Here is a 115,343-nt window from a genome sequence, read left to right as displayed (position 1 = left end):
GTTCTCCACCAAGATTATGTACATTTTTTCCAGCCTTGCCACTCGCAAGTTGTTCTATTACATTATCAAAAGTTTTAACTGCATTTTTACCCCAAGTTTTTTCAATAGTCTTTTCTAAAGATCCAGGGTGTAATACTGTTTTCCATTCGCAACTATTATGTACTAAAACTTTACTTTCTGAAATGTAATAGTTATGATTATCCTCTACTTCAAAGTTATAAACTTTTACATTTTGATCTACCTCTCTCAAAGCACTTATCTTAATAGTGCCTCCGTTATAAAGAGTAAGATTAGTGCCTACCCTAAGGTTTTTGGCTTCAACCCACTCTCCATTAATATAAAAAGGATGATTTAATGTGCATTGTATTTTTATATCCCCTAATAATATCTCTAAAATTTGAGATGCATTTTTTTCTATAATGGAAGAAACTCTTTTAAGTTCATTTTAGTACTAATATTATATGACCAAACATTATCTCCAATCTTAATTTTTTGAATAGGCAGATTTCCTTTTTCTGTAGATACCAAGGTACCCTCTACGAAACAAAATTTTAGAACTACTTGACCAGATTCTCTAAGAACAGTACGAGAAAGTAATTGTCCTCCAAATTTTAAAATATATAGTCCTGTTACTTCTCCTGCTGCAGTATTGACGGTTTCGTGAATCATATGATCTTCAACAGGGTCATAATTTTTATGTTCTACAAAAAAATCATCATCTCCACCAAGTATTGAATTAATTTTATTGCCAATCCATGCAAAACCATCATGTGTGTACTTATGATATTTTTTTCCATTAATAGTAATAATATGACTAAGAGCTTCCTTTTCTGTCATACCTGGAGGTATAGACATTCCTTTCCTAGGGTTAGTTACATTTGACTGTTTACCATTCGGGTCTATATAAATAATAGGACTTTGATAACAATAAATATATGGATTATTATTTCCAGAATTATACACTCCACCATTATGCTCTCCATCAATATAATGCTCACTATTATAGAAAGGATTATAGTCAGCCAACGGGTCCACATTCAACCAAAGAGAAACTCTAGGATTATAATATCTCGCACCATAATAGTAATACCCTGTCTCGGCATCCTGCTCTTTGCCATTAAACTTGTACTGGCTGTTTAAGCCATCCTTATTATGGTTTTGCCTCCACAGGGTCGGCGAACCACTTCGTTAGGTTTCTACAAAGATTTCTCCACTTGGGAAGTACTCCATATTCTGGGTTACTTCACCATCTAATCCAGTAATAAAAGAACTGCTGCCTAGATGATCCGGATGGAACCAATATGTATCTTTCTCCTGATTACCACAGAAAAATACACAATTTTACTAAAAACGCTAACCTTTTTACTGTTAGCGTTTTTCTTTATTTACTCGGCACGGGCGGGGGGGGGCATCAGGAATTAAATTTTGCAACATCCCAAACATTTGGGATTTACATAATAAAATGATTATAAAATACCCTATAATTAATCCGACTTCCACATATATTAATAATCGATTTTTTTTTATTGATAATATTAATCCTAAATCAATAATAAAAAAAAGAAAAGCTAATAATAAAAATACTACAATGAAAAATGCTTGAATGAAAAATGCATTACCATATGTAAAAAAATACAGAAAAATAATATGAACTGGTATAAGAAAAATTTTAAACGGTGTAAGTTTTAATAGTTTCATAAATAATCATTTTTTTAATGGTACTGTCCATATATATATTTGATAAGTATTTGTTAGTTTATTATCGCCTCCTGCTGTCCTCGGTTTAGAAATGCCACCAAAAATATTATCTAATCCTGAACCAAGCGATAGTCTATTATAAACTCCTACAGTCACCGTTTTATAATCAGAGTTTACTCTAACTGACATACCATATGAACCAACTGCACTCATAGGATTATTCATTAAATCGGAATCAAAAGCAGGTCCAACGCCACCTCTAATACCTCTATATATAGCACCTAGTAACTGACCAAATTCTTTTCCGTGTCCAAAGATACTTCCGTTGTCGTGCCATAATTCTTCGGTTTCACCAATATGATAACCTCCATTATCATTTAACTTTCCTAATAGAGTTTTAAGATTTGCTTTGACAGATTCCAAATTTTTAATTTGTTCTAAAGCTCCACCAGAATTTATTATCGCATTTTCTGGTCCAGTACCTGCAAGATAATCAACAATTATATCACGTGTATTCTTGTAATTTTTTACAACGCCTTCAGAATTATTTTTATTCCAAATTTTAAGAGTAAAATTTGTTTCGTTGGCTATTGAAGGCGCAGGAATATATAGAAACTGTGTATCTGTTGTCTGACGCATTCCTCTAGTTCCATTATCATACATTTTACCATCTCTCTTATTGATATATTCACCTCCTATCGATCTAACAAAATCACCTGTGCTGTCAATCCAACTATTTCCTCTATATCCTAATGGTGGATAAGCAGCTCTTCCATCTGGGTCAGTAAAAACTATTGGGTTATTGTTCCCATAAGTATAAGGTTGCATTGTCTTCTCCGCTAGTGGATCTACATTCAGCCAAAGAGAAACTCTCGGGTTATAATATCTCGCACCATAGTAATAATACCCTGTCTCGGCATCCTGCTCTTTGCCATTAAACTTGTATTGGCTGTTTAAGCCATCCTTATTATGGTTTTGCCTCCACAGAGTCGGCGAACCACTTCGTTAGGTTTCTACAAAGATTTCTCCACTCGGGAAATACTCCATATTCTGGGTTACTTCACCATCTAATCCGGTAATAAAAGAACTGCTGCCCAGATGATCCGGATGGAACCAATAGATTTCCTCTTCCTTCACATTACTTGTATACGCAAGATATATAATTACTACTTTCCAACAACAAAACTTTGCAGATTGCAAAGTTTTGTTGTTGTTACAGGCACGGATTATAAACCTGCGCTATCTGATGTATTATTTGTATAAAAATTATTGAAAAGAGCTATTTGATTTTTAAGTTCCTTCTCCAATTTTTGATCATTTTTTATGAAATCGAATAAATGCATATAAATATATATATCTTTTATTTCACGTTCCCATATATTAGGATAATTTGACCATCCATCTAAAGGAAAAATATCTGCTACAAAATCTGATAAAAAATTAATAAAATTTGATTTATGTATTTCATTATAATATTTATCATTATAAATATTATATTGTTCATCAATCTTATGAATCATTAATTCTTGTATATCGGGAATATCTTTATTATTTAAAATTAAATTAATCCCTACTATCATATTAGGAAAGTATCTGAAGTTCTGTTTTTTAGAATTTTCAAATACAAATTCAAAATACAAGTCAATTTTTTGCAATATTATATTCTTCATAATTATTTGACATCTTGATATTTTTGCCAATAAAGTGCTGTTTTATGTATATTTTCTCTGAAAGTTCCAAGAGACATAGGTGAAGAAGGGATTACTATTCCATGAGTCGGAGTATCTTGAAAAAATGACAAATTAAAAAATGGTAAAACAAGAATATTAAGTCTCCATAGCGGTTTCCCCTGTTTAGCACCATAATTCCCAGTAGGCGCAAACCACGGCGTAACGGACATACCTTTTAAATAGCCTGGCTGTATCCATTTGTTAAAATAACCAGGAACAGCATTATCTACATTTTTACCTAGTATATCCGAATTTCTAACACCAAGTTGCGCTAAACCTATATCTCCAATTTCTGGCATCCCATTAACTTCTCTCATTGCTCTATAAATATAGAAAGAATTAGTTTTCTCATCTGGTACAGGATCATATTTTGGGTTTGGAACTTCATCAATTGGATTGGGTCCTGAAACAGTATTTTCCCAAACAAAACTTATAATTGCTGCTAGTCCAACCGTTTGACGTCCACTTAGCCCCTTTAGATTACTATTAGGCGAAGTAGAAGTTGTAGTATTTATAGTCCTCATAGGTTTAATATTCCCCAAAGGATTTCTTCCTGTAAAATTCAATGTTGTTGCGCCTGAACCAAACCCTATATTTATTCCAAAACCAAATTGTGATCCTTTAGTCTGTTTTCCGTTAGGATCAACAAGATCAACAGGTTTTTGATAACAATAAATATATGGATTATTATTTCCAGAATTATACACTCCACCATTATGCTCACCATCAATATAATGCTCACTATTATAGAAAGGATTATAGTCAGCCAACGGATCAACATTCAGCCAAAGAGAAACTCTAGGATTGTAATATCTCGCCCCGTAGTAATAATACCCTGTTTCGGCATCCTGCTCTTTGCCATTAAACTTATATTGGCTGTTTAAGCCGTCCTTGTGGTGGTTTTCTACAAAGATTTCTCCACTTGGGAAATACTCCATATTCTGGGTTACTTCGCCATCTAATCCGGTAATAAAAGAACTGCTGCCCAGATGATCCGGATGAAACCAATAGATTTCCTCTTCCTTCACATTACTTGCATACGAAGATACACAATTTCCGGTATAGCCTCCATTCTGCCCGTAATTGACCGGAGGAGTAAGGTTATTGGTCTGCATAATTACCAGATTGCTCTGGGTAGCCGTCTGCAGGATCTGGTTAGAGACATTCACAGGATTAATCGGCGGTATTGTTCCTCCAAAAGGGATAATGAGCCAGGCACAATCAAATGCCCCTATACTTCCGCTGTTTCCGATCTTAGACTGTATTCTCTGGCTTCCCGCATAATAATGCTTGGTATAGCGCGGCTCCTGCAGCATCCCACTCTGAAGATCGTAGGTAAGATTAAGCGTAATCAGTCCGCTTGGATAGATCGATGCTTCATGAATGGTTTCGCCGCTTACTTCTATATAATCACTATCATATTTTCCTATTTTTCCTTTAAACAGAACGTCCTTAATAATACGTTCTCCTCCTGCATCATAGGTATAAATGGCTGCCCCATCTGCTTCCGGTGTTGTAGGGTTGGTATCTACAAATCGTAACCGGTTTTCTTCATCCCACAGATACACCGCTTTTTCCTCCTCGTTGGTACACGTCTGCTGAAAAATGTGGGTAGGATTTCCTTTAGGATCATATTTATAGTGCTGGAACTTCACTCCCGGATCGTCCGGATTACAGCATGTAGCATTCGGCACAAGATTCGGTTCATCTATGATTCTGGATGGTGCATGCGGATGCGAAGGGTCCTCATATTTATAATTGAGTCGGTAAGAAGTTGGCTCAAGAGCAGTCCAGTTATTGGAAGCAGATCCCGTTACCCACTCATGCTTCTGGGTTTTGCTCATGATATTATGCATATTATCATACGTCATTCCTACCGTGAAGCGATGTCTTTCTTCTTGTCCTGCGCTGTTTATTCCTCTCCAGCTTCCTGATGAAGAAGTAAGGCGGTAGAGGTCATCATATCCGTAAGCATAGTTGGTTCCTCCTCCCAATAATCCCTGTACCACAGGCGCATTGTTGTGTACCTGCATGATATTTGATACCACATCATACTGGTAAGTATTCTGCATAAAGTATCTGTTGCTGTTTTTAGCATACATTTTAAGCAGTCTTCTGCGGTTGGTTTCGTATTCATAAGTTGTTTCCGTACCATTGCCATACTGAAGATAAACTCTCTGCTCAAATTTATCATAGCCCAGATTCTTTATAATGTCTTTACTGAAGCCATCTTTTACAGAGTTCATCTTGAAAAGATTACCCGCCTTATTATAGGTATATTTCACTTCTTCTCCATCCGGATACGTGATTTTTTTCACGCGGTTCCATGTGTCATATTCCCATGAAGTTCCAAACCAATACACTCCGGCATCCGGAACGGCAACAGAACGGCGTTGATAGGTAAGCTCGCCCAGTCTTCCGTATTTGAGATATTGCGTTCCTGTAGCATCTGTCTGGTACCAAAGTCTTCCCACCGCATTATTATCCATTGCAGATGCATCCATTGCAGCTCCATAATAATATTTTACATTATTTTCAGGATAAACAGGGTAGTTTACTTCTTTCAGTCTGGTATAATCATATTTGTAATTAACAATTTCATTGGCAGCATTGGTTTTTGAATTCATATTTCCTGCCGGATCATACTTATAAGTCGTGATACCGCTATCAGGATGCTTGTATGAAATTCTTCTTCCTAAATCGTCATATTGTGATGTTGTGATGTTTCCTGCCACATCTTCCACCTGAAGGATCTGCCCGATCGCATCATGGGTGAATTTTGTTTTAATATCTCCGGTGTTCGAAACTTCCCAGACAGAAGTTGTTCTTCCTTTAATATCCGTATAAGATTTTTTGATGCTTCCCAATTCATCTTTAAAAGTGGTGGCAAACATTGGTCTTCCCTGTACGTCATTAGCAAAGCCATATTCTATGGTTGAAAATAAGTTTTCTCCCGGAAGCTTTGTATATACTACCCTATCTAATACATCATATTGATTAATGGTAGGTTCAATAGTATCTACAGAAGCATTGTATAAGGTATTTCCTGTTCCTACATTTTCTGTTGTAGGGTAATATGTTTTCAAAGCTCTTCCGAAAGCATCCGTTTCTACTTTTCCGGCAACAATATATTTAACCCCGTCATTATGGATATCACCTGTTTTCTTAACCTGAATGGCTTCCCCAAAACCGTCCGCAATGGTAATGGTATTGATGGTACTGTCGGTATATTCCGGATCATAATGCTTTGTTATTGCGTAAGATTGCGCATTGGTAGCATTAAGCGGCGCATCCGTAACAGGATTGTATTCAAACTTTATTGTCCATGGTATATTGTTGAACATTTCATACGGTCCTGTAATTTCAGTAGTTCTCGCCTTTGCATCATAAACAAACTTCATTGGCTGCAAATTCATATCTACTGTAAGCACTGGTAATCCGAAACGGAAATCATACTGAGTTTTGCTGGTGTATCCGAATGCATCCTGAACTTTTACAGGATAGGTCTTCACATTATCGTCATACGTATACTGATGGAAAAACCTTTGGTTTGCACTGTTTGCAGGACCTGTAGATTTCGTAATATTTCCATATACATCATATTCAAAATCATACACTGAATAATCTACACCCTGATTTTTGATCACAATTTTCGTAAGATCTCCTGTTGAAGGATTATATTCAGCTCTCTTTTCTCTGACAATACCAGTTGCTGTATTTTTTACTGTTTTAGGAGCAATAACGTATCTACCAGGGGCTACTTCTTCATAAGTTACTTCAGAAGATACTATTTCTGTACTTCCAATCTGCGTATCACCAAAGTCTGTTACTTTAACGGCATTTCCCCATTCATCATATTCTGTAATACTGCTTGAGGTAGATTTAGCAGCTGTTGCTAATCCTTCATAAAACTTAGAAACTGTATTTTTAAGTGCAATAAAGCAGGCATAATCCTGATGATTTTTTTCTGATTCTTTTTCCTGGTTTAAGAGTGTATTTAATGTATTTGGACTATGAATTTTCCTCAGTTCGTACGTATTACTTTTTTCAGTCCAGATTTTTCCGGAAGCGTCCAGTAATTTTTCATTAAGCAATGCTCCTTTTAGGTAATAGTTTTTATTATTAAACGTCTGCTCTGTTTTTCTGTATATTACATTTGAGAAAACACCTCCCTGTTTTGTATCAATCTGATTAACCGTAACTTTTTCAAAACCATAGAATATACGTTCCCTTCTGCTGTGATAAGGGTTTTCGTATTTAACTGTAATTTTTGATACATCTGGGCTGAATGTGCTATCCCCGGTAAATCCATCATTGGTAATCACCGTTTTTAGTACATATTTGCTCTGTGGCATATCGTATGTATTCCCCACTCTCTCATATTCTACTTCCCAGCTTCCTCCGGATGGAGTGGTTACTTTACGTAGGAGATTGGTAGTGCCAATTTGATTAAGCCTTACCGTAATTGAATTGGTATCATCGGAAGTTATGTAATCCAGATAACCATCTCCATTCATATCTTTAAATGTAGATTTGGTTTTTGATACACTATTGCCTGAATTGATATTAATTCCCGGAACAATTTTTATCCCCGCCAAAACATTTGTTGAGTAATCAACAATAATTGGAATTGATATCGGTATTGACAATCCAAAGTTAGCTCCTAAACTTCCGGTTGTACTTCTTGCTTTTCCAACAGAAAGATTTTGGTAATCCTCAAATTTATTCCCTAAATTCAGGAAATATTTTGATGCTTTCAGATTAATATAATCCTGAAGTCCGTCCCCATTCAGGTCAAACATTTCTTCTTCTATATCGTTGGTACTCCCGCTAAGGCTTGTTCCTCCCTGAACAGATCCATTGAAGAGCGATACTCCTAAACCTGCTCCCCAGTTTTCATTCCGGGAATAGCTGGTATTAAAACTTAATGATGAATTGGCAGGATAAAAACCATAGCCTAATCCTAATTCAACATTTCCATTTTCGATTCTATCGGGAATACCATCACCATTAATATCGAAATAGGTCTTTTTGATCTTTTCCTTTTCAAATCCAAAGTTTCCATTTAAAGATGCAGAAAAATCATTTTTTTGACTTAATGCAAATGAGGTTGGAAAATTCGAATTTCTAGACAAAGTAAATGCAGCGGTACCATGAGTAAACGAGGTTCCCGCACCAGCTCCAATTGCTTCTTCGGTTCTGCTTATAGAATAACTTCCAATATTTGAGTTTTTAGAAGATAAAAATCCATTAGCGTTCGTATACTGAAGATTTGAATCTACAATATGATCCGGAAAACCGTCGGCATTCATGTCTGCCATTGCGGTAACCGATTTATTTTCGGCAAATATTGTACTCGAAAAATTACCATCTCCACCTACTCCTGCCGAGCTGCTATATGATATTCCCGCTTTACCACTTACACTATATAATTTACTTTTCTGAATAAGTGAAGGCAGCTGATATGAGTTAAAACTAAAAACAGGAGACTGGTTAGAAAATGTCTCGTCTATATTATCATCTCCTAATCTGGAAGTACTTACGGTTTGTTTTGTGATGTAGTTATTTTCATCTAACCCCATCCAGTATTTTACTCCTTGTTTATTAATTATTGGAGTTGTCATCACAAAATACTGATTGCTCATTGCCGAGCTATTGGGATTATAAGGCGTTGGCAATCCTGTTGCAGGGTCTATGGTTGGATTTAAAGGAGCATTATTTGACGGATTTGTGGATGATTGAGGAATGAATAATTTTGTTTCATCAATTTTCATCTCTGTAACAGATCCGTTATTGGCAAAATCTGAATTGATATTAGACAGATGATTTTGTACAATAGTACTATTTGACGGGTTGTTTCCATTTATTATAAAACTTCCCCAACCACGGTATAATTGTCCGAAACGAGTATCATAATCTTCCGCAGAAAGGATCTGGGTAATATTGCGAGCAGTTAAAGGACTGTATACAAATGTTTTATTTTTAGCTTTAGAAACCGATACATAAGAATTACTTCCATAATAAGATGCCTGTCCATTAAAGTTAATGCTTGCTTCGTATTCATAAATACCCGGACTCAGGTTCAGAGTCTGAGATAGCATATTTTGAGATGCGGAAGATTGTAAAACCACAGGTCCCGTCCAAACAGGGTTTCCTACGACTCTATACCTAAAACTTCCTGAAGGATACCCTGAAGATGATGGAGGTCCGCTTTTAATGAAGTTTAATATCATTGCCTGACCTGAAGTTAAAGTAACCGTACCTCCAACTATTGAATTGGTCTGGCCACTTGCTGCTACTTCATTAACTATTAACTCTAAATTTATATTTTTCAAATAATCCAGAAAAGCCTGATTGATCGTCCTGTTTTGCTGAGTAGTAATTTCTATGTAAAGATTTTCATTAATATCCTGTGAAGTAAACTTATTCAGAGCAAATCCATAAGAACTTCCGTTGGCAGATAAAACTCCATTATTTAGGGTATAAGAAAATTTACCTACAGCTCTGTTTTTTATTTTTGCGCTGACCGTAAAGCTTCCATTCAATGAATTAATACTATTTACGGGCTTTATCGTAAATGTTTTTCCTGCATCATTTGGTGAAACAAGATACGTGAAAGCATTATTTACAGCAGATTCCTGATAATTAAACATTCCGTACTCTGTAAACAGATAATTAATCTTTCCTGAAACTGTAGTGAAAACCGGATTGATCTCTACGTCAGGCCAGTGTATATTTGTATTACTTAACAGTTTTACAATAATATCATCATTAGCAGCAAAAGATATAGGAACAGAAACATTTGAAGCCACATTATCTGTAGGTGCATATGTCGTACTCCAAACTTCAGTATTATTTTTTAAAACCGAAATTTTAACATAGTCAGATGTACCGGGCTTATTCACTGATAAATTAAGAGTTCCTGCTTCCGGAGCTGAAAAGTTCGCACTTCCGGAAACAATAAAATCATCACTAAAATTGTACGTATTCAGATCTCTGTTGTTCCCATCAATAGCAGGAGATGTATTGGACGTATATTGTATAACAGGATTCCAATTGACTTGATCATAACGTCCATCATATTTAGAGCTGACCCTGAAATAAATTTTATCCCCTTTGTTGATATTATTGTAAGACAGTACTGTATTTTTAACTGAAGTATCATCTTTGGGAATACTTAATGTATAATCAGGTGGATTATTTCCCTTCTGTATTGAAATTGCAACTCCATCCACAGAAGTATTATCTTCATTAGGATCATAAGATGCCGGAAGCAAATTACAATTACTAGTAACTGTAATATTCCCGCTTTTAGGCGCAACCCAAACTTTTATCATATCATGTAAAGGGTTTTGCTCAAACATCATTTTCTTTTCATTATTATTGAATGAAGGAGTTGCAGTAGAAATACTTGAAGACAAAACTTGTATCGGAGCCGGAGAAGGCTGGCTGGAATAATCAAATTTGGGAATAAAAGTATTGGAGTTGGTAAGATTGGCATTTGGATTATAACCAAATTTTACTTTTCCATTATCCGAGACATCTACTAAGCCGTCTGCATTAAAATCTTCAAAGTAAACTTTATTATCTGTAGTAGAATTAGAATAATCAAATCCTACACCTGTACTTAAATCTGTATCTACAGCATAATTTCCATCAATTCCGGTATTCCAGTTTTTGGACTTTGTATGCCCAAGTCCAGGAATATTTATTTTATTAACAGTATCTAAGTCGAAAGAACCATTTTTATTTTTTGCATAATAGTAATCTCCCCCTATTTTATAAGTAATATCAGGAAGATTATCTCCGTCCATATCCAATAGATTTACCTGAGTACGGCTGTTACTATTACCAAAACCTCCCTGAGCACCAATACTATACCTGCCGGTTTCCGTAATTACTAATGGTATAAATAAGGCTAATGGAGATGGTAATTGAATTAATGTTGTACCTTGAGTATAAGTCCAAAAACCTAATCTGAATCCCAAATTTTTACTATCCGAGATATTACTATTAATTGCATTATATTTACCTCCGAAAGTTTCGCCGGCAGCAGCCGGAGAAAATGAATCAGTAAAGTATCCACTTTCTACTCCATTTACATTATTTACATTCCATATTTGCGGAGCACCAAATAATTCGCCAGGAGCTGACTGGTACTCCACTCTATTAGTGTAAAAAATCTGATCATTTGCGTCTTTCTCAGTAATTGTTTCTAATAAAGATTTCTTAAAAGCTCCTTCCTTATAACCAAACTCATAACTTCTTACTTTATCAGTACCATAAAGAATTGCAATACTTTTCAGTTTTTTAGAAGTAACCTGCACAAAACCTAAACGGGCATCAACCTGTACATCAGGTCTTTGATCATAATAATCAAAATTTACAGTATAAGTTTTTAATGCATTTGGAACATTATATTTTGTGTACTCAATTTTTCCTATATACATTTCCTGACCTCCTTTCCCCATCACATTATCAGAAGAATTATAATTGGGTGGTCTGTTATACGTATACTCTACAAAATTTCCATTGGTATCAATGGTTTTATATAAAGCCCAATGCCCTATATTATTAGTTCCAGGCTGTCTTAATACAGCATTTTCAAGAACATTTCCATTTTCATCTCCTCCGAAGCAAGAACGTGTACCGTCTTTAGACGTAACAATCCATACATAATTATTGGGATTATTTCCCTTTCTTATAATTTTACTATATCCTCCTTCTGTCCTTGGATAAAATTGGCGATCTGTTTCTCTTCCTTTTTCAAAACCTTCAGCTCTGTTTGGCAGTACATAACTATCTCCAACTTTAAAAGTTAATTGCTCCCCTCCTAAAGTGTAGATTTCGGATTCCCTATTTTGATCATAAGTAGGAACTCCCAATCTTGTATCAATGGAAATTGATGGAATAGAAAGGTCCCAGCCTAATCCTAACCAGCCATTACCGCCTTCGCTGCTGTAGTTTACAGAAAGTGAAGGCTGCATTCCACCTCTTCCTGCCGGTAATTTAATGGGAAAACCTGTATTTACTGTTCCCATATTGTTTGCGGACGGCGGTGCAATAGAAACTATTCCTTCTGTAGGATCTGCGGCTTTAATGTCTTTTATGGAATTAGGAGCATAGCTTCCTGTTTCCGGAGATTCGGGAACTTTGATGATCCCGTTTACCATATCCGTAAAATGGGTTGTTTTAGATACAATAATATTGCTTCCTTTTTGCAGGGAATCTTTTTCAGCTTTCTCTAAAGCAATCCATTTTTTCTGAGTAAGATCAAAATAAAAGGTTTTGATATCCTGTTCGGTATATCCTGCCGGTATTTTAGATTTATCATAACCCAGAGACACTTTGGCAGGTGCCGAAAAATTCTCTCCGTGAGGTAAGAATCTATATCCGAAATGATCTGCTGTTACGTTTACCATTTCCTGAGTAAGAGCAGGCATATCAATATCTCTAAGCGCAGTAATAGAATAAACTGCAGTATTTTTTACAGAATTTCCTTCTATTTTTAAGGTTGCTGAATGTAAACTTAATTCTTCTGCCTGATTTTGAGAATTTATATATTTATAATTGGTTTGACCAACATATGAATTTGCAAATTCTGCAGGAGCACTCTTTTTATCCGAAGTAACTATATGAAGATTTCTGATTTTGTAGCTGTAATCTGAAGAATTAGGAATTGTAAAAATGATAATATTCTTGCCTTCCTTAACAGCAGTTGCTTTTACAGGCTCTGTTTGGTGGATCCAAACTGTTGTTTTTTCTACATTTTGTCCTCCTACAGCCAGTTCATCATTGATAACTTTGCTTACCTGCTTATAATCTTTTAATCCATAAAGATCATATTCCAAGCTATATTGTTTATCAGGTCTGATTTTTTCATTAACCGTAATATTAAATATGTTATCGTATATCTGGTCTATAGGATGTTCGGAGTCTTTACCTATGATTCCTTCTTTTATATCAGAAAGATAAAATCCTGATATAGACTTATCAACAATATTTTTTTGATCATCGACCAATGCTTCATGTCCGTATATTGATTGGCCGGAAATATTTTCAGAATCAATATTTTTCTCATTTGGATACGAAATATTATTCCGTAAAGCATTATCGATTGCCAAAGATTTCTCATCATTTTTCAGGAAGCTGTTATCATTTCGAATAACAGATGAATAATGAAAATCTGCACCCGGTAAAGTTTCTTTAGGCTTATTTAAATACGCCGTATTTGCGTAAGCATGAAGCTGTGTCCATGAAGTGAGAAAAACCAGAACTTTAACAATTTTAGGATTTTCTCTTAATCTACTTAATATCGAATTTCTCATTTGTGTATATGCTTTTCTACAACAAAATGATTACCTGCAAACTATTTGAAAGAATTTCAGGCAATTAGTTTTTGTTTAATTCCTTTTATCTATAATAGATGTTAATTTGGCGGCTAGTTGGTGACGATGAGTTTAAACACTTTTAATTCAGAAGTCGTTTTTACAACAATTACATAAGCCCCTTCTACTAAAAGTGAATCTTGAATCTCATAATAATCTTTTCCTTTATCCTGAATAGTCTTTACTAGTCTTCCTGATGCATCATATATCTTGATATCTACATTTTCTTTTATATCCGATATAATTCTTATGGTAAATAGCTGGCCTTTAGGTACCGGATTAGGATATAAGACAATTCCGTTTTCTCTTTTGCGGGTTACTTTTACTGTATCTTTTTTCGTACAGCCATCCGGTGTGTTAACTGTTACTGTATAAGTTCCCGGTTCATAAACGGTAATATTAGCCGATGAGCTGCTGAATCCATTATCCGAAGTCCATTGATAGGTAGCATTCGGATCTGAAATCTGTGTCCCTGCATCAAAATGAGCAGATCCTCCGGAATTTATTACCACATCAGGTCCCAAATCCAGATTTATAGAGTTAAAATCATTAACTGTAAAATTCTGGTCTATTATGTTTCCGTCTGCATCGGTTATGATAAGATGATAGGTTCCGATTTCCAAATCCGGAAAAGATAACTGTGCTGTAGAAACATTCAGGTTTTGATTAACCCCATTACCTGTTAACTGAATGTGATAAGGAGCTTTACCCCCTTTAACATTTATATTTAAAGTCCCTTTTTTCTGTGTACAGGTAGGTTGCTGAAGTTCATTGATAGATAATATCTTATTGCCTAAAGCAAAAGTAAAAACATCTGTTCCTGATAAATCCTGATCGAAAATAATATTGTTAAAATGAACATTTTGATCTGCATCTACATAATCCATAGGAAATACCTCTACGTTTGAGGAATTGAAATTTCCTTGCCCTGTTTTATCAATAAACAACCATACTTTTTTATCCGCAGGTATAGTAAGTATATTTTTAACGGAAAAAACAACTTCAGTAGGTATCGTCTGTGAAGTCTCTGTTGAAAATCTTGCTTTCCATTTTCTTTTAAATAGCTGATATCCGAAAGTAGGAGTATCTAATAATAACTGCTCTTTATTGTCCCCCCATACAAGAAAACTCTGATCAGGAAAATCTGCATCATTACTATTATTATCTATAGCTAATTTCTTTGCCGCAATAATTAACCTCTTATTTTCTGAAGAACTTGTAGCTTGTTTCTGGTATAAGTTTGAGTATTTGTCTCTGGCAATTCCCGCAATGTTTGCAGGATAATCAGTAAAATCATCCTGCTTCCATATTTTTTTACTTTTAGAGTTATAATATTCTGTAAACGGCATTGTAACTGCATATTTTACAGCCAGATAGGAATTCACCCGGTTTCTTTCATTCTGAGTAAGAATTTTACGGTATATGAAAAATTCGGGAAGTTTTCCTTTAAAATTTTGCCAGGCTGTATTTCTTATATCTTTTCCCACATACATAGAAGATACTCCTGTCCTTCCTATAACTGAATTGATCTTTTCTGATGGAACTCCGAATCTCGTATACATACTGAAAGAAGGAAGATCATCTATCGTATTGATATTGATGTAATTAAGCTGCTCATTATTATATCTGAAAATATTTTTTGTGCCGAAATACATTTCCTTTTCGTACGACTTTTCTGAAGTAAACATAGCCGTTTCCGTAGACGTATTCTGATTTTGATATGCCGTAAAAAAGGTAGTTTTATCCATCGTTTCCATCAGATAGGGGAATTTCAGATAATCATCTACCCCGTCAAAATCCAGACTTTCATTATAATTAAATAATGTATAATTAGGTTGATTCTGCGTAGATATCGCTTTAATTTCATGTTGATTGCCACTATAATCCTGATAGCTTAAAGCAGGAGTTTGAGCAGAATTAGCTTTAAACCAAACACTCACTCCCGAAACACCACCGGGAGACTGGGCAAAACACATATCCAATAAAAGGATATGAAAAAAGAAAAATATTTTTTTCGTCATAAGTGTTTATTTTGGAATCGATGAGAATCTTCTGGATATTTTTTTTGCACACATTAGCGGCACATTTGATTCTCAGAGATTTATTTTTTAATCAGTTTTTTAGTTTCTTTAAAGTCATTACACTCTAAGCTAACCAGATAAATTCCGGAAGCATACTGGCTCACATCAATTGTTTTTAAATATTCACCTTTTGGAAAGGCTTCATTACTCTGATTCACGAAAATAATTTTCCCGGAAGCATCATATACTGAAATTTTTACAGCTGATGCATTTTCTAATCTGAACTTGATATGCGCCTCTTGCTTTGAAGGATTCGGAAAAATTGTAAAATTGCTTCCGGTTTTTATTGCTTCCGGAAGTATACCCTCATCTGAAACTCGTTTTTGTGCAATATATCTAAATGCTGAAATGATATCAAAACACGGAGTAATAATTGCATGAAAACCTGAAGAATTTTCTGCTTGAAAGCCTGGTTTTAATATGATATCTTTTGAAGCAATGTATTCTACATTTTGTACAGGAGCAATAATTTTATTACTTGCTACAATTTGTTTTGCCCAAATAGTTTGCGGAGTACTGATGTCATCAACCGGACTGGTTAATATTTTAAGATCTTCTTTATAACAGAAATCTACATTAGAAACTACAATAGAAAAGTTCTGAACACCACTTGGAAGTAGTGGAGTTGTACTTGTTTTAGGAGATATAATAATTTTGTAAGTATCTTTTGTAGGATTTTTAATATCTACCCTTTCAATAGTATCTACATTATTAGGGGAGTTTTTTGTTGCAGCAGCCGTGAGATTATTCATTCCTCCTAATTTCCACGGATAATAAACAGTTTCGGTACCGTTCGAATTGACTTTAACAATTTTCAGGTCAAGATCATTAACTAAATTAGGAGTAGAAAGATCTACGGTATTATTTACAAGATTTCCCTGAGGATCGGTCCAGGATATAGTGGCTGAAAGAGGTTGTGTAATATCTAAAGGAACCACATATAATGTGTATTTATTTCCCTGATTAAGCGAAATTTCCTTTATTAATGTGGATTTCTTATAGTCACCAATAATTCCTTCTATATTGTCGTGTATGGCTGCAACAGCTCTTTTCGAGTCTGCCATTCCCCATCCGTAAATATAATCCGGCCCCTCCGTTCCTTTATCGTTTGCGGTATGAGCCAGCAAAGCCCGAACTGTGGAAGATTGCATATAGCTTTGAGAAGGACTTACAGATTTATAATATTGTTGTAATAAAGTAATAATTCCCGAAACAACTGCTGTAGCAGATGAGGTTCCTTTATAGGTCCCATACGCTGAATCATATGTCTCAATGGATGAATATATCGTTTCTCCAGGTGCACATAAATCTGGCTTTATCCTGCCGTCGTCAGTTGGACCATAACTGCTGAATGAAGAAATATCAAAATCTTCGTCAGAGTTCATATTAAGGTTCTTTTTTGCCGAAGCAACAACAAGCACATTCTTTGCAATCCCGGCACCTTCAAGTAAATCATATCCACCTTTCGCAGTTACCTGAGGAACAATATTGGGATCTATTTCACGAGAATTACCAGCAGCTTTAACAATCTGTAGGTAGGGACGTAGATACATAAGATTATCCCAAGACTGTGCAGTCGCATTATATTTACCAAACTGATAAGTCTGAAGGTATAATGGATCTAAACCGTAGCTGTTGTTAGCAACCAAAATACCAGCGGTGTTATTAGGAGTATAGGCTTCATTAAGCATTTCCGATACATCATTTACCCAATCATATGCGTGAAGTGTAGCATTAAAAGCAATTCCTTTTGCTTCAGCTTCTCCATTATTTCCAACCATTGTTCCGGCAATATTTGTACTATGCCTTGTTATAGTCTGGTTTTGTGAAGAATTATAGGTAATTTTACCGGACAGCAGCTCATGAGTAGTTCTTGGTTTCGAATAATCCCATTGTCCTATGACCATATTTTGTCCTGAAATATTTAACCCCGCACTTCCTCCGGCATACAATATATTGGCTTTTGTCATCTGTGCCGCCCCTGCATTTAATGTAGTATAATACATTGGTTTTCCATTTTCATCGGAGCCGATTAATTGTTTATCATTTCCATCTTTACTTATAAATTCAGGAAAGCCTAATGATTTTAACCGTTCTACATCTTGCCTTTGGTTACTTTCTCTTTTTGCTATTTCTGATTGAAATTTTTTCTGATCCTCTATTAATCTATTATTAATATCATTATTATCTTGAGAAAAAACAGATATGAAAAACAATACGGAAACTCCAAAAACTGATTTTTGGTAAATTCTATGCATCGGAAATATTTTAGGGTTACTTTTGTTTTACTTTTTCTATTTTCTCTAATCTTTCGTGTAAAGATTTAAGAATATCTGCCTGACTTTTAATTAAGACTTCTTGCTCTTTATTTTTTTTGTTAAGATCAATAGAATATAATGTAAGTTCTTCAATTTTTTGAAGCAACTTAATTTGAAATTCTCCGATATTTACCCCTTCTTTCTCCATTTCTTTTGCAGAAGCGATTTCTGGTAAATGTTTGTTTTCTTTTATAAATTTCTCAACTTCTTCAAGTTTTGGCAAACCATAATCCTTTTCAAAAACAAAATCTGCTGTAGGAGTAAGAGTAACTTTTATTTCTTTTGCTTCTAATTTATTAGTAATGGCAACATTACCTGTATTTTCATTAGATGTAATGCTTTTACTAAAAGAAGGTAATGTACTACAAACGATCCACCATTGAGTACCTGTAGATTTATATAAATCAAAATCACTTTGGCTTGTGACAAATGAGCTATAAATACTAAAATCACTACCATCAAAAGGCTGATTAAAATAATTTCCTTTAATAACAACCTGAGGATGCCATGAAGGATCAATTTGGTTATTAGCATTATATTCCAACGTATTCACACCATCCCATGGGATTACGAAAACAGGAAAATTAATTCCTGGGTTTTTAGCTGCTATAATAGCATAACCTGTAGCTCTTGCATTAACTATTTGCTTTTCAGAAAGAGGCATATTTCCATTAGCTGCTGAACCTTTCTTCACAAATCCCTGCGCATCAATCACTAATGGCTGGTCTGTAGAAGATGTGGAAGCAGGAATATTTGCTATTCTGACGTCTCCATTTACATCCAATTTAGCTACTGGCGATGTATTATTTATCCCTACATTACCTGTATCTGCCAAGAAAAATGGAACATCACAAATCCCTGTTCCACAAGGACTAACCGCATCATAGCGCATAAATCCTAATCCTTTGGCCCAAGTATTTCCTTTCCAAATGGACCATCTTGCAACTTGGCCTGCCTGATTGTATGATGTATCTGTAAATGTTATCCCTGATGGAATATACCCACCATTACCCGATATTCTGAGATTAGAACCATTAACACTTTCATCATAAATATCCAGCCCATGAAGAATTCTTGCTTCTCCATTTACATCCAATTTAGCTTGTGGATTTGTTGTTCCTATTCCTACGTTGCCATTAGATGTAATCCTCATTCTTTCTGTATTAGCCGTACCAAATGAAATAGGATTATCCACAAACGTTTTCATTTTCAAGATTCCGAGACCGTCTCTTGCGTAGGACATTTCAAAAATATCATTACCTAATTCATTTATGCGAAATCCAACTTTATTTGTTGGGGTTACAGCAACATTGGAATTTTTTGCAGTAACAAATCCATCATTTATTTCCAATTTTTCTTGGGGATTTGTCGTTCCTATTCCTACGTTGCCATTAGATGTAATCCTCATTCTTTCTGTATTAGTCGTACCAAATGAAATAGGATTATCCACAAACGTTTTCATTTTCAAGATTCCGAGACCGTCTCTTGCGTAGGACATTTCAAAAATATCATTACCTAATTCATTTATGCGAAATCCAACTTTATTTGTTGGGGTTACAGCAACATTGGAATTTTTCGCAGTAACAAATCCATCATTTATTTCCAATTTTTCTTGGGGATTTGTCGTTCCTATTCCTACGTTGCCATTAAGGGTAATTCTTGCCTTTTCAGAATTATTTGTTTTAAATATTAAAGGTTGAGCATCTATAGTCCCTAAGAAATTAGTAGACGGATTTGTTCCGTTGTTTCCTGATATATTCCATGCTTGTGCTGATGAGAATGTAACAACAAGAGAACTTATCGTAAATAATATTTTTTTCACTAAATGTATTTTTTTTGCAAATATATTTTTTTTAATGGTAAAAAAAAATAATATCTTGAATTACAACATATTACAGTTAAGCTAAACAAACTCTTATATTTAGTTATGTTTAAAAATAATTAAAGTATAAAATAATTTTACGGTCATATTAATATTTATAAATACTTATAATTTTACAATAATTAATTTATATTTTTTGATTTACTTTTCCTAACAATAGAAGAAGAAAGAATTTTAATTGTACCTAAAGAGAAAATATTAATCAACCAGATAATTCAGAAGTAGTTTTAATTTCATTAAAGATTTGAAAACTAGTTTGAAGATTCTATTTTCCAAGTTTGCAAGTCGCATTCTTTATCTATTATAAATGCTGAAGAGCCTGTTATTAGGTACTTAGATAGAAGATATAAAAAATTAAGAAAAATATGGAAAAATAACTCTATAAAAGAATCATAAAAAAATATCCTGCTTACTATAAGCAGGATACTGTGTTTTGGGTGAATGATGGGTCTCGAACCCACGACCTTCGGAACCACAATCCGACGCTCTAACCAACTGAGCTACAATCACCGTTTTGTGAGTGCAAATATAGGAAAGATTTTTTAATTACCAAACAATTCCGTCAAAATTTTTCATCGCAATCAGCTTCTCAGACGTAAATCCCTCAGCATAAGTCACTCCCGAAAGTCTTCCCAAATCCTGAGCGCGGTACGTTAAGCTCTCATAAAAATCTTTTGAGGTGATTGGTGTTTCCGGTTCTTTAGAAGTGGGATCATAAAACTGGGTTTTAAAGGCCATACACGCTTCGATCTTTTTATCCAGATGTTCAGAAATATCAATCACAAATTCAGGCTCAATATTTTTCCATTGTATATAGTGGAATATATGTTTCGGTCTCCAGGCTTCCTGATTTTCACCTTCAAGAACCGTCTCTATCTTTCTCAACCCTGCTAAAAAGCATGCATCCGATACTAATTTCGCTCCTTTTGCATGATCCGGGTGCCTGTCATCAATTGCATTGGCTAAAACGATTTCCGGCCTGTATTTACGAATCATTTTTACGATTCTCATCTGGTATTCTTCAGAATTTTCCAGAAAACCGTCTTTCATACCCAGATTTTCTCTTGCAACAACACCTAGTATTTTTGCAGCATGGTGTGCTTCCGCTTTTCTTGTCTCTTCAGTTCCTCTTGTACCAAGTTCTCCTCTGGTAAGATCAACAATAGCACATATCTTACCTTCAGAAACCATTTTAACGATTGTTCCGCCGCACCCTAATTCTACATCGTCCGGATGCGCACCAAAAGCTAATATATCTATTTTCATACACTCAAAGATATGATTTAAATAAAAACTTCCCAAACATTACGATTGGGAAGTCTTATAATTATTTAAGAATAAATTATTTATTAATTTCTGCATTCAGTTTAACAGCGTCCTGATACGTAGGATCTAACTGAACGGATTTTGCAACATAATCTTTAGCTTTTGCAAGATCAGAATCTTTACTCATATATGCGACAGCAAAATATGCGTAAGAAAGTGTCTGCTTATTAGCTTCCTGATCTGCCGGTTTTACTGTACTAATGAATTTTTCATAAGCAATTTTTGCCGCATCATTGTTACCAGCCTGCTGATAAGAATACCCTAAGCTGTAATAACCGGGTGCCCAGTCAGGAAGAAGCGCAGTCATTTTCTGCCACGTTTGGATAGCTCCATTCCAGTTTTTTGCATCTTGGTAAGCAGTTGCTAACTTAAACAAAGAATCCGAATCCTGAGCATTAGCAGCAACTTTTTGTTTTAGTCCTTCAATAACAGGATTTGTTGGTCCTGCATCAATATCAGACTGGGAAGCTCCTCCACCCGCGATTTTGGCAAGCTCCATATCCCATTTCATTGTTTCGTCCTTTGCGGCTTTTGCGATCGCAATTTTTTGCTGTGCTTCTGTTGTTAATGCTGTTTTTTTAGCAGCATCCGTTTCAGTTTTAGCCAATCCGGCAGCAATTAATCCCATCAATCCCTGATCTGCAGGCTGTACTCTTGATTTATCAGCCTGAGAAACGAAATTATCAATATTTTGCTTTGCTTCATTATATTTCCCATCTGCATACAATTGATAAGCTCTTAACTTAAACTTAATTGGATCATTAATTTTATCGAAAATCTTATCTAAAACCTGCTTAGAATTTGCATAATCTTCATTTGTAAAATAAAGTTTTGCAATTTCCAGCTGTGTATATGGATCTTCATCCGCATATTTAGTATAATTGATAAGATCCTGTGTTGCTTTCGCATTTTGCTGATATCTGATATCATATGCTGCTAGAGCTTTATAAGCCGGAGCATAGGTAGGATCTGTTGCAATAGCTTTATCAATGCTTGTTTTAGCTTGCTGCCATTGTTGTGCAGCCATCCATAATGTCCCCATTCTCGTATAAACGGAAGCTTTATTTTTAGCTAAAGGAAGCGCCTTGTCATAGGCTGTCATCGCATCACCCGGCATTCTTTTTAATCTGTAGGCATCACCTAAAGTATAATAATAATGTGCAGGAACTTCTTTTTTAGACGCTCTTTCAATTGCTTTATTTAGATACTGAATTGCTAAATCAGGAGAATTGTTCTTTTCAAATAAAGTTAGTGCTTCTGCAGCTCTGAATAATACTTCTGCATCTTTTTCTCTAGAGTCAGAAACAATACTCTGAATTTCTGCAATTGCATTTTTATCTCCTTTTCCGAGTTTAACGGCTGCTAAACCGATTCTGTTTAAATAACTTTTTTTATCAGCTGCAAGACCTTTATTGAAATTGTCTGTAGCTGCCGCAAAGTCTGGCTCTCCCTGCTTTAGATATGTATTTCCAAGGTAAAAATAGTTTTCGGCAGTAGGTGCCGATGTAATCATGTTGGTGAAATTGGCTTTTGCCTGAGCATATTTATCACTATCCATACTATTGATACCATCCTGTACGGTTTGCGCGAAAGCAAAATTGGTGAAAAATACCACTGCCGCTCCAAAAGCAATCTTCTTTACATTCATATTCATTATATCTCTCATTTTATATTTCTAATCTAATTCAATTTATATTGTACACAATTTCCAGACCAAAATAAGGATTTATTTTGGGGTAAGAAGTTAATTTAATATATTTTAACGCATCTGTACTTCCCTTCTATACAGATTGTAAGGCTGCAAACCTTCCTTCTGAACAATCATCTGGCCAAGCTGCGTACAGGAATACCTTATAAAACCATTTGCAATATTAAAATTACCTTCATTTGTTAAAAAATACAAAATTCTGGTGAAAGGATAATTCATTTTACGAAGATTTTCAAAGTCTGTGCTGTATTGTTTTCCTTTATATTCTACAGGAAGTATTTTGACCATGTCTCTCAGCTGCTCTGATTCTTTATCATAAGGTCGGCTAAAAGTATTGAGACCGATAACACCGATTTTATCAGGATATTTATTGAGTTCTTCAATAATATTCTTATTACCGGGGATAACAGAGAATTTTAAATTCTTAGGCTCTTTTTTGATCTTTTGGGCAACAAAATTTAAATTACTGGAATTTGTTCCGTCGAAAATAAACTTTTTATCATCTGATTGCATTCCCTGCTCAATTTCTTCCATAGAAATGCTTTCTTTAGGAGAATCTTTAGGAACAACAAAAACAACGGCGTCTGCTGCAAATCTTGAAGGTAAAAATTTAAGCTCAACCTGTTCTTCGTAGGTTTTAATTTCTTCGGGTGACAAATCTCTTGACATAACCACAATTCTTGCTTTATCATGTAAGAGATCAAGGAAACCAAGATCTTCCTTTTTGGTGACAACCTTTATTTTTGTTTCAGGATAATTAATCATATATCCTTCTGCCAAAGCTTCCGTAACACTTTTAAACGATTCATCGGTAAGAATCGTCATTTCCCCTTTATTATAAGATGGGGAACTTTCTTCTTTTTTACAACCTATTGCTATTATGCTAATGAAAAGCAGCATTATAAGTTTAATACTATTCTTCATTTCCTGAACTTTTAATTTTTGTAATCGCTCTGTAAATTCTGAAAATACCGTACAGGATAAGCAATATTCCTAATGCATATGCCACACCGGGGTCCAGAACGGTGAAAAAGAATTTGTAAAGAATAACTACAATTCCCAAAACGATATAAAACAATCCCGTAATGAGGGATAACCAATTGAACATCATATAACAAAAATACCAAAAAAAATAAAAAGAGAAGCATATGCTTCTCTTTTTAATTATTATTTAAAGATAGAATTATTCAAAATTCATCTTAACAGGGAATCTGAAACGAGAACGAACCGGCTGTCCGTTAACTTTACCTGGATTCCACTTGATTTTTATACTTTTAACCGTTCTTTCAGCTTCTCTGTTGAAATCTGAATTAGGTCCCGTTGCCTTAATCTGGCTTAATGAACCGTCTCTCTCAACAACGAAAGTAATTTCCGTACTTAAAGTACCTTCACCTTCTAATGAAGAACTGTCAAAATTATTCGTGAATTTAGATCTAAAACCATTAAGTCCCCCTCCACTAAAGTCTGCCGGTTGATCAACGGATTCATAAACGTCATTAGATACCTGAGGTTTAACCTCAGCTGTTGAAGCTTTTGTACCTGTTGATGGCGGTGGTGGCGGTGGAGTATAAGCCGGAGCCTTTACCCCTTCCTGATTTACCAGACCAGTTGTTGTTTCTAACTGTTTAGAAATTGGAGGCGGTGGAGTTTCAATTTTCGGAGCTTTTACAGGCTCCGGAACCACGTTCTGAATAATTTCAATTTTTTCCTCCTCTTTTGGTGGTGGAGGTGGTGGAGGTGGTTCTTCTTCTTTTGGCTGCTCAATAATTTTATCTTCCTGAAGGATTTCCACTAAATCCGCCTTTACTTCTTGTTTAGGCGGTTCAGTTAATCTTTTAATGGTAAGATAAATAAAAGGAGACAATGCCGCAACAAGGAATATTGCTGTTCCAACGATAAAAGATTTTGTCAGCAGCCTAGGATACTGATGTCTTAGATCGTATGCACCATATTCTTTGTTTCTATTTTCAAATACAATCTCATCTAAAGTAAGATTTGGATCGTACACATTTTCATTTGCCATAGATTTACAATTTTATGGTTTAAGTTACTTAGTAGCCGGTGCTGCAGCAGCACCAGAATTCCCAACTTTTCTATCATAAATAGCTTTTTCCCAAGGCTTAAGATCGGTAACCCCGTACTGTTCACTTTTGGTAATTGCCATTTCGTCAAGAATATCTACAAAGTTTTTATATACAGCATCGTCAGTAGGCTTGATAATCACGGTAAATTTGGATTTATCAGCTGCATTTGCTTTTGCCTGCTCAATAACTTTTCTGATTCCCTCTCTATCAAAAGTCGTTTCATTAAGATTCTGATCTGTTAAGGATGTATTATCCTGTTGATGCCAAAAGATCTTATTGTCTTTACCTAATAATAAAGAAATAGAATTAGAAAGTTTAATTTCTGTTGGAGGTGGTTTTTTGTCTTTTTCTTTCGGTTTTGCCGGAAGACCCAAATCCATTACATTCGGTTTAGAGAATGTGGTTGTGAACATAAAGAAGGTAATCAATAGAAAACCCAAGTCCACCATCGGAGTCATATCGACTCTGGTACTCTGTTTCTTGGAACGTACCTTGCCGCCTTTGGCGCCTTTTTCCTGTACTTGTACTTCTGCCATTTCTAATCGATATTATTCGTTAGGTTTACCTTCTTGTGATGTAATCAACCAAAATTTAAGAAAATCAATATCTCTTAAACCCTCAAATAAGCTTTTAACTTTAGGATATTCTGTAGTAACGTCTCCTTTAATCGCCAATTTATAATCAGGATTAACGGCAAGACTTTCTTTTACCCAGTCTACCAATTGCTTATTTGTACTATCCATAGGAATCCCTGTAGGACTCTTGAAATTTTTCTGCGCGTCATCTGGCAAATCAAGATAGCTTTTCAGCTGGTTCATAGGAACCCCGATAGCCTGTACTTTCTGGAATGCAGCTTTTTCTTTATTGTCAAAAGTAACTCCGTACTTTTTACCCATATTGTCTAAAAGCTGTAATCTCTCTGTTGCATTTTCTACTGGCTGGAAATAGAATTTCCCGTCCGGTGTAGCGTTGATGGTCATCAAACTTGCATCAGGAAGTAACTTCTCTGATATTGAAGATGGCGGTTTAATCTGCTCCACATCAGGTTTTTTAAACTGAGTGGTCAAGATAAAGAATGTAAGCAGTAGGAATGCAACGTCACACATTGCCGTCATATCCGTAACTACCCCATGTCTTTTTGGTTTGACTCTCGCCATTATTATTAATAATTTTTAATTAGACTTCTTTTTACTTAGTGCAATTCTTTGCTGGAAATTCTTAGTTGAATTCAGCGAAAGACTGTTGGATACTCATTGCGATTTCGTCAATCTTATAAGTTAATCCGTCTATTTTAGAAGTAAAGAAGTTATAAAGGATGATAGCGATTGCTGAAGTACCGATACCTAAAGCTGTATTAATCAAGGCTTCAGAGATACCAGTAGAAAGTGCAGCAGCATCCGGAGTACCTCCTCCAGAACCTAATGCGAAGAATGCCTTGATCATCCCGATTACCGTACCTAAAAGCGCTACTAACGTTGCAACAGTACCTAAAGTAGAAAGGATCATCATGTTTTTCTCAAGCATTGGCATCTCAAGAGTAGTAGCTTCTTCAATTGCTTTGTTAAGCGCTACCATTTTTTGCTCTTTGTTAAGCGTAGTATCGTGAGATAAAGCTTTGTAAGTAGTAAGACCTTCTTTCACTACGTTTCCAACAGAACCTTGCTGTCTGTCGCACTCTTCTAAAGCTTCATCAATTTTGTTTTGGTTCAATAAGCTTCTTACCTGAATTACGAAGTTATCCAAGTTCCCTTTTCCAGCTGCTCTACCTAAAACTAAAGCTCTTTCAATTGAGAACACGATTACGGTTAGCATGAAAGTAATCAAGATTGGAACGATAACTCCTCCTTTGTAGATAATACCTAAGAAAGAATCTGGGTGAATGTCTTTTCCATCAACATCTGAAAACGCTACAGATCCTGAGCCTAATTTTTCAGCATCTTTAAAATTTCCAGGGCTACCCAAAACGAATAAATAAATACAAATTCCTATAGCTAAGATAATAGGAATAATAACAGCTGGGTTTAAACCTCCCGCTTTTCTAGCAACTACTTGCTCATCATTTTTTGAAACATTCATTTCCATATTTAACTAAATTATATTGTTTTAAAATTTTACAAGGTGTAAATTAAAGGCAAAATTAATTAAAATGCAAGAGTCTCAAATAAACATTTCTGTTTTTTTTGATAATAAAAATTTAATACGATTTCGATATTATAATTATTTTCTCTTTTTTTGGCAATAATTATTAAATTCATCAATTACGTTAAAAATTTAAAAAGATTGCACCTTTATTTTTTTTAATTTGCCAATGTTAATTTTTATTTAAATTACAATGTTCACAATCCTTCCCGGCACCACAATAATTTTCTTCGGTGTTTTTCCTTCCAGAAACTGTAGAATTTTTTCATCTTTCATTACTAAATCTTCAACATCTTTAGCTGAAAGCTGAGCAGATAATGCCAGTTTATGTTTTGTTTTTCCGTTAATACTGATCGGATATTCAATCTCATCTTCTACCAGGTAATCCTCGTTCAATACAGGGAATTTTTCAAACTCAATTGAAGCTGTATGACCGAGCAGACTCCAAAGTTCCTCACAGATGTGTGGCGCATACGGAGAAATGATAACGGCCAAAGGTTCCAAAATATTGCGTTTGTTGCATTTTATTTTTTGCAATTCGTTCACTGCAATCATAAATGATGACACAGACGTATTGAAAGAGAAGTTCTCAATATCATAAACAACCTTCTTTATCAAGGTATGCAAAACTTTGTATTCCGCTTTTGTAGGCTCTTCATCTGACACTTCAAAAACTTCGCCATTAAAATACAAATTCCAGAATTTTTTAAGGAAACCGTAAACGCCGCTCAATCCCTGTGTGTTCCAGGGTTTGGATTGCTCCAATGGTCCCAGGAACATTTCATACAATCTTAATCCGTCTGCTCCGTATTCATTACAGATATCATCCGGATTTACAACATTGTATTTTGATTTGGACATTTTTTCAACTTCACGTTCTGTGATAAATCTTCCGTCTTTCTCAAAAATAAATTCTGCATCAGCATAATCCGGTCTCCAGGCTTTAAATGCTTCCGTATCCAATTCATCGGATGTTCCTTTTAATAAGGATACATCGACGTGGATTTTATTTGTCTCAAAAATTACAAGCTCTACAGATTCTTCATTAGAAATATAGTCATTTTGATTTTTTAACCAATCAAAAAATATTTCTGTGGCTTTTTTATATTCTTGACAAGAAGAATCTAACTTATTATTCTTTATTAGATTCTTAGAAGCAAAAATTTGTAATGGGAAGTTTTCAATCCTTTTTTTAAAAGAATCATCTATATTCACATTAATCGAAATTAAAGCAGGGTTTATCCTGTACACAAACGCGCTCATTCCCAAAATCATCCCCTGATTGATCAGCTTCTGAAAAGGTTCATTATGATTAATATATCCTCTGTCCTTTAAAAACATGTTCCAGAATCTTGAATACAACAAATGTCCGGTCGCATGCTCGCTTCCTCCGATGTACAGATCAACCTGGCCCCAGTAATCAGCCAGGTCTTTTTTAACAAAAACATTTTCGTCATGCGGGTCCATGTATCGTAAAAAATACCATGAGCTTCCTGCCCAACCCGGCATCGTCGATAGCTCTAAAGGAAAAATTGTTTTTTCATCAATAAGATCCGTATCAACCACTTTTTGATTGACTTCATCCCACGCAAAAGTTTTTGCATTTCCCAATGGCGGATCTCCGTCTTCCGTCGGTAAATATTTTTCAACTTCAGGAAGTTCCAAAGGTAATGCAGAGGTTGGCAAAGTGTACGGCATTCCATCCTTATAATATATAGGAACCGGTTCGCCCCAATATCTTTGTCTGGAGAAGATCGCGTCACGCTGCCTGTAATTGGTAGTACCATGCCCGATTCCTCTTTTTTCGATGGCAGAAATAATCAGTGCTTTTGCTTCGTCATATTTCAGTCCGTTTAAAAAATCCGAGTTTACACATACGGAATCTTTAGAATCGAAAGATTTCTCCTGAATATCTTCATCGGTTTCTACAACCTTTTTAATTTCTAAATTAAATTTCTTTGCAAATCTGTGATCGCGTTCATCGTGAGCCGGAACTGCCATTACAGCTCCTGTTCCGTAACCCATCAAAACATAATCTGAAATATAAACCGGCATCCTTTCATTGCTGAACGGATTTAGAACATAACTTCCCGTGAAAGCTCCTGAAACATTTTTCACATCTGCCATACGGTCTCTTTCCGTTTTTTTGGACGTTTCTTCTATATACCCGTCAACTTCAGCTTTTTGTTCCGGAGTGGTGATGGTTTCTACCAAAGGATTTTCCGGAGCCAACACCATAAAAGTTGCCCCGAAAATAGTGTCCGGTCTTGTGGTAAATACTTCAATAACTTCATCAGGATGACTTTCAATTTCAAATTTCACCTGAGCTCCCTGGGATTTTCCGATCCAGTATTCCTGAGAATCTTTTAATGGCTGTGGCCAGTCAAGGCCTTTCAGACCCTGCAATAATCTCTCAGAGTACGCGGAAATTCTCATGCTCCACTGCATCATTTTCTTTTGAAACACCGGAAAACCTCCTCTTTCGGACTTGCCATCTTTTACCTCATCGTTTGCCAATACCGTTCCAAGTGCAGGACACCAATTTACGGTAGTTTCCGCTCTGTATGCCAGACGATAATTTAGAAGAATATCTTCTTTATCTATTTCGGAAGCCGTATTCCATTCTTCTGCCGTAAAATGAAGGTCTTCGGTTTGATTGGCATTTAAATCTTGGGTGCCTTTATGTTCAAAATGTTTGATCAAAGTGGAAATCGGTTCTGCCTTGTCTGTATTTTTATTGTACCATGAATGAAACAGTTCAATAAAAATCCACTGCGTCCATTTATAATAAGAAGGATCTGATGTTCTTACCTCCCTGCTCCAATCGAAAGAAAAACCTATTTTTCTAAGCTGCTCTTCGTATCTGTTGATATTCTTTTTAGTCGTTACGGCAGGATGCTGTCCGGTCTGTATGGCATACTGCTCAGCAGGAAGCCCGAAGCTGTCATAGCCTACCGGATGTAGCACATTGAATCCCTGATGTCTTTTATATCTCGCATAAATATCCGATGCAATATATCCAAGAGGATGTCCCACGTGAAGTCCTGCGCCCGATGGATAGGGAAACATATCGAGAACATAAAATTTAGGTTTATCAGTACTGTCGGAAGTTTTGTAGGTTTGATTCTCTTCCCAGTATTTCTGCCACTTTTTTTCTATCTGCTGATGATCGTAAAACACTTTTATAATTAGATGTTAGATGTTAGACTTAGATATATTAGATTAAATTCTTTTAACTCTAAAAATCAAGAATCACAAAAATAATGATTTTAGGAGAAATAGAATTAATTTTGAATTAAATATAAAAAAAACAAAATCTCATCCGGGGATGAGATTTTAAGCTTTTAATGAAAGAAAAACTTTTATTATTGAGGAATTCTCTTTAAAGTATAGGTCAGTGACTTGTATTCAGTAGGATCTGAAGTATCTTCAAATTTAACATTCATGGTCGTTTCATTAAGGGTAACCACGCTTCCTTTATCCGGCTCCACAATCCCCTGGTATTTTACCTGAATAGCTTTACTGTCTTTATCATAGGTGTAGGTAAAGGTTCTGTCAAAAGTAGGCTGACAGGTCCCAGGTGTAGCTCCGTCTCCGTTTTCGGTTCTTTTTCCCGAGCTTGCCGCAAACACCCATCTTGATGTCTTCTGACAGTCCGTATCAAAAGTAATGGCATCTGAAACAGGATCATCTCCTATAGGGACACTGGTTACAACCACTTTCATAGGCTGCCACGTTCCCACGATTGGATATTCCATGGTGTTATCGTCGTCGTTATTACATCCCGTCGCTACGAATAAAGATAGACCTGCAAATAGTAATGCTAATTTCTTCATGTATCAAATTTTTCAAGTGCTAAAATTATAATTTTTTTGATTTATTTAATAATATTTTGCAAAAAATAATTACAAACTTAGTTATTTTTAAAAATATTGAGGCTTAGAGGTATCTATATTGTAGGAAAAAGTTATTTTTGTATAAAACAACACAAATGATAACGAAAAATAATTTCGATTTTATCCGCGTTCTCCTTGCCTTCATTGTCTTCGTGGGGCACCTTGGAACGTTAAGTGCTTCCAAAGAACTGGAGATCCTTCATTACAGTCCCATTGAAATAGCGGTTTTCGGTTTTTTTGTAGTAAGCGGTTTTCTTATTGCGAGAAGCTACGAGCGTTCTTCAGGGTTAAAAAGTTATCTGAATAAAAGAATCAGAAGAATTGTTCCTGCCTATCTGTTGGTCGTTTTTCTGTGCGCCGTTTTATTAAGCCTTGTAAGTACTTATTCTTATACTGAATATTTCAGCAATCTCCAGGTTTATAAATATCTTTTCTGGAATTCTTTATTTCTGAACTTCAAAGCACCATGGTTGCCAGGCGTCTTCGGGAATCAGGCGGTAAACGGAGCACTATGGACCCTGAAGGTGGAAATGTCCTATTACTTCTGCGTTCCTTTACTTTTTCTATTGTTCGGAAAGAATAACAAGTACAGAAACACCAGCTTGGTGATTATGTATTTTCTCTCTCTTATTTATCTTAATTATTTCGAATCATTAGATAAAATGTCTGCTGCCAAACAGCTTCCGGGATCACTCTCCTATTTCATTCCGGGAATGCTGATCTATTTTAATTTCAATTATTTTATAAAGCACAAAAATACCCTTTTTATAATTGCCATCATCACAGTGTGGATTGATCTTATTTTTAACATTAAATTATTTTCTCCCATGATGATCGGCGTTATTGTATTATATATTGCTTACTCTTTTCCGTTTTTAAATAATTTCGGCAAGTACGGAGACTTCACATACGGGATTTACATTTTCCATTTTCCTATTATCCGTGTTTTTACCACACTTGGATTTTTCCAGGATTACAATCCTTATATAATGGCAGTTGTCTGCATGCTGCTTGTTGTTGCAGTAGGGATATGTTCATGGCATTTTTTTGAAAAAAAATTTTTATAATTATCTACACAGATGAAAGAACTTGTTTCCATTATTACACCCTCATACAATTCGGAAGAATTTATCGAGGAAACCATACAGTGTGTGCTTGGCCAGACTTACGAAAACTGGGAATGGCTGATTACAGATGATCTATCCCGGGATAATACTGTTACAATTATACAAAAATATGATGATCCCCGAATAAAACTTCAGGTTCTGGAGCAAAATGGAGGAGCAGGCAATGCAAGAAATAAAAGCCTTGCGCGAGCCAACGGAAGATATATCGCATTTCTTGATTCCGATGATCTTTGGCATCCGGAATATCTTGAAACCATGATTAATTACATGCAGAAATATAAAGCAGAACTCGTCTACTGCAATTATTCAAGGTGTGACGAGTATACCATGCAGCCTGTATTGAAAGATTTTCATGCTGATAAAATTGTAACCTTTTCAAATCTACTTAAAACCTGCCGACTGGCTCCTGTATCAACGATGTACGACACAAAACGAGTAGGAAAATTCTTTTTCCCGATAAAAAGCAAACGTGAAGATCATGTGATGTGGCTGAATCTCCTGAAGGAAATTCCGAAAGGCTATCCTTTACAGAAAACACTTGCCAAATACAGAATGCGCCAGAACAGTATTTCCCGAAAGAAAAAAAACATCATTAAAGATCAATACCTGGTTTACAAAGATTTTATGGGGTTTTCTACGATCAAATCTTTATACTATACTGCAAACTGGGCATTGAACGGAGTTTTAAAATATTCGAAAATTTTTAATTAAATTTAAAAATGGAATATTCAAAAGAATTCAAGGCTGCTCTCAGTAATTTTTCTCCATCAGAAAAAGACAAGCTTATTTTCAGATTATTAAAAAAAGATAAACTTCTGTCTAAAAAATTATATTTCGAATTGATTGATCCTGAAACCACTGACAATAAAAGGGATGCCATGGAAGAAATTGTTGAAGAAAAGGTAACACTTTCTTCAAAATATATCAGCAATCAAAAATATTTTCTGAGCATCATCCGAAAAATAAGTGCCGAAATTACGGAACATGTTAAAATAACTACTGATAAATTCGGGGAAGTAAGTCTTAATCTTTTGCTGATTAATAAGATTCTTGATTACAATGAAGATCTTGGCCGGCAGAGATTTGATAATGTTTATAAACTTTACCTTTATATCATTAATAAAACCGTAAAAGCATTGACTCTTACCAGAAAACTGGATGTGGATTACTGGATGGAAATTGATGAATACCTGGATGAACTGAAAGGCAAAATTCTTCAGAATCGTTATCTTTCAAAGCTTTTCATTAACAACGGAATAGATTTGAACTGGCTTACCAGCGATAAGATCCCTGAAAACTTCGACCAGATTATCAAAGAAATTAAAAGCCAAGGCTTTTTACGATAAGATCTTTTGCATAATCAACGCTGTTGATTCCGGTTTTTCATCAACAAATTTTTTGGACTTTTCAGACATTGCGTGAAGCATTTCTTCATTATTGATGAGGAACATTACAAAGTCTGCGGCCAAACCGGCATTTTCAAAAGATTTCCCACCATCTGCAGAGATCAGCTCATCTGCTTCGGGATTTTTACGGTAATGATTCCCGAAAATTACAGGAACTCCGAAAGTTGCAGCTTCCAAAATATTGTGCAGTCCGGCACTATGGAAACCGCCTCCAACTACCGCAATATCTGCATAAGAATATAATTTTGAAAGGAGACCAATATTGTCGATGATTAAAACCCGGGATTTAAAATCCATCTGACTTTCTTTAATTCTACTGTACAAAATAGCATCCGGGAACATCTGTTTCAGATGTTGAACTCTTTTAAGATCATGTGGCGCAATAATCAGTTTTGCATAAGGACTTCCAAGCAACACTTCTTCGGCCACTTTTTCTTCGGCCTGCCAGGAACTGCCAAAAACAACCGCTTTATCCTGCCCGATGAAGTCTTTAATAAATGGCACATGATTATCCTGGCTTTGAAGCTGCTTTACACGGTCAAAACGAGTATCACCTGTTACGGAAGATTGTGTAAGACCAATATTTTTAGCCAAAGCATAAGACATTTCCGTTTGATGAAAGAACCAGTCAATATTTTTCTGCAGCTGTTTTACAAACCATTTTCCGTGAGAAGTAAAAAATGATTGTGTATCATAGAAAAGCGCAGAGATTACATAAATTTTTGTTCCTTTTTTCTTAAGCTCTTCCAGAAGATTGTACCAGTATTCATATTTTACGGTGAAAAATAAAGTGATATTGAGATGAGATATAAATTCTTTTACCTTATTTTTTTCATCAAAAGGAAGATAGCAGATTACATCCGCAATATTCTTCTTTTTCACAACATTTTCATATCCTGAAGGCGAAAAGAAGGTGATAAGAATTTTATGATCTGAAAATTTTTCTTTCAGCTTTTCCAAAACCGGAAGTCCCTGCTCATATTCTCCCAGACTGGCTGCATGCATCCAGATTATTTTATCGCCGGCGGAAAATCCTGATTGTATTTTTTGCAACGATTCTTTTCTTCCGAGAACACCTTTTTTTGCTTTATCATTAAATAAAGAAAAGATCTTCATCCCGAAAATCAATAAGCTGATAAATATGTTGTAGAAAAAAGCCATCAATTGAATTTTATTTAAAAAGACCAACAAAGATGAACAGTATGACCAAGCTGCCGATAATGGAAAACAGCAGTGTAGAAAATGCTACCCGAGGTTTTGCATGATCATTGACTGAATACCTCAGCATATAATCCTGACTGTTTAAGAAAATCAGTGAAACCAAAAGAAACAGCCATCGCATAAAAATTACCATAATCAGAAACTGGGCATTTTCATTTTCCTCAGTAATCAGTACAGGATAATTGGCTGATTCGGGAATTCTTAAAAGAAATGCAAACAAAAAATAGATAACGGTGAGCACAGCAGGCATCAGGTAAAAAATTTTTTTATTTCCGAAATTATCTGCCTTCCCGTCGAAATCGAAATGAATGGGAATCGTCTCCGGTAATGCTTTATAATTTTTAATGCTGAACCACCATAGAAAAACAAGCAGTCCAAAATTCAAAATATCAAAAATCAGCAACAGAATATTCTCCATTTCAATTCATTTAAGAATTACAATATGCTTTTGATCACTCTCAATTTATGAGTATGTTTATTCATTTCTTTATTAAAAATCCCGGTAGAATCCAGTGTATCAATTCTTACTTTTCCCGAAGCATGAATAATTTTCTGGTTATCCAGCATGATACCCACATGAATAATTTTCCCTTCAGGATTTTCAAAAAAAGCAAGATCTCCCGGCTGGCTTTCTTCAACGAAAGTTAAAGATTCGCCCACATCCACCTGTTGCGAGGTATCTCTTGGTAATTTTATATTGTGAACTTTATACACGAGCTGCGTAAATCCCGAACAGTCTACTGCGAAAAAACTTTTGCCGCCCCACAAATACGGAACATTAAGAAATTCTTTTGCCGTTAAAGCGATACTTTCCCGCACATTATGACTTCTTCTGGATGCTACGACAGGAAATTCTACTTCAGAACCCATGGAAAGAAGTGTTTTTCCGTCGTTCATCATCACGGAGGCAAAATCTTCGGTCACCACTGTTACTTTTCTGGCAGCGAGTTCTTCATCGGTTACGGGTTTCAGCTGTTTGGTATCCATCCATCCTTCATATCCGTCGTAATGCATCTTTATCCTGGTCCAGTTTTTATTCACTTCGAGGATTTCGGCACTTTCGCCAAACAGGATTTCGGTCACAATTTCAGCTTTGTCTGAACTTTCCGCACGGACAGGAGCTACCGTCACAATACAAATTCCTTTATTCATAATTTATTAAAGGTTTAGATTGAGGATAAGGTAATAAATTTTAACCTTTCACTCTGCCTTATTCTATTTTCTGCGTAAAAAATTTACACCGTCCCGCAAAGGTAAAATAAGATTTTCAAAATCATCATCTTTTGCGATAAGATCATTGAGCTCTTTAATAGCCTGTGTAGCCTTCTGCTTCGGATTTTCTTCCAGTACTTTACCGTACCATAGCACGTTGTCGAACATTATTACTGACCCCGATTTCGTGCGCGGTTTAATCAGTCTGAAATATTCCGCATAATTTTCTTTATCAGCATCAATAAAAATGAGATCGAAGAATTGGGCGGTCTCATTTAAAAATTCTTTCGCATCCTGAAGCCTGAAATCAATACGGGTAGAATGTTCGCTTTCTGCAAAATATTTTTTAGGCAGATACGCCAAGTCTTCATTTACATCAAGAGTAGTAATCCGGCCGTTTTCGGTAAGTCCGGCCGCAAGGCAAAGAGTGGCATATCCTGTGAAAGTTCCTATTTCAAGGATATTTTCCGGCCGCATCATTTGGGAAATGATCGTCAGCAGCCTGCCCTGCTGGTACCCCGAGATCATGTGGGGCTGAGTCGTTTTCTGGTAAGTTTCTCTTCTCAGCTTTTTCAGGATTTCAGGTTCAGACGAAGCATGGGCTTCCAGGTATCGATCCATTTCCGGATTCTTTTCTTCAAAAAAGCTCATTCTACAAATTTTGTTGATTCAAATTTACTTAAATATACGCAAAAGGACAAAAAATCCCCGAATATTCGGTACCGCAGGTAAATGCACATAAAAATTACCGTGAAAATACGGATATCCTGCTGTTTGTAATAGCTGTACCTTTGGATCAGGGTAAAAACACTAACTAAAATGGATGCGGGAATCAAACAAATTAACCAAGAGAAAAAGAGCAATCAACTGCCAAAAGACAGGATTGATTCTCTGAAGAAAACTAAGCCGGAAATATCCACTTCATTTTTACAGCGAATTATTTCATTATTGAAAAAAGAAGAATTAATTTGATTAAAAACAATAAATCCCGAATTACTTCGGGATTTATTTGTTATTGATTGATGTTCGTTCTTATTATTTCTTCGGCGCGATGTCCATTAGTTTCATGAATTCATCAAGCTTAGGCATGATAATAATTTCCGTTCTTCTGTTTTCAGCTCTTCCGGAAACGCTCATGTTGGTTGCTTTAGGATTGTATTCTGATCTACCGCCTGCAGTGATCCTTGCAGGGTCTACTCCAAACTGAGTCTGTAATACTTTAGCAACGGCAGTACCTCTCAAAGCGGAAAGATCCCAGTTGTCTCTCGGCAAGTTCGGAGAGTTTAACGGAGCATTATCCGTGTTTCCTTCGATTAATACAGAATATTTGTCATAATCATTAATTACTTTTGCTACTTTTCCTAACACTTCCTGTGCAGCAGGTAATACATTGTAATCTCCTGTTTTGTATAGCATTTTATCAGAAAGAGAGATCATTACCACTCCTTTTAATACTTTCACCTGAACATCGCTGTCGGCTACATTATCCAAAGATCTTTTCAGTTTGTTTGATAACGCTAAATTTAAGCTGTCATTTTTAGCATTGCTTGAAATCAGCTGTTTGATGTAAGAATTTGAAGAATTGATTTCTCCCACCAGCTTGTCAATATTGGCAGAGCTTTTTCCTGTATTGGAAAGACATGCATCCAATGATGATTTTAAAGCATCATGCTGACTTTTCAACAGGTTATTTTCGCTTGTCAAAGCAGAGTTCTGAGACTTTAGATCCTGAATTTCTCTCTGTCTTTCTCCCACGTTCTCAATACATTGTTTGTAATTTGAGCTCAGTGCATCATACTGTTTTTTGCTGATACAAGATGTCATTCCCAACACCATTGCAGATACTGCTAAGATTTTAAAAATTTTCATAAATAATCATTTTTAGACGATCAAAGGTAACAAAATTCATTTTAATAATATGGATTATCTTTGCACAAAGAAATTCTCAGCATACATCTTGGAAACTTCAGACCTTAAAAATCAACTGCAAAATCTTGTAGCGGCTCCCGAAACAAGCACCTATCTCCTGGCGGTAAGCGGCGGTGCCGACTCTATGGTTTTGGCCCACATTTTTAATGATTTGGGATTACAGTTTCAGATAGCTCATATTAACTACAAACTGCGTGGTGAAGATTCTGATCTGGATCAAAAAGTGGTACAGGATTTTTGTAAAAACAACAGTATTAAATTTCATTTATATGAAGTTTCTGACAAGGATAACAAACCTGAAAATTCCATTCAGCTTTGGGCACGGGAACTGAGGTATGCTTTTTTTAGAAAAATCTGCGAAAAAGAAAACCTTGATTTTCTGGTGACCGCCCATCATTTGAATGACCAGCTTGAAACGTTCATTATTAATCTTTCTAAAGCAGCAGGAATAAACGGATTGGCAGGAATCCCAGCCAATGATAATACTATTTTACGGCCGCTTTTGTCTTTTAGCAAAGAAGAAATCTATGCTTTTGCAAAAGAACATCATATTGAATACCGCGAAGATCTTTCCAATCAGAAAAATGATTATCTTAGAAATAAAATACGTCATGACGTTGTTCCGAAATTACTCGAAACCCATTCGCATTTCCTGGAAAATTTTAAAAAAAGTTTGTTATACCTTCACCAGACAAAAAAATTTGTACAGCAGCAGATTCAGGAAATTGAAAACCAGATTACCGTATTTAACAAGTACCACAAAATTTTATCAAAGGAACAGCTTAGCAGACAAAGTGATTTCGTGAAATTCGAGATTTTAAGAAAATACGGATTTAATCAGGAAGAAGAAATTGCAAAAATCTTTACAGCGGAAAACGGAAGCGTATTTTTTTCAAAAGAATATCAATTGCTTGTTAATTATGGAGAACTGGCTATAAAAAAGCTGGATGAAAAGTATGATTTCAATAGTTCTGACAAAGAAATTGTTTTACTTGAAAAATTTGACTTTTCCGAAAACCAAACAGCAATTAATCTCGAAAATATAATGGAAAGCATTGAAGAAATCAATATTGAGTTCGACTGGGATTTCGATGCCGAAAAAATCAGGTTTCCATTGCAATTGAGAAGGCAAAAAGCCGGAGATAAATTTTATCCTTCGGGATTTTCGGGGAAAAAGAAAGTTTCCAAGTTTTTTAGGGACGAAAAAATATCTAATTTAGCGAGGCAAAAAATCTGGCTCCTTACAGACAGCGAAAATGCTGTACTCGGGGTAATCCCTTACCGACAGGACCGGAGATATGCAGGGAATGAGAAGTCCGGATACATTCTCAAAATTTTTAATAAGAAGTAAAATGAAATTTAAAAACTGGTTTTTATTAATTCTGATGTTTTTAGCAACAGGAATTAATGCGCAAATCAAAAATCCTGTAAAATTTAAATTTACAATCAACGAATTAGGAGACAACCAATATGAAGCTGTGCTGAATGCTACAATGGAAAGCGGATGGCATATTTACTCCAAAGACATTCCGGAAGACACGGGAATTCCTACTGAATATAAAGTTTCGGGAAAAAATATTGAGCTTATCGGAAAGTTTACCGAGGTCGGAAAGAAGCATGAAGAGTTTTCAGAAGCTTTCGGAGGGACGATTGTCTACTACTCCAATTCTGCCGGTTTTAAACAAAAATTCAAGCTTAAAGACGGCACAAAACCGGGCGATGTTGTCGCTGAAATCACGTATCAAACCTGTGACGACCGAGTTTGCCTTGCTCCGAACACATTGGAATTCAACAAACAGGTAACGCCAAAAGGTACAATTGAAGAAACCACAACTGAAACACCCGAACCTTCAAAAGACTCTGCAAAAACAGAAACTGCAGTAGTAACTCCTGTTAAAAGCAATGTGCCCGTTAAAGAAACATCAAAGCTGGATCCTAAACAGTTGAAAATAACATCGATCAATTTTGAGAAACCTCTTACTGATTGCGGTGTTGCCACTGAAAAAGTAGCTGAAAATTACTGGACGTATCTTCTTCTAGGATTTATCGGTGGACTTATTGCATTGCTTACACCATGTGTTTTTCCAATGATTCCACTCACGGTTTCATTCTTTACCAAAGGAAGCCTGAATAAAGCCAAAGGAAAAAGAGATGCTTTCATTTACGGATTTTTCATTTTCCTGATCTTTGTTTTACTGAGTGTTCCTTTTCATATTATCGATGGGATTGCAGGAAACATTTTCAATGAAATTTCCACCAGCGTATGGCTGAATATCGCATTTTTTATCATATTCATTTTCTTTGCAGGAAGTTTCTTCGGATATTATGATATTACTTTACCAAGCTCCATTGCCAACAAATCGTCAAAGGCGGAAGAAGCAGGCGGAATTGTCGGAATCTTCTTTATGGCGTTAACTTTAGTGATCGTTTCATTCTCTTGTACCGGTCCTATTTTAGGAAGCTTATTAGGAAGTGCAGTAACAGGTTCGGCTAATGTTCCTATGCTGTTAACATTTGCTCTGGCTGGTTTCGGATTGGCCTGGGCGATTATTTTCGGATTGCTGGCCTTATTCCCGCAGGCATTGCAAAGCCTTCCGAAATCAGGAGGATGGATGAATACGGTAAAAGTAGTTTTAGGATTCGTAGAATTGGCTTTAGCACTGAAATTTTTATCAAAAGCAGATTTGGTTTCCAAAACATTCCTATTGAAAAGAGAACTTTTCATTGTGATCTGGATTCTGGTGGCTTTAGGATTGGCATTGTACTTATTCGGGGTGATCAGATTTCCTCATGATGATAAAAAACCGAAAATCTCCATTACCCGAAAAATCCTCGGAGTTCTGGGATTGGGATTTGTAATTTACCTTGTTCAGGGATTAATTCCTTCAGAACGTCCGAAACTTCAGTTATTGAGCGGAATTTTGCCTCCTCTGAATGTCAGCTATTTTCATGATGAAAAAGACGGAATTCTAGGAATGCATCCTGAGCACGACTTCTTTAAAGCCGTGGAACTTGCCAAAAAAGAAGACAAACCGATTTTGATTGACTTCACCGGTTACGGTTGTGAAAACTGCCGTAAAATGGAAGAATTCGTATGGAGTGAAGGTGATATTTTACCAATCCTTCAGAACGATGTTGTTCTGGCTTCACTCTATGTTGATGATAAAGAAGAGCTGCCGGAAGATCAGAAAACAAAAATTGATCTGGGTGACGGACAGGTAAAAAAAGTAAAGACAATTGGTGACCGATGGAGTTTGTTCCAACAGGTGAATTTTAATAATAATTCTCAGCCGCATTATGTTTTAATAACACCAGACGGAAAAGTAATCAACACACCGGTTTCGGGATATATGCCTAAAGGGGATTTTAAAAAGTTCCTGGAATGTGGGGTTAATTATTACAAAAACAATAAATAATCGTTACGATGTAAAAGAACGAAAGCCTTTCCTCCATGCGGAAAGGCTTTTTTATTGTGTTGATTTTTAGAGAAATAAACAATATCTTATTTAAAGAATACAAAATTGCCATTGAAATAAGAAATCAGGTATATAATTTGTATTGAATCTACATAATAAGTATAAAATCGATACACTTATTTTAAAACCGTTTAACATTAAAAAAAACTAACAACTATGGCTGAAGTAATCGCACAAGAAAAGCAGGGAGGCAGCAAGCAAAGAAAAAAAATGATTCGCGTGGACATGACTCCAATGGTAGATTTGGGATTTCTCTTAATTACCTTCTTTATGTTTACCACGAATTTTACAAAACCTAATGTCATGGATCTGGGACTGCCCGCGAAAGATCCGAATCCAAACCATATAATTAAACCTGTAATAGATCCTCTGAATCAGGTTACATTTATTTTAGGAAAAGACAATCGAGTTTTTTATCATCAGAAAACGAAAGAAGATTTAGACAAAAGCAATTTAAAGGAAACCGATTTCAGCGGAATCAATATCACTAAAATCATTTCAAAAGCTTATAACAAGGCTCCTAAAAAAGAAATTTTTACCATTATCATCGAACCTACCGATGATGCCAACTACAAAAATTTCGTAGATATTCTGGATAATATCGCAATTTCCAAAAAGGAACGCTACGGAATAACCGACATCAAACCGTGGGAAAAGAAAGTTTACGACGAATTAACCAAATAAAAACTAAAGGGCATTTTCAGGATGCTCTTTTTTGTTTATTTTTGGATCTAATTTTATTCAATGAAAAACTTTTTAGCCGCTTTTGCTTTATCAGCTTTTATTGTTTCATGTTCCAAAAAGGAAGCAACTTCAACTACCGGCAAAACCGACAGTATAAAAATTATAGATTCAATTAACGCCGCAAGAACAAAGATCAACGACAGCATCAGATCTACCAACCATTTTAAAGATTTCAGCGGACCTCATAAACTCACTCATAATTCCATAAAAGGCTCAGGAATCATTTTATTTGAAAAAATTGATGGCGAAAGAGACCATTATAATATCTCCGGCGAGCTGAAATCCGGGAAAAACTTTCTTGAAATTAAAGGTTTTATGGCCGTTGTTTCAGATAAACATATGAATTTTACAGGAACAATTTCACAAAGCATTTCCGGAAACGAAAATGGAAAGACCGATCTTAGAAAAGGTACTAAAACTTTTATGTCCAAAGATGGCGGAAAAACATATCGTCTTCAGAATATGGTAAATGGTTCGGGATTTGTTGATTATATTGATATCCATTTTTAATTCCTGAAATTATGCTGAACTTCGAAAGAAAAGGAAACGGAAAAGAAACACTGGTTTTACTTCACGGCTTTATGGAGAATATTTCGATCTGGAGCGATATGGAACCGCACCTTTCCGAAAATTTTTCATTATTAAAAATCGATCTTCCGGGCCACGGACAATCCGAAATCACTGCTGAAGTTCAGACCATGGAGCTGATGGCGGAAGAAGTAAAAAAAGTACTGGACGATCAGAAACTGCAAAAGATTCATCTTCTAGGACATTCGATGGGCGGCTACATTTCTTTGGGTTTTGCCGAAAAATATCCGGAATACCTGAAAAGTTTAACCTTATTCTTCTCCTCCTATCTTCCAGATGATGCCGAAAAAAAAGAACAGCGCATCAAAAGTTACCGGATTATTGAAGATGCTTTTGCGCACTACGCCCGAGCCGGAGTACCCAATCTTTTCAATCCCAATGAACGGGATGTTCTGGAAGGCAAAATAGAAACCGCTCTTGAAGTTGCACTTTCTACCAATAATCTGGGCGCTCTTGCATCTGTAAAAGGAATGGTAGAAAGAACCGATAAAAGACATGTTCTCGAAAATCTTGACTGCAAAATTTTAGTTTTGGCCGGAAAACATGACAATGCGGTAAAAACGGAACCTATGATCAAAAATCTTCCCGACAGAACCAACATTAAATCTTATGTTCTGGACTGCGGACACAACGGACATTGGGAAAAGCCCGCCATCTGTGCAGAAATCATCAACACAGAGCTTCTTCACAATTTACCGAAACATTTAGTTTTATAATATGCTGGATTTCCTGTTCAAGAAAAAGAAACCGGTTATCGGACTTACACTTTCGGGCGGAGGAATGCGCGGAATTGCACATATTGCCGTTTTGAAAGCTCTGGAAGAATACCATCTTAAGCCGGATATTATTTCGGGAACCAGTGCCGGATCTATTGTAGGAGCCTTTTATGCTCTCGGAAAATCACCGGAAGAAATGATGGAGATTGTAAAACAGACCACTTTTTTTTCCAGGTCTTATTTAAAACTTTCCAAAAATGGAATCTTCAGCTCAAAATTTATTTTAAAATTATTTATGGATCATTTTCCTGAAGATGACTTCAAGGTTTTAAAAATTCCCGTATATGTAGCTGCAACCGAAATGACGCACGGAATTGTAGATTTTTTTTCAGAAGGAGAACTTTTCGGACCTCTGCTCGCCTCATCCAGTGTACCTTTTATTTTGCCGCCAGTAAAAATCGGTGAAAAAATCTATGTGGACGGCGGTGTTTTAGACAATCTCCCTATTGAACCTATTATTGATAAATGTGATTTCCTCATTGCTTCCCACGTAAACTCTATAAGTTATGACAGCCTTGAGAAAATGAGTCTGATGAAGGAATTCGACAGAATTTTACACTTAGCCATCGCCAAATCCGTTTACTCAAAAGCAAAATCGTGTGATATTTTTCTGGATCCGCCTAAGATGACCAAATTCAGCCTTTTCAATAAAAAGTTCCTTGATGTCATGTTTCAGGAAGTATATGAATATACCTGTAAAGAGCTTGAGGAAAAAGGATATTCGAGGAGTTAAAATTGAGGTTTAGAGTCTTAGAGTTATAGCGTTGAGAGTTTAGAGTATGTCATTGCGAGGGGCGGAGCGACGAAGCAATCTCTTCAAAAGAAAATTTAAATTCTTTGTCGATTATTTCTCAGGAATTTGATGATAAAATCAATAAGCTCACATTCAAATTCTTCACGCCACTTCGTTTTGTTCTGAATGATAGACACCCAACCTCCTGATTATGAACTTAAAACCCACTCAAAATCACAAACTTTCCTCAGCCTCAATTTTACCTTTGAATGTTTCAATGGTATCATGAAGAGATTCGTAAGATTTTCCTCCGGCAGCATTGATATGCCCTCCGCCGTTGAAATATTTTCTTGAAAATTGGTTAACATCCATATCATCCTTACTTCTGAAAGAAATTTTGATGAAATTTTCATAGAGATCTTCCATAAAGAAAGCCGCCATTTTTACCCCCATAATACTCAGTCCGTAATTCACAAAACCTTCCGTATCTCCTTTCTGGAAACCATATTCCTTCAGTTCTTCTCTGGTTAGATAAAGAACGGCTACTTTTCCGTCTTTTACCACTTCAATTCTTCCTAAAATTAAAGCCAATAAATGAAGGCGTGAAACCGTATTGGTATCCCAGGTATTTGAGGTAATCAAAGCAGGATCTGCTCCATGCTCGATAAGATTCGCGATAATGCGGTGGGTCGTTGCACTGGTAGAACGGAAACGGAATCCTCCTGTATCGGTCATGATTCCTGTATAAAGACATTCTGCTATATCTTTATCAACAAGATTTTCATCGTCTAAAGCTTCTATAAAATGATACACCATCTGGCATGTTGCAGGAATTACCGTATCCGAATACACAAAATCAAAATGCTCCGGTTGCTGATGATGGTCGATAAGAATCTTCTTTGCTTTTGCATTGGCAAGCCAGTCTCCTAAAATACCAATCCTGGAAGGCGCATTGAAATCAAGACAAAAAATAACATCCGCCTCACTGATCAAATCAGAAGCTGCTTTTCTTTTGTATTCCCCGATCAGAACTTTTTTGGCTTCCGGCATCCACTTCAGGAACTTAGGAAAATCGTTTGGAACAATTACTTCCGCGAAAATTCCTCTGGCTTTAAGATAATGCTTCAAACCCAGGCTGGAACCAATAGCATCTCCATCAGGATTATAATGGGTAAGAATTACGATTTTATTTTCCGGAGTAAGTAACGTATTGATTTCTAAAAGTTCCGCGGGTGTAAACATGAGATGTTTTTATTTTTTTCTGTAAATTTAAGTTTCCAAAGATAGAGCTTTTAAATAAATCATTAAGGATTATTTTTTTTCTCCTACGAATTCCCATCTGGTAAGGCTTCAAAATAATTCAATAAAAAATGAATGCAAAAATTTAAAAAAAAGACAGGTAAAATTTGTAACTTTTAAAAAATTACATATCTTTGCAACCTGAAAATTAATAGATAATTACGATTTAAACATATAGTAATGAGTAAAAGAACATTCCAGCCATCAGAAAGAAAAAGAAGAAACAAACACGGTTTCAGAGAAAGAATGTCTACGCCAAATGGAAGAAGAGTTTTGGCTGCGAGAAGAGCTAAAGGCAGAAAGAGTTTAACTGTAAGTGCATCACGCGCTAAGAGATAATCTTTTTATTATCATATACAAATCATGCTTGAAAAGAAGTTTTTCAGGCATTTTTTGTTGTTAAAATTTCCTAAAATTTAGGTTTCTAATCCTTCTTTTTCCTATTTTTAAAATCTCAAAAAATTTTAGAAAAAGTACTTAAAACTGAATTATGCCACATACACACATTGCCGGAGACAACATTATCAGCCTGCAGCACGCCAAGATTGCACAGAAAAATTTCACCGTGCTTTCTGATGTGAATCTGAACATTAAGAAAGGACGATTCTGCTATCTTATCGGAAAGACAGGCTCCGGAAAAAGTTCACTTTTGAAAACATTGTACGGGCATATTCCTTTAGCTTCAGGACACGGAGCTGTTGTCGGTTTTGATCTTGCTAAGCTGAGAGCTTCCGATGTTCCTAACCTGAGAAGAAAGTTGGGAATTGTTTTTCAGGATTTCCAGTTACTTTCTGACAGGACAGTAGAAAAGAACCTGAGATTCGTATTGGAAGCAACAGGATGGAGCGACAAAATAAAGATGGAAGACCGCATCAATGAAGTATTGGGAAGTGTAAATATGAAGAGTAAGAAGCATAAAATGCCTCATGAGCTTTCCGGTGGAGAGCAGCAGCGTGTTGCTATCGCGAGAGCTCTTCTTAACCATCCTGACTTAATCTTAGCAGATGAGCCTACAGGAAACCTTGATCCGGAGACGTCTAATGAAATTATGACTCTGTTAAAGCAGGTCGCCCTTGAAAACGGAGCCGCAGTAGTAATGGCTACTCATGATTACCACATGATCCAAAATTTCCCCGGAGAAGCGATAAGATGTGAGGATGGAAAAGTTTCCGTTCTCGATACAGCGGAATTGTTTGAATAAAATTCAAACCATTAAGAACAATTTAAGAAGTTAAGTGGTGGCTTTAAGAAAAATCAAATAGATTTTAAAAAGCGGAATAACACTTAAAACCCTTAACTCCTTAATAATTAGCTTAATAGTTAAAAATAGGTTTCATTTTCTAAAAACGTGAAACTCTTTGGTGAGTTCAAGATATTGGTCCGAGTATTGTCTCGGACTTTTTTCTATAATAAATTCAGATTCCAGCACATCAGTTTCAGATAAGGAAAACTCAAGAATCAGCCTTTTTACCTTTGAATTTTCGATTCCTTTTATATTAATCTTTCGGATCAGAAACATCTGGTTTTCTTCAGCTATCGCCAAGAAATCACTTCCTGCTTCAGTCGGAATTATTACCGACAGCACTCCTTTCTTTGAAAGCATTTGCGAAGATTTTGCAACAAGCTGGCGAAAATTCAGTTCCACCGTTTGCCTTGCAATTTTATCCTTTTCAGAATTGGAGGCTTCAAAATACGGGGGATTCGAGACAATGAGATCGAACATCTGTTCCGTTTCAAAATGTTTAAAATCCTGATGAATATTCTTTAACCTGGAAAAGAAAGGAGAGTTTTCAAAATTGCTTTTCGTGAGTTCAGCTGCATCTTTATTGATATCAATTCCTAAAAATTCCGCTTCTGAATTTCTCTGGGCCAGCATTAAGGAAATTAATCCCGTTCCTGTCCCTATTTCAAGAACATTGAAAGCGTTTCCAATATCCGCCAAAGCACCCAGCAGAACACCGTCTGTTCCCACCCGGAAGACTTCTTTCGACTGTTGGATTATAAATTGTTTAAACGTAAAAGGCTTCACTATAAATTCGTAGGTAAAGTAATGGTGAATGTAGATCCTTTTCCGACTTCGGATTTTACGGCGATTTCGCCTTTATAATCTTCGACCATTTTCCTTACCATAGCCAAACCAAGACCCATTCCGCTGTTTTTGGAGGTGAAATTAGGCTCAAAAATTCTTTCGTAAATATTTTCGGGAATTCCGATTCCGTTATCCTGAACAGAAATCATTACTCTTCTCTGATGCTGCTCTACATCAACATTGATAATAAGTTTTCGCTCGTCACTTTCCGCCTGCTTTGCATTGGTAACAAGATTGGTAATAATCCTGGACAAGTAAATCCTGTCCATATTAATCATGATATTGCTTTTATTGGAATGCATGAAAATACTGTCGTCATTGAAAACGCGAAGAATATCTTCTACTTCATTATTAAGATTAATGATTTCATTATTTTTCTCTGGCAGCTTGGCAAATTCTGAAAAGGCTGACGCTACAGTGGCAATAAGATCAATCTGATCAACCATGGTTTTGCTCATCTGTTTTACCTTTTCCCTGATATTCGGGTCTTCGGGATCAAACTTTCGTTCAAAATTCTGAATAGTCAATTTCATCGGCGTAAGTGGATTTTTCACTTCATGAGCTACCTGTTTTGCCATTTCCCTCCAGGCTTCTTCAGACGCTTTAAAACGAAGTCTTTCTTTCTGATCCTGAATTTGAAGAATCATCCTGTTATAAGCCCTCGCCAAAGCATTTAATTCATCGTTTTTATAATATCGAATCGGCCGCATTTCATTTTCAAACAGAGTGATTCTTGTAATCATATCCGAAAATTTGGTAATATTTTTTGCCAGGCTGTTAGACATAACCCAGCTGAACCATACACTAAAAAGGATCAAAAAGACATCAACAAGAATAATGTATTTTACATAGGTATTAAGAACATCAAGATAAGCTGATTCATTGTGATACAGAGGAATATACACAATTGCAATCGGTTCAAGATCATTATTTTTCAACAGGAGATAAGATGAGGTAAGCACAGCATCTTTAGAGGCATCATATCCTTTGATATCTACCCTGGTTTTGGTTGAAAGAATCCTGTTAACTATATTGATCGGAATCTTTTTCTGTTCTACCAGACTTTCTTCTTTATTTGAAAGTAAATAATTTCCTTTTAAGTCGTATAAAATAATGTCGTGCTGATTAATATCTGCAATCTCGAAGATTTTGTTTTCAAGAAGACTTGGAAGATCTTGTGTTTCGGTGTGTTTCATGCTTACCGCATAATCCAGATACCGGATCACCGCTCCCGTCTTTTCCTGCATATCAATTCTGCTTTTTGTAATTGAGTTTTCCCTTAAAACGAAATAAGGAACCAGCGAAGAAGCGACTACACTTAAAAGACATACCAATAAGAATCCGAAAAAGACACGGTTTCTTAGGCTATATCCTTTGTACATACTCATTGACATTCTGTTTATTAATTAACCTAGCAATATACTTACCAATTATGTCAAATTCTAAATTAACTTTGTCACCTTTTTTTAAATACTGCATATTGGTAAATTCCCAGGTATAAGGAATAATAGCCACGGAAAATTGATGGTCTTCACTTTTTGCAACCGTAAGACTGATTCCGTTTACCGTAATGGACCCCTGAGGAACAGTAACAAAACCGCCGCTACTATCATACGAAATAGTAATAAAGTAACTTCCGTCTTTGTTTTCAACATTTACTACTTCTCCGGTTTTATCAACATGTCCCTGTACAATGTGTCCATCAAGCCGTCCATCCATTTTCATGCAGCGCTCCAGGTTGACCACGGTACCCACTTCCCATTTTCCAAGGTTGGTTTTCTCTAAAGTTTCGTTGATTGCAGTTACCACATATTGGCCGCCGTTGATGTTTACAACCGTAAGACAACAGCCGTTATGCGCTAAGCTCTGATCGATTTTCAGTTCACTCGTAAAAGGACAGGTTAATGTAAAATCAATATTACTTCCGTTTTCTTCTATCTTCTCAATTACCCCTACCGCTTCAATTATTCCTGTAAACATATTATTTTTTGCTAAATTTGTAGTTTATTAATCTTCAAAGATAATCAAAATGAGCCCAAAAAACCATAAAGTACGAGTAGGAATTTCAATAGGAGATTTCAATGGCATCGGTCCGGAAATCATCATGAAATCCCTTGCAGACAAAACCATTACGGATTTTTTCACCCCTGTGATTTTTGGTTCGGGAAAATTATTCACTTTTCAGAAAAACATTTTCAAACTGAATCTGAATTTCAACTACATCACCGAAGCATCTCAGGCTCAGGCAGGAAAACTGAATATGGTGAATCTCGTAAAAGAAAACTCTTTGGTAGAGCTCGGAACACCAACAGAAGAATCTACTAAAATGGCTATTGATTCTCTTGAGGCAGCAACAGAAGCCTTACTAAAAGGAGAGATTGACGTTCTGGTAACTGCACCGATCAACAAGGATGAAATGGTAAAAATGGGCTTTAAACATGCCGGACATACAGGATATTTTGAAGAGAAATTCAACAAAAAAGGATTAATGTTTCTGGTAACGGAAGATTTGAAAGTAGCTGTATTAACGCATCACATTCCAATTGCACAGGTGGCTGAAAATATTTCCAAGGAAAAAATTAAAAAACAGATCCGTGTTTTAAACCAGACATTAATTGAAGATTTTAATATTTCAAAACCGAAAATTGCTGTTTTAGGTTTAAATCCACATGCAGGTGACGGCGGTGTGATTGGAAAAGAAGAAATTGAAATTATTGCTCCGGCTATCAAAGAACTTTCAGATAATGGAATTCTGGCTTTCGGACCTTTTCCTGCCGACAGCTTTTTTCAACCGGAAAAATATAAAAGTTTTGATGCGGTTTTAGCGATGTATCACGATCAGGGTTTAGCTCCATTTAAAACGCTGGCTTATGAAGAAGGCGTAAATTATACAGCAGGACTTCCTTTCATAAGAACCTCCCCGGATCATGGAACAGCCTACGATATTGCAGGAAAAAACATTGCTGATGAACGTAGTTTTACCGAAGCCATCTTCACGGCAATCACAATTTTCAGGAACAGAAGCGAATATAATGATCTGATGAGCAACCGACTGCAGCCGAGAAAAATGGTTGTAGATAACGGAATAGACGAAGATTTACCAGATGAAGCCGAAGCGTAAATCTTCAATATGGATTTTAAGTTAATTTGTTTTAGAATTTATTTGTTATTATAAAAAAATTGCATATTTTTGCACACTCATTTTATGGACAAGTTAAGAAACTATGACGTAAGCTTTTCCGGATTAAAAACCGGCAGGCACGAGTTCAGGTTTGAGATAGATAAGGAGTTCTTTCAATTATTTGATACTGAACAGGAATTTACAAATCCCAGAATTTCAGTAGATGTTTTACTTGACAAACATTCTACCTTTCTGGAATTTGAGATCAAAGTAAAGGGTACGGTAGCGCTTGTTTGTGACATTACGAATGAGAATTTTGACCATGCTATTGAAAATGAGATCAAGGTATTGGTAAAATTCGGGGAAGAATATGATGACAGCGAGGAAGATGTTATTACAATTCCTTCCAGCGATCACGCTTTCAATATTGCACAATTAATATATGAAAACGTTGCACTTTCCATCCCGATGAAAAAGGTTTCACCGAATGTAAGCGATGAAGATCTGGCCATCCTTGAAAAGTTCAGTCCGAAAGAAAATGACGAAGAAGAACATGAAAGCGACCCAAGATGGGACGCATTAAAAAATTTGAAGAATAAAAATTAAATAGTTTAATGATGAGATGATGAATCTCATCGCTCATCAATTAAAAAAGTTATTAGAAAATGGCACATCCAAAGAGAAGACAATCGTCTACAAGAAGAGATAAGAGAAGAACTCACTATAAAGCTGTAGTTCCTCAATTAGCTAAAGATGCAACAACAGGAGAGCTTCACCTATATCACAGAGCTCACTGGCATGAAGGAAAATTATACTACAGAGGTAAAGTAGTATTGGAAAAAGAAGTAGCTACTACTGAAGAAAACTAAGAGTTTTTTTTCACAGAAAACACTCAATTTAATACAAAAACCGCCCGATTTTTATAAAATTTGGCGGTTTTTTGTTGTTTTTTACTATTTTTTGGTATCTTTGGCCCAAAATCAAATATCAATTTTATGGACATTAAAGACATACAAAATCTTATCAAGTTTGTATCTAAAGCAGAAGTTTCTGAAGTAAAATACAAAACTAAAGATTTCGAAATCACTATTAAAACTCCATTGGCAGGTAGCGAAGTTGCTTATGCTCAACCTGCAGTGTATCACACTGCTCCTCAACAGGTAGCTGCTGCTCCTGCACCGGTTGCCACTCCTGCAGTTGCACCATCTGAAAAAGCTGAAGCATCATCTGATGAAAGTAAATATGTGACTATTAAGTCTCCAATGATTGGAACTTTCTACAGAAAACCATCTCCGGACAAAGATGTATTTGTAAACGTTGGCGATGAAGTTTCTGTTGGCAAAACGGTTTGCGTAATCGAAGCAATGAAATTATTCAACCAGATTGAGTCTGAAGTAAGCGGAAAAATCGTTAAGATTTTAGTGGATGATTCTTCACCTGTAGAATACGATCAACCTTTATTCTTAGTAGATCCATCATAATTTAGTTAGAAGTTAGAAGTTAGAAGATAGAAGTTAGATAACTAACTTTTAAGTTTCGTACTCATGTCTAATTTTCAAATTATCTAATTTTCAAATTAAAGAAGATGTTCAAAAAAATATTAATAGCCAATCGTGGCGAAATTGCAATGCGTATTTTACGTACTTGTAAAGAAATGGGGATCAAAACCGTAGCAGTTTATTCAACTGCCGACAAAGATAGTCTTCACGTAAGATTTGCTGATGAAGCGGTTTGTATCGGTCCTGCAATGAGCAAAGACTCATATCTTAAAATCCCTAACATTATTGCTGCTGCTGAAATTACCAATGCAGACGCAATTCACCCTGGTTACGGTTTCTTATCAGAGAACGCCAACTTCTCCAGAATCTGCCAGAAAAACGGCATTAAATTTATCGGTGCTACTCCTGAGCAGATTGAGAAAATGGGAGACAAAGCGAATGCCAAAGCAACGATGAAAGCTGCTGGTGTACCTTGTGTACCGGGTTCTGATGGCTTGATCGAATCTTATGAAATTGCCGCCAAAACAGCTGAAGAGATCGGTTATCCGGTAATGATCAAAGCAACAGCCGGTGGTGGAGGAAAAGGAATGAGAGCAGTATGGAAAGCTGAAGATCTGAAAGACCACTGGGAATCTGCAATTCAGGAAGCCGTTGCGGCTTTCGGAAACGGCGGAATGTACATGGAAAAACTGATCGAAGAGCCAAGACATATTGAAATTCAGGTTGCGGGTGACCAGTTTGGTAAGGCCTGTCATCTTTCTGAGAGAGACTGCTCTGTTCAGAGAAGAAACCAGAAACTTACTGAAGAAACCCCTTCGCCATTTATGACTGACGAGCTTCGTGAGAAAATGGGTGAGGCTGCTGTAAAAGCTGCTGAATTCATCGGTTATGAAGGTGTGGGAACTATTGAATTCCTTGTGGACAAACACAGAAATTTCTATTTCATGGAAATGAATACAAGAATCCAAGTAGAGCACCCGATTACTGAGCAAGTAATTGATTATGACCTCATCAGGGAACAGATTCTTCTGGCTGCGGGAACTCCTATTTCAGGAATTAATTATTATCCGAAATTACATTCTATTGAATGCAGAATTAATGCGGAAGATCCTTACGCTGATTTCAGACCTTCTCCAGGAAAGATCACCGGATTAAATATTCCAGGCGGGCACGGGGTAAGAGTAGACACACACGTTTATTCCGGATATACCATTCCTTCCAATTATGATTCCATGATCGCAAAACTGATCACCACGGCTCAGACCCGTGAGGAAGCGATTGCCAAAATGAGAAGAGCTCTGGAAGAATTCTATATTGAAGGAGTAAAAACCACTATTCCTTTCCACAGACAGCTGATGGATAATGAGGATTATCTTTCAGGAAATTATACTACAAAATTCATGGAGGATTTTGTGATGGATAAAAAATACGACAATCATTAATTGATTTGTATATAATTTGTAACCGCCTTTCTGAGGCGGTTTTTTTATGCTGCATAAAAAAACTTTGTCAAAGTTTGTAACTTTGACAAAGTTAACACCGTAACCTTTCAAATTAACAAATATTAAAATCCCTCATTTTTAAAGATAGAATACCTATAACAGATTCTTTACAGGACAAATATTTCTAATTCACTTTTACAATATAATTAAAAGCTCTTAAATTAAGCACTTTATCAGCATGACAATTCTGTTTAGCAATATCATTTATATTGTTTACATTTGCGCAAAATCAAATATATGTCAACAGCAGAAATTGTAAAAGATTCACAGTATTTTATTGACCTTGAAGATAAGCACGGTGCTCACAACTACCACCCTCTTCCCGTTGTATTGGACAAAGGAGAAGGTGTTTTTGTATGGGATGTGGAAGGCAAAAAATATTATGATTTCCTCTCCGCTTATTCTGCTGTTAATCAAGGACATTCGCACCCTAAAATTGTAGAAGCTTTAGTAGAACAGGCCAGAAAACTGGCTTTAACGTCCAGAGCCTTCTATAATTCCAGATTGGGAGAATATGAACAGAAGATTACTGATCTTTTTGGTTTTGACAAAGTACTACCCATGAATTCCGGGGCTGAAGCTGTGGAAACGGCGGTAAAATTAGCCAGAAAATGGAGCTATGAAATCAAAGGAATTTCTGAAAATGCAGCAAAAATCATTGTATGTGAAAACAATTTTCACGGAAGAACCACAACTATAGTTTCTTTTTCAAATGATCCGGATGCCAATCAGAATTATGGTCCTTTTACACCGGGATTTATTAAAATTCCGTATAATGATCTTTCTGTATTAGAAGAAATTCTTAGCAAAGAATCAGACACTATTGCCGCTTTCCTGGTAGAACCGATTCAGGGAGAAGCGGGGGTGTATGTTCCGGACAGCGGTTTTCTAAAAGGAGCTTCCGAATTATGTAAAAAATACAATGTTCTCTTTATTGCAGATGAAGTTCAGACGGGAATTGCAAGAACCGGGAAGTTAATAGCATGCCATCATGAAGATGTTCAGCCAGACATTCTTATTTTAGGTAAAGCTCTTTCAGGCGGAATGTATCCTGTTTCAGCGGTATTGGCTAATAATGAAATCATGAATGTCATCAGGCCCGGCCAGCATGGTTCCACCTTTGGAGGAAACCCTATTGCCTGTGCAGTGGCAGTGGCAGCATTGGATGTTGTACAGGAAGAAAAACTTTCTGAGAGAGCTGAAGAGTTGGGGAAATTATTCCGTTCCGAGATTGAAAAAGTAATAGAAAAAACAGGTCTTATTACTAAAGTAAGAGGAAAAGGATTACTGAATGCTATTTTAATCAACGATACACCGGAAAGCTCTACAGCATGGAATATCTGTTTACAATTAAAAGAAAACGGACTTCTCGCCAAACCAACCCACGGAAATATCATCAGGCTTGCACCACCTTTGGTTATTACTGAAGAACAGCTTTTAGATTGCGTGAGCATTATCGAAAAAACCATCCTTTCATTTCAGTAGAAATAGATGGATAATCGATATAAATAATAAGATACACCGATACATTTCAAATTAAAACTTATCTTTGAATTAATTTTAGATAAAATAATTTGGATGGCAGAAGAGCTTATGACGAATGTAAGCGGTTTGATCATAACGTATAACGAAGAAAAAAACATTAAGGATGTGCTGGAGTGCTTTGATTTCTGTGATGAAATTATTGTAGTAGATTCTTTCAGTACGGACAAAACGGTAGAAATCGCACAGCAATTTTCTAAAGTAAAGATAATTCAAAATGCGTTTGAGGATTTTACCAAGCAAAGAAATTTTGCTTTGGATGCCGCAAAAAATGACTGGGTATTGTTTCTGGACGGAGATGAGAGAATCACCGCGCCTTTAAAAAAGGAAATTTTGAATGAGTTAAAAAAACCGGTGCAGAAGGATGCTTACTATTTTTACAGAAAATTCTATTTTGCAGGCAAGCCCATCCATTATTCAGGAACACAGACAGACAAGAATTTCAGGCTTTTCAGAAAATCTAAAGCCCGATATATCAGTGGGAAAAAAGTTCACGAAACGCTTCATGTAAATGGAACAATTGGAGTACTGAAAAATAAGCTTCTCCATTTTTCCGTTAATGATTATGAGTCCTATAAATCAAAAATGATTCATTACGGACTTCTAAAAGGACAGGAGTTGGCAGCCAAAGGAAAAAAATACAGTCTTGCAGCGCAGTATTCAAAAACAGCTTTTAAATTTTTTAAGGCATACATTTTGCGTTTAGGTATTCTTGACGGAAAAGAAGGCTATCAGCTTTCCTATCTACAGTCCTTAAGTGTTTTTGAAACTTATGAATCATTAAAAAAGGAGCAAACTGACTGAATGAAAATCTGTGTAATTAGTTTCGATTTCTGGGGATATGACCACTATATAGTTGATGCTTTACGTTCTAAAAATATAGATGCCCATCACATTAAAATTGCAGATGTAACCCATTCTAATTTTAGTGAAAGGGCAAAAAATGCCGTAAGTAAAATTTTCCTCAATAAAAATCTTAAAACAGAAAAAAGACAGCGGTTTGTTACCGATTCTCTCCAGCAGCTGGGACACCAGGACCAGATCCTTGTAATGAATCCGGATACTTTTGATCTGTCTACTCTTCAGGAAATCAGAAAATATACCAGCCGCCTTATTACCTATCTTTATGACAGCCTGGACCGCGTAGTTGTTGATAAAGAAAAACTTGATCTTTTCGATAAAATTTTTTCATTTGATATTGCTGATGTAGAAAAATACGGTTTTGAAAAACTCACCAATTATATTTACCTTCCGTTTTGTTCCGAAGAAAAACAAAATCCTGAAATGGATCTTTTTTACATCACTTCTTATGATAATAAAAGAGTAGAGTTTATTAAATTACTTACCAGAAGATTGTTGCAGCTGAAATCAAAATTTAAGATAATTGTCATTGGAAAGAAAGGCTGGAAACATCAGCTGAAGAATGCATTTATTAAAATTCCGGAAAATTTGCACATTATTTTCAGCATAAAAAAAATAAGTCATAAAAAACTTCCCAGATATTATAAAAATTCGCGAGCTTTGCTTGATCTCACCCGTGAAAATCAATATGGACTGAGTTTCAGGGTATTTGAAGCGATGGCTTTAGAAAAGAAAATTATTACGGATAATGAACTGATCAAAAGGTATGATTTTTATAACCCTCAGAATATTCTGGTTTTAAACGAAACATGCAGTAATCTGGAAAAATCCTTTTTTGAGACACCTTATGAAAAAGTTCCGGAAGAGATTTATTACAGCTATACTTTAAATTATTGGATAAAAAAGGTATTTGAGATATAATTAACTATGAAAAAAAAACTCTTGTTTATTGCTCCGGGATACTATGGATTTAATGAAGTTGTTTTTAATGGCCTGAAAAAATATAGCAATTGCGAAGTAACACATATTAACTCTACACTTCCTTATCAATATAGAAATAATTTAGAAAGGTTATATAATTTTTTTTTAAAAGTTTTTTTTAAGAAAAATCTTAAAAACATAAAACGAGGAGAGCATATTCAAAGAATAATTAATAGCCAGGAATACGATATTGTATTAGTGAACAGACCTGATGTTTTATCTGAAAGGGATTTAAGCTCGGCATTTCAGAAAAGTAAAAAATCAATAGTACTTTTTTGGGACAGCATTCAAAAAATACCTGCACAAAAAGAGTATATTGGCAAATTTGATAAATGCTACAGCTTTGATTCTGAAGACTGTACGAATTACAATCTGAATTATATTACCAACTTCTATTTTGCTAAATGTGAGAAAAAAGAAATAAAATATGACATTGGCTATCTTGCAACATATGATAAAAGAATTAGAGAAACAGTCATCCTATTTAATTACTTCGACAAAAAGAACATTTCAGCAAAAGCTCGAATTTTCACTTATAAATCTATTCCTATTAAAGAAGAAATGCCTGCTTCAATTGAGGTAATCCATAAAATTATTCCATTTTCAGAATCTTATAAATATTATCTTGACTGCAAAATTATTCTTGACCTTGCACATCCACATCAGAGAGGGCTTTCATTTAGACCTTATGAAGCAATCGGCCTAAATAAAAAGATCATTACAACAAACAAGGATATTGTGAATTATGATTTTTATGATCCTAACAATATATTAGTTATAAATGATATTAGAAATTTTTCAATTCCTGAAAGTTTTATAAATAGCGAATATCAGCAACCAGAAGAGTGGATAAAAGAAAAATACTATATTAAGAACTGGATAAAAAACATTATTGATAGATGAAAACTAAGATCTATTTCATTTGCCCCAGCAACAATTTCGCCAGTGGTGGAGTAAAGCAAATATACCGGCAAGTAGAAACTTTGAATAAAAATGGATTTGAAGCATATTTGCTTCTTAAGAAAAAGAGAAAAAAAGAAAATTGGTTTAATTCTGATGTTCCGGCAAGCTACAGCCCACTGATATTTAAACAATTAAAATATCTCTACAAGCAAAAAAAGATAAACTTTTTCAGAAATATTATTTTAAAATTCTTAAAAGCTCAAAGTAAAAAGATTGAAGCAGATTCTATATTAGTTTTTCCTGAGATTTACGGGCCGGATATTCATAAAATTGAACCTGAAATTTTTAAAGTTATTTTTAATCAAAATTGCTATTATACTTTTCAATATTTTTCCATTCGTGAAAGCTATAAAACGACTCCATATAATCATCCTAAAACCCTTGCTACCATTGTCGCTTCCAAGGATGCAGAAAGATATATTAAATATGCATTTAAAGACACCAAAGTCTTAACGATGAGATTAGGAATTGATGATAAGATATTCAGGTATTCTAAAAATAAAGAAAAGCAAATTTCTTTTATGCCTAGGAAGCTTGGAGACGATGTAATGCAGGTAATTAATATCTTAAAACAAAGAAATAATCTAAAGGATTGGGCGCTTGTGCCAATTGAAAATAAGTCCGAAGCAGAGGTAGCCGATATTATGAAAAACAGTATGATTTTTCTTAGCTTTAATCATAAAGAAGGTTTTGGTCTTCCCCCGGTGGAAGCCATGTCCTGTGGATGTTATGTTATTGGCTATACAGGTCAGGGTGGAAAAGAATATTTTAAACCGGAATTTTCTTCACAGGTAGAGGATGGAAATATCATACAATTTGTTGAAAGAATTGAAGAGTGTATAGAAAAGTATGAAAGGAATTCTGAAGAAATTTTAGCAAAAGGCAAATTAGCTTCTGAATTTGTCATACAAAACTATAATTTAAATATAGAAATTAATGATACCATTAAAAATTGGAGCAATATTACCCGTATTAAGAATTAATTTCTATCATATTCATCCTCAATCCTCACAATATCATCTTCCCCGAAATAAGTCCCGGTCTGCACTTCAATAAATACAACAGGCTTATCAGACAGATTCATCATTCTGTGTTTTGCACCAAGAGGGATGAAAATACTTTCTCCGTATTTTAAACTGATCTCTTTATCATCCAGAACTACCGTAGCATCACCATCGATAATGGTCCACTGCTCCTGTCTTTTATGATGGTACTGATACGATAATTTTTGTCCCGGGTTTACTTCAATTCGCTTTAGTTTATAATTCGGTTCATCTGCCAAAACATAATACTTCCCCCAAGGTCTCTCCCCTATTTCTAACATAATTTTTTGTTACAAATTTAAATATTTTACGCTCTTAAAGCCAAAATTACATAATCTTTTTCATCTGTAATAAATAGGGAGACTGTTTATATTACAGTCCCCCTATTTTATTACGATTTTTTTATTGATTATACAATTTAATAATTTTTCATGGTTGTAATCTAGTATGCATAAAAAGGTATACCTTCCGCTACATATCCATTAGGTGTCCCACTCCAAGTGCTGTAGTAATGATCTCTGGTTCCTCCATTATAGAATTGATATATAGGCTTTTTAGAGCTATCCATTGTTGCGTAAAATGCAATTTTCTCATATGTATAATTCCACGGTGTACCAGATGAAGTTGAATAATAATGATCTCTATCACTTGCACTATAGAACTGATAAATAGGGACAGTATTTGGTGCCTTATAGCTATATACTTTAAATTGTTCACCTTCTGCCTGATAATTATAAGGCGTTCCTGCAGAAGTAGAAAGATAGTGGTCTCCATCTGCTGCACTATAAAAACCATAAACAGGTACCGGTATATAATCTAAAAACACTTTATTATCAATCAAATATTGATCTACATAAGCTTTTAACGCAGCCTTCTTAGCAGGATCTTTTACCAAATCATAGATGAATATTAGGCCATTTTGCCCAAAATCAACCAAAACAGAATTGTTTACAGTTGAGCTGCTCTGCCAGTTAGAAATATTAATTTTTGTAGTCGGCTGTTCTAGATTAATTTCGCCAATTAAACCTTTTGAAGGGTCTCCTCCTCTCGTTCTATACCATAATTTGCTAGAGTAATTCTTATAAGATTCTGATGTATTTACATCATTGGTAACATTTACATCAAAAACTTTATCCATACCAACTTTAACTCCGATTCTCGCAGCACGTTCACGATTTTCGTTAGTCGTTTCAGATTGGAACATAATATCCATTTTAGCTCCGGTATAAATATCGGTCATGACATGAGTACCATAATCCTGTACAATCTGCTGAGGCGTTTTTGTTTGTAAATCTTCAGTGAATTGAGATGTGAGATAATTACTAAGCTTATCGGTAGTTGCATTGAAATTTACTCTTTTGCGTATAATAGTTAGATTATAGCTCCCATAAATATATTTTGCATCGAATTTATTGTTTGTAGTTACTGCGGAATTAAAACCTACGGAAATACTTTTTTTAAACAACGAAAATCCTGCAGTAATATCTACTTTTGTTGAAATCATTTTAGAATAACTTTCTGCATTCTCACCATACTCTTCCTTATATTCTTGAGAAGAGATCATATTTTCATCTACTCTATTTTCTTCCGCTTCAAGCTTTTCAACATCAATAACTTTAGACCCTGCCGATGTAGCATTAGCATATTCCCCGGCAGCATTATAGCCATGTCCTAAAACATCATAAATGCCATCACCAGAGTATTTCGCTGCTGAAATGTTTTCTCTTGAGGCCTTAGAGCTTTCTATATTGGAATTATTATCCAGTTCTTCAACTGAACATGAGGTCATAAAGACCAGAGGTAAAGCACTTAAAAAAAGCGCAAATTGTCTTTTCATAGTATAATTTTAATGTACCACAAATATAAAAATCATTAATTGGTGATAAAAAGCAAAGTTTATGATTCTTATCATAGATAGTGAAAAAATTGCATAATATTTTCAATTCCAAATCATTATAATCTGAAAATTTTATACATAATGAAAAAAGCCTTAAAGATGAATAAAACTTAAAACAAAAGAAATTTAGAAATTTTTACCTTTATAATTTTAACTAAATTTGCACCAAAAATTTTATTTACAATGGAGAAAGTAAGAGTCCGTTTTGCTCCTAGTCCTACGGGACCTTTGCACTTAGGGGGCGTAAGAACCGCATTATATGATTATCTTTTTGCTAAAAACCAGGGTGGTGAATTTGTGTTGAGAATTGAAGATACCGATACCGCCAGATACGTTGAAGGTGCAGAAGAATATATCGAAGAAGCCTTGGAATGGTGCGGGATCATTGCCGATGAAAGCCCTAAAAAAGGAGGAAAATTTGCTCCATACAGACAATCTGAAAGAAGACCTATTTATGATAAATATACCGAGCAGATCCTGAAAACAGATTATGCTTATATCGCTTTTGATACTGCGGAAGAACTGGATGCCATCCGTGCAGAATATGAAGCGAGAGGTGAGGTTTTCTCTTATGACAACAGAACAAGAAACCAATTAAGAAACAGCCTGGTTCTTTCTGATGAACAAGTACAGAAGCTGCTTGACGAAAAAACTCCGTATGTGGTACGATTCAAAATGCCGGTGGACAGAACGCTTAACCTTGAAGACATTATCCGTGGAAAGTTCTCCGTAAATACCAATACGTTGGATGATAAAGTTCTGGTAAAAAATGACGGAATGCCAACCTACCATTTTGCCAATATTATCGATGACCATGAAATGGAAATCTCCCATGTTATCCGTGGTGAGGAATGGCTGCCCTCTTTAGGCCTGCATACTTTATTATATGAGGCAATGGGTTGGGAAGCGCCTCAGTTTGCGCATCTTTCATTGATTTTAAAGCCTGAAGGAAAAGGCAAGCTCAGCAAAAGAGACGGCGATAAATTCGGGTTCCCGGTATTCCCTTTGAATTTTACGGATCCTGCAACAGGAAACGTTTCCAAAGGATACAGAGAAAGCGGATATCTTCCGGAAGCATTCATCAATATGGTTGCCTTATTGGGTTGGTCTCCTGCAAATGATAAGGAAATTTTATCTCTGGACGAAATGGCAAAAGAATTTGATTTAAATAAAGTTCATAAAGCCGGGGCCAGATTCAGTAAAGAAAAAGCAGAATGGTTCAACCATCAGTATATTCAGCAAAAATCTGATCAGGAATTACTCGAAATTTTAAAAAATTCAGACTTTGACACAACGCTTTCGGATGAAAAATTACTGAAAGTAATTTCATTAATGAAGGAAAGGTTAACCTTTATAAAAGACCTTACTCTTGACAATGAAAAAGGAAAATTCTTCTTCGAGGCACCTGTTTCTTATGATGAAAAAGCATCCAAAAAAGCGTGGAATGATCAAACTTCGGCTATTTTGGGAGAATTGGCTTCCCATCTGGAGAACACGGAATTCAATGCCGAAAGCCTGAAGAATGCCGTGCATGATTTCGCGGAAAATAAAGGCCTGGGAATGGGTAAAGTAATGATGCCTTTACGTTTGTCTTTAGTGGGAGAACTGAAAGGACCGGACGTTCCGGATATCATGGAACTTCTTGGAAAAGAGGAAACTACCTCCAGAATAAACAATGCAATTAATAATTTTAAATAGATTCATATAATTTTTCATAAATTTGAAAGATTTAATTTACTTCAAGAAATGGAATATTTAAGTTTCGAACTTCCTATAAAAGAACTCATGGATCAACTTCAGACTTGTTCTTTAGTAGGAGAAGAAAGTGGTGTTGATGTAAAATTAGCATGTAGCCAAATCGAGGATAAGATTTTAGAAAAGAAAAAAGAAATCTACAGCAATCTTACGCCTTGGCAGAGAGTACAACTGTCCCGTCACCCGGATCGTCCTTACGCATTGGATTATATCAATGGAATGGCGGATAAAGGCAGCTTCCTTGAGCTTCACGGAGACAGAAATTTCGCTGATGACCCGGCAATGGTAGGTGGCTTGCTTACCCTGGACGGACAGAAAGTGATGGTGATCGGTACTCAGAAAGGAAGAACTACAAAAGAAAGACAACACAGAAGGTTCGGAATGCCGAATCCTGAAGGATACAGAAAAGCGCTTCGATTGATGAAGCTTGCTGAAAAGTTTCAGATTCCGGTAGTAACTTTGGTAGATACGCCGGGAGCTTATCCCGGACTGGAAGCTGAAGAAAGAGGCCAGGGTGAAGCCATTGCCAGAAATATTTTTGAAATGGTTCAGCTTAAAACACCCATCTTTACGTACATTATCGGTGAAGGAGCAAGCGGTGGAGCATTAGGTATTGGTGTAGGAAATAAAGTATACATGCTGGAAAATACATGGTACACCGTAATCGCTCCGGAAAGCTGCTCATCCATTCTTTGGAGAAACTGGGACCACAAGGAAGATGCAGCGAATGCTTTGAACCTTACCCCGAAAGATGCTTTAAGAGAGAAATTCATCGACGGTATCATTGAAGAACCTCTTGGAGGAGCACATTATGATCCGGCGGGCGCATTTCAGAATCTGAAGACTTCTATTTTACAGAATATCAAAGCCTTCTCAAAATTCACAGGACAGGAACTTGAAACCCAGAGACAGGATAAATTTATTGCCATGGGGCAATTTAAAGGATAACATTAAAAAATTGGCTAAGAAATTAATTCTTAGCCAATTTATTTTTCAGTCTTAGTTCTGTCATTCCCTCAGATTTAATTCAATCTCAATATCTTTATTGATCTTTTTTAAAGATGAATATTTGGCATCACAAACCATTGTTGTAAGAATGTATTCTCCTTTTTCAACCAGCAGAAAATTTTGTCCGTTTGCCGGAACATCAAGATTGTAATATTTTTTTCCATTGATTTTTACGATAAGATTGCACTTCGATCTATTCTTGATGTTAATGTATGCTTCTTTATCCATGGGATCATTATTAAACATATGGGTAAGCATTGCTGCCGTTTTTTTGTGCTGCTCACTTGCTCCTGATTTTTTGCTGGCAGCGCCCGTAACACTGGCATAGCTAACCGTTCTTTCAGGAGTTGCTATACCCGTATTAGCAGCTATAACTTTCCCTTTGTTGAGATTATTGTTATCAATCACCATCTGCTTGATCTTATCTTCACTCAACGTTTTTATCGTTGGTTTAGCCTCCGGAGAATTGTTTGCCATCACGATCTGCATAAGTTTTCTTTTGAAATAATCCGTTTTGGCATGTCCCGGATTCTGTTTCAGGAACCCTGCAACAACTCTGGCTTCTGCAGTACTTTCCGCATCGCTTTCAGTATAGATGATAACTGTTTCCTTTTCTACAATAGCTTTCGATTTTGACTTTTTCTTTTTCTGTGAAAAACCAAGGGTAAATATGCATAAAAATATGAGGAGAAATATTTTTTTCATTAAAGAGACATTTAAAATTTTATTAAATAATATAAATAACGCAAAAAGTCATTTTTTAGTTTATCATTAAAATCATTATCTTTGCGCAGCTTTAAAAGTAAGCTAAAAATTAATACGAATCTTAAATAAAAAAATAATAGATATTATGTCTTATACACCAGCTGCTGCAGACGTAGCAAAATTGAGAAACCAAACAGGTGCAGGTATGATGGACTGCAAAAAAGCTTTAGTAGAAGCTGAAGGAGATTTCGAAAAAGCGGTAGATATCCTTAGAAAAAAAGGACAAAAAGTGGCTGCAAACAGAGCAGACAGAGAATCTACTGAAGGAGCAGTAATCGCAAGAGTAAATGAAGACAACACTCTGGGAGCTGTTATTTCATTAAACTGCGAAACCGACTTTGTTGGTAAAAACGAAGCTTTCATTGAACTGGCTTACGAACTAGCTGAAATGGCGATCTTTGCTGCTACAAAAGAAGAACTTTTAGCTACAGATTTCCACGGAATCACTGTTGCTGAAAAATTAGTTGAACAGACCGGTGTAATCGGTGAAAAAATTGAGATCGGTGCATTCGAAAGAATTGAAGGACCTTTCTTAGGAGCTTATATCCACGCTGGAAACAAAATCGCTGCGATCACTTCACTTTCTGCTAATGTAGAGGGAGCTGCTGAAGCTGCTAAAGCAGTTTCTATGCAGGTTGCTGCTATGAACCCTATCGCTCTTGACGAAACTACTGTTTCTCAGGCAACTATCGATAAAGAACTGGAAATCGAAAGAGAACTTCTTATTAAAGAAGGAAAACCGGAAAACATTATCGAAAACATCCTTAAAGGTAAAATGCAGAGATTCTACAAAGACAACACGTTGGTGCACCAATCTTTCATTAAAGACGGAAGCATCACTGTTGCTGATTACGTAAAATCTGTAAATTCAGATCTTAAAGTAACAGGATTTGTAAGAGTAAGCTTATAATTCCTTTCCTGATTTAAAATATAATCCCGGTGCTGGTCACCGGGATTTTTTATTTATCAATTATAAGATCTATTGATACATTAAAAATATATTAAATATTCAGTAATCTTATATTCAATACATTATATCTGTTAAATTTATATAAATAATTGATTTTTAATACTTACATTTGCATCCCTTATTGACAAACATGAAAAAACTTCTACTAACCATTTGTACTTTTTTTTGTTTATTATGTAATGCACAGCTTGATACAGACCACTGGTTTGCACCTATGGCGTCAAAAGTCGGAAACAGTAGCTTACAAGGTTACCTATATCTCTCAACCAATGAGACAACTCCCTTTAATGTTCAGATTTTCAATAACAATGCATTATATACAACTGTACAGGTAAGCAAAGGTAATCCTGCGGAAGTAACAATTCCGGATTCTTTCCTCATCACTACTAATCAGCAGGATCTTTTCGTTCCTAATTCTATGGGAATGTATGTGAAAGGACCTAAAAAGTTTTTTGCGAATTACAGGTTTTCTCTTCAGAATCACGCAGAAATTATCACATCCAAAGGACTGGCCGGGCTGGGAACCACTTTTTATGCAGGAATGGCTCCGAACAACAGCAATTCTCCTAATATAAGTGTTCCAATCATTAATTCAATGATAGGCGTAACAGCTACTGAAGATAACACATCAGTAGTGATTTCCGGATACAATCCAAACGTTATTTTTTCAGATGGTTCTTCCACACCCACAAAGACTTTCACCCTAAATAAGGGACAATCCTATATTATGGACGTACTCGCCGCTGACAGCCCGTTTAATCTTGACGGACTGATCGGTGCAAAAATAGTAGCCACAAAACCAATTTCCGTGACAAATGGAAATTTTAACGGAATGCATTATCCGGCGAACGGCCTCACAAACAATGATATCCTGATGGATCAGGCAGTACCGGTAGACAGGCTTGGAAAAGATTTCGTAGTGGTAAAAGGTAATGGCTCCGGAAACTCACCAATGGAGTCGGCACTGGTAATTGCCACAGAAAACAACACCCAAATTACGGTAAATGGAGTTAATTCAGGGGTAACCCTGAATGAAGGACAATATTATATGATCCCGAGCAGCAATTACATCAATCAGGGAAACGGAATATATAATATGGGAATTTCCACCAGTAAAAATGCTTATGTATATCAGTTTTTGGCAGGCGTTTCCGGCGGAAACGAGTTTCCTACCGGAGGAATGAATTTTATCCCACCGCTAAGCTGTTTCCTTCCCAATAAAATTGATGAGATCGGTTTTATTAATAAAATCGGAAACCAGACATACAGCACAAGGCTTAATATCATTACCCAAACCGGTGCAACTGTCACTTTAAACGGAAACGCCATCAATGCAATTTATGGCCCGGTTTCTGTGAATGGCAACCCGAACTGGGTAACTTATTCTATTCCAAGTGTTTCAGGAACCATTACTGTAAATTCCACTAAGTCTGTTACAGCAGGAATTGCTGCCGGAAGTGGTGCTGTAGGATACGGCGGTTATTTTGCCGGATTTTCATCAGTTCCCGTCATTTCAAAAACCGGCGACTGCTACCTGGGAATTCTTTTACAGGTGGACAATACCTATGATGCCTATCAATGGTATCTCAACGGAAATCCGATTTCGGGTGCAACTTCATATTCTATTAACCCTGAATTATATGGAGCAGGAACATACACCTGCCTCGTTACTAAAAATAATTGTGAGTCAAAATTAACTACCGGCTACAATTACACGCTGTGTCCACCCATTACGACAACAACCTATAATATCGGTTCGTGCAATACCAAAGCTATTTCTCCTGCTTTTACAACATCGACTCAGACGATAGTACCTGTCAATACAAGTATTATTCTGGCACCAGCTTCAGGAACAGCAGCCGTAAATCCTGTAACAGGACAAATTACCTATACACCTAATCCAGGTCTTACGGCAGACACCACAGATAGCTTTATTTACTATGCTGAAGGCAACGGAAATCCTGCTGATTTTGAGTATTTTAAAATTATTATCAATATAGATGTTTTACAAACGTCAAACGGCTCATTAACTTCATGTACCGATTCAAATGGAAACGGAACATTTGATCTTACTTCAGTAAATGTCACTCCGGATTCCGGAACTACGGTTCAGTATTTCACCAATGCTGCATTAACAGGCACCCCGATAGCTAATCCTACAAATTATAATGCCCCGGCAGGAATCGTTTATGCCAGCGTCACCTCCCAATACGGATGCACAAAGGCTGCACAAATCACATTAACTACCAATCCTTCACCTTCCGTAAATACGGGAAATTTTAATGCAACGTTATGTGATGATAATTTCGACGGAATTGTGAATGTAAATTTTACAACAGTTACCCCCGCAATTGTCACCAATCCTGCTGTCGTGAACGTAAGATATTATCTTCAGCAGACAGATGCTAATGCTGGAAATACCAATAATTTACCTGCCAACTGGAGTTATACGGCCAATACAACAGTATATGTTCGTGTAGATGCCCTTACAGGAAACTGCCCGCCTGCTTTTGGCCAGATAAATTTCAAAATAGGCAACAGAATTACATTAATTGCCGGTTCAGCAAACACCGATATCTGTGACAATGACATCAATGGCTCCGAAAGTATAAATTTAAATGACTATAAAAATCTGTTTACCAATAATGCAGGTGTAACTTTAACATTCCACACAACATTGGCCAACGCACAGGCCGGAACTAACTCTATATCTCCGGCCCAGGTTATTACTGCAGCTTCAACTGTCTTTTACATAAGATTTACGAGCGCAACAGAGTGCCCAATCACAGGGGTTTTAACAATACTTTTAAAGGCTCCGAAAAAATCTGATGTTCTGAAAGATCAAATTGTTTGTGATGGCGAAAAAGTTATTTTAGATGCAGGTCCCGGCTTTACCTCTTACAAATGGAATACGGGCGCAACAACACAAACCGTAACCGTAGGCATGGGAAGCTATTATGTAGATCTCGAATTCAATGGATGCATATACCGTCAGACGGTAAATGTGACCACTTCGCCCTCCCCAACGATTACTAAAATTGAAGTATCAGGTTATAATGCAACAGTTTCCGTTTCAGGCGGAACCCCTCCTTATCAATATTCTTTAAATGGAATTGATTATCAGACTTCTAATGTATTTACAGGCTTATCAAGAGGTTTACATACCGCATATGTTCTGGGTGCAGACCAATGTTCTCCAGTGATAAAAGAATTTTTAGTATTAAATCTGATCAATGCAATTACCCCAAATGGAGACGGAATTAATGATGTCCTGAATTACTCAGATCTTAAAATTAAACAAAACGTTTCCATAGAAGTTGTAGACCGCTATGGAGCTCCTGTCTACAAGTCTTCTGATAAAAGCTATATCTGGGACGGAAAGGTAAATGGCAGGCCATTGTCTACGGGAACTTATTGGTATGTACTGAAATGGACGGAACCTGACACCAAATTACCGGTTTCGTATTCCGGATGGATTTTGATTAAAAATCGTGAATAAAAACAACTTTTTAATGTTTTTTTAACAATATATTGAATAATAGTTTATTTTTGTAAAAATCATAATCCATACCATATGAAAAGATTTCTATTATCTTTCGTATTAATGCTTTTTGCAGTTAATACTCTTTTTGCACAGAGAGATACGGAACATTGGTTTGCACCGATGAAGAACAAAACAGGTTTAACCGGAGGCGCAACCAGCCAGTCCATCTATTTCTCAACTGATTCCACGGTTCCGTTTGATGTGGATATTTACAATAACAACACCGTAATTGCTACTGTGAATATTGTTAAAGGAAGCCCAGTTATATACAATCTTCCTATAAATGCCGGAAACTCAAATATTGTTACGTCATTACAGGCCGATGTTTTCACGCCGATTACAAAGGGTATTTATACAAAAGGTTCCAAACCTTATTATGCTAATTTTAGAATTTCGGTTCCGAGTCACGGTGAAGTTATCACCTCTAAAGGGAAAGCCGGAATCGGTAAAAAGTTTTATGCAGCTGCTGCACCGATAACCGATGTTTCCGGAGGAGGAATTTACAACTTCACGACAGGAATCCTTGCAACGGAAAATAATACTGTGGTTACGGTTTCAGGATATTCTCCAAGTGTTGTGTTTTCAAACGGCACTACGGGAGCTACTACTCCATCCATGTCTTTTACCCTTAATAAAGGACAATCTTATATTATCGAAGGAGTTGGAAACCAGTCCGGAAATGCCACCGGATTCATTGGAGCAAAAATTGAGGCCGACAAGCCCGTATCCGTAACCAATGGTAACTTTAACGGCCAGTTTGCATGGGGTGCCGTAGGAGGAAGTTCGGATATCATTATGGACCAATCTGTTCCGGTAGAACGATTAGGAAATGAATTTGTCTTGGTAAAAGGAAATGGTAATGTTTCCGCCCAGATGGAGGATGCCCTGGTCATTGCTACGGAGAACAATACAGAAGTACGCATCAACGGCGGCCCGGTAGTTGCAACTCTTAACGAGGGGCAATTTTACAGAGTAAACGGTCCCAATGCCAATACTCCCGCCAATAACGTTAATTATATAAATCAGGGCAATGAACATTATAACATGTACATTAAAACTTCTAAAAATGTATATGTTTACCAGCTTCTTGCAGGCCTTGCAACCAGTATTGCCACATTAGGATACAATTATATTCCGCCTTTGAACTGCTTCTTACCACGAAAAATTGATGAGATTGCTTTAATCAATGACCTGAATGGCGTTACAAACGATATCAAATTAAACATTTTGACAGAGGCAGGAGCTGCTGTTACCTATACCGTAGGAGCAGGAGCACCAGTTACGCCAACTGCAGCACAGGGACCATATCCAGTTCAGGGAACTACAGCATGGGTTTCCTACTCCATTGCAGGATTGTCCGGTAACATTACGGTAAATTCCACAAAAGCAGTAACAGCAGGTATTGCAGGAGGAAGTGGCGTTGTTGGATATGGAGGATATTTTGCAGGGTTTTCTTCTGTTCCTGTAATTGCCAAGCAAACCGGAGACTGTGTTCCGGGAATCGTTCTTGAAGTTGATGACAGTTTTGAGACCTATCAGTGGTTTTTAAATGATGTTGCAATTCCGGGCGCTACACAAAATGTATATACTCCGACTCAGGCAGGAAACTACACGGTAAAAGTAACAATGGGAACCTGCCCTCCGGTAACAACTCCTATCTACAAGGTATTTTCATGTATAAAAAATACGACAACCAGCCTTAATGCATGTGCTACGAAAGTAATTACCCCTGCATTTTCATTCAACACAACACAGACTCCTGTGGCAAGCACAGTAACTATTCTCACCTATCCCGCACACGGAACGGCAACACTGAACCCTTCAACAGGACAGATTACCTATATTCCGAATCCCGGATATTTAGGCGCGGATACTATTGTTTATCAGTTCTGCGGTAATGCAACGGAGTTTATTGATTGCGAACAAGTAACTTTAAATTTAAATGTTGTTCCTTTCATTTTAAATGACACCACCATTAAAGCATGTCAATATAACGGAAAAGGGTTCTTTGATCTGACAACAGCTGTTGTAACATTATACAATCCTGTCACTAAGAAATTCTACCCTACATTGGCAGATCTTAATGCAGGAACAAACCTGATCACTAACCCAACCAACTATTTTTCAGCGGAAGGATTTGTATATGTACAGGTAACCACCAATGAGGGTTGTGTTGGAAATGCCAAAATAACATTAGCATTTTTCCCTTCGCCTGTAGTAACAGAAGCAACTTTAAGTGAATGTTTCCTTGAAACTGATGAGGGGAAGGCTAAATTTGATCTTACGATTGCCAGCGTAACAACAGAAAATCCGGTTACGAAAAAGTATTATCCTACATTTGTAGATGCAAGTAACGGAACAAACGAAATCCTGAACGCAGACACTTATATCTCCGGAAACGGAACTGCCTATGTGAGAGTTTATAATAGCAACCAGTGTTATTCTATTGCGAAGGTTAATCTGAAAGTTATTCCTCCGAAGAGATCTGCAGTTCTTACTGATAAAATTATTTGTATCGACGGAAGGACCAATCTTGATGCCGGACCGGGATACGCTTCTTATGAATGGAATACCGGAGCAACAACTCAGGTACTGGAAGGCGTTTCCGTAGGTGAATACTGGGTAATTCTTGAAGACAGCGGATGCTTTGTAAAACAGATGGTATACGTGAAAAAAGCAGACACTCCGGTTATTAATGAAATTGAAATATCAAATAATACAGTAACCGTTCATGTAACAGGAGGTAAAGGACCATATCAGTACGCTGTGGATTCGCCTACCAACTGGCAGGATTCTAATGTATTTACCGGACTTACAAGAGGACAGCATGTTTTCTACGTAAAAGACGCATACAACTGTACACCTATTTCTGTTGAGATCACAGTACCTAATCTTATTAATGCGATTACACCTAACGGTGATAATAAAAATGATTTTATCGATTATAGTGAACTTTCTTACAAAGACAATCTTTCGTTTGTAGTTTACAACAGATACGGAAATAAGATTTTTACGGGCGATAAATTCAATAATTACAAATGGGACGGAAAGCATTATGATAAAAAATTAATAACCGGAACATACTGGTATCATATTAATTGGAATGAACCTAATAAAGAAAAAACTGCAATTAAATATACAGGTTGGATATTAGTAAAAAATATAGACTGATAAATACTAAATATGCATATTAAAGGCTGTCCGTGAGACAGCCTTTTTATTTAGAACTATGGCTAATTCACGGGGAACAATTCCATTTGTTTTCAAAAAATTTCGCAATATACAAAAATATTAATGACTTTAATGTAGTACTATTTATTATCAAACAATCACGATAACAAATTTAACAATTATATAACTATTGTGGTATCAATTATATATCTTTTTTGTGTTTAAAATGTATATTATATTAAAATAATGTTTTATTTTTGCATTAATCTTAATTTAACAGTTATGAAAAAAAGTTTATTTGTCTTTTTATTATTGCTCTTTGGAATTAATAATATGTTCGCACAAAAAGATACGGAGCATTGGTTTGCACCATATTTTGATACGACAAATTCTAATTATAACCACGCGTTATATTTTTCAACAGATTGTGTGATTCCTTTTGAAGTAAAGATTTATAACAATAATGCAATTATTGGTACTGTGATGATTAGCAAGGGTAACCCAAAGATATTCAACCTGAATACTAACTTTATAAGAACATCTAACCCTTCCGTTGCCGGGATTCCTAACAATATGGGAATCTATACAAAAGGAGAACACTCCTATTTTGTATCTTTAAGAATAGCATTGACTACCCATGGCGAAATAATAACTTCCAAAGGCAAGGCAGGGATTGGAACTCATTTTTTTTCAGCCGCAGCCCCTATTAAAGCTTCGGGCTCCATGTATAATTTTACTACAGGTATTATGGCAACTGAAGACGATACAACTGTGACTGTATCTGGATACGATTCTGGTGTAAAGTTTAAAAATATTCCTACCCCTACCCCTCTTGTTCTTAGTGTGACACTAAACAAAGGACAGTCATATATTCTTACTGGAAACGCAAGCATTGTGGCAAATAAAGAAGGTTTTATCGGAGCAAAAATACAAGCTACAAAACCCATTTCCGTAACTAACGGAAATTCTAATGGCTTTTATGCTACAGGACCAGTAGATGGTTCGGATCTTATTATGGATCAATCAGTCCCTATCGAACGCCTTGGGAATGAATTTGCCATGGTAAAAAGTATCTCAACAAGCCCCTATAACATGGAAGGAGGTATTATCATTGCAACACAAAATGGTACCGATATTTATTTGAATGATTCCACAACCCCAGTTGCTACTATTAATGAAGGGGAATATTATAGGATTCTTGCCAATCAATATAAAAATCAGGGAGGAGGACATTTTAACATGTATGTAAAAACCTCTAAAAGTGTTTACTTATATCAACTTGTAGGATCAGGTTCAGGCAGCTATACCGGAGGATACAATTATATTCCACCTTTAAATTGCTTTCTTCCAAGAAAAATTGACGAGATTGGCAACATTAACCTTATGCCCAATATTACATCACCAATAACTTTAAAGCTTAATATTTTGACGGAAGCAGGCGCAACTGTTACCGTAAACGGTGTTACGCCTACTGCCGCGCAGGGACCTTATCCCCTTACCGGAAATTCCCAATGGGTAACGTATGCTATCACAGGAGTTACAGGAAACATTACCGTTACCTCAACAAAAGCAGTTACAGCCGGAGTCAACGGAGGATATGGCACAGCAGGATACGGGGGATATTTTGCAGGATTTTCTTCCATACCTGTAATTACAAAAAAGTCAGGAGAATGTGTGCCCGGCCTCGTCCTTGAAGTTGCAGATAGCTACGATACTTATCAATGGTTCCTGAACGGAAATCCGATTGCAGGCGCAAATTCTAACTGCTATACGCCTACAGTCGCAGGAAAATATACGGTTAAGGTTTCAGTGGGAACATGCAATCCGGTTATCACCCCTGTATATAAAGTGTACAAGTGCGTTAAGCAAACTACTAAAAGTTTAATTATGTGTGAAGCGGATCATATTATTATGCCTGAGCTAACCAATTCTACACAAGCATATGCAGCCAACACACTTATGATAGTAACGCCTCCCGCAAACGGAACGGCAATTATCAATCAGAATGGCATGATTGTTTATACACCAAATCCCGGTTTTTTAGGAAATGACACCATTGTTTACAAGTTCTGTGGCAATGATCCTGAATTTCCAGATTGTGAAGAAGTTATTTTAAATCTAACAGTTTCTTCTAGTCCAACGGTAAACGATGTTATTTTAAGATCATGTTCAATAATCTCCAATCCTTCAACGGCTTCATTCAACCTTACGACAGCTCCTGTAACTTCAAGCCAAGGAGTTACAAAAAAATATTACCCGTCTGATACGGATGCACAGAACGGAACCAATGAAATCATGAATCCTTCTGCATATATTGCTCCAAACGGTGTTGTCTTCGTAAAAGTTAGTATTACAAGTTTATGTTTCAAAATAGCGAAAATAACGCTTGTTGTACTTCCGCCTGCACATTCAGATATACTTAAAGATAAAATTATCTGCATAGAAAAAACTACAACACTGGATGCTGGGCCAGGATTTGACGGATATCAATGGAGCACCGGAGCAACCACCCAATCGATCAACAATGTGACAGTGGGTAGCTATTGGGTAGATCTGAAGACCGGAGAATGTGTGACAAGACAAAATGTAAAAGTATACGCGTCCGAACAGCCGGTTATTTCAAATATCGAAGTATCAACTAATACGGTTACCATTAACGTTATCGGAGGAACTGCTCCTTACAGGTATTCAAACGATAATATCAATTGGCAGGATTCTAATGTATTCACAAATATACCGAGAGGTGGTATGGTTTTTTATGTAAAAGACGATTACGGATGTACACCTATTTCCACAGAAGTTACCATTCCGAATTTAGTAAATGTCATTACACCTAACGGAGATGGGATAAATGATATTCTTGATTATTCGGCACTGGCTTACAAACCGGATTTTAAATTCAGTATTTTTGATCGTTACGGAAGTAAAATTCATGAAGGAAATAAGGCAAACAGCTATAAATGGGACGGAACAATGGTAGGCAGAAAAGTACCTACAGGTAGTTATTGGTTTGATATCAGCTGGAACGAACCCAATAATAAAAAGACACCAATTAAATATACCGGCTGGATACTGGTAAAAAATATCGATTGATATAAATAATTATAATCAAAAAAAAGGACTGTCTTAAGACGGTCCTTTTTTTTGATTATAATTATCTGAAAATTTCCAAACTTATAAATATTCATTTTAAAAGTGTTTTTTAAGATAAAATAATCAGTTTTTAAAATATTCTGTTATTTTTGCAATAATCCTAATTCCTATCTATGAAAAAATTTCTATTATCTTTCGTATTAATGTTTCTTGGCATTAATACAATTTTTGCGCAAAGAGATACAGACCATTGGTTTGCGCCTTATTTTGATGTATCAAGTTCCAGCTATAACCACGGGTTATATTTTTCAACAGATTCTGTAACTCCATTTGAGGTCAAGATCTATAATAACAATGCGGTTATAGGAACGGTTACCATCAGCAAAGGAGCTCCGCAGGTTTTCAACCTTAATACCAATGTAATAAGAACCGCAACTACTTCAGCAGCAGGAGTTCCTAACAATATGGGAGTATATACAAAAGGGGACCGCCCTTATTTCGTATCACTGAGAGCTGCCGTGACTTCACATGGCGAAATTATAACTTCCAAAGGAAAAGCCGGAATCGGAACAAAGTTTTATGCAGCTGCCACTCCTATTACAACTACTGGTTCGCAATATAATTTTACAACAGGGATTATGGCTACGGAAGATAATACAACTGTTACCATTTCCGGATATGATCCAAATGTACAATTCACAAATATTCCTACCCCAACGCCGCTTACTCTCACTGTAACATTAAATAAAGGACAGTCTTACATTCTTACCGGGAACGGTGGCACCGTAGCCAACAGAGAAGGATTCATCGGAGCAAAAATAGAAGCTACAAAGCCCATTTCCGTGACAAATGGAAACTCCAACGGCTTTTATGCTACAGGAAGTAATGATGGTTCCGACCTTATTATGGACCAGTCTGTCCCTACAGATCGTCTCGGAAACGAATTTGCCATCGTAAAAAGTATTTCTACCAGCAATACAAACATGGAAGGCGGGATTATAATCGGTACCGAAAACGGCACAGATATATACCTTAATGACGCAACAACTCCTGTTGCAACAATAGATGAAGGAGAATATTACAGAATACTTGCCAATCAATATAAAGATCAGGGTGGAGGACATTTTAATCTCTATGTAAGAACTACAAAAAACGCCTATCTGTATCAGCTGGTGGGGGCAAGTTCTACCAATAATACAGGAGGTTATAATTATATACCCCCTTTAAATTGTTTTCTTCCCAGAAAAATTGACGAGATTGGTAATATTAATCTAATGCCGAATATTACATCCGCTATCAATCTAAAGCTCAATATTTTAACAGAAGCAGGCGCAGCCGTTACCGTAAACGGAGTTACTCCTACTGCCGCGCAAGGACCTTATTCCCTTACAGGAAACTCACAATGGGTAACCTACGCCATTACCGGAATTACAGGAAATGTAACCGTTACCTCAACAAAAGCTGTTACTGCAGGAGTGAACGGAGGATACAGTACCGCAGGATATGGAGGATATTTTGCAGGCTTCTCTTCCATTCCGTTAATTGCAAAACAAACGGGAGATTGTATTCCCGGCCTTGTACTTGAAGTAGATGACAGCTATGAAACATACCAGTGGTTTTTAAACGGAAATCCTATTCCAGGTGCTGATACTAACAGCTATACACCTACTGTTGCAGGAAACTACACTGTAAGAATTACGGTGGGATCCTGTGCTCCGGCTACAACGCCAATCTACAAAGTGTATACCTGTCTTCAAAATTCTACTAAAAACCTTACTGTCTGCGAAGGATTTCAGGCGATTATTCCGGAATTTACCAATTCCACACAGACCTATGTCGCCAGCACGGTAACCATTGTAACACCTCCGGCAAACGGAACAGCTGTTATTGATCCGAACGGAGTGATTATCTATACCCCTAATTTCGGATTTGCAGGTACAGATACCATTGTTTATAAATTCTGCGGTAATGATCCCGAATTTACAGACTGCGAACAGGTTACTTTAACGTTAACGGTTTCTGAAAGCCCGACGGTAAATGATGCCACGTTAAGATCATGCTTTATAGAATCAAATCCTGCAACAGCTTTATTCAATTTGACAACTGCTCCTGTAACAGGAACTACCGGAGTTATAAAACAGTACTACCCATCCCCTACCGATGCACAGAATGGAACCAATGAAATCCTGAATCCTGACAACTACATTGCGCCAAACGGTGTTGTTTTCATAAAAGTCAGCAATGTTAACGGATGTTTCAGAATCGCGAAAGTCACCTTAGTTGTACTTCCGCCTGTGTATTCAACGGTGCTTGAAGATAAAATCATCTGCATGGAAGATACGACAACATTAGACGCTGGAGCAGGCTTTGACGGATACCAATGGAGCAACGGAGCAACAACACAGTCGATCAATAATATGACGGTGGGTACCTATTGGGTAGATCTGAAGACCGGAGACTGCGTAACAAGACAGCAGGTAAAAATATATCCTTCTGAACAGCCGGTCATTTCGAGTATTGAAATTTCAAACAATACTGTTACGGTAAACACAATCGGTGGAACGGCACCTTACAGCTATTCATCAGATAATATCAACTGGCAGGATTCTAATGTATTCACAAATGTTCCGCGAGGCAACACCGTATTTTATGTAAAGGATGATTATGGCTGTAATCCTATTACAGTGGAAGTTACCGTTCCGAATTTAATTAACGTCATCACGCCTAACGGAGACGGGATAAATGATGTTCTTGATTATTCGGCGCTGTCTTACAAACCGAATTTTAAGTTCAATATTTTTGACCGGTACGGAAGTAAAATCCATGAAGGAAATAAGGCAAACAGCTATAAATGGGATGGAGCAATCGGAGGCAAAAAGGTATCAACAGGCAATTATTGGTTTGATATAAGCTGGAATGAACCTAATAGCAAGAATACGCCAATTAAATATTCCGGATGGATTATGGTAAAAAACAGAGAATAGATATTTATCAATTATAATTCAATAAGAGACTGTCTTTCGAGATGGTCTCTTTTTGTTAAATTATATTCTTAACTGAAAACATGATCCTGAGCAGTTTATTTTGTTTATTTTAAATAATACAATTGTATTTTATTATTAAATTTGTAATAAAAGCAATAACTTAATGAAAAAAGTTTTATCTATTTTATTTATATTTTATTTCTTGAGCTCTTTGTTTGGTCAATTGGACAGAGAGCACTGGTTTGCACCTATGATAGATAGAACTGCAAATCCCAATCCTTTCCAAAGACTTTATCTTTCCACAAACCGTACGACACCCTTTCCCGTAAATATTTACAATAACAATACAATAATTGCCACTGTAACCATCAGCAAAGGGAATCCTCAGAAAATTGACATTCCGAGGGATATGATTATTACAACACAGCAGACCGACCTTTTTACGACAACTACAAAAGGTTTGTATGTAAAGGCAGAATTTCCTTTTTATGCCAATTTCAGATTTTCAGTTTTCAATCATGCCGAAATTATAACTTCCAAGGGAATACCTTCTACCGGAAAGCTTTTTTATACAGCGAATGCCCCGATTACGGTAAGTAATAATATCCTGAACTTCATGGCAAGCGTTCTGGCAACGGAAGACAATACAACTGTTACGGTTTCGGGGTACAAACCCGGGGTACAGTTTTCTAATGGTACAACCGGTACTACCAATCCTACAATAACTTTTACCTTAAATAAAGGGCAATCCTATATCATCGACGGAATAGGAAATATTCCCGGGAATTCTGACGGCTTTATAGGGGCTAAAATTGTTTCAGACAAACCGGTAAATGTTACAAACGGTAATTTTAACGGACAATATGCCGGAAATTTTAACACCAGCTCTGATATCCTTATGGATCAGGCTGTTCCCGTAGAAAGGCTCGGAAACGAATTTGCTTTGGTAAAAGGTAACGGAAGCCTTACTTCGAATATGGAGGGAGCTCTTGTAATTGCGACTGAAAATAATACTGAAGTACGCGTTAATGATGAAACAGCGCCAATTGCTACATTAAATATCGGACAGTATTTCATGATTCCCGGCTCAAAATATCAGCTACAGGGAAACGGGCACTATAATCTGTACATCAGAACTTCAAAGAATGCATATATCTACCAGGTTCTTGCCGGAGCAAGCAATACAGGAAACGAAGTTGCAACAGGAGGATTCAACTTTATTCCCGCGCTCAACTGCTACTTGCCTAAACAAATTAACGAGCTTGGTCTAATTGATGAAAACTTTGTGTTTTCAAACGGAAATCCTGCCGGAATTCTAAATGTTCCCACAAAGCTGAATCTTATCACGGAACGCGGCGCCGTAGTTACTGTAAACGGTGCTGCACCACCTGCTACAACAGGCCCTTTTAATATGACGGGTACCAATAACTGGGTTACGTATGGAATTCCCAACACCACGGGAACCGTAACAATTGTATCTTCCAAAGCGATTACCGCAGGAATTACCGCAGGGAGTGATGCCGTAGGATACGGTGGTTTCTTTGCAGGATTCCCTACACAGCCGGTTATCCTGAAAACAGGAGGAGACTGTGCCCCCGGTATTATTCTTACCGTAGACCCTGTTATTTATGACACGTACCAGTGGTATAACAACGGAAACTTAATTCCCGGCGCTACCGGCCCGTCAATATCTCCTACCCAATCGGGGTATTACACCTGCTCCGTTACAATGGGAAGCTGTGCCCCGCTGATAACAGAACAATTCAAGGTATTAAACTGTACAAAACTTTCATCGGTAACCTATGATCTTTGTACTTCCAAAACAATTACTCCCGCATTTACAAGTTCATCTCAATCCCCTGTTCCTTCTACCGTATCTATTGTTACAGCACCAAATTTGGGCACAGCAACCGTAAACCCAACTACCGGAATTATAACCTATACGGCAACAAATCCCGGAACCGCAGCTAATGATACGTTCACTTATACTTTTTGCGGAAATGACCCGGTATTTACCGATTGTGAAACCGTAACCGTTACGATAAACATCCAGGCTGTGATTGTAAATAACGCTACGATTACTGCCTGCAACAATGGCTCCGGACAGGGAATCTTTAATTTGACATCTGCCAACGTCACCAGCAATTCTCCGGTAACAATTACGTACTATCCCTCACTCACGGATGCCCAAAATGAAACACCGGCAGCGCAGATAACTGCACCAAACGGTTATACTGCGGCAAACGGAACTATTGTATATGCTGTTGTGAAAAATAATTTAGGCTGTAAAAACATTGCCCAGATTACCCTTAATCTGTATACTTATGCCACCATCATCAACAATTATACAGGAACATTCTGTGATGACAATCTGGACGGTATAGTTGAGGTTATTCTATCCAATATCACACCTATTGTTTTATCAAACCCTACTTATTTTCCATTAGTAAGGTATTATGCGAATATAACAGACGCGAATATTGGAAATAATAATACTCTTCCAAATAACTGGACTTACACAGGTCCAACAACCATTTACATAAGAGTAGATTCTCCGGACGGATGTGCGCCGGTAGTGAAACCGCTTAATTTTATTATCGGACCTAAAATCCCGTTGACAAATGCAACCCTTTTTGAAACCGTGTGTGATGATAACCTGGATGGTTCAAAAATAATTGATTTATTGCCTTACATTAACCAATTTACTCCAGATCCATCAGTAACGCCTATTTTCTTTGCGACACAATCGAATGCACAGAATAATATTGCACCACTTGCAAATCCTGTTAATATTACCGGTCTACAAACCATCTACATCCGTTTTGAAAAAAACGGAGTATGTCCTAATATAGCCTCAATTACAATCAACCTAAAAACACCGAAACATTCCGATGTTTTGGTAAGTAAAGAGATTTGTCCGCAAACAAAAACCATTTTGGATGCCGGGCCGGGCTTTACCAGTTATGTATGGAATACCGGCGCGACAACATCCTCCATTAGCAATGTAGGACCTGGTAATTATTGGGTGGATCTTACTTTTGACGGCTGCACATACAGGCAGAATGTAACCGTAACAGAATCTGTCCTTCCGGTGATCGGCACCATCGACATCAATGGCAGTACCGTAACCATAGGTGTGAGCGGAGGAACTCCGCCTTACGAATATTCTTTGGACGGAATAAACTGGCAGAACTCTAATGTTTTTACCAATGTACCACGCGGAAATCAGATTGCCTATGTACGTGATTCCAACCGATGCGATGAGGTGATAAAACCCTTTGTCATGATTAATCTTATAAATACCATTACGCCTAATCTGGATGGATATAATGATTCTATCGATTATTCAGCATTAATGGACAAAGAAAATATTGTATTCAGAATATTCGACCGATATGGCGCCGAAATTTTTAGAGGAGATAAGTCCAACAGATTCATTTGGGATGGCAAAATCCGGGGAGGAAGACCTATAAACACAGCAACTTACTGGTATATATTAAGCTGGACCGAATCTAAAGCTACAACCACGGTAAAATACACGAGCTGGCTATTGGTGAAAAATTATTAATCTCAGAATGACTAAATAATACTTTTATTTGATTTTAGCTAGATAAGAATTATTATAACATTTATTAACAGTTTCAGATTAAAGTTTAATATAACTTTAACCAGTTTCACTACTAAAATAGGTATAAATTGATGCAATTCTGCGTAATTTTGTCCAAGTTATATGAAGAATCTATTTACCTTATTGCTGTTGGTTTTTCTGGTAAAAATTAACGCCCAGTCGTTTTCCGGCGAAGTTTTTCTTAGAGATAATTCCGTTTTATATCTCAACCAGGTATATGTTACCAATCTTACTACTCAGAAAACCGTTCTCAGTAATTATAACGGGGATTTCACCATTTCAGCAAATGCAGGAGATGTTATTCGTTTTACCTCTATTGTTACGGAAAGAAAAGATATCAGATTAACACCGCAAATGATTGCCCAGAAAAACCTGATCGAATTACGAATTGCTTATTATGATATTCAGGAAGTGGTAATCAACAGGTTCAAACCAACCGGCAATCTCAGGTACGATGTAAATGCCTTAAGAAAAGAGGACAAAGCACTTGCTATAAAGAAAGTAATCGGGCTTCCGGAACCTAAAGGAGACGGCACTCCGCCTCAGCTTCCGGTTGCAGGGCTGAGAGATGGCGGACTTACCTTCAGCCTGGAAAGCATATACGATATCCTTTCCGGCGAGCGAAAGAAAAAACAACGCTATCTGGCATATGAAAGAATGAATAATTCAGTAACACAGATTAAGAATTACCTGGGAAAAGATTATTTTGTAAAGTTTAAGATTCCTGAAAATCTTATTGATAATTTCCTTCAGTTCGTTTATACCTCAGAAAATATCGAACCGTATATTATGGCCGGAAATTTTGAGGCGATAAAAATCCCGATTGAGAAATACCTGCCAATCTACCAGCGAAGACTCAGAAATTCGCATCTCCAGGAAATTGTAAAATAATTATATAGTTTTAATGCATATTGTGTTTCAGTATGCATTTTTTTGTATTCGCCAGATTATTTTCTAATTTTATCACCTGTAAGTGCTATATATAAAATACAATATTTTACGTTATATGAACTGACAGTTTATCAAATAATAATTTTAATATTGAATGAAAAAGATTTTTTTGATTTTCGCCGCTATTTTTTTTGTGAATTTTTCTGCTCAGAAGAAGGGAAAGGATTACAGTGAAATTTTAAAGAGTAAAAATATTTATGAAATCAATGCTTTTCTGAGAGATGCCCATCCTGATGATCCCAGAAGATCGGTACTCAAGCCTCGGGTCATGGATATGATGAAAGATTACATTAAGAATGCAAAACCGGGAGATACCAAAGTAAAACAAATGCAAGACTGGCTCGCAATGCTGAAAAGACGGCCTTCTACCAAAATATCTTTTGAAGAGATGAATGCCAACATTAAGAAAAAACAGATTGCAAAATACCAGAAAGAACTTCAGGTAGGCCAGGCTGCAGTGGTATACACTCCCAGTAATCCTCAAAATGTATATATTGCGCCTTCTGTTCCGGCTGCAGCATCTGTTGCTGCCATCCCCGATACGGAAGCTTCGGAATTCAATATGCTGATGGGAGAAAACCCCGTAGAACATAAAAATAAGACTGTAAAAATCTTAAATTCACTTTTTGATAATGACCCTAATGCTAAAGAATGCATTGTTATGATTGAAAATAAATCCGACTGTAATATTATTGTAAGAATGGAAGGAATTGGCGTCACTAAATACAGACTTCCGGTTCCGGCACATGGAGACAATTCTATTGTTGTACAAAAAGGAGACTATCTTTTTACAAGCATTGTCTGCGGGGCGCAGTATGCATCACAAAAAACCATACAGAAGCCTTTTATGGTGGCTCTTGGAAGTTCTGCCAAGAAATAATTTCATAAGATTTAAAGAAAGCTCTTATAAATTTTGCTATTTTTGCAGGATTTTATAACTGTTTCATGGGTAAGAATAAATTAGCAAGATTCGCAGAAAACAAAATATTACCGAATGTTGTTCAGCCAACAAGAGAAGAAGCGCTGAACGGGTTTAACCTTAAAGGAAAATGGAGAACAGAATTTTTCAAGAATGAAAATCCCATTGTTCTTGAATTGGGCTGCGGCAAAGGAGAATATACTGTAGGACTGGCAAAAGCATTTCCTGAAAAAAACTTCATCGGTATTGATGTAAAAGGAGCAAGATTCTGGTTTGGAGCTAAAGAAGCACACGAAAACGGCATGCAGAATGTTGCTTTTCTGAGAACTCAGATCGAACTTGTAGATTATTTTTTTGCTGAAAATGAAGTAGATGAAATATGGATTACGTTCCCGGATCCACAGATTAAATACAAACGTACCAAACACAGGCTTACTCACCCGGATTTTTTAAACAGATATAAAAAGTTTCTGAAACCCGGCGGAATTATTCATTTAAAAACAGACTCTGAATTTCTTCACGGCTACACACTTGGCTTTTTGCAGGGTGCAGGATATGAAATCATTACGGCTCATCATGATATTTACGGAGCTCCGGAGTATGACCCTGGTACTCTACATCTTAGGGACATCAGAACCTATTATGAAGAGCTTTTCTCTGCTAAAGGAAAAACAATCACCTACATTAAATTTAAAATTAATTAAAAACACAAGGATGATGAAAAGAATACTATACAGAACAATCGAAGTTTAAGACAACAGCTGAAATATTTTACGGTTTGCTTTAAGGATATATATTTTATATTCTTAAATTTACTTGTAGTAAAAACACAAAAAAACGGTTATGAAAAAAAATATTATTTACATTGTGCTATGTATCCTGTTATCCTGTAAGAGTACCGGTATCGCAAACCCTTCACAAAATATTTTAGAAAGTACCGACATCAAGGAAATTGAAAATTATCTGGCGGCCACACATCCTGACGACCCGAAAAGAAGTGTTCTGAAACCCAAACTTATTGCACTAAAAAACGCTGAATGGACTAAAGGAAAAAAGGATGCCAAACCCATGGAAGCAAGACCTGTTATCAGCGAAATACCAAGTGCTGCCTTTAAGAATCCTAACTCTCAAGAGGCGGAAGAGTTTAAACGCCTTATTTCTTCCACTTCAAAAGAACATAAAGAAAAAACGGTGAAGCTGCTTGATGCAATGTTCAATGAAGACGTTAACAGCAAAGAAGTAATTCTGTTATTTAAAAATCTATCAGATTGTAACCTGGTTCTGAAAATTCAGGGAAAAGATTTTTACAATCTTGCCGTACCCGCAAAAGGTGAAAATTTTATTGTCATCAATAAAGGGTTCTATACATTAAAAGGAAATGTGTGTGATGTGGTCTATTCCTCTCAAAAAGACCTGAACAAGAGTATACTTTTAACCATTAGTACCCCTGAACCTGCTAAAGGAAATAATATAAAAATGTAAAAAGACTACATTTGTACTCATAAATCATATTTTATGAAGAAGTACGTTTCATTTTCGGCAGTGATTATTTTACTGCTGAATAATTGTGGAAGCAGCGGAAATACAAAGAATTATCCTGTAAGAAAACCTGTTTTAAGGCCGTCCGTTACCGGGAGCAGTACCACTCCTGCGGCTCAGGTAGAAAGAGAATATCAGGCTCTGATGAAAACATACAAATCTGAAACCTCTGATGTACTCACTTATTTGCTTAATGACTCCTCCAATGATCCCAGAACAGCTATTACCGTAGAAAACAACTCCCGCTGCAATATGGTTCTTACGATAAGCGGAAACAATTACTTTAAAAAAGTTCCTATAGCTGCAAATAAAATTGGAGCTGTAATGGTTCCTAAAAATCAGGCCTACAATCTTTCAGGCATGATCTGCGATGCCGTTTACCAGAAAACAAAATTTATATCAGCCCCTTATGAAGTAAAGCTTTCAAACTAATAATGAAAGTTAATACTGAATGAAATAAAAACCGCTGAATCCAAAGAATCCAGCGGTTTTTGTATGGTAAGAAAATCTTAATTATTCTCCGTCAAAGTCAGCATCTTTATCAGCAGATACTACTTCTCCTTCTTCTTTAGATTTTTCTTTATCAGCTTTTCTCTGAGACTGTCCTTCTTTGATAGCTTCAGAAACTACGCTAAGGATCATGTCGATAGATTTAGAAGCATCATCGTTTCCTGGGATTACGAAGTCTACTTTTCTAGGATCAGAGTTGGTATCAACGATACCGAAAACCGGAATCCCTAATTTTTTAGCTTCAGTTACAGCGATATGTTCTCTTAAGATATCAACTACAAATACAGCAGATGGAAGTCTTACCATGTCAGCGATAGAACCTAAGTTCTTCTCAAGGTTTGCTCTTTGTCTGTCTACTTGTAATCTTTCTTTTTTAGATAAAGTTTCGAACGTACCATCTTTTTTCATTTTGTCGATGGAGTTCATTTTTTTAACAGCCTTTCTGATTGTAACGAAATTCGTTAACATACCTCCCGGCCATCTTTCTGTAATATAAGGCATATTAAGTTCAGAAGCGTGTTTTGCAACAACTTCTTTCGCCTGCTTTTTAGTAGCTACGAAAAGAACTTTTTTACCTGCAGAAGTTAATTTTTCTAAAGCGCTACAAGCTTCATCCAATTTAACTGCTGTTTTATGTAAGTCTACAATGTGAATACCATTTTTCTCCATAAAAATGTATGGAGCCATATTTGGGTTCCACTTTCTGGTCATGTGACCAAAGTGTACGCCAGCCTCTAGAAGGTCTTTTACATTTGCTTTTGCCATGTTTTCTGTTTTTGTTAGTTTACTTTCCGTTTTTTAAACAATCAACAACTTCTTTAGATGGGAGAAGCGTTTGGATGCTAAACGTAACGGGCAAAGTTGCTGTTGGCTTATTGCTTTTGGCAACTGGCTTTCCAGCTTTGGGTTAAAAAATAATTTTTTAAAAATTTTTCTAAAGCTATCCGCCATAAGCCAATAGCCATACGCTTTTTTAACGTTTTGAGAATTGGAATCTCTTTCTTGCTTTTTTCTGACCTGGCTTCTTTCTTTCCACCATTCTTGCGTCTCTTGTAAGTAAACCAGCAGGCTTCAATGCTAATCTGAACTCAGCGTTGATTTCACACAAAGCTCTTGAAATACCTAATCTGATAGCTTCTGCCTGACCTGTATTTCCACCACCGAATACATTTACGGTAACGTCATACTGACCAACAGTTTCAGAAAGGATAAATGGTTGGTTTAATTTGTAAACCATTACATCTGTAGAGAAGTATTCTTTAGCATCTTTACCGTTTACCGTAATATTACCAGTTCCTGGCTTTACGTAAACTCTTGCTACAGAAGTTTTTCTTCTTCCGATTTTGTGAACTGTAGACATATTAATTATTTAAATTCGTTAACATTAATTGTTTTAGGCTGTTGAGCTTCATGTTTGTGCTCAGTTCCTTCATATAAGTAAAGATTCTTAAGGATCGCAGCTCCAAGTCTGTTTTTAGGCAACATCCCTTTTACTGATTTTTCCAATACTTTTAAAGAATCCTTCTTTTGAAGTTCAGCCGCAGTCATAGACTTCTGTCCTCCAGGGTATCCTGTATGCCAGATATAAGTCTTGTCGTTCCACTTGTTTCCGGAAAGAGTTACTTTCCCAGCGTTCAAAACGATTACGTTATCACCACAATCTACGTGAGGTGTATAGTTCGTCTTGTGCTTACCTCTCAAAATCTTTGCAACCGTAGAAGCTAGTCTTCCTAACGGCTGTCCTTCAGCGTCTACCACAACCCATTCTTTATTAGCAGTAGCTTTGTTCGCTGAAACAGTTTTGTAACTTAATGTATTCACACGTTTTAGTTAAAGATTAAACATAATTTTCCCCTAAAAGGGTGTGCAAAGGTACAAATTATTTTTTTATCCTAAAAACATATAAACAATTTACTTTACATTTAACCATAAATTATAGGTTGTTAATGAATTAGAATGCCTGTTGCGAAAAATTTTGAGTGTTTTGAATTTGATGAAAATTAATATATTTACAAAACAAATGATTATATGATGAAAAAATTACTATGCCTTTTTCTATTTATTATTATACCCTCTTATGCCCAAACAAATAAAAATGTTTTTTTTATAGGCAATAGCTATACTGCCCAAAATAATTTACCCCAACTGATCAGTGAAATTGCAGGCAGCACAGGAGACAATCTCAGCTATCAAAGCTATACACCGGGCGGATCTACTTTACAGAATCATGCCAATAACGCGTCAGTTTTAAGCACCATAGGCTTGGGAAACTGGGACTATGTTGTATTACAGGAACAAAGTCAGATACCTGCATTTTCCTTTTCATTTGTTCAGACGCAGTTCTTTCCCTTCGCTACTCAGCTGGTCAATTACATAAAAAGCAAAAATCCTTGCGGCAATCCCATTTTTTACATGACATGGGGACGAAAAAACGGAGACACCTCAAACTGCACACCAGGTTCTTACCTTTGTACTTACGAAGGAATGGATGATAAAATTTATGAACGCTATATGCAGGCTGCTTTAGAAAATGAAAGCCTTATTTCACCGGTAGGCCGGGTTTGGAGGTATATGCGTACACAAAATCCTATGCTAGAATTATACGAAGCTGATGGATCTCATCCTAACTATCTAGGTTCTATGATTGCTGCTTGCACTTTTTATACAACCATATTCAAAAAAGATCCCACTTTATCAACATATGACGGCAACTTATCACAATCAGAAGCAAACCTTGTGAGAAATGCCGTAAAAACTATTGTTTTTAACAATATGGATACATGGTACATTAATCTCCATGACACAAACTCCAGGTTCGATTACCAGTTATTAAATTCAAATACGGTACAATTCAACAACCAATCCGGCAGCGCCACATTGTTTCAATGGGATTTTGGAGACGGCAGCACTTCCAACATGGAAAACCCTTCCCATACCTACGCAAATACCGGAGATTACAATGTAAAACTTACTACCAACGCATGCGGAAGACTAACTACAAAAACAAAGAAAATCAGCATTACTACGCTGGCAACTTTAGAAACTCAAAAATCAGTTTTTAAAATCTATCCTAATCCGGTAAAAGATATTCTGACCATTAAAGCACCTGAAAAATTATCAAACCTGGAAATTAAAGATGCCAGTGGAAGAAGAATGAGCTGTAAGATACTCTTAACCGGTGATGAATATAAAATTATGGTACAGAATTTAAGCCCGGGAAACTACATTATTACCTGTCAGCAAAATAATCAATCTTTTTCAGAAAAGTTCATCAAAGAATAATGGTGAAATGCATCTTGCAATATAGAACAGGACGCAGCCGAATGAATTACTTAGTTATCTGATCCGTTTTTATTAAATTTTATTTAAACATTAGCTTTAAAATTTATCAATATGAAAATAGTATTGACGAAATATTTATATTTGCCATAAAACTTAATAAGCTATGAGCCACGGAAAGATCCGGGAAGATAAAACCTGCCTGAACTGCGGACACACCGTTGAAGAAAGATTCTGCCCTCATTGTGGACAGGAAAATACCGAGACCAAGCAACCGTTCCATTATCTTTTCACACACTTTATTGAGGATTTTACGCACTATGACGGACAGTTCTGGAAAACAATCAAATACCTTCTGTTCCGTCCCGGAAAGCTTACCAAAGAGTATCTTGCCGGAAAAAGGCAGACCTACGTTGCTCCTGTAAAGCTTTATATTTTTGTAAGTTTTATTACCTTTTTTCTACCATCTCTACTTTCTTCCTCAGAAGAAGAGCAGAAAACAAATGATGTTTACACTCTAAATACAAAAGAAAGGGAACAAGCAAATAAAGAGAGAGTTGCAAAAATGCTGGATAGCATCGGCAGGGAAAATAAGAATATAAAAATTCCAAAAGAAACAATTAATGACCTGAAAGTAAGCGTTGTAAACAATAATGATAGTAGAACAGATGCTGTAGGAGAAACCGAAGACGGAAAACTTACGATTCTTGGAGCTAAAAATATGAAGCAGTTTGATTCGTTGTACATTAAAAGCTCCGATAGCCGGTCCATTTTTGATTTTATGAGGCCTTTTGCAAAAAAAGTATTCCATTTCCAGGAGCAGGGCCTTAACAAAGAACAGATTTTTGATAAATTTAGCGAAACAGTGGTGCATACGTTACCTAAAGCATTATTTATTTATCTTCCTGTTTTTGCTTTTTTCCTATGGCTTTTTCACAATAAAAAGAAATGGTGGTTTTTTGATAACGGAATTTTTACGCTTCATTATTTTTCTTTCCTGCTATTGGGAATTCTGATTATAATATTTTTATCGGAACTTCTTTCCTTACTTCCGGATTACTCCATTTTTAATATCCTGAGTATTCTGATTTCTACTATAGCTATATTTTATATGTTTATCTATTTCTTTATAGCCCACCACAGAGTCTATGAAAATTCCAGAAGTATAAGTATAATCAAAGGAATGTCTTTATTTATTATCAACTTCTTTGCGCTCCTGTGCATGCTTCTTTTGCTTGTATATACAAGCTTCCGCATGATGCATTAATTGCGGAGCGTTTTATTAGCTCTGAAGCTTGCAATCAGGTAATAGGCTACAAAAACCGTAGAGAACTTCAATATGGAAGGAATCGCCAGTTCAAGAGTAAAAATCAAAGTCCCAATAAGAACTAAAATTCCCATAGCCACAAAAGACAGGCCTAATTTCTTTGCCAAAGTAAAATCCGGCGTATCTAAATAATAAGCAATTCCCCAGGCGAAACCAAAAGCAAACGCATAATAAATGTCAAGCCCTATGTTTGCAGAGCTGTAAAAAAAATAATTAATTAAAAAACTTAAAACCGTTCCCAATAAAAAATAAAGCAATGCCTTTTTCATACCATCTATAATAATATGCAAAAGTAGAGAAATTAATCTGAGATTCTAAAAACCTGACTCTACAGACTAACAAATGTTTGGTGTAAGGAAGTAAAAAAAGCAACAATAAACCTTAAATATTTAGAAATCAAAATATTATATCCAAACAAAAGGTTGTTATTTTATTATTATATTTGGAAATTCAGAAATTTTCTAGATTTTTTATGGAAACCCAAAAATATACTCCTAAAAACAAAGTAAGAATTGTAACGGCCGCTTCATTATTTGACGGCCATGATGCTGCAATTAATATCATGCGCCGTGTCATTCAGGGAACAGGATGCGAAGTCATCCACCTTGGACATGATAAATCGGCAGAGGAAGTCGTAAATACGGCTATTCAGGAAGATGCCAATGCTATTGCGTTAACCTCCTATCAAGGCGGTCACAATGAATATTTTAAATACATCTATGATCTTTTAAGAGAAAAAAACTCACCGCAGATCAAAATCTTCGGCGGCGGCGGCGGCGTGATCCTGCCTGAGGAAATTAAAGAGTTAATGGATTACGGGATCGACCGGATTTATTCTCCGGATGACGGCCGTGAGCTCGGACTTCAGGGAATGATTGATGATCTGGTTCAAAAATCCGACTTTGCTACCGGAAAAGAAGTAGGCGTTAATGACTTAGATTCAATTCAATTTGAAAATCCTACAAGCATTGCGAAAATAATCTCCGCCGTTGAAAACTTTTCGGAGGAAAAACCCGACCTGGTAAAAGCCATAGACGAGAAGTCAAAAGATCTCCATATTCCAATCATCGGGATCACAGGAACCGGTGGAGCTGGAAAATCTTCATTAACAGACGAATTGGTAAGACGTTTTTTACGTTCCAATACGGATAAAAAAATTGCCATCATCTCCATTGACCCTTCTAAAAAGAAAACCGGAGGTGCACTTTTGGGCGACAGAATCCGTATGAACGCGATCAATGATCCAAGAGTTTATATGCGTTCGATGGCAACGAGAGAAAACAACGTTTCAGTTTCTCCATTTATCCAATCTGCTTTGAATGTTTTAAAACTTGCTCATCCTGACGTAATCATTCTTGAAACTTCAGGGATTGGACAATCCGGTTCAGAAGTTTCAGACTTTGCGGATGTTTCAATGTATGTCATGACTCCGGAATACGGAGCTTCCACACAGCTGGAAAAAATTGACATGCTGGATTATGCGGACTTGGTTGCTTTAAATAAATCAGACAAAAGAGGTGCTCTTGACGCGCTTCAGGCCGTAAGAAAGCAGTTCCAGAGAAACCATTTATTATGGGAACAGCCATTGGATGAAATGCCGGTTTATGCCACAAAAGCATCTCAGTTCAACGACCACGGAACGACAGAATTATACAACAGATTAGTTTCTAAAGTCAACGATACCCTTCGACAAGCTCAGGGTGACAGTGCCCCTCAGTTTCAAACATTTGTTGAACAGGAAATTACAGATGAAGTAACCATCATCCCTCCAAAAAGAGTTCGCTACCTTTCCGAGATTGTTGAAAACAACAGACAATACGATGCGACTGTTGAAAAACAGGCTGAACTGGCAAGAAAAATGTATCACATCGAAGGCGTGAAAAATTTCCTTTCCAATGAAACGTTAGATACAGAATATCAAAAAGCTGAAAAAGAGCTGCAACAGGAAAATATTGATTTCCTTAAGACTTGGGATGATACGAAAAAAGCTTTTCACGAAGAGTTTTATTCGTATTTCGTAAGAGGAAAAGAAATTAAAGTGGAAACCTCAACAGAATCTCTTTCTCACCTAAGAATTCCGAAAATTGCATTACCAAAATACAATGATTGGGGAGATTTAATTAAATGGAAAGGCCAGGAAAATCTTCCGGGAAGTTTCCCTTACACTGCGGGAATCTACCCTTTCAAAAGAACCGGAGAAGATCCGACAAGAATGTTCGCCGGAGAAGGCGGCCCGGAAAGAACCAACAGAAGATTCCACTATGTTTCTGCGGAAATGCCTGCAAAACGTTTATCTACGGCTTTCGACTCGGTAACATTATATGGACAAGACCCTGCTTTACCACCTGATATTTATGGTAAAATCGGAAATGCAGGAGTTTCAATAGCCACTTTGGATGATGCTAAAAAACTCTATTCAGGATTTGATCTGGTGAATGCACTGACTTCCGTTTCAATGACGATCAACGGGCCTGCGCCAATGCTTTTGGCTTTCTTCATGAATGCGGCCATCGACCAGAATGTTGAAAAATACATCATTGAGAATAAGCTTGAGGCTAAAGTAGAGGAAGTATTAAAAGCAAAATTTGATGATAAAGGTTTAGCAAGACCTAAATACAACGGAGAATTGCCTCCTTCCAATAATGGTTTAGGGTTAAAATTATTAGGAATTACCGGTGACGAAGTTATTCCGGCTGATGTGTATGCTGAAATTAAGGCGAAAACCATTGCAACTGTTCGTGGAACCGTTCAGGCTGATATTTTAAAAGAAGATCAGGCTCAGAATACGTGTATTTTCTCTACGGAGTTTGCATTGAGATTAATGGGCGACGTTCAGGAATATTTTATCAAAGAAAAAGTAAGAAATTTCTACTCTGTTTCCATTTCCGGGTATCACATTGCAGAAGCGGGTGCCAATCCGGTTTCTCAGTTAGCATTTACGTTGGCCAATGGTTTCACTTATGTTGAATATTATTTGTCAAGAGGAATGGACATCAATGATTTTGCGCCTAACCTATCCTTCTTCTTCTCGAATGGTATCGACCCTGAATATTCGGTAATCGGACGTGTAGCAAGAAGAATATGGGCAAAAGCAATGAAATTAAAATATGGTGCTGATGAAAGAAGCCAGATGTTGAAATACCATATTCAGACTTCAGGACGTTCGCTTCACGCTCAGGAAATTGATTTTAATGATATCAGAACGACGCTTCAGGCATTGTATGCAATTTATGACAATTGTAATTCACTTCACACTAATGCTTACGACGAAGCGATCACAACTCCTACCGAACAATCGGTAAGAAGAGCGATGGCAATTCAGTTAATCATCAATAAAGAATTAGGTTTAGCTAAAAACGAAAATCCGCTTCAGGGTTCGTTTATTATTGAAGAATTAACGGATTTGGTGGAAGAAGCAGTATATGCGGAATTCGACAGAATTACGGAAAGAGGCGGTGTTCTTGGTGCCATGGAAACCATGTATCAGCGCTCAAAAATCCAAGAGGAATCAATGCATTATGAATGGTTAAAGCATACGGGAGAATACCCGATCATCGGAGTGAATACGTTCTTAGGAAAAGACGGGTCGCCAACGGTTCGTCCGGGAGAAGTGATCCGTTCAACAGAGGAAGAAAAACAGTTCCAGATTGAAATGCTTCATAATTTCCAAAAATCTAATAATGAAAAGTCCGAAGAAGCTTTAAAAACTTTACAGCACGCAGCAATCAATCAGCAAAATTTATTCGAAGTGATGATGGATGCCGTAAAGTACTGTTCTTTGGGACAAATCACCAATGCTTTGTTTGAAGTAGGCGGTAAGTACAGAAGAAATATGTAACGGCTGTGCCGTAGACAATTATTGACTACTAAACGTATTAATAAATAAACCTCAAGGATTTTCTTTGAGGTTTTTGTATTTTTGACTTTCCGTATTTTAATAATAATATATCTTAAAAACTTTATGAAAGGATTTTTCTTGATCACTCTTACTATTTCCGCTTTACTATTCTTAAAAAGCTGCAAATCATACCCGATGGATAAAACGCATACGAGTGACATGAACAGAAATACTCAAGATTTACAAAAAAGGCAGGAAGCTGAAAAAAACAAGATCGAACCCAGTGAACTGAATAATTTTGGAAAACCGGATAATAAATAGTTAATCTTGAAGGTTATATTCAAATGAAGCCCAAAGCCATTTTCAACTGGAGCAGCGGAAAAGATTCTGCTTTAGCTTTATATAAAATTCTGAGAGAAGACCAATTTGAAATTATCTCTTTACTGACAAGCATCAATAAAGAATTTCAGAGAATTTCTATGCACGGCGTCCCTGTTTCTTTGCTGGAAAAACAAGCTGAAAGTTTAGGATTTCCGCTCATCAAAATGGAACTGCCGAAAGAGCCTACTATGGAAGAGTACCGCAACATCATGAGCAAAACCATGACTGGCATAAAAGCTAAGGGTGTTACCTATTCTATTTTCGGGGATATTTTCTTAGAAGATCTTAAAAAATACCGTGAAGAACAATTGGAGGCTGTCGGAATGAAGGCGGTTTTTCCTTTATGGAAAAAAAATACTACCGAACTGATTCAGGAATTTCTGGATTTGGAATTTAAAACGATTGTGACCTGCGTTAATGAAACATACCTTGACAAAAGTTTTGCGGGAAGAATTATTGATCAGGATTTTATTAAAGATTTACCCGGCAATGTAGATCCTTGCGGAGAAAACGGCGAGTTTCACACCTTCACCTTCGATGGCCCGATTTTTAAAAGTCCGGTTTTATTCCATATTGGTGAGACCGTAAAGAAAACATATCCAAAACCAAAATCTGACACCGAAAGTGAGGAGGGTGAATACGTTTTTTGGTTCTCCGATCTGGTTTTAAATAATTAACCTCCAGAAAAACCTGGAATTTTTTTTTATTAAAAGTTTTGCTGTTGTTCAAAAAACTAATCATTTCTATATTTTATATTAAAACATTTATTTTCTTTGAATTGAAATACATCAGCTGTAGCTGAACAGTTACACAGTACACCAAAAACAATTTAGAAATCTGTAAATCTGCAATTTCATGATAATCGTATTTCAGGGCACCGACAATTAAAATTACTGCTGCTGCCATCAAAATATTCCTGACCAATAAAGGATGAAAACTTAGCATCATATAATTTGAAAACTTCATTTTTCCTGTTATAAAACTATTTGCGAGCAATACCATCCAGCTCAGCAATAGCAATATTTGTAATATCGTAAATAACTCTGACTGTACCATCAGCAATACAAAAGTTCCAGCCGAAAACAAAACCGAAATAATGTTCATCTTGCGGAATTGCTGCTGTAAAACAACTTTTTCAATTCTTGTGATCTTTTTGAAAGAAAACATATCTGCTCTTACCATTTCCAGTTCATTTTTCCAGCTGATTTTTGTTTCCAGAAAAGCTTCCTGAAAACTTATGGATTTTTCATTCATAAGATGCGAAATCTGTGAGATAAAATGATCTTTCACTTCATGATACAACTGCGAATAAAGTTTTCTTGAACGCAAGTATAATTCAACCTGATGTTCCTGGGCTTTGGTTATCATAACAAGTAAGTTTTATCAGTTATAAATTGTATACTTTTAATGAATTTAATAAACATATCAGATCATCAACTATTAAAAATCGTATTCAGATTAAATAAATAACTTTTCATGTCTTCCTCCTGCTGTATCTGCTGCCTTTTCCCTTTATCTGTTAAAAGATAATATTTACGGTCTCTTCCGTTCGCCTTTTGAATTTCGGAACTAATCATTCCTTCAGCTTCCAACTTGTGCAAAAGCGGATAAAGAGCGCCTTCAGTCATCTCAAGCTCTCCTTTTGTAAGCTCTTTTGCCCTTTGTGTAATCTGATAACCATACATTTTGACTTCTTTTGCCAATAGCTTAAGAATAATATTCTGAAGGGTACCTTTATAAAGACTGTTGTTTTTCAATACATGCAATTTTACACAAATTTATACATAATTTTCTTATGTATAAATACTTCTTTTATTATTTTAATTTTACTTAATGAAAAAACTTTACTTCATAGCAATATATCCACCTCAACATATTATTGATGAGATCAAAGAATTTAAGCTGGATTTCGCAGTCAAGTATGAAAGTTCGAAAGCATTAAAAAATGAAGCTCATATTACACTGTTTCCCCCTTTTTCACGGGAAGTGAATCTAGAAGCCGATATTCACAAGGCTTTTCAGAAAATCGACACACATTTGTCACCATTCGAAATCGTGCTCAACGGATTCGGAAGTTTCGTAAATCCTAAAAATCCGGTGATCTATGTAAAACCCGAGAACAATGAGCAACTGAAAATGCTTTATCAAAAAGTAAAAGCAATATTTAATTTTATGGATTATTCTTTCAATCCTCATATGACCGTCGGTTACAGAGACCTCAGTTGGGAAAACTACCTTAAAGCCTGGGAAGTATACCAAGACAAAAAATATAAAACTAAATTTTTAGTCGATAAAATTATCTTGCTTCGCCACGATCAGCAGTGGCTTCCCATAGCAGAAAAAAAGTTAATGCTGTAATTATGTTTAATGGGATTTATGAGTCCAAAGATCAGAGGAAAGTCATATCTTTGAACCGATGATTGCAGAGAAAATAATTTTAGGAATCGACCCCGGAACTACCGTGATGGGTTTTGGTATTATTTCCGTAAAAAAAGGTAAAATGGAAATGATATCCATTCATGAATTGCTGCTCAAGAAATATCCCAATCACGAAACCAAGCTGAAATATATTTTCGATAAAACCTTAGCGCTGATTGATGAATTCCATCCGGATGAAGTAGCTCTGGAAGCACCCTTCTTCGGAAAGAATGTCCAGAGTATGCTGAAGCTGGGAAGAGCGCAGGGTGTCGCGATGGCGGCAAGCCTTCACAGAAATATACCGATTACGGAATATTCACCGAAAAAAATAAAAATGGCGATCACAGGAAACGGAAACGCCAGCAAAGAACAGGTTGCCGGAATGCTGCAAAGCCTTCTTAATTTAAAAGAATTCCCGACCAAATATCTTGATGCATCTGATGGTCTGGCTGTTGCCGTTTGTCACCATTTCAATTCCGGAACGATCACCGATACAAAATCCTACACCGGTTGGGAAAGTTTTCTTAAACAAAATCCCGACCGTTTAAAATAAATTATCCCACAGCTCTTATCAATCTGTGGGATATTGTTTTTATTTTGATTTGTATTCCGCAGGCGTAATTTTAAAATCGGCTGTGGGCTTTCCGTTTTTATCGTAATACGTATATACCATGGTTACATCATTATCACGGAATTCTTTAATGTCCGGAGACGTTTTGATAACTCGTAAAGCGCCTTCTTTAGCACTGGTTTTGAAAGTTTCAATCTGTTCGGGCGTTACACTTTCTTTCTCGTCATCAGTTAAAGTATAATTGTATTTGAAAATTTTTCCCGGCTGCGCAGATACACTGTCCAGTCTTACTCCATCTGCTAAATTCTGAGGCGTTGTTTTGTTGATATTAGCCGCTACTTCCTTCAGATCATCATCTACTGTTTTCTCTTTGCTGCATGAAGTTAAAGCCAGTGTAAGGCATAGCACCGAAAGGCTGATTACATTTTTCATAATAGTTGTTTATTGTGATTGATATTTAAAGATAAGAATTTTTATCGAATAATTTTAATTCCCTGAATAACAACACAATAAGCTTACGAAACGTTATACTTGGTAAAACATAATACTATCTTTTACATTGGTATAGTTTTTAGTAGTACATTTGTATAAATTTTCTGTTATGAAAAATAATCAACAAACTATAAATCAGGCGAATCATAAAATAAATTGGTTCCAGAAGTTTCTGATGGTCTGCTCCGGAGGAAACATTCACATTTTACGTAAAACCCCCAGCGAATGGAATAAATTTGCAGGGATCGGCGGAATTGTACTATTCACTGCTGTTTTTGCAACGCTTTCTGCAGGTTATGCCATGTATACCGTATTTGACAATATCTGGACAGCCATTGGCTTTGGTGTTTTGTGGGGATTAATGATTTTCAACCTGGACCGGTACATTGTTTCTTCGATTAAAAAAACCGGTACCTGGTGGAATCAGGCATTAATGGCCATTCCCAGATTGGTTCTGGCTACTTTCTTAGGAATTATTATTTCTAAACCTTTAGAACTTAAAATCTTTGAAAAAGAAGTCAATAAACAATTGAACACCATTATTCAAAGAAATAAGAAGCAGCTTCAGGGCGAAATGAACGGAAGAATTCTACAGCAAAGCGGACCTTTTGAAACCGAAAAAAAACAGATTACCGAGAAAATTGCCGGTTACCAAAAATCCTATGATTCTGCTTCTGTAGAACTTGAGAAAGAAATTTTAGGAAAACAGTCCGGACTTACCAGCGGGAAAGAAGGATTCGGGCCAAATGCCAAACGTAAGCAGGAACTGAAAGAACAAAGACGGCAGGATCTCGAAAACTACCAGAAACAGGTTGCTCCACGGCTGGAATATCTTGATAAGGAAATCTCTAAAGTCTACACCAATCTCGAAACGGAAAGAAAATCTACCGAAACTTTTGAGGACAAATTCAATGGTTTTGCGGCAAGACTTCAGGCTTTGGATGAACTGGGAAAAAATTCTGCCATTATCGGACTGGCAGCAGCCTTTATTATGGGGCTTTTCATTTGCCTTGAGATTTCCCCGGTCTTGGTTAAATTAATATCTCATGTGGGGCCTTACGATTATCTTCTGGAAAAAACGGAAAATGATTTCCGGCTTTATTCAAAAGAGAAAATTGAAAAAGGAAATGCAGTCACGGATTTCAGAATCGATGATTTTAAAGACAAATTAAACCAATAAAAATATAAATGATCATTGCCTTTCGGGTTTCCGTGAGGCTTTTTTGGGCTTTAACTGTTTTCAGGGAACATTTTTTGTTCGGTATTTTGTATGCCTTCATCTGTAATTAATAAATACCATTATTTTCCGGAGACTGAGATTTTGAGAATCATTTATCAGTCGGGCGCAGTATATGATTATCTTCAGGTACCGATAGAAATCTTTAACCGATTTAAAACAGTGCAATCAAAAGGAAGGTTTTTGAATTATGTAATTAAACCTAAATTCAAATATAAAAAGATTGAATAACAATAGTTTCTCAAAAAACTTTATGATTTTGTTTCGGGGCGCGGGCTTCGCCCGCGCCCCGAAACAAAAATAAGGCTGTCGATTGACAGCCTTATTTTCTATTATTTTTAAAATTCTTACAAAGAATAGTTTGGAGCTTCCTGAGTAATAATCACATCGTGAGGGTGCGACTCTTTCAATCCGCTTCCTGTAATCATTACCATTTTGGTTTCTGTTTGTAACGCTTCAATATCTTTAGCCCCACAATATCCCATTCCGGCTCTTAGACCTCCTGTTAACTGGAAAATAACGTCTTCCAGCTTCCCTTTGCTTGGGACTCTTCCCTCAATTCCTTCCGGAACGAATTTTTTAGCTTCACTCTGGAAATATCTTTCCTTTCCGCCTCTTTTCATCGCAGAAAGACTTCCCATTCCCTGATACGTTTTGAATTTTCTTCCCTGGAAGATAATTTCTTCACCCGGCGCTTCATCAGTTCCCGCTAAAAGGGATCCCAGCATTACCGCTCCTGCCCCGCTTGCAATTGCTTTTACGATGTCTCCGGAAAGTTTGATTCCTCCATCTGCAATTACGGCAACATTTTTAGTTTTTGCATATTCGTAAACGTTATAAATAGCAGATAACTGAGGAACTCCTACTCCGGCAACCACTCTTGTTGTACAGATAGAACCAGGACCTACTCCCACTTTAAGAACATTTGCTCCAGCTTTGATCAAATCCTCAGCTGCTTCAGCCGTTACAATATTTCCGCCAACGATATCCAGATCCGGATAAGCTTTTCTGATTTCTGAAATTTTATCCAGAACACCCTTAGAATGTCCGTGTGCCGAATCAATACCAATGATATCCACTCCGGCTTTTACCAATGCTTCAATTCTTTCCAGCGTATCTTCTCCTACGCCTACACCTGCTCCAACGATTAACCTGCCGTTCTGATCTTTATTCGCATTCGGATATTCCAACTGGTTATCAATATCTTTAATGGTGATTAAACCAACCAATTTATTTTCAGCATCAACAATCGGAAGCTTTTCCACTCTGTTTTTCAGAAGGATTTCTTTAGCTTTTTCAAGATTGGTATTTTTATCCGATGTAATGAGGTTATCTTTGGTCATGATCTCTTCCACTTTCATATCAAGATTTTCCTGATATTTCACATCTCTGTTGGTAATAATTCCAATTAATGTATTTTCACTATCAACAACCGGAAGTCCGGAAATTTTATATTTGGCCATGGTATCTTTAGCCTGAGCCAGCGTATGATCTTTTGAAAGAGTAACAGGATCGGAAATCATTCCGTTTTCGGAACGCTTTACACGGTTTACCTGAGCGGCCTGTTCTGCAATCGTCATATTCTTATGAATGAAACCCAAACCTCCTACTCTCGCCAGGGCAATAGCCAATTCTGCTTCCGTAACAGTATCCATTGCAGCAGAAACGATTGGGACATTAAGCGTAATTTTGTCGGTAAGTCTTGATTTTAATGAAACCTGATTAGGTAAAACTTCTGAATAAGAAGGAACTAGAAGCACGTCATCGAAAGTGATGGCTGTCTCTACAATTTTGTTATGAATAGACATCTTTACTTTCTTGCAAAATTAAGGTATTTTGATGAAATATGAAAATTGATTTTAATAGTTTAAATAAAACTTAATAATCAATAACTTAAATTAAAAAACCATTTCTAATGCGAAATGGTTTTTGTATAAATGAAATTTAATATCATTGAATATGAATGTCTATTTATCTTTTGCAGAAGCGATCATTCTGGAAATATCATCAGCCTTAAAATTTCCTCTGACATCCACAAAAACAAGTTCTTTATCTGAGTTAACGGTGATCATCATATTTTTGATAGCATCACCTTTTTGTTTCACCCGAATGTTGACATTGTCACCATTATGTTTAATCATTGCCCATTCTTCATAGTTATTATTATTCAGATAATTTGCAAAATCTCTCAGCATCTTACGGTCTCCGTTTTCAACAGTCAACACTTTTATTTTGGACACCTTTTTCATAAGTCTGATCAATTCTTCATCTTCGCCGTCTTCTCTCAGAGCTTTTTTGATATAAGGTTTAGCCAAAAACATCGGAACATTGATGCTTACAAACCTGGCCCCTTTAAATTCCCTTCCGGAATCTGAAAAATAAGCGATATTCGGTTTTTCTGAAACAATACATGACTGCATTAAAAACATAATGGAAAAAGTCAGAAAAATGGTTTTAAATATTTTCATGGCTGTTAATTTTTAGTTGATTTGTTTTAAGCTTCCGCCGGAAGTTTTGCTGATATTGGCATCTACTCTTGGATTTCCTTTATATTTAATACTTCCTCCGGAAGATGCCGTTGCTTTTAAACGTTCTGCTACATTACCGGTAACAACGCCTCCCGATGTTGCTTCAGCCTCAAGTTCATTGAATTGAAACTTCTCCGAATTGCAAACTGCACCACTACTTACATCTATTGAACCCACATTTACTCTTCCGTTAAGATTGGCTACCGCCCCGCTCGATGCCTTAACAGCAATTTGTTTGGTATTAATGGTAGAATTGATAACAGCACCGGAACTTAGATCCACTTTCGTATGGTCCGAATTAAAATCACCATTCACAACAGATCCTGATGAAAGATCAACTGAAACCGTCTTTTCATTGATCGCAGTAATGGCATTGAATATTGCTCCTGAAGAAGTTTTAATATTGTCTATTCTTGGCGCAGAAACATTTACGCTGATATTTTTGAATTTCAGATTTCTTTGTCCTTTATTATCAACATATACTTTCAAAACGCCGTTATCCACCTTTGTTACAATATACTGAAGCTTATCAGCATCTGCTATGACCTTTACGGAGGTAGGATTTTCCTGCTTAAAATTAACGATTACGCCTGTACTCACATGCACTCCTGAGAATTCTCCTACATTTCTGGATTCTCCGTTCAGATAAGACGTTGTATTTTGGGAAACAAAACTGTTTTTGGTATTCGTTACAGGATTTGTTTTGGTTTCGGTAGAATTGATGATTTTATTGATATCATCCATTGAAAGCCTTCCGTCCAGTTTTATCAGGATGCTTTCCTCTCCTCCGCTGTCAATACTTAATAACAAATCGTCAAGAACTCCATTTTTTTCTTCAGCAGACAGGAATTTTATTTTTGCACCGTTGCTGTTCATGGTCATAATCTCGCTATAATTGAGATTGCTTAAATAAGATTTGATATCCCTGTTAATCTGCGACAGTTTTTGTCCATTAACAGAACCTGCATTCTCAGGTTTTTCAGCGATGAAAACCTTTAATCCGTTTATTTTTGATAATAAAGGTTTGATCTGATCGAGTTCAGCATCTCCTAAATCCAGATTGCTGAGCATTCCGAACATCGGTTTTGCAATTTTTATGGAAGTTACACCTTCCACTTCCTGGTATTTATCAAAAAGCTGATCCAGCTTGTCCTGCCCGTACACATTGAAAAATTGTGAGAAGGCAAATGCGAATATGATGAATATTTTTTTCATGAGTCAATTTTATTTTCTTGATTATTTGTGCCTGATCAGGAGCATAATCTTTTTAGGGTTAATTAATAATCGTCATCTACGACTGTTGGTTTTGCTAATTTTTCACTAACGTTATTTGCAAATATTTGGAATGAATACTTAGTCACATTAATGGCTTCTTCCACATTTTCAATTCTTTTTCCGTTTACAATAACGTAAGAATCTTTGTAGCCTGTGGAATCTTTTGCCGCTTTATGATAAGAGGAATTATTTACATACCGTGGCTTTTTTTCTTTTTTAAGCCTTCCTCTTTTCGGCAAAATTTCATCTAAATAATCTTTTTCTGCGATGGTATTTTCCTGAAATACAGAATCTTGTTTGATTCCTGCAATAGAATCTGACACCTGGTTCACCGCAACCTGAGCCTGTTGCTCATTATTTTCTTCGATAAAATTATTTTTCTCTCTTTTAATCTGATTTTCAACCATCTGAGCCTGGTCTTTTATATTCTGATGGGAATTATCGTTAAAAATAAATCCTATACTTAACAATACGACAACACCTGCCGCCATCCAGAACCATTTCGGGAAAGCCGGTTTATTTTTACTATCGATCGGGATAATGGGAGTTTCATTATTGTCCCTTACAGTGTCTTTACATTCTGCCTGTTTCAGGAAATCCTCAAAGTCCCAATCCATTTTTTCTTCCTTTAAATCCCGGAAGATCTCAGCGTATTTATCTTGAAATTTGTCTTTGCTCATAGCTCATCAATTGTGAAATTTGCTCTTTAACTTTTTGTCTAGCCCTCATAAGATTTACTCTTACTGCGTTTTCCTCCATTTCCAGCATTTCTGCGATTTCCGAGACCTCATACTCTTCTACGTCTTTCAAATGGATAACCATCTTTTGTTTTTCCGGAAGCTGATTGATAAAACCGATGATATGTTCCTTCAGATTATTCACTTCCATACTGTAAAGCTCAGACCTGTGAAGCTGCATATCTGCAAAACCAAGCTTTACATCGTGGTGCTTCAGCCTGTTCAGGCATTCGTTTCTGACGGCTTTCAGCGCATAGGATTTTAAATTCCCGAACTGCTCCAGCTCATCTTTTTTCTGCCAGAACTTTATCATTAAGTCCTGCACCACATCTTCTGCCTCATCACTACTCATGACGAATCTCTTCGCAAAGCGATACATCTCATTTTTGAGAATGAATACCGTACTTTTGAAAGTCTCTTGGGTCATAAGTTTTGTTTCTATAGATAAGACATTCAGATTTTACATTTTATTACATCAAAAAGAAAAAAACTTCAAAAAAAATTGAAGTTTCCTTTATTCATCGTCTTAATACTCGTCAAAAATATGTTTTAAAATAGCTTTATCTTCATCGGTCAAGGCCACTTTTCTTCTCGCCATGGCCCGTTCTGCAACTTCATAGGCTTTATCTAATTTAAATTTTTCATCGTCTTTAAATCCGCCCCAGGAAAAATTTTCAACCAGGTTCGGGGGAAAGCCTTCTTTAAAAATATTGGACGCTACACCAACAACCGTTCCTGTATTCAGCTGGGTATTGATGGCAGTTTTAGAATGATCACCCATAATCAGGCCGGCGAATTGCAATCCTGTATCTTCAAAGGCTTTTCTTCTGTAGTTCCATAATCTTACATTTCCGTAATTATTCTTCATATTGGAAGAATTGGAATCTGCTCCGAAATTACACCATTCCCCGATTACCGAGTTTCCGATAAAACCATCATGCCCTTTATTGGAATACCCGAAAATAATAATATTGCTGACCTCCCCTCCTACTTTAGAATGCGGGCCGATGGTTGTGGCGCCGTAGATTTTTGCGCCTAAATTAAATTTAGACTCTTCACAAAGTGCAATTGGCCCACGCAAATGACAGCCTTCCATTACTTCAGCGTTTTTGCCAATGTAAATTTTTCCTGTTTTCGTGTTAAGGGTTGAGAATTCAACCTGAGCGCCTTCTTCAATGAAAAGATCATTTTTGTCTCCTAAAAATCCGTTGGTGGATGAAAGTTCCTGCGAAGTCTTTCCTCTGGTTAATAATTCAAAATCTAAATCTATCGCTTTCTGATTATAGGTAAAAAGATCTGCAGGCTTTTTAAAGAAAACAAGCTCTTCCTTAATATCCGTCATTTTCTCAATCTGGTTGAGCGAAAATCCTTCCATATTGATTTTAGCAGCAATTAATTCATCTTCATAGACCAAAGCTTCTCCTTGTTTCAAATCCTTGATTTGCTGGATGACATTTTCAGTAGGCAGAAAGTTCGTTACCAGAAAAAGACTTTCTTTCTTTTCAGGTTCGGGAAATTTTTTCTGTAAATAAGACTCGGTAAAAAAAGAAATCTCATTATTTTCTAAAATTCTCTGCCATCTTTCGGAGAATTTGAGAATCCCACAACGCATTTCTGCTACGGGCCTTGTAAACGTAAGCGGAAGAAAATCTTCCCAGTATTGCGCATCTGAAAATACTAATTGCATTTTAATAGAAGTTAGATGTTAAAAGTGAGAAGTTAGATGATGAAATACGGGAGTATTAATTCGTACTATTTTAAATTAATTCCACATCCATCTCCAATTTCCATTAATAACAAAATTACAATAAAAAAAGTCTCCCGAAAATCGAAAGACTTTAAAATATTGTAATGTCAAAAAATTACTTAGCGAATTTTTTGTATTTGTTCATGAACTTATCAACTCTACCTGCAGTGTCAACCAATTTCACTTTACCAGTGTAGAAAGGGTGAGAAGTAGAAGAGATTTCCATTTTGATCAAAGGATACTCTTGTCCTTCATACTCGATCGTGTCTTTTGTTTCTGCTGTAGACTTGCAAAGAAATACTTCGTCGTTACTCATATCTTTGAAAACAACAAGTCTATAATTTTCTGGGTGGATTCCGTTTTTCATGTGTAAATTTCTTTTTTTGTTAATGTCACATGTAACCTTGCGGTTTCATAATACAATGTTAAAAATTAAAGTTTGCTTTCGAAATAGTAATGGATATTTCTCTGCTAATTTTAGGTTGCAAAAGTACAATATTTTTTTGAATTTGCAAATAAGCTGTCAATATTTTTTTCTTCATAAGAAATTCAAAGTATTTTCGTTACATTTGAAATTTATTAAACTTAATTTCGATGAAAATCAAATTACTACTGGCTTTTTCTTTCTGGATGCTTGTAATGACTGTATCTTGTAATAAAGATGATATCAGTTTTGATGCTCCCTCACAAAAGTTGAGCTTTTCAAAAGACACGGTTTTTTGTGATACCGTTTATCATCAGGTTCGTTCGGAAACATATGCCGTAAAGGTTTATAATAATGAAGATAAAGACATCCTGATCCCAAGAATACATCTTGAAAAAGGAGCTTCATCTTTATATAAAATCAATGTAGACGGAAAACCGGGATATGATTTTAAAGATGTCGCCCTGAGAAAGAAGGACAGCCTTTATATTTTCGTGGAAATTGCTCCTGAAGCAACCGGTCCTGAAGCGATTGCGGAAGATAAAATTCTTTTCGAAAGCCCTGCAGGACAGCAAAATGTAGTGCTTTTCTCCGTAGTTCAGGATGCAGAATTCTTTATCAAGACTTCTTCCAACCCGAACATCCTTACTTCTACTACAACATGGAATAACAATAAAGCTAAAATTATTTACGGAGATCTCACGCTCGATCAGAATGCGATTCTGAATATACAACCGGGGACAAAAGTTTATTTCCATAAAAACAGCGGAATGAAAGTGCTCCAGGGAGCAACACTCAATATTAACGGAACACTTGCCAACAATGTTATACTTCGCGGGGACAGAAATGATCCCGCCTATGATACGATTCCTAAAAACTGGAATTCCATTAAAATGGAAGCCGGCTCTACTTTAAATATGAATTATGCTAGGGTTTTCGGAGGGACAAAAGGACTGGAAATGAAACAAACCAATGCTACCATCAGCAATTCCTTCATCCATAATTTTCAGGAATACGGAATTTACTCCATCGGATCAACAATTACGGCAAGAAATCTGGTAATGAACAACTGCGGAGAATCTGCAATAGGGATTTTCAGAGGCGGAACGTATAATTTAACACACTGTACCATTGCCAATTATTCTGATCTTCTGCAGTCTTATAACAGAAACGGAATATTTGCCACCAATGAATGGAAAAATGAATCCAACCAGACCGAACAGGGTGCACTGATCCTGAATGTTAGAAACAGTATTGTTTATTCAGATCGTGATAATTCAGTGTTTTTTGAGCAGACACCGGGACAGCTTTTCAATTTCACTTTTGAAAACTGTCTTCTGAAGTATTCCAATCAATCGGAAGCCGGCTTCATGGATACAGCGCCAAGTGTTATTCAGCTTGTGAAAAACCAGGATCCGTTGTTTGTCAATTACTTTGCTGCCCAGATGAATTTAAGGGTTAAGCAGAACTCTCCGGCAATCGGAAAAGGAAGCACAGCGGTGGCAGCAACGGTTCCTACAGATATTGCAGGGTTTTCAAGAACCTCAAATCCTACGTTGGGAGCTTATCAATATCAATAAATTTAAAACGCTCTACAAGAAAAGATTAAAAATTAAATGGAAATTACAAACCTCCAGCAACAGGTTGATAATTGGATAAAAACAATTGGTGTTCGTTATTTCAATGAACTCACCAATATGGCCATGCTGACCGAAGAAGTAGGCGAAGTGGCAAGAATTATCGCAAGAAGATACGGCGAACAAAGTGAAAAGGAAAGCGATAAAAGTAAGGATCTGGGCGAAGAACTGGTAGACGTATTATTTGTAACATTATGCCTAGCCAATCAAACAGGAGTCAATCTGCAGGAAGCTTTTGATAAAAAAATGAAACTGAAAACCGATCGGGACAAAGACCGGCATCAGAATAATGAGAAATTAAAATAATGCAGAAGATGGATGATGGAAGACGGAAGTTTAATACAGCAAGTGGACTTCCCGCTTCCGGCCTCCAACTTCCCTACCGAAAATAATGAAGAAGCTAAAAAAATCAAAATTAAAAGAAAATCAGACCATACAAATCAGCGGTTCGAAAAGCATTTCGAATCGTTTATTGATTTTGGAAAGTCTGTTTAAAAATATAGAAATCGGAAATCTTTCAAATTCTCAAGACACCAGTCTTTTGAAAAAGGCCTTATCGGAAAACACAGAATGGGTAGATATCCATCATGCAGGAACAGCAATGCGTTTTCTTACCTCATATTATTCGATTCAGGGTGGCAAAACAACGATTCTGACTGGTTCCAAAAGGATGAAAGAAAGACCGATCAAAAATCTGGTGACGGCTTTACAAAATCTTGGCGTAGAAATCGAATATCTTGAAAATGAAGGCTTTCCTCCTCTGAAAATTAAAGGAAGGACAATCACTCAGCCAAAAGTGAATGTTCCGTCCAATATCTCAAGCCAGTTCATCACTTCCCTATTGTTGATTGCAGGAAAACTTGAAAACGGTTTGGAAATACATCTGGTTGGCGAAGTAACCTCAAGGTCTTATATCGAAATGACTCTGAATATTTTAACCCGGTTCGGAATTAAAAACAGCTTCATTGAAAACACGATCAAAGTTGAGCCTTTCATTAATCATCAATCATCAATCATCAATTATGAAGTAGAAAGCGATTGGAGTTCTGCCTCGTATTTTTACTCTTTTGCAGTATTGGGAAGAAAGACCATTCACCTGAAAAGCTTTTATAAAGAATCTACACAGGGAGATTCTGCTATTGCAAAGATTTACGAAGAGTTTTTCGGAATTAAAACAAATTTCACAGAAGAAGAACACAAATTAACACTTCAGCCGGATCCGAATTTTAAGTTTCCTGAAAAGATTGTTTTGGATATGAATAATTGTCCGGATATTACACAAACCCTTTGTGTAACCGCAGCAGCTTTAAAAATACCCTTCGTAATTTCAGGCCTCGGAACATTAAGAGTAAAAGAAACCGACAGGCTTTTAGCACTGCATAATGAATTAAAAAAGCTGGGAACAGAAACTGAATATACTGATTACACTATAAAATCTACAGGATTCGGCAAAGCTGAAGAAAACATCATTATCAAAACGTATCAGGATCATAGAATGGCAATGGCATTTGCTCCGTTTTGCCTGGTTCAGGAATTAGAGATTGAAGATGAAGATGTAGTAGAAAAATCCTATCCGAAATTTTGGGAAGATTTACAAATTATTTTAACTGAAAACTCATGAATACAAAAACGATCATCATCACCGGAACTTCTTCAGGAATAGGATTTGTGCTGGCAGAATATTTCGGGAAGAAAGGCCATAAAGTGTACGGATTAAGCCGAAAGCACACAGAAAGCAGTTATTTTACATCGATACCAACCGATGTTACCGATAATGATGCGGTACAAAATGCCATTGCCGAAGTATTGAAAACAGAAAACAGAATTGATGTTCTCATCAACAATGCCGGAATGGGAATGGTTGGGGCAGTAGAAGACTCTTCAAAGGAAGATATTTTAAAATTATTTAATCTCAATTTGGTGGGGGCGGTTCAGATGATGAGTACTGTACTACCGAAGATGAGGGACAATAAATTCGGACAGATCATCAATGTTTCCAGCATCGGAAGTGAAATGGGATTGCCTTTCCGTGGGTTTTACTCTGCATCAAAATCTGCTTTGGATAAAGTAACGGAAGCAATGAGATACGAAGTTTATCCTTGGAATATTCATGTCTGTTCGCTTCATTTGGGTGACATTAAAACCAATATTGCTGAAAACCGTGTTCGCACTAAAGTTTCGGAGCCGTATAAAAATGTTTTTGATAAAGTATATGCTTTGATGAATAGCCACGTGGGAGACGGGACAGAACCTTTGGAAGTGGCAGAATATATGGATCTGCTTTTACAGAAAAACAAATGGAAAGCTCATTATTATTTCGGAAAATTCGGGCAGAAAATAGGAGTTCCTCTCAAATGGATTCTTCCGCAGGGAACTTATGAAAATTTAATGAAGAAATACAATAAACTGGCTTAAAAACAGTTAATTGAATGGTGCATTGTCATTCTGAAACGGAATGAAAATGCAGTGAAGAATCTTTTTGTATTTTTATTGAGATTCTTCATCCCGTTCCACTACATTCAGAACGACAAATTGAAATTAATTCTAAAAATATTCTTTATCCTCTTCTGCGTTTTCATTCAGGCGCAGAAGAAACCGTATTTCCTTATTGACTCTGAAACCAAAGTAAAAAAGAAGGTTAAAGATTCCGCTTCTGCTGTGAAATTTCTCGATTCATTGGCCCAGAACAATTATTTTTTTACCCAACTGAAAGAAGTCAGAAAAAAAGGAGATACTACTGAAATTATTTTCCATAAAGGAAAAAACTTCAATGAAACGTACGTAAAGCTTTCAGATTCTATTTCAGATAAAATAAAAGTTCAGAAAGAGTTTTTTACTAAAAATTTAGACTCCACTAAAAAAAGCATCAATAAAAAATATATTGATGACGGTTTTGCCTTCAGCAGGATAAAATCGAAATATAAAGGTCAGAAAAACGGATATCCGGTTGTAGAACTTGATATCAATAAAAATGATAAAAGAACCATCGACGGTTTTGTAGTGAAAGGCTATACCAGTGTTCCCAAAAGATTTATCAAAAATCTTGAAAAAGAATTTAAAGGCAAAACCTATGATGATAAAAATCTTCTGGCCATTAATAAATCTTTTCAGAGCCATCAGTTTGTAAGTCTTGAACGTCCTCCACAGACTATGTTTACGAAGGATTCCACAAGTATTTACCTTTTTATGGAAAAGAAAAAAACCAACAGCTTCGACGGCGTTATTGGTTTTGGGAATGATAAAACCGATAAATTCACGCTGAACGGAACCCTGAATGTGAATTTCAGGAATATATTCAACAGCTTTGAAACCATCAACCTGTACTGGCAGCGGAATCCGGATAAAGGACAGACCTTTGATCTTCAGGCGGATGTTCCCTATCTTTTCAAATCGAATGTCGGATTGAACATGAAGGTTAATATTTTCCGTCAGGATTCTACTTTTGCCAATGTAAAAGCACTTCCGGCTTTCTATTATCATCTGAATTCAAGAAACAAGATCGGTCTCCGGGGAACTTTTGAAAGTTCCAGCATTATTGATACACTGTATGTTCAGGGGAAAGATTACAACAAAAAAGGAATCGGGATCTGGTTTGAAATGGTAGAACCTACGGATATTGATCTCTTCCTTTACAAAACGAGAATCAACGCAGGATACGATTATCTGACGACAAGATATACCAAAGATAATATTACTTCCCCACAAAACCAGTTTTACTTTTTCGGAGAGCACAATTACCATATTAACGGAAACCATTTTCTCAACATCAAAGGAGAAGGCGCAATGATGGATTCCAGGATCGATTTTTCCGCCAACGAATTGTACCGTTTCGGGGGCTGGAATTCCATGCGGGGATTCAATGAAAATTCCCTGGCTGCCGATTTTTATTATTACGGAAGTTTAGAATACCGCTATCTCATCGGAAGCCAGGCGTTTTTTGATGTCTTCGGGCAATACGGGCAGCTCAACAACAAATCGCTCAATGTGAAGCCCAAACTTTACAGTGTCGGGCTTGGATTCAACTTTTTTATTCCAATCGGGCTGATGAGCTTCCAGCTTTCTAATGGTAATGAATTCGGTAATCCTTTCAAGTTTAATGATATTAAGATCCACTGGGGAATATTGAGCAGATTTTAATTGAGTTATTAAAATTATTCTTAAATTAAACCAAAACTGTCACATTGCAGTTTCTTTCTATTACGATTTCATATGAACAGAAGAGAATTTTTAGAAAAATCGGGAATTTTGATGGCTGGTTTGGGAACTTCAAGTGTTTTGCATCCTGCTATTCTGAAGGCTTTGATGATTGAGCCTGCTGCAAAGTCTACTTTTTATGATGCTGAACATGTTGTTATTCTGATGCAGGAAAACCGTTCTTTTGATCATACATTCGGTGCTTTAAAAGGCGTAAGAGGATTTTCCGATCGCAGAGCTTTCATAAAACAGGATGGCCATTCCGTATTCTTTCAGAAAGGTAATGACGGAAAGTATGCCGCTCCTGCGCGTCTCGATTTAAAAAATACTAAATCTACCTGGATGAGCTCGCTTCCCCATTCCTGGGGCAATCAGCAGCACGCCCTGAACAAAGGAAAATACGACCGCTGGCTTCAGGCCAAGGCATCTGATAATAAAAATTATAGAGACATTCCCTTAACTTTAGGATATTATAACCGTGAAGATCTGCCTTTTTATTATCAGCTGGCAGACGCTTTTACGATCTTTGACCAGTATTTTTGCTCATCATTAACAGGAACTACCCCCAACAGGCTTTTCCATTGGTCGGGAACTTTACGTGAACAAAAAAACGGAAAAGTAAAGCCTAATGTTTATAATGAAAATATTGATTACGATAAAAACCATCAGGCCAAATGGAAGAGTTTTCCTGAAATATTGGAAGAGCAGGATATTTCATGGAAAATTTATCAGAATGAAATCAGCCTTCCGAAAGGTATGTCCGGTGAACAGGAAGCCTGGTTGAGTAATTTTACCGATAATCCTATTGAATGGTTCTCAAATTTTAACGTAAAATTTTCAAAAGGTTATTATGAGCATATTCCCAACATCATTGCTTCTCTGAAAAAGGAGATCGAAAAACATCCGGAAAGAAAAGGTGATTTGGAAAAAAGAATTGCCGAACTGGAAGAAGAAAAAGTAAAATACCATCCTGATCAATTTTCAAAACTTTCACACAGGGAAAAAAATCTTCACGAAAAAGCATTTACCACAAATAGTAATGACCCCGATTTTTGGAATCTTGAAATCGGAGAGGATGAAAATGGCGAAAGACTTGTAGTACCGAAAGGGGATGTGCTGCATCAATTCAGAAAAGATGTTGAAAATAACAAACTGCCATTGGTATCATGGCTTATTGCTCCTGAACGTTTCTCAGATCACCCCGGATCTCCGTGGTATGGCGCATGGTATATTTCCGAAGTGATGAATATCCTCACAAGCGATCCCGAAATATGGAAAAAGACAATCTTTATTATCAATTACGATGAAAATGACGGCTATTTTGATCATGTCCTTCCTTTTAGCCCGCCTTTAAGTCCAAATCAGGCAGTTGACCTGAATGGAACAGATGGTGTTGAATATGCGAGCAGAAAACAGGAATATATGGCTTCCCCAACAGTGAGAGATCATGAAAAAGTAGAGGGAACGATTGGTCTTGGCTATAGAGTGCCTATGATCATTGCATCGCCATGGACAAAAGGAGGATACGTAAATTCTGAAGTGTCGGACCATACTTCAGTGCTTATGTTTTTAGAAAACTTCATCCGAAAAAAATATAAAAAAGATGTTACCGTAGACAATATCAGCGATTGGAGGAGGGCCATATGTGGAGATCTTACGTCAGCGTTTAATGATGCCAACGTAAAAATTCCTGAGATGAATTATCTTGATCAGAAGCAATATGCTAAAACCATCAACTCCGCTAAGTATAAACCTGTTCCTGATTTAAAATGGTATCATGAGAATGAGCTTGAAGACAATATTCTTAACATTCAGGAACGTGGAATCAAACCTTCTAATGCTCTCCCATACAATTATCTTGTCAACCTCGAGAATGGGAAAATTATCTTGAAAAATTTAACCGGCAAGGCTGTTCCGATTATTATTTATGACAGAACAAGGTTTGAAAAAGATGATTTTTATTTTTCGTATGCACTTTATGCTGAACAGGAATTATCTCATACTATATCTGCCGCAATATATGAATATGAAGTTTTTGGACCTAATGGATTCTACAGAAATTTTAAAGGAGATCAATTCCCCGACTTAGAAATTACCCTGATCAATGATCGATCAAAAAATCAGGTTGAAATTATGATTAAAAAAAGTAAAAAGGAAAGCATCAGTCCGCATGTCACTATGGAAAATCTTTACGAAAAAAGAAAAACCGAAATTCCATTAATGAAAATACAAGAAAAAATAATTGTGAATCTAGATAAAACAAAAGGTTGGTACGATTTGCAATTAATTTCGGATCATAACACCTGGCATTTTGCAGGCCGTCTGGAAAATGGCAAACCTTCTATAACAGATCCGCACTGGAGCTGATGATAGAAATATCTTTTTCAGGGAGCTATATCTCGCTATCCACTTATACTCCTCGCACCGGCGTTTTTCCGGGCATAATCCCCTTCTTTTCATCTCCTGCTGCGGGGTAACCGTTTCTATCGAGGCTAGGTGGAAGTGAAAAAGTGAGAAGTAAGAAGTAAAAAGTGAGAAGTGAGAGGTGAGAGGTGAGAGGTGAAAAGTGAGGTGAGAGGTAAAGTTTTGGGTCGTGAAGAAGAGGTATGAGTGATAGAGGAAAGATATTGACCAGGATGTTCCTGTATGCTCCCTTGAGCTTAAATAATAAAATGAACATTTTTTGGGTGTACTAACTGCTTATTGCTTCTTTACCAAAAAACCGTCACTTAACTTGAAAACAGTAAATGACACTCAATTATTTTTAAATTTTGCTACCGAACTCAGGTTAAATAATAAAATCCGGGACTACCAATCTAATCGTAAATATTTTAAATATCAAAACATCAACGCTGAATATTCAATCTTAATTTAAACCCTAACGTTAAGTCTTAAACTCTAAACCCTGAAACTTTAAACCCTGAACGTTAAACGTACACCTGAATATCCTTCTTACTTCTTACCTCTCACCTCTCACTTCTTACTTCTCACCTCTCACTTCTCACCTTTTACGTCTCCCTTACGGTAGCAAGCAAAAAAAACCTCACACATTGCTGTATGAGGTTTAAAAAAAAACTGGCGGCGACCTACTCTCCCGCGTTAGCAGTACCATCGGCGCTGGTGGGCTTAACTTCTGTGTTCGGAATGGGAACAGGTGAGCCC

The 115,343-nt window shown here is 36.4% G+C and carries 95 protein-coding genes, 1 tRNA gene, 1 rRNA gene and 2 pseudogenes (1 of these 99 running past the window's edge); 51 read left to right on the top strand and 48 right to left on the bottom strand.

Translation table 11 applies throughout. The features are described from left to right. The 21 genes and pseudogenes from BUA76_RS03570 to BUA76_RS03480 form a co-directional block, all read right to left on the bottom strand. On the bottom strand, window positions 1-367 hold the 5' portion of the coding sequence (locus BUA76_RS03570; protein WP_228408461.1) for a polymorphic toxin-type HINT domain-containing protein. It extends 140 nt beyond the left edge of the window; only the first 367 of its 507 coding nucleotides appear in the window; the start codon lies at window positions 365-367; the stop codon falls past the left edge of the window. Window positions 368-414: 47 nt separating this feature from the next. Beyond that, window positions 415-1,170: an RHS repeat-associated core domain-containing protein gene (locus tag BUA76_RS03565; RefSeq protein ID WP_083573149.1), complete on the bottom strand. Its 756-nt coding sequence runs from the start codon at window positions 1,168-1,170 to the stop codon at window positions 415-417. Between the two features lie 198 nt (window positions 1,171-1,368). Then, window positions 1,369-1,698 carry a hypothetical protein gene (locus BUA76_RS19055; RefSeq protein WP_143149851.1) on the bottom strand — a complete coding sequence of 110 codons (330 nt, stop codon included), beginning with the start codon at window positions 1,696-1,698 and terminating at the stop codon, window positions 1,369-1,371. A 6-nt stretch (window positions 1,699-1,704) separates the two neighbouring features. After that, entirely contained in the window at window positions 1,705-2,685 is a 981-nt protein-coding gene (locus BUA76_RS19020) for an RHS repeat-associated core domain-containing protein (protein ID WP_143149850.1), read from the bottom strand. Between the two features lie 18 nt (window positions 2,686-2,703). After that, window positions 2,704-2,835 (bottom strand): hypothetical protein, encoded by a 132-nt coding sequence (locus tag BUA76_RS19440; protein ID WP_262484264.1) that lies wholly within the window; start codon window positions 2,833-2,835, stop codon window positions 2,704-2,706. An 89-nt stretch (window positions 2,836-2,924) separates the two neighbouring features. Then, entirely contained in the window at window positions 2,925-3,368 is a 444-nt protein-coding gene (locus BUA76_RS03555) for a hypothetical protein (RefSeq protein ID WP_072883465.1), read from the bottom strand. Between the two features lie 2 nt (window positions 3,369-3,370). Next, a complete protein-coding gene (locus BUA76_RS03550) occupies window positions 3,371-13,756 on the bottom strand; it encodes a SpvB/TcaC N-terminal domain-containing protein (RefSeq protein WP_072883464.1) in 10,386 nt (3,461 codons plus the stop codon). Between the two features lie 113 nt (window positions 13,757-13,869). Further along, complete coding sequence (locus BUA76_RS03545) at window positions 13,870-15,837, bottom strand: DUF8202 domain-containing protein (protein ID WP_083573148.1); 1,968 nt, start codon at window positions 15,835-15,837, stop codon at window positions 13,870-13,872. A gap of 80 nt (window positions 15,838-15,917) precedes the next feature. Beyond that, the gene (locus BUA76_RS03540; protein WP_072883462.1) at window positions 15,918-18,155 is read right to left on the bottom strand and encodes a S8 family serine peptidase; all 2,238 of its coding nucleotides are present in this window, start codon (window positions 18,153-18,155) and stop codon (window positions 15,918-15,920) included. 16 nt (window positions 18,156-18,171) lie between these two features. After that, window positions 18,172-18,531, bottom strand: a pseudogene (locus tag BUA76_RS19485) (hypothetical protein); the annotation flags it as partial. Window positions 18,532-20,532: 2,001 nt separating this feature from the next. Beyond that, window positions 20,533-20,608, bottom strand: a tRNA-His gene (locus BUA76_RS03530). Between the two features lie 35 nt (window positions 20,609-20,643). Further along, the gene (bshB1, locus tag BUA76_RS03525) at window positions 20,644-21,363 is read right to left on the bottom strand and encodes a bacillithiol biosynthesis deacetylase BshB1 (RefSeq protein WP_072883461.1); all 720 of its coding nucleotides are present in this window, start codon (window positions 21,361-21,363) and stop codon (window positions 20,644-20,646) included. Between the two features lie 76 nt (window positions 21,364-21,439). After that, on the bottom strand, window positions 21,440-23,089 hold the full coding sequence (locus BUA76_RS03520; protein WP_072883460.1) for a tetratricopeptide repeat protein: 1,650 nt from the start codon (window positions 23,087-23,089) through the stop codon (window positions 21,440-21,442). Window positions 23,090-23,182: 93 nt separating this feature from the next. Continuing rightward, on the bottom strand, window positions 23,183-24,055 hold the full coding sequence (locus BUA76_RS03515) for a PstS family phosphate ABC transporter substrate-binding protein (RefSeq protein WP_072883459.1): 873 nt from the start codon (window positions 24,053-24,055) through the stop codon (window positions 23,183-23,185). Continuing rightward, window positions 24,045-24,242, bottom strand: coding sequence for a DUF308 domain-containing protein (locus BUA76_RS03510; RefSeq protein WP_394332938.1), 198 nt, complete (start codon window positions 24,240-24,242; stop codon window positions 24,045-24,047). The genes BUA76_RS03515 and BUA76_RS03510 overlap by 11 nt, the downstream gene beginning before the upstream one ends. A 72-nt stretch (window positions 24,243-24,314) precedes the next feature. Then, complete coding sequence (locus BUA76_RS03505) at window positions 24,315-25,154, bottom strand: energy transducer TonB (protein WP_072883457.1); 840 nt, start codon at window positions 25,152-25,154, stop codon at window positions 24,315-24,317. A 24-nt stretch (window positions 25,155-25,178) separates the two neighbouring features. Next, complete coding sequence (locus BUA76_RS03500) at window positions 25,179-25,751, bottom strand: ExbD/TolR family protein (protein ID WP_072883456.1); 573 nt, start codon at window positions 25,749-25,751, stop codon at window positions 25,179-25,181. A gap of 12 nt (window positions 25,752-25,763) precedes the next feature. After that, a complete protein-coding gene (locus BUA76_RS03495; RefSeq protein WP_072883455.1) occupies window positions 25,764-26,372 on the bottom strand; it encodes an ExbD/TolR family protein in 609 nt (202 codons plus the stop codon). Between the two features lie 61 nt (window positions 26,373-26,433). Then, window positions 26,434-27,297 carry a MotA/TolQ/ExbB proton channel family protein gene (locus BUA76_RS03490; RefSeq protein WP_072883454.1) on the bottom strand — a complete coding sequence of 288 codons (864 nt, stop codon included), beginning with the start codon at window positions 27,295-27,297 and terminating at the stop codon, window positions 26,434-26,436. A gap of 240 nt (window positions 27,298-27,537) precedes the next feature. Beyond that, the gene (locus BUA76_RS03485; RefSeq protein WP_072883453.1) at window positions 27,538-30,534 is read right to left on the bottom strand and encodes a leucine--tRNA ligase; all 2,997 of its coding nucleotides are present in this window, start codon (window positions 30,532-30,534) and stop codon (window positions 27,538-27,540) included. 185 nt (window positions 30,535-30,719) lie between these two features. After that, window positions 30,720-31,190, bottom strand: coding sequence for a lipocalin-like domain-containing protein (locus BUA76_RS03480; RefSeq protein ID WP_072883452.1), 471 nt, complete (start codon window positions 31,188-31,190; stop codon window positions 30,720-30,722). Window positions 31,191-31,345: 155 nt separating this feature from the next. Here BUA76_RS03480 and BUA76_RS03475 point away from each other — a divergent pair, with 155 nt between their 5' ends. From BUA76_RS03475 to BUA76_RS03465, 3 genes are read left to right on the top strand one after another with little or no spacing between them, the layout of a single operon-like run. Then, a complete protein-coding gene (locus BUA76_RS03475; RefSeq protein ID WP_072883451.1) occupies window positions 31,346-32,317 on the top strand; it encodes an acyltransferase family protein in 972 nt (323 codons plus the stop codon). 12 nt (window positions 32,318-32,329) lie between these two features. Beyond that, on the top strand, window positions 32,330-33,088 hold the full coding sequence (locus BUA76_RS03470; protein ID WP_072883450.1) for a glycosyltransferase family 2 protein: 759 nt from the start codon (window positions 32,330-32,332) through the stop codon (window positions 33,086-33,088). 8 nt (window positions 33,089-33,096) lie between these two features. Further along, complete coding sequence (locus BUA76_RS03465; RefSeq protein WP_072883449.1) at window positions 33,097-33,723, top strand: deoxyuridine 5'-triphosphate nucleotidohydrolase; 627 nt, start codon at window positions 33,097-33,099, stop codon at window positions 33,721-33,723. On the opposite strand, the gene BUA76_RS03460 is transcribed toward BUA76_RS03465, so the two are convergent. The 4 genes from BUA76_RS03460 to BUA76_RS03445 all read right to left on the bottom strand — a co-directional run bounded on the left by BUA76_RS03460 (window position 33,715) and on the right by BUA76_RS03445 (window position 36,867). Further along, a complete protein-coding gene (locus BUA76_RS03460) occupies window positions 33,715-34,944 on the bottom strand; it encodes a 3-deoxy-D-manno-octulosonic acid transferase (RefSeq protein WP_072883448.1) in 1,230 nt (409 codons plus the stop codon). The two genes, BUA76_RS03465 and BUA76_RS03460, sit on opposite strands and share 9 nt — an antisense overlap. Window positions 34,945-34,954: 10 nt before the next feature. Next, window positions 34,955-35,422: a DUF1648 domain-containing protein gene (locus tag BUA76_RS03455; RefSeq protein WP_072883447.1), complete on the bottom strand. Its 468-nt coding sequence runs from the start codon at window positions 35,420-35,422 to the stop codon at window positions 34,955-34,957. Window positions 35,423-35,439: 17 nt separating this feature from the next. Next, window positions 35,440-36,156 (bottom strand): C40 family peptidase, encoded by a 717-nt coding sequence (locus tag BUA76_RS03450; protein ID WP_072883446.1) that lies wholly within the window; start codon window positions 36,154-36,156, stop codon window positions 35,440-35,442. 63 nt (window positions 36,157-36,219) lie between these two features. Beyond that, window positions 36,220-36,867, bottom strand: a complete 648-nt coding sequence (locus BUA76_RS03445) for an O-methyltransferase (protein WP_072883445.1) — start codon at window positions 36,865-36,867, stop codon at window positions 36,220-36,222. Window positions 36,868-37,035: 168 nt separating this feature from the next. On the opposite strand from BUA76_RS03445, the gene BUA76_RS19165 reads away from it, so the two are divergent. Then, window positions 37,036-37,188: a hypothetical protein gene (locus BUA76_RS19165; RefSeq protein ID WP_178337297.1), complete on the top strand. Its 153-nt coding sequence runs from the start codon at window positions 37,036-37,038 to the stop codon at window positions 37,186-37,188. A 63-nt stretch (window positions 37,189-37,251) separates the two neighbouring features. On the opposite strand, the gene BUA76_RS03440 is transcribed toward BUA76_RS19165, so the two are convergent. After that, entirely contained in the window at window positions 37,252-38,085 is an 834-nt protein-coding gene (locus tag BUA76_RS03440) for an OmpA family protein (RefSeq protein WP_072883444.1), read from the bottom strand. Between the two features lie 49 nt (window positions 38,086-38,134). On the opposite strand from BUA76_RS03440, the gene tilS reads away from it, so the two are divergent. The 6 genes from tilS (at window position 38,135) to BUA76_RS03410 (ending at window position 44,462) form a co-directional block, all read left to right on the top strand. After that, entirely contained in the window at window positions 38,135-39,496 is a 1,362-nt protein-coding gene (gene tilS, locus BUA76_RS03435) for a tRNA lysidine(34) synthetase TilS (RefSeq protein WP_072883443.1), read from the top strand. A 1-nt stretch (window position 39,497) separates the two neighbouring features. Further along, window positions 39,498-41,561 (top strand): protein-disulfide reductase DsbD family protein, encoded by a 2,064-nt coding sequence (locus tag BUA76_RS03430; RefSeq protein ID WP_072883442.1) that lies wholly within the window; start codon window positions 39,498-39,500, stop codon window positions 41,559-41,561. Window positions 41,562-41,777: 216 nt separating this feature from the next. Further along, window positions 41,778-42,305 carry an ExbD/TolR family protein gene (locus BUA76_RS03425; protein WP_072883441.1) on the top strand — a complete coding sequence of 176 codons (528 nt, stop codon included), beginning with the start codon at window positions 41,778-41,780 and terminating at the stop codon, window positions 42,303-42,305. Between the two features lie 60 nt (window positions 42,306-42,365). Further along, window positions 42,366-42,875, top strand: a complete 510-nt coding sequence (locus tag BUA76_RS03420; protein ID WP_072883440.1) for a hypothetical protein — start codon at window positions 42,366-42,368, stop codon at window positions 42,873-42,875. Between the two features lie 11 nt (window positions 42,876-42,886). After that, complete coding sequence (locus tag BUA76_RS03415; protein WP_072883439.1) at window positions 42,887-43,669, top strand: alpha/beta fold hydrolase; 783 nt, start codon at window positions 42,887-42,889, stop codon at window positions 43,667-43,669. Between the two features lies 1 nt (window position 43,670). Beyond that, a complete protein-coding gene (locus tag BUA76_RS03410) occupies window positions 43,671-44,462 on the top strand; it encodes a patatin-like phospholipase family protein (RefSeq protein WP_072883438.1) in 792 nt (263 codons plus the stop codon). A 234-nt stretch (window positions 44,463-44,696) separates the two neighbouring features. Here BUA76_RS03410 and BUA76_RS03405 read toward each other — a convergent pair whose 3' ends face one another. Continuing rightward, window positions 44,697-45,704 carry a DHH family phosphoesterase gene (locus tag BUA76_RS03405; RefSeq protein WP_072883437.1) on the bottom strand — a complete coding sequence of 336 codons (1,008 nt, stop codon included), beginning with the start codon at window positions 45,702-45,704 and terminating at the stop codon, window positions 44,697-44,699. Window positions 45,705-45,941: 237 nt separating this feature from the next. Here BUA76_RS03405 and rpmH point away from each other — a divergent pair, with 237 nt between their 5' ends. Then, window positions 45,942-46,100: a 50S ribosomal protein L34 gene (gene rpmH, locus BUA76_RS03400; RefSeq protein ID WP_007843334.1), complete on the top strand. Its 159-nt coding sequence runs from the start codon at window positions 45,942-45,944 to the stop codon at window positions 46,098-46,100. Between the two features lie 151 nt (window positions 46,101-46,251). Next, window positions 46,252-46,962 (top strand): cell division ATP-binding protein FtsE, encoded by a 711-nt coding sequence (locus BUA76_RS03395; protein WP_072883436.1) that lies wholly within the window; start codon window positions 46,252-46,254, stop codon window positions 46,960-46,962. 132 nt (window positions 46,963-47,094) lie between these two features. On the opposite strand, the gene BUA76_RS03390 is transcribed toward BUA76_RS03395, so the two are convergent. Genes BUA76_RS03390 through BUA76_RS03380 form a run of 3 tightly spaced genes read right to left on the bottom strand, consistent with a single transcriptional unit; the run spans window position 47,095 to window position 49,830 of the window. After that, window positions 47,095-47,790, bottom strand: a complete 696-nt coding sequence (locus tag BUA76_RS03390) for a tRNA1(Val) (adenine(37)-N6)-methyltransferase (RefSeq protein ID WP_072883435.1) — start codon at window positions 47,788-47,790, stop codon at window positions 47,095-47,097. Further along, entirely contained in the window at window positions 47,790-49,244 is a 1,455-nt protein-coding gene (locus BUA76_RS03385) for a sensor histidine kinase (protein ID WP_072883434.1), read from the bottom strand. Before BUA76_RS03385 ends, BUA76_RS03390 begins: the two co-directional genes overlap by 1 nt. After that, window positions 49,216-49,830, bottom strand: a complete 615-nt coding sequence (locus BUA76_RS03380; protein WP_072883433.1) for a riboflavin synthase — start codon at window positions 49,828-49,830, stop codon at window positions 49,216-49,218. Before BUA76_RS03380 ends, BUA76_RS03385 begins: the two co-directional genes overlap by 29 nt. Window positions 49,831-49,879: 49 nt before the next feature. On the opposite strand from BUA76_RS03380, the gene pdxA reads away from it, so the two are divergent. The 10 genes from pdxA (at window position 49,880) to BUA76_RS03330 (ending at window position 59,302) form a co-directional block, all read left to right on the top strand. Continuing rightward, a complete protein-coding gene (pdxA, locus tag BUA76_RS03375; RefSeq protein WP_072883432.1) occupies window positions 49,880-50,971 on the top strand; it encodes a 4-hydroxythreonine-4-phosphate dehydrogenase PdxA in 1,092 nt (363 codons plus the stop codon). Window positions 50,972-51,055: 84 nt separating this feature from the next. Beyond that, entirely contained in the window at window positions 51,056-51,577 is a 522-nt protein-coding gene (locus BUA76_RS03370) for a YceD family protein (RefSeq protein WP_072883431.1), read from the top strand. A gap of 59 nt (window positions 51,578-51,636) precedes the next feature. Next, on the top strand, window positions 51,637-51,840 hold the full coding sequence (rpmF, locus tag BUA76_RS03365) for a 50S ribosomal protein L32 (RefSeq protein ID WP_007843326.1): 204 nt from the start codon (window positions 51,637-51,639) through the stop codon (window positions 51,838-51,840). 126 nt (window positions 51,841-51,966) lie between these two features. After that, window positions 51,967-52,452, top strand: a complete 486-nt coding sequence (gene accB / locus BUA76_RS03360; RefSeq protein ID WP_072883430.1) for an acetyl-CoA carboxylase biotin carboxyl carrier protein — start codon at window positions 51,967-51,969, stop codon at window positions 52,450-52,452. 104 nt (window positions 52,453-52,556) lie between these two features. After that, window positions 52,557-53,912: an acetyl-CoA carboxylase biotin carboxylase subunit gene (accC, locus tag BUA76_RS03355; RefSeq protein ID WP_072883429.1), complete on the top strand. Its 1,356-nt coding sequence runs from the start codon at window positions 52,557-52,559 to the stop codon at window positions 53,910-53,912. 297 nt (window positions 53,913-54,209) lie between these two features. After that, window positions 54,210-55,457, top strand: a complete 1,248-nt coding sequence (rocD, locus tag BUA76_RS03350; protein ID WP_072883428.1) for an ornithine--oxo-acid transaminase — start codon at window positions 54,210-54,212, stop codon at window positions 55,455-55,457. A 93-nt stretch (window positions 55,458-55,550) separates the two neighbouring features. After that, window positions 55,551-56,318 carry a glycosyltransferase family 2 protein gene (locus BUA76_RS03345; protein ID WP_072883427.1) on the top strand — a complete coding sequence of 256 codons (768 nt, stop codon included), beginning with the start codon at window positions 55,551-55,553 and terminating at the stop codon, window positions 56,316-56,318. Further along, the gene (locus BUA76_RS03340) at window positions 56,319-57,296 is read left to right on the top strand and encodes a WaaS/CpsH family glycosyltransferase (RefSeq protein ID WP_072883426.1); all 978 of its coding nucleotides are present in this window, start codon (window positions 56,319-56,321) and stop codon (window positions 57,294-57,296) included. 6 nt (window positions 57,297-57,302) lie between these two features. Beyond that, window positions 57,303-58,259 carry a WaaS/CpsH family glycosyltransferase gene (locus BUA76_RS03335; RefSeq protein ID WP_072883425.1) on the top strand — a complete coding sequence of 319 codons (957 nt, stop codon included), beginning with the start codon at window positions 57,303-57,305 and terminating at the stop codon, window positions 58,257-58,259. After that, window positions 58,256-59,302, top strand: a complete 1,047-nt coding sequence (locus BUA76_RS03330) for a glycosyltransferase (protein ID WP_072883424.1) — start codon at window positions 58,256-58,258, stop codon at window positions 59,300-59,302. The genes BUA76_RS03335 and BUA76_RS03330 overlap by 4 nt, the downstream gene beginning before the upstream one ends. On the opposite strand, the gene BUA76_RS03325 is transcribed toward BUA76_RS03330, so the two are convergent. After that, the gene (locus BUA76_RS03325; protein ID WP_072883423.1) at window positions 59,299-59,643 is read right to left on the bottom strand and encodes a phosphomannose isomerase type II C-terminal cupin domain; all 345 of its coding nucleotides are present in this window, start codon (window positions 59,641-59,643) and stop codon (window positions 59,299-59,301) included. The genes BUA76_RS03330 and BUA76_RS03325 overlap by 4 nt on opposite strands. Before the next feature lie 161 nt (window positions 59,644-59,804). Further along, complete coding sequence (locus BUA76_RS03320) at window positions 59,805-61,199, bottom strand: MAC/perforin domain-containing protein (protein WP_072883422.1); 1,395 nt, start codon at window positions 61,197-61,199, stop codon at window positions 59,805-59,807. Window positions 61,200-61,442: 243 nt separating this feature from the next. Between BUA76_RS03320 and gltX the strand changes: the two genes are divergently transcribed. Together gltX and BUA76_RS03310 are read left to right on the top strand one after the other, a co-directional pair. Next, entirely contained in the window at window positions 61,443-62,957 is a 1,515-nt protein-coding gene (gltX, locus tag BUA76_RS03315) for a glutamate--tRNA ligase (RefSeq protein WP_072883421.1), read from the top strand. A 48-nt stretch (window positions 62,958-63,005) separates the two neighbouring features. Continuing rightward, window positions 63,006-63,962 carry an acetyl-CoA carboxylase carboxyltransferase subunit alpha gene (locus BUA76_RS03310; RefSeq protein ID WP_066440757.1) on the top strand — a complete coding sequence of 319 codons (957 nt, stop codon included), beginning with the start codon at window positions 63,006-63,008 and terminating at the stop codon, window positions 63,960-63,962. A gap of 60 nt (window positions 63,963-64,022) precedes the next feature. Here the strand turns inward: BUA76_RS03310 and BUA76_RS03305 are convergent, their stop codons facing one another. Next, on the bottom strand, window positions 64,023-64,727 hold the full coding sequence (locus BUA76_RS03305) for a DUF6759 domain-containing protein (RefSeq protein WP_072883420.1): 705 nt from the start codon (window positions 64,725-64,727) through the stop codon (window positions 64,023-64,025). 145 nt (window positions 64,728-64,872) lie between these two features. On the opposite strand from BUA76_RS03305, the gene tsf reads away from it, so the two are divergent. From tsf to BUA76_RS03250, 11 genes are all read left to right on the top strand, one after another. Next, window positions 64,873-65,697 carry a translation elongation factor Ts gene (gene tsf / locus BUA76_RS03300; protein WP_072883419.1) on the top strand — a complete coding sequence of 275 codons (825 nt, stop codon included), beginning with the start codon at window positions 64,873-64,875 and terminating at the stop codon, window positions 65,695-65,697. A 190-nt stretch (window positions 65,698-65,887) separates the two neighbouring features. Then, window positions 65,888-69,256 (top strand): T9SS type B sorting domain-containing protein, encoded by a 3,369-nt coding sequence (locus BUA76_RS03295; RefSeq protein ID WP_072883418.1) that lies wholly within the window; start codon window positions 65,888-65,890, stop codon window positions 69,254-69,256. Window positions 69,257-69,331: 75 nt separating this feature from the next. After that, window positions 69,332-72,472 (top strand): T9SS type B sorting domain-containing protein, encoded by a 3,141-nt coding sequence (locus tag BUA76_RS03290; protein WP_072883417.1) that lies wholly within the window; start codon window positions 69,332-69,334, stop codon window positions 72,470-72,472. Between the two features lie 282 nt (window positions 72,473-72,754). Next, window positions 72,755-75,565 carry a T9SS type B sorting domain-containing protein gene (locus BUA76_RS03285; protein ID WP_072883416.1) on the top strand — a complete coding sequence of 937 codons (2,811 nt, stop codon included), beginning with the start codon at window positions 72,755-72,757 and terminating at the stop codon, window positions 75,563-75,565. A 173-nt stretch (window positions 75,566-75,738) separates the two neighbouring features. Further along, window positions 75,739-78,549: a T9SS type B sorting domain-containing protein gene (locus tag BUA76_RS03280; protein ID WP_072883415.1), complete on the top strand. Its 2,811-nt coding sequence runs from the start codon at window positions 75,739-75,741 to the stop codon at window positions 78,547-78,549. 250 nt (window positions 78,550-78,799) lie between these two features. Next, window positions 78,800-82,117 carry a T9SS type B sorting domain-containing protein gene (locus tag BUA76_RS03275; protein ID WP_228408453.1) on the top strand — a complete coding sequence of 1,106 codons (3,318 nt, stop codon included), beginning with the start codon at window positions 78,800-78,802 and terminating at the stop codon, window positions 82,115-82,117. Window positions 82,118-82,279: 162 nt separating this feature from the next. Further along, window positions 82,280-83,068 carry a hypothetical protein gene (locus BUA76_RS03270; protein ID WP_083573145.1) on the top strand — a complete coding sequence of 263 codons (789 nt, stop codon included), beginning with the start codon at window positions 82,280-82,282 and terminating at the stop codon, window positions 83,066-83,068. A 154-nt stretch (window positions 83,069-83,222) separates the two neighbouring features. After that, window positions 83,223-84,008 (top strand): DUF6759 domain-containing protein, encoded by a 786-nt coding sequence (locus BUA76_RS03265; protein WP_072883413.1) that lies wholly within the window; start codon window positions 83,223-83,225, stop codon window positions 84,006-84,008. Between the two features lie 65 nt (window positions 84,009-84,073). Continuing rightward, a complete protein-coding gene (gene trmB, locus BUA76_RS03260; protein ID WP_072883412.1) occupies window positions 84,074-84,751 on the top strand; it encodes a tRNA (guanosine(46)-N7)-methyltransferase TrmB in 678 nt (225 codons plus the stop codon). 139 nt (window positions 84,752-84,890) lie between these two features. Then, a complete protein-coding gene (locus tag BUA76_RS03255) occupies window positions 84,891-85,529 on the top strand; it encodes a DUF6759 domain-containing protein (RefSeq protein WP_072883411.1) in 639 nt (212 codons plus the stop codon). 33 nt (window positions 85,530-85,562) lie between these two features. Beyond that, a complete protein-coding gene (locus tag BUA76_RS03250) occupies window positions 85,563-86,018 on the top strand; it encodes a DUF6759 domain-containing protein (RefSeq protein WP_072883410.1) in 456 nt (151 codons plus the stop codon). 81 nt (window positions 86,019-86,099) lie between these two features. Here the strand turns inward: BUA76_RS03250 and rpsB are convergent, their stop codons facing one another. The 3 genes from rpsB to rplM form a co-directional block, all read right to left on the bottom strand. Further along, window positions 86,100-86,861, bottom strand: coding sequence for a 30S ribosomal protein S2 (gene rpsB / locus BUA76_RS03245; protein ID WP_029295347.1), 762 nt, complete (start codon window positions 86,859-86,861; stop codon window positions 86,100-86,102). Between the two features lie 208 nt (window positions 86,862-87,069). Next, window positions 87,070-87,456, bottom strand: a complete 387-nt coding sequence (gene rpsI, locus BUA76_RS03240) for a 30S ribosomal protein S9 (RefSeq protein ID WP_072883409.1) — start codon at window positions 87,454-87,456, stop codon at window positions 87,070-87,072. Window positions 87,457-87,461: 5 nt separating this feature from the next. Further along, entirely contained in the window at window positions 87,462-87,917 is a 456-nt protein-coding gene (rplM, locus tag BUA76_RS03235; protein ID WP_027381190.1) for a 50S ribosomal protein L13, read from the bottom strand. A gap of 207 nt (window positions 87,918-88,124) precedes the next feature. Here rplM and BUA76_RS03230 point away from each other — a divergent pair, with 207 nt between their 5' ends. Next, window positions 88,125-89,378, top strand: a complete 1,254-nt coding sequence (locus BUA76_RS03230; RefSeq protein ID WP_083573144.1) for a PKD domain-containing protein — start codon at window positions 88,125-88,127, stop codon at window positions 89,376-89,378. 163 nt (window positions 89,379-89,541) lie between these two features. After that, on the top strand, window positions 89,542-90,642 hold the full coding sequence (locus tag BUA76_RS03225) for a DUF3667 domain-containing protein (RefSeq protein WP_072883407.1): 1,101 nt from the start codon (window positions 89,542-89,544) through the stop codon (window positions 90,640-90,642). On the opposite strand, the gene BUA76_RS03220 is transcribed toward BUA76_RS03225, so the two are convergent. Continuing rightward, window positions 90,639-90,971, bottom strand: a complete 333-nt coding sequence (locus BUA76_RS03220; RefSeq protein ID WP_072883406.1) for a hypothetical protein — start codon at window positions 90,969-90,971, stop codon at window positions 90,639-90,641. The two genes, BUA76_RS03225 and BUA76_RS03220, sit on opposite strands and share 4 nt — an antisense overlap. A gap of 203 nt (window positions 90,972-91,174) precedes the next feature. Between BUA76_RS03220 and BUA76_RS03215 the strand changes: the two genes are divergently transcribed. The 3 genes from BUA76_RS03215 (at window position 91,175) to BUA76_RS03205 (ending at window position 95,598) form a co-directional block, all read left to right on the top strand. Further along, the gene (locus BUA76_RS03215) at window positions 91,175-94,540 is read left to right on the top strand and encodes a methylmalonyl-CoA mutase family protein (RefSeq protein WP_072883405.1); all 3,366 of its coding nucleotides are present in this window, start codon (window positions 91,175-91,177) and stop codon (window positions 94,538-94,540) included. A gap of 123 nt (window positions 94,541-94,663) precedes the next feature. After that, window positions 94,664-94,861: a hypothetical protein gene (locus tag BUA76_RS03210; protein ID WP_072883404.1), complete on the top strand. Its 198-nt coding sequence runs from the start codon at window positions 94,664-94,666 to the stop codon at window positions 94,859-94,861. Window positions 94,862-94,884: 23 nt separating this feature from the next. Continuing rightward, window positions 94,885-95,598 carry a Dph6-related ATP pyrophosphatase gene (locus tag BUA76_RS03205; RefSeq protein WP_072883403.1) on the top strand — a complete coding sequence of 238 codons (714 nt, stop codon included), beginning with the start codon at window positions 94,885-94,887 and terminating at the stop codon, window positions 95,596-95,598. A 73-nt stretch (window positions 95,599-95,671) separates the two neighbouring features. Here the strand turns inward: BUA76_RS03205 and BUA76_RS03200 are convergent, their stop codons facing one another. Beyond that, window positions 95,672-96,289, bottom strand: a complete 618-nt coding sequence (locus BUA76_RS03200) for a hypothetical protein (RefSeq protein WP_072883402.1) — start codon at window positions 96,287-96,289, stop codon at window positions 95,672-95,674. 65 nt (window positions 96,290-96,354) lie between these two features. Further along, a complete protein-coding gene (locus BUA76_RS03195) occupies window positions 96,355-96,678 on the bottom strand; it encodes a PadR family transcriptional regulator (protein WP_072883401.1) in 324 nt (107 codons plus the stop codon). A gap of 76 nt (window positions 96,679-96,754) precedes the next feature. On the opposite strand from BUA76_RS03195, the gene BUA76_RS03190 reads away from it, so the two are divergent. Continuing rightward, window positions 96,755-97,279, top strand: a complete 525-nt coding sequence (locus tag BUA76_RS03190) for a 2'-5' RNA ligase family protein (RefSeq protein WP_072883400.1) — start codon at window positions 96,755-96,757, stop codon at window positions 97,277-97,279. Between the two features lie 58 nt (window positions 97,280-97,337). Next, window positions 97,338-97,892: a crossover junction endodeoxyribonuclease RuvC gene (ruvC, locus tag BUA76_RS03185; RefSeq protein ID WP_072883399.1), complete on the top strand. Its 555-nt coding sequence runs from the start codon at window positions 97,338-97,340 to the stop codon at window positions 97,890-97,892. Between the two features lie 39 nt (window positions 97,893-97,931). On the opposite strand, the gene BUA76_RS03180 is transcribed toward ruvC, so the two are convergent. Beyond that, on the bottom strand, window positions 97,932-98,342 hold the full coding sequence (locus BUA76_RS03180) for a hypothetical protein (protein ID WP_072883398.1): 411 nt from the start codon (window positions 98,340-98,342) through the stop codon (window positions 97,932-97,934). Between the two features lie 169 nt (window positions 98,343-98,511). On the opposite strand from BUA76_RS03180, the gene BUA76_RS03175 reads away from it, so the two are divergent. Beyond that, on the top strand, window positions 98,512-99,582 hold the full coding sequence (locus BUA76_RS03175; protein ID WP_072883397.1) for a DUF4407 domain-containing protein: 1,071 nt from the start codon (window positions 98,512-98,514) through the stop codon (window positions 99,580-99,582). A 90-nt stretch (window positions 99,583-99,672) separates the two neighbouring features. Further along, entirely contained in the window at window positions 99,673-99,870 is a 198-nt protein-coding gene (locus BUA76_RS03170; protein WP_072883396.1) for a KTSC domain-containing protein, read from the top strand. 116 nt (window positions 99,871-99,986) lie between these two features. On the opposite strand, the gene guaB is transcribed toward BUA76_RS03170, so the two are convergent. The 7 genes from guaB to BUA76_RS03135 all read right to left on the bottom strand — a co-directional run bounded on the left by guaB (window position 99,987) and on the right by BUA76_RS03135 (window position 106,293). After that, window positions 99,987-101,447 (bottom strand): IMP dehydrogenase, encoded by a 1,461-nt coding sequence (gene guaB, locus BUA76_RS03165; protein ID WP_072883395.1) that lies wholly within the window; start codon window positions 101,445-101,447, stop codon window positions 99,987-99,989. A 159-nt stretch (window positions 101,448-101,606) separates the two neighbouring features. Next, a complete protein-coding gene (locus BUA76_RS03160; RefSeq protein ID WP_072883394.1) occupies window positions 101,607-102,107 on the bottom strand; it encodes a DUF4252 domain-containing protein in 501 nt (166 codons plus the stop codon). 12 nt (window positions 102,108-102,119) lie between these two features. Next, on the bottom strand, window positions 102,120-103,382 hold the full coding sequence (locus BUA76_RS03155) for a DUF4252 domain-containing protein (RefSeq protein ID WP_072883393.1): 1,263 nt from the start codon (window positions 103,380-103,382) through the stop codon (window positions 102,120-102,122). A gap of 62 nt (window positions 103,383-103,444) precedes the next feature. Next, window positions 103,445-104,122 carry a hypothetical protein gene (locus tag BUA76_RS03150; protein WP_143149849.1) on the bottom strand — a complete coding sequence of 226 codons (678 nt, stop codon included), beginning with the start codon at window positions 104,120-104,122 and terminating at the stop codon, window positions 103,445-103,447. Further along, on the bottom strand, window positions 104,097-104,606 hold the full coding sequence (locus BUA76_RS03145) for an RNA polymerase sigma factor (protein ID WP_072883392.1): 510 nt from the start codon (window positions 104,604-104,606) through the stop codon (window positions 104,097-104,099). Before BUA76_RS03145 ends, BUA76_RS03150 begins: the two co-directional genes overlap by 26 nt. Before the next feature lie 99 nt (window positions 104,607-104,705). Then, window positions 104,706-105,866: a GlmU family protein gene (locus BUA76_RS03140; RefSeq protein ID WP_072883391.1), complete on the bottom strand. Its 1,161-nt coding sequence runs from the start codon at window positions 105,864-105,866 to the stop codon at window positions 104,706-104,708. A 175-nt stretch (window positions 105,867-106,041) separates the two neighbouring features. Continuing rightward, the gene (locus BUA76_RS03135; protein WP_002976190.1) at window positions 106,042-106,293 is read right to left on the bottom strand and encodes a type B 50S ribosomal protein L31; all 252 of its coding nucleotides are present in this window, start codon (window positions 106,291-106,293) and stop codon (window positions 106,042-106,044) included. Window positions 106,294-106,520: 227 nt separating this feature from the next. Between BUA76_RS03135 and BUA76_RS03130 the strand changes: the two genes are divergently transcribed. The 7 genes and pseudogenes from BUA76_RS03130 to BUA76_RS19565 form a co-directional block, all read left to right on the top strand. Further along, complete coding sequence (locus BUA76_RS03130; protein WP_072883390.1) at window positions 106,521-107,930, top strand: hypothetical protein; 1,410 nt, start codon at window positions 106,521-106,523, stop codon at window positions 107,928-107,930. A gap of 36 nt (window positions 107,931-107,966) precedes the next feature. Then, entirely contained in the window at window positions 107,967-108,293 is a 327-nt protein-coding gene (locus tag BUA76_RS03125; protein WP_072883389.1) for a nucleotide pyrophosphohydrolase, read from the top strand. An 85-nt stretch (window positions 108,294-108,378) separates the two neighbouring features. Continuing rightward, window positions 108,379-109,608, top strand: a complete 1,230-nt coding sequence (locus BUA76_RS03120) for a 3-phosphoshikimate 1-carboxyvinyltransferase (protein ID WP_072883388.1) — start codon at window positions 108,379-108,381, stop codon at window positions 109,606-109,608. After that, a complete protein-coding gene (locus tag BUA76_RS03115; RefSeq protein WP_072883387.1) occupies window positions 109,605-110,402 on the top strand; it encodes an SDR family oxidoreductase in 798 nt (265 codons plus the stop codon). Before BUA76_RS03120 ends, BUA76_RS03115 begins: the two co-directional genes overlap by 4 nt. A gap of 51 nt (window positions 110,403-110,453) precedes the next feature. Further along, window positions 110,454-112,124, top strand: coding sequence for a BamA/TamA family outer membrane protein (locus BUA76_RS03110; RefSeq protein WP_228408452.1), 1,671 nt, complete (start codon window positions 110,454-110,456; stop codon window positions 112,122-112,124). Window positions 112,125-112,196: 72 nt separating this feature from the next. Next, a complete protein-coding gene (locus tag BUA76_RS03105; RefSeq protein ID WP_072883386.1) occupies window positions 112,197-114,548 on the top strand; it encodes a phosphocholine-specific phospholipase C in 2,352 nt (783 codons plus the stop codon). Window positions 114,549-114,858: 310 nt separating this feature from the next. Next, window positions 114,859-114,957, top strand: a pseudogene (locus tag BUA76_RS19565) (IS982 family transposase); the annotation flags it as partial. 297 nt (window positions 114,958-115,254) lie between these two features. Here the strand turns inward: BUA76_RS19565 and rrf are convergent. Continuing rightward, window positions 115,255-115,343: ribosomal RNA gene (gene rrf / locus BUA76_RS03100) — 5S ribosomal RNA — on the bottom strand; the annotation flags it as partial.

This window comes from Chryseobacterium takakiae, assembly GCF_900129385.1.
In the GTDB taxonomy this organism is placed as follows: domain Bacteria; phylum Bacteroidota; class Bacteroidia; order Flavobacteriales; family Weeksellaceae; genus Chryseobacterium; species Chryseobacterium takakiae.
Note: the sequence above shows the minus strand (reverse complement) of the source record. Positions and strands in the feature narration are given on the sequence as shown.

Bases quoted from the DNA above. Each gene is read 5' to 3' on its own strand.
- BUA76_RS03520 (WP_072883460.1), bottom strand. From the start codon at position 23,089: ATGAGAGATATAATGAATATGAATGTAAAGAAGATTGCTTTTGGAGCG.
- BUA76_RS03425 (WP_072883441.1), top strand. From the start codon at position 41,778: ATGGCTGAAGTAATCGCACAAGAAAAGCAGGGAGGCAGCAAGCAAAGA.
- BUA76_RS03490 (WP_072883454.1), bottom strand. From the start codon at position 27,297: ATGGAAATGAATGTTTCAAAAAATGATGAGCAAGTAGTTGCTAGAAAA.
- BUA76_RS03310 (WP_066440757.1), top strand. From the start codon at position 63,006: ATGGAATATTTAAGTTTCGAACTTCCTATAAAAGAACTCATGGATCAA.
- BUA76_RS03510 (WP_394332938.1), bottom strand. From the start codon at position 24,242: ATGATGTTCAATTGGTTATCCCTCATTACGGGATTGTTTTATATCGTT.
- rpsI (WP_072883409.1), bottom strand. From the start codon at position 87,456: ATGTCTACAGTTCACAAAATCGGAAGAAGAAAAACTTCTGTAGCAAGA.
- BUA76_RS03410 (WP_072883438.1), top strand. From the start codon at position 43,671: ATGCTGGATTTCCTGTTCAAGAAAAAGAAACCGGTTATCGGACTTACA.
- BUA76_RS03505 (WP_072883457.1), bottom strand. From the start codon at position 25,154: ATGGCAAATGAAAATGTGTACGATCCAAATCTTACTTTAGATGAGATT.
- BUA76_RS03545 (WP_083573148.1), bottom strand. From the start codon at position 15,837: ATGACGAAAAAAATATTTTTCTTTTTTCATATCCTTTTATTGGATATG.
- BUA76_RS03215 (WP_072883405.1), top strand. From the start codon at position 91,175: ATGGAAACCCAAAAATATACTCCTAAAAACAAAGTAAGAATTGTAACG.
- BUA76_RS03130 (WP_072883390.1), top strand. From the start codon at position 106,521: ATGAAAATCAAATTACTACTGGCTTTTTCTTTCTGGATGCTTGTAATG.
- BUA76_RS03500 (WP_072883456.1), bottom strand. From the start codon at position 25,751: ATGGCAGAAGTACAAGTACAGGAAAAAGGCGCCAAAGGCGGCAAGGTA.
- BUA76_RS03225 (WP_072883407.1), top strand. From the start codon at position 89,542: ATGAGCCACGGAAAGATCCGGGAAGATAAAACCTGCCTGAACTGCGGA.
- tsf (WP_072883419.1), top strand. From the start codon at position 64,873: ATGTCTTATACACCAGCTGCTGCAGACGTAGCAAAATTGAGAAACCAA.
- BUA76_RS03305 (WP_072883420.1), bottom strand. From the start codon at position 64,727: ATGAAAAAAATATTTCTCCTCATATTTTTATGCATATTTACCCTTGGT.
- guaB (WP_072883395.1), bottom strand. From the start codon at position 101,447: ATGTCTATTCATAACAAAATTGTAGAGACAGCCATCACTTTCGATGAC.
- BUA76_RS03145 (WP_072883392.1), bottom strand. From the start codon at position 104,606: ATGACCCAAGAGACTTTCAAAAGTACGGTATTCATTCTCAAAAATGAG.
- BUA76_RS03155 (WP_072883393.1), bottom strand. From the start codon at position 103,382: ATGAAAAAAATATTCATCATATTCGCATTTGCCTTCTCACAATTTTTC.
- BUA76_RS03135 (WP_002976190.1), bottom strand. From the start codon at position 106,293: ATGAAAAACGGAATCCACCCAGAAAATTATAGACTTGTTGTTTTCAAA.
- BUA76_RS03420 (WP_072883440.1), top strand. From the start codon at position 42,366: ATGAAAAACTTTTTAGCCGCTTTTGCTTTATCAGCTTTTATTGTTTCA.
- BUA76_RS03380 (WP_072883433.1), bottom strand. From the start codon at position 49,830: ATGTTTACAGGAATAATTGAAGCGGTAGGGGTAATTGAGAAGATAGAA.
- BUA76_RS03255 (WP_072883411.1), top strand. From the start codon at position 84,891: ATGAAAAAAAATATTATTTACATTGTGCTATGTATCCTGTTATCCTGT.
- BUA76_RS03270 (WP_083573145.1), top strand. From the start codon at position 82,280: ATGAAGAATCTATTTACCTTATTGCTGTTGGTTTTTCTGGTAAAAATT.
- rocD (WP_072883428.1), top strand. From the start codon at position 54,210: ATGTCAACAGCAGAAATTGTAAAAGATTCACAGTATTTTATTGACCTT.
- BUA76_RS03120 (WP_072883388.1), top strand. From the start codon at position 108,379: ATGAAGAAGCTAAAAAAATCAAAATTAAAAGAAAATCAGACCATACAA.
- BUA76_RS03180 (WP_072883398.1), bottom strand. From the start codon at position 98,342: ATGAAAAATGTAATCAGCCTTTCGGTGCTATGCCTTACACTGGCTTTA.
- BUA76_RS03205 (WP_072883403.1), top strand. From the start codon at position 94,885: ATGAAGCCCAAAGCCATTTTCAACTGGAGCAGCGGAAAAGATTCTGCT.
- accB (WP_072883430.1), top strand. From the start codon at position 51,967: ATGGACATTAAAGACATACAAAATCTTATCAAGTTTGTATCTAAAGCA.
- BUA76_RS03295 (WP_072883418.1), top strand. From the start codon at position 65,888: ATGAAAAAACTTCTACTAACCATTTGTACTTTTTTTTGTTTATTATGT.
- accC (WP_072883429.1), top strand. From the start codon at position 52,557: ATGTTCAAAAAAATATTAATAGCCAATCGTGGCGAAATTGCAATGCGT.
- rpmF (WP_007843326.1), top strand. From the start codon at position 51,637: ATGGCACATCCAAAGAGAAGACAATCGTCTACAAGAAGAGATAAGAGA.
- BUA76_RS03415 (WP_072883439.1), top strand. From the start codon at position 42,887: ATGCTGAACTTCGAAAGAAAAGGAAACGGAAAAGAAACACTGGTTTTA.
- BUA76_RS03395 (WP_072883436.1), top strand. From the start codon at position 46,252: ATGCCACATACACACATTGCCGGAGACAACATTATCAGCCTGCAGCAC.
- gltX (WP_072883421.1), top strand. From the start codon at position 61,443: ATGGAGAAAGTAAGAGTCCGTTTTGCTCCTAGTCCTACGGGACCTTTG.
- BUA76_RS03250 (WP_072883410.1), top strand. From the start codon at position 85,563: ATGAAGAAGTACGTTTCATTTTCGGCAGTGATTATTTTACTGCTGAAT.
- BUA76_RS03540 (WP_072883462.1), bottom strand. From the start codon at position 18,155: ATGCATAGAATTTACCAAAAATCAGTTTTTGGAGTTTCCGTATTGTTT.
- BUA76_RS19055 (WP_143149851.1), bottom strand. From the start codon at position 1,698: ATGAAACTATTAAAACTTACACCGTTTAAAATTTTTCTTATACCAGTT.
- bshB1 (WP_072883461.1), bottom strand. From the start codon at position 21,363: ATGAAAATAGATATATTAGCTTTTGGTGCGCATCCGGACGATGTAGAA.
- trmB (WP_072883412.1), top strand. From the start codon at position 84,074: ATGGGTAAGAATAAATTAGCAAGATTCGCAGAAAACAAAATATTACCG.
- BUA76_RS03440 (WP_072883444.1), bottom strand. From the start codon at position 38,085: ATGAAAATTTTTAAAATCTTAGCAGTATCTGCAATGGTGTTGGGAATG.
- BUA76_RS03115 (WP_072883387.1), top strand. From the start codon at position 109,605: ATGAATACAAAAACGATCATCATCACCGGAACTTCTTCAGGAATAGGA.
- BUA76_RS03265 (WP_072883413.1), top strand. From the start codon at position 83,223: ATGAAAAAGATTTTTTTGATTTTCGCCGCTATTTTTTTTGTGAATTTT.
- BUA76_RS03555 (WP_072883465.1), bottom strand. From the start codon at position 3,368: ATGAAGAATATAATATTGCAAAAAATTGACTTGTATTTTGAATTTGTA.
- BUA76_RS03230 (WP_083573144.1), top strand. From the start codon at position 88,125: ATGATGAAAAAATTACTATGCCTTTTTCTATTTATTATTATACCCTCT.
- BUA76_RS03170 (WP_072883396.1), top strand. From the start codon at position 99,673: ATGCCTTCATCTGTAATTAATAAATACCATTATTTTCCGGAGACTGAG.
- BUA76_RS03470 (WP_072883450.1), top strand. From the start codon at position 32,330: ATGAAAGAACTTGTTTCCATTATTACACCCTCATACAATTCGGAAGAA.
- BUA76_RS03445 (WP_072883445.1), bottom strand. From the start codon at position 36,867: ATGAGCTTTTTTGAAGAAAAGAATCCGGAAATGGATCGATACCTGGAA.
- BUA76_RS03370 (WP_072883431.1), top strand. From the start codon at position 51,056: ATGGACAAGTTAAGAAACTATGACGTAAGCTTTTCCGGATTAAAAACC.
- BUA76_RS03175 (WP_072883397.1), top strand. From the start codon at position 98,512: ATGAAAAATAATCAACAAACTATAAATCAGGCGAATCATAAAATAAAT.
- BUA76_RS03335 (WP_072883425.1), top strand. From the start codon at position 57,303: ATGAAAAAAAAACTCTTGTTTATTGCTCCGGGATACTATGGATTTAAT.
- ruvC (WP_072883399.1), top strand. From the start codon at position 97,338: ATGATTGCAGAGAAAATAATTTTAGGAATCGACCCCGGAACTACCGTG.
- BUA76_RS03200 (WP_072883402.1), bottom strand. From the start codon at position 96,289: ATGATAACCAAAGCCCAGGAACATCAGGTTGAATTATACTTGCGTTCA.
- BUA76_RS03465 (WP_072883449.1), top strand. From the start codon at position 33,097: ATGGAATATTCAAAAGAATTCAAGGCTGCTCTCAGTAATTTTTCTCCA.
- BUA76_RS03210 (WP_072883404.1), top strand. From the start codon at position 94,664: ATGAAAGGATTTTTCTTGATCACTCTTACTATTTCCGCTTTACTATTC.
- BUA76_RS03140 (WP_072883391.1), bottom strand. From the start codon at position 105,866: ATGCAATTAGTATTTTCAGATGCGCAATACTGGGAAGATTTTCTTCCG.
- BUA76_RS03455 (WP_072883447.1), bottom strand. From the start codon at position 35,422: ATGGAGAATATTCTGTTGCTGATTTTTGATATTTTGAATTTTGGACTG.
- BUA76_RS03290 (WP_072883417.1), top strand. From the start codon at position 69,332: ATGAAAAGATTTCTATTATCTTTCGTATTAATGCTTTTTGCAGTTAAT.
- BUA76_RS03320 (WP_072883422.1), bottom strand. From the start codon at position 61,199: ATGAAAAGACAATTTGCGCTTTTTTTAAGTGCTTTACCTCTGGTCTTT.
- BUA76_RS03405 (WP_072883437.1), bottom strand. From the start codon at position 45,704: ATGTTTACACCCGCGGAACTTTTAGAAATCAATACGTTACTTACTCCG.
- BUA76_RS03495 (WP_072883455.1), bottom strand. From the start codon at position 26,372: ATGGCGAGAGTCAAACCAAAAAGACATGGGGTAGTTACGGATATGACG.
- BUA76_RS03460 (WP_072883448.1), bottom strand. From the start codon at position 34,944: ATGGCTTTTTTCTACAACATATTTATCAGCTTATTGATTTTCGGGATG.
- BUA76_RS03190 (WP_072883400.1), top strand. From the start codon at position 96,755: ATGAAAAAACTTTACTTCATAGCAATATATCCACCTCAACATATTATT.
- tilS (WP_072883443.1), top strand. From the start codon at position 38,135: ATGGATTATCTTTGCACAAAGAAATTCTCAGCATACATCTTGGAAACT.
- pdxA (WP_072883432.1), top strand. From the start codon at position 49,880: ATGAGCCCAAAAAACCATAAAGTACGAGTAGGAATTTCAATAGGAGAT.
- BUA76_RS03280 (WP_072883415.1), top strand. From the start codon at position 75,739: ATGAAAAAATTTCTATTATCTTTCGTATTAATGTTTCTTGGCATTAAT.
- BUA76_RS03345 (WP_072883427.1), top strand. From the start codon at position 55,551: ATGGCAGAAGAGCTTATGACGAATGTAAGCGGTTTGATCATAACGTAT.
- BUA76_RS03550 (WP_072883464.1), bottom strand. From the start codon at position 13,756: ATGAGAAATTCGATATTAAGTAGATTAAGAGAAAATCCTAAAATTGTT.
- BUA76_RS03160 (WP_072883394.1), bottom strand. From the start codon at position 102,107: ATGAAAATATTTAAAACCATTTTTCTGACTTTTTCCATTATGTTTTTA.
- BUA76_RS03105 (WP_072883386.1), top strand. From the start codon at position 112,197: ATGAACAGAAGAGAATTTTTAGAAAAATCGGGAATTTTGATGGCTGGT.
- BUA76_RS03220 (WP_072883406.1), bottom strand. From the start codon at position 90,971: ATGAAAAAGGCATTGCTTTATTTTTTATTGGGAACGGTTTTAAGTTTT.
- BUA76_RS03330 (WP_072883424.1), top strand. From the start codon at position 58,256: ATGAAAACTAAGATCTATTTCATTTGCCCCAGCAACAATTTCGCCAGT.
- rpsB (WP_029295347.1), bottom strand. From the start codon at position 86,861: ATGGCAAAAGCAAATGTAAAAGACCTTCTAGAGGCTGGCGTACACTTT.
- rpmH (WP_007843334.1), top strand. From the start codon at position 45,942: ATGAGTAAAAGAACATTCCAGCCATCAGAAAGAAAAAGAAGAAACAAA.
- BUA76_RS03515 (WP_072883459.1), bottom strand. From the start codon at position 24,055: ATGAAGAATAGTATTAAACTTATAATGCTGCTTTTCATTAGCATAATA.
- BUA76_RS03430 (WP_072883442.1), top strand. From the start codon at position 39,498: ATGAAATTTAAAAACTGGTTTTTATTAATTCTGATGTTTTTAGCAACA.
- BUA76_RS03385 (WP_072883434.1), bottom strand. From the start codon at position 49,244: ATGTCAATGAGTATGTACAAAGGATATAGCCTAAGAAACCGTGTCTTT.
- BUA76_RS03285 (WP_072883416.1), top strand. From the start codon at position 72,755: ATGAAAAAAAGTTTATTTGTCTTTTTATTATTGCTCTTTGGAATTAAT.
- BUA76_RS19165 (WP_178337297.1), top strand. From the start codon at position 37,036: ATGGATGCGGGAATCAAACAAATTAACCAAGAGAAAAAGAGCAATCAA.
- BUA76_RS03325 (WP_072883423.1), bottom strand. From the start codon at position 59,643: ATGTTAGAAATAGGGGAGAGACCTTGGGGGAAGTATTATGTTTTGGCA.
- BUA76_RS03340 (WP_072883426.1), top strand. From the start codon at position 56,319: ATGAAAATCTGTGTAATTAGTTTCGATTTCTGGGGATATGACCACTAT.
- BUA76_RS03480 (WP_072883452.1), bottom strand. From the start codon at position 31,190: ATGAAGAAATTAGCATTACTATTTGCAGGTCTATCTTTATTCGTAGCG.
- BUA76_RS03125 (WP_072883389.1), top strand. From the start codon at position 107,967: ATGGAAATTACAAACCTCCAGCAACAGGTTGATAATTGGATAAAAACA.
- BUA76_RS03450 (WP_072883446.1), bottom strand. From the start codon at position 36,156: ATGAATAAAGGAATTTGTATTGTGACGGTAGCTCCTGTCCGTGCGGAA.
- BUA76_RS03475 (WP_072883451.1), top strand. From the start codon at position 31,346: ATGATAACGAAAAATAATTTCGATTTTATCCGCGTTCTCCTTGCCTTC.
- BUA76_RS03150 (WP_143149849.1), bottom strand. From the start codon at position 104,122: ATGAGCAAAGACAAATTTCAAGATAAATACGCTGAGATCTTCCGGGAT.
- BUA76_RS03275 (WP_228408453.1), top strand. From the start codon at position 78,800: ATGATAGATAGAACTGCAAATCCCAATCCTTTCCAAAGACTTTATCTT.